Origin of the sequence: Halomonas jincaotanensis (genome assembly GCF_018448785.1) — a bacterium.
In the GTDB taxonomy this organism is placed as follows: domain Bacteria; phylum Pseudomonadota; class Gammaproteobacteria; order Pseudomonadales; family Halomonadaceae; genus Halomonas; species Halomonas jincaotanensis.
Window position 1 is genome coordinate 113,240 of sequence record NZ_JAHCLU010000003.1, and the last position, 115,343, is coordinate 228,582.

97 protein-coding genes and 3 pseudogenes are annotated in these 115,343 nt (G+C 63.6%); 71 read left to right on the top strand and 29 right to left on the bottom strand.

All coding sequences use genetic code 11. The features are described 5' to 3' along the window. The first annotated feature begins 310 nt into the window (after positions 1–310). Positions 311–4,435, top strand: coding sequence for a Pls/PosA family non-ribosomal peptide synthetase (locus tag KG088_RS03850; RefSeq protein ID WP_213824178.1), 4,125 nt, complete (start codon positions 311–313; stop codon positions 4,433–4,435). On the opposite strand, the gene KG088_RS03855 is transcribed toward KG088_RS03850, so the two are convergent. Continuing rightward, entirely contained in the window at positions 4,410–5,093 is a 684-nt protein-coding gene (locus tag KG088_RS03855; RefSeq protein WP_213824179.1) for a 4'-phosphopantetheinyl transferase family protein, read from the bottom strand. The two genes, KG088_RS03850 and KG088_RS03855, sit on opposite strands and share 26 nt — an antisense overlap. A 305-nt stretch (positions 5,094–5,398) precedes the next feature. Here KG088_RS03855 and KG088_RS03860 point away from each other — a divergent pair, with 305 nt between their 5' ends. The 15 genes and pseudogenes from KG088_RS03860 to KG088_RS03930 all read left to right on the top strand — a co-directional run bounded on the left by KG088_RS03860 (position 5,399) and on the right by KG088_RS03930 (position 19,940). Next, positions 5,399–6,694: an amino acid deaminase gene (locus KG088_RS03860; protein WP_213824180.1), complete on the top strand. Its 1,296-nt coding sequence runs from the start codon at positions 5,399–5,401 to the stop codon at positions 6,692–6,694. A gap of 39 nt (positions 6,695–6,733) precedes the next feature. Beyond that, the gene (modA, locus tag KG088_RS03865) at positions 6,734–7,549 is read left to right on the top strand and encodes a molybdate ABC transporter substrate-binding protein (protein ID WP_213824181.1); all 816 of its coding nucleotides are present in this window, start codon (positions 6,734–6,736) and stop codon (positions 7,547–7,549) included. Beyond that, a complete protein-coding gene (gene modB / locus KG088_RS03870; RefSeq protein WP_213824182.1) occupies positions 7,549–8,217 on the top strand; it encodes a molybdate ABC transporter permease subunit in 669 nt (222 codons plus the stop codon). Before modA ends, modB begins: the two co-directional genes overlap by 1 nt. After that, positions 8,210–9,370 carry an ABC transporter ATP-binding protein gene (locus KG088_RS03875; RefSeq protein WP_213824183.1) on the top strand — a complete coding sequence of 387 codons (1,161 nt, stop codon included), beginning with the start codon at positions 8,210–8,212 and terminating at the stop codon, positions 9,368–9,370. The genes modB and KG088_RS03875 overlap by 8 nt, the downstream gene beginning before the upstream one ends. 10 nt (positions 9,371–9,380) lie before the next feature. After that, positions 9,381–9,911 carry a DUF192 domain-containing protein gene (locus tag KG088_RS03880; protein ID WP_213824184.1) on the top strand — a complete coding sequence of 177 codons (531 nt, stop codon included), beginning with the start codon at positions 9,381–9,383 and terminating at the stop codon, positions 9,909–9,911. 331 nt (positions 9,912–10,242) lie between these two features. Further along, positions 10,243–11,241: a TRAP transporter substrate-binding protein gene (locus KG088_RS03885; protein WP_213824185.1), complete on the top strand. Its 999-nt coding sequence runs from the start codon at positions 10,243–10,245 to the stop codon at positions 11,239–11,241. A 62-nt stretch (positions 11,242–11,303) separates the two neighbouring features. Continuing rightward, complete coding sequence (locus KG088_RS03890; RefSeq protein ID WP_213824186.1) at positions 11,304–11,816, top strand: TRAP transporter small permease; 513 nt, start codon at positions 11,304–11,306, stop codon at positions 11,814–11,816. 2 nt (positions 11,817–11,818) lie between these two features. After that, positions 11,819–13,090 (top strand): TRAP transporter large permease, encoded by a 1,272-nt coding sequence (locus KG088_RS03895; protein ID WP_213824187.1) that lies wholly within the window; start codon positions 11,819–11,821, stop codon positions 13,088–13,090. Positions 13,091–13,112: 22 nt separating this feature from the next. After that, positions 13,113–13,886, top strand: coding sequence for an SDR family oxidoreductase (locus tag KG088_RS03900; protein ID WP_213824188.1), 774 nt, complete (start codon positions 13,113–13,115; stop codon positions 13,884–13,886). A gap of 23 nt (positions 13,887–13,909) precedes the next feature. Continuing rightward, the gene (locus tag KG088_RS03905; RefSeq protein WP_213824189.1) at positions 13,910–14,845 is read left to right on the top strand and encodes a 3-hydroxyacyl-CoA dehydrogenase; all 936 of its coding nucleotides are present in this window, start codon (positions 13,910–13,912) and stop codon (positions 14,843–14,845) included. Between the two features lie 52 nt (positions 14,846–14,897). Next, the gene (locus KG088_RS03910) at positions 14,898–15,830 is read left to right on the top strand and encodes a BKACE family enzyme (RefSeq protein ID WP_213824190.1); all 933 of its coding nucleotides are present in this window, start codon (positions 14,898–14,900) and stop codon (positions 15,828–15,830) included. A gap of 75 nt (positions 15,831–15,905) precedes the next feature. Beyond that, on the top strand, positions 15,906–16,916 hold the full coding sequence (locus KG088_RS03915; protein WP_213824191.1) for a LacI family DNA-binding transcriptional regulator: 1,011 nt from the start codon (positions 15,906–15,908) through the stop codon (positions 16,914–16,916). Between the two features lie 156 nt (positions 16,917–17,072). Continuing rightward, a pseudogene (locus tag KG088_RS03920) lies at positions 17,073–18,084 on the top strand (DctP family TRAP transporter solute-binding subunit). Positions 18,085–18,148: 64 nt separating this feature from the next. After that, entirely contained in the window at positions 18,149–18,628 is a 480-nt protein-coding gene (locus tag KG088_RS03925) for a TRAP transporter small permease (protein WP_213824411.1), read from the top strand. Continuing rightward, on the top strand, positions 18,618–19,940 hold the full coding sequence (locus KG088_RS03930) for a TRAP transporter large permease (protein ID WP_213824192.1): 1,323 nt from the start codon (positions 18,618–18,620) through the stop codon (positions 19,938–19,940). Before KG088_RS03925 ends, KG088_RS03930 begins: the two co-directional genes overlap by 11 nt. Positions 19,941–19,965: 25 nt before the next feature. On the opposite strand, the gene KG088_RS03935 is transcribed toward KG088_RS03930, so the two are convergent. Beyond that, on the bottom strand, positions 19,966–20,484 hold the full coding sequence (locus KG088_RS03935) for a macro domain-containing protein (protein WP_213824193.1): 519 nt from the start codon (positions 20,482–20,484) through the stop codon (positions 19,966–19,968). Between the two features lie 400 nt (positions 20,485–20,884). On the opposite strand from KG088_RS03935, the gene KG088_RS03940 reads away from it, so the two are divergent. The 7 genes from KG088_RS03940 (at position 20,885) to KG088_RS03970 (ending at position 29,361) form a co-directional block, all read left to right on the top strand. After that, a complete protein-coding gene (locus tag KG088_RS03940; RefSeq protein WP_213824194.1) occupies positions 20,885–21,865 on the top strand; it encodes a TAXI family TRAP transporter solute-binding subunit in 981 nt (326 codons plus the stop codon). Positions 21,866–22,000: 135 nt separating this feature from the next. Next, positions 22,001–24,595: a TRAP transporter permease gene (locus tag KG088_RS03945; protein WP_213824195.1), complete on the top strand. Its 2,595-nt coding sequence runs from the start codon at positions 22,001–22,003 to the stop codon at positions 24,593–24,595. An 11-nt stretch (positions 24,596–24,606) separates the two neighbouring features. Then, positions 24,607–25,035 carry a universal stress protein gene (locus KG088_RS03950; protein WP_213824196.1) on the top strand — a complete coding sequence of 143 codons (429 nt, stop codon included), beginning with the start codon at positions 24,607–24,609 and terminating at the stop codon, positions 25,033–25,035. Between the two features lie 177 nt (positions 25,036–25,212). Further along, positions 25,213–26,061, top strand: coding sequence for a DUF2189 domain-containing protein (locus tag KG088_RS03955; RefSeq protein WP_213824197.1), 849 nt, complete (start codon positions 25,213–25,215; stop codon positions 26,059–26,061). After that, the gene (locus KG088_RS03960) at positions 26,058–26,558 is read left to right on the top strand and encodes a lysozyme inhibitor LprI family protein (protein WP_213824198.1); all 501 of its coding nucleotides are present in this window, start codon (positions 26,058–26,060) and stop codon (positions 26,556–26,558) included. Before KG088_RS03955 ends, KG088_RS03960 begins: the two co-directional genes overlap by 4 nt. Before the next feature lie 88 nt (positions 26,559–26,646). Further along, positions 26,647–27,165, top strand: coding sequence for an oxidoreductase (locus KG088_RS03965; RefSeq protein ID WP_213824199.1), 519 nt, complete (start codon positions 26,647–26,649; stop codon positions 27,163–27,165). 30 nt (positions 27,166–27,195) lie between these two features. Then, positions 27,196–29,361 carry an ATP-binding protein gene (locus KG088_RS03970; RefSeq protein WP_213824200.1) on the top strand — a complete coding sequence of 722 codons (2,166 nt, stop codon included), beginning with the start codon at positions 27,196–27,198 and terminating at the stop codon, positions 29,359–29,361. Between the two features lie 34 nt (positions 29,362–29,395). On the opposite strand, the gene cra is transcribed toward KG088_RS03970, so the two are convergent. Beyond that, positions 29,396–30,403, bottom strand: coding sequence for a catabolite repressor/activator (cra, locus tag KG088_RS03975; RefSeq protein WP_213824201.1), 1,008 nt, complete (start codon positions 30,401–30,403; stop codon positions 29,396–29,398). Positions 30,404–30,673: 270 nt separating this feature from the next. Here cra and ptsP point away from each other — a divergent pair, with 270 nt between their 5' ends. From ptsP to KG088_RS04005, 6 genes are all read left to right on the top strand, one after another. After that, a complete protein-coding gene (gene ptsP, locus KG088_RS03980) occupies positions 30,674–33,574 on the top strand; it encodes a phosphoenolpyruvate--protein phosphotransferase (RefSeq protein ID WP_213824202.1) in 2,901 nt (966 codons plus the stop codon). Next, positions 33,574–34,548 (top strand): 1-phosphofructokinase, encoded by a 975-nt coding sequence (gene pfkB, locus KG088_RS03985; RefSeq protein ID WP_213824203.1) that lies wholly within the window; start codon positions 33,574–33,576, stop codon positions 34,546–34,548. The genes ptsP and pfkB overlap by 1 nt, the downstream gene beginning before the upstream one ends. Continuing rightward, entirely contained in the window at positions 34,545–36,305 is a 1,761-nt protein-coding gene (locus KG088_RS03990) for a PTS fructose-like transporter subunit IIB (protein WP_213824204.1), read from the top strand. Before pfkB ends, KG088_RS03990 begins: the two co-directional genes overlap by 4 nt. Positions 36,306–36,348: 43 nt before the next feature. After that, positions 36,349–38,004, top strand: coding sequence for a glucose-6-phosphate isomerase (gene pgi / locus KG088_RS03995; protein ID WP_250148053.1), 1,656 nt, complete (start codon positions 36,349–36,351; stop codon positions 38,002–38,004). A 4-nt stretch (positions 38,005–38,008) separates the two neighbouring features. Further along, entirely contained in the window at positions 38,009–39,043 is a 1,035-nt protein-coding gene (gene mgrA / locus KG088_RS04000) for an L-glyceraldehyde 3-phosphate reductase (RefSeq protein WP_213824205.1), read from the top strand. A 236-nt stretch (positions 39,044–39,279) separates the two neighbouring features. After that, on the top strand, positions 39,280–41,019 hold the full coding sequence (locus KG088_RS04005) for an isocitrate/isopropylmalate family dehydrogenase (RefSeq protein ID WP_213824206.1): 1,740 nt from the start codon (positions 39,280–39,282) through the stop codon (positions 41,017–41,019). 84 nt (positions 41,020–41,103) lie between these two features. Here KG088_RS04005 and KG088_RS04010 read toward each other — a convergent pair whose 3' ends face one another. Continuing rightward, entirely contained in the window at positions 41,104–41,613 is a 510-nt protein-coding gene (locus KG088_RS04010) for a hypothetical protein (protein WP_213824207.1), read from the bottom strand. 243 nt (positions 41,614–41,856) lie between these two features. Here KG088_RS04010 and nosP point away from each other — a divergent pair, with 243 nt between their 5' ends. The 3 genes from nosP to KG088_RS04025 all read left to right on the top strand — a co-directional run bounded on the left by nosP (position 41,857) and on the right by KG088_RS04025 (position 45,913). Further along, on the top strand, positions 41,857–43,044 hold the full coding sequence (gene nosP, locus KG088_RS04015) for a nitric oxide-sensing protein NosP (protein WP_213824208.1): 1,188 nt from the start codon (positions 41,857–41,859) through the stop codon (positions 43,042–43,044). 50 nt (positions 43,045–43,094) lie between these two features. After that, entirely contained in the window at positions 43,095–44,438 is a 1,344-nt protein-coding gene (locus tag KG088_RS04020) for a DUF3422 domain-containing protein (protein WP_319941378.1), read from the top strand. A gap of 68 nt (positions 44,439–44,506) precedes the next feature. Next, on the top strand, positions 44,507–45,913 hold the full coding sequence (locus tag KG088_RS04025) for an ATP-binding response regulator (RefSeq protein ID WP_213824209.1): 1,407 nt from the start codon (positions 44,507–44,509) through the stop codon (positions 45,911–45,913). A gap of 15 nt (positions 45,914–45,928) precedes the next feature. On the opposite strand, the gene KG088_RS04030 is transcribed toward KG088_RS04025, so the two are convergent. Beyond that, a complete protein-coding gene (locus KG088_RS04030; protein WP_213824210.1) occupies positions 45,929–46,609 on the bottom strand; it encodes a response regulator in 681 nt (226 codons plus the stop codon). A gap of 139 nt (positions 46,610–46,748) precedes the next feature. Here KG088_RS04030 and exaC point away from each other — a divergent pair, with 139 nt between their 5' ends. The 16 genes from exaC to KG088_RS04110 all read left to right on the top strand — a co-directional run bounded on the left by exaC (position 46,749) and on the right by KG088_RS04110 (position 72,950). Next, positions 46,749–48,269: an acetaldehyde dehydrogenase ExaC gene (gene exaC / locus KG088_RS04035; RefSeq protein WP_213824211.1), complete on the top strand. Its 1,521-nt coding sequence runs from the start codon at positions 46,749–46,751 to the stop codon at positions 48,267–48,269. Positions 48,270–49,007: 738 nt separating this feature from the next. Further along, positions 49,008–50,621, top strand: coding sequence for a glycogen synthase GlgA (gene glgA, locus KG088_RS04040; protein WP_213824212.1), 1,614 nt, complete (start codon positions 49,008–49,010; stop codon positions 50,619–50,621). Positions 50,622–50,711: 90 nt separating this feature from the next. Then, on the top strand, positions 50,712–52,157 hold the full coding sequence (locus KG088_RS04045; RefSeq protein ID WP_213824213.1) for an alpha amylase C-terminal domain-containing protein: 1,446 nt from the start codon (positions 50,712–50,714) through the stop codon (positions 52,155–52,157). Further along, a complete protein-coding gene (gene treZ / locus KG088_RS04050) occupies positions 52,154–53,980 on the top strand; it encodes a malto-oligosyltrehalose trehalohydrolase (RefSeq protein ID WP_213824214.1) in 1,827 nt (608 codons plus the stop codon). Before KG088_RS04045 ends, treZ begins: the two co-directional genes overlap by 4 nt. Further along, positions 53,977–56,154 carry a 4-alpha-glucanotransferase gene (gene malQ / locus KG088_RS04055; protein ID WP_250148055.1) on the top strand — a complete coding sequence of 726 codons (2,178 nt, stop codon included), beginning with the start codon at positions 53,977–53,979 and terminating at the stop codon, positions 56,152–56,154. Before treZ ends, malQ begins: the two co-directional genes overlap by 4 nt. Beyond that, a complete protein-coding gene (gene treY / locus KG088_RS04060) occupies positions 56,151–58,988 on the top strand; it encodes a malto-oligosyltrehalose synthase (RefSeq protein ID WP_213824215.1) in 2,838 nt (945 codons plus the stop codon). Before malQ ends, treY begins: the two co-directional genes overlap by 4 nt. Before the next feature lie 43 nt (positions 58,989–59,031). After that, the gene (locus tag KG088_RS04065; protein WP_213824216.1) at positions 59,032–59,670 is read left to right on the top strand and encodes a DUF2934 domain-containing protein; all 639 of its coding nucleotides are present in this window, start codon (positions 59,032–59,034) and stop codon (positions 59,668–59,670) included. An 88-nt stretch (positions 59,671–59,758) separates the two neighbouring features. Then, on the top strand, positions 59,759–61,966 hold the full coding sequence (glgX, locus tag KG088_RS04070) for a glycogen debranching protein GlgX (protein ID WP_213824217.1): 2,208 nt from the start codon (positions 59,759–59,761) through the stop codon (positions 61,964–61,966). 64 nt (positions 61,967–62,030) lie between these two features. Continuing rightward, positions 62,031–64,058, top strand: coding sequence for an alpha-1,4-glucan--maltose-1-phosphate maltosyltransferase (locus tag KG088_RS04075; RefSeq protein WP_213824218.1), 2,028 nt, complete (start codon positions 62,031–62,033; stop codon positions 64,056–64,058). Between the two features lie 24 nt (positions 64,059–64,082). Continuing rightward, positions 64,083–67,427, top strand: coding sequence for a maltose alpha-D-glucosyltransferase (gene treS / locus KG088_RS04080; protein ID WP_213824219.1), 3,345 nt, complete (start codon positions 64,083–64,085; stop codon positions 67,425–67,427). Beyond that, positions 67,420–69,633, top strand: a complete 2,214-nt coding sequence (glgB, locus tag KG088_RS04085; protein WP_213824220.1) for a 1,4-alpha-glucan branching protein GlgB — start codon at positions 67,420–67,422, stop codon at positions 69,631–69,633. Before treS ends, glgB begins: the two co-directional genes overlap by 8 nt. 161 nt (positions 69,634–69,794) lie before the next feature. Further along, positions 69,795–69,974, top strand: a complete 180-nt coding sequence (locus tag KG088_RS04090) for a hypothetical protein (RefSeq protein ID WP_213824221.1) — start codon at positions 69,795–69,797, stop codon at positions 69,972–69,974. A gap of 227 nt (positions 69,975–70,201) precedes the next feature. Beyond that, positions 70,202–70,822, top strand: a complete 621-nt coding sequence (locus KG088_RS04095; protein ID WP_213824222.1) for a LemA family protein — start codon at positions 70,202–70,204, stop codon at positions 70,820–70,822. Then, positions 70,819–71,565: a TPM domain-containing protein gene (locus KG088_RS04100; protein WP_213824223.1), complete on the top strand. Its 747-nt coding sequence runs from the start codon at positions 70,819–70,821 to the stop codon at positions 71,563–71,565. The genes KG088_RS04095 and KG088_RS04100 overlap by 4 nt, the downstream gene beginning before the upstream one ends. A 68-nt stretch (positions 71,566–71,633) precedes the next feature. After that, on the top strand, positions 71,634–72,257 hold the full coding sequence (locus KG088_RS04105; RefSeq protein WP_213824224.1) for a TPM domain-containing protein: 624 nt from the start codon (positions 71,634–71,636) through the stop codon (positions 72,255–72,257). Between the two features lie 60 nt (positions 72,258–72,317). Beyond that, positions 72,318–72,950 (top strand): methyltransferase domain-containing protein, encoded by a 633-nt coding sequence (locus tag KG088_RS04110; RefSeq protein WP_213824225.1) that lies wholly within the window; start codon positions 72,318–72,320, stop codon positions 72,948–72,950. Here KG088_RS04110 and KG088_RS04115 read toward each other — a convergent pair. From KG088_RS04115 to KG088_RS04125, 3 genes are read right to left on the bottom strand one after another with little or no spacing between them, the layout of a single operon-like run. After that, a complete protein-coding gene (locus KG088_RS04115; RefSeq protein WP_213824226.1) occupies positions 72,947–74,164 on the bottom strand; it encodes a MerC family mercury resistance protein in 1,218 nt (405 codons plus the stop codon). The genes KG088_RS04110 and KG088_RS04115 overlap by 4 nt on opposite strands. A gap of 19 nt (positions 74,165–74,183) precedes the next feature. Beyond that, the gene (locus KG088_RS04120) at positions 74,184–74,447 is read right to left on the bottom strand and encodes an anti-sigma factor family protein (protein WP_213824227.1); all 264 of its coding nucleotides are present in this window, start codon (positions 74,445–74,447) and stop codon (positions 74,184–74,186) included. Beyond that, positions 74,444–75,073, bottom strand: a complete 630-nt coding sequence (locus tag KG088_RS04125) for an RNA polymerase sigma factor (protein WP_213824228.1) — start codon at positions 75,071–75,073, stop codon at positions 74,444–74,446. Before KG088_RS04125 ends, KG088_RS04120 begins: the two co-directional genes overlap by 4 nt. A gap of 318 nt (positions 75,074–75,391) precedes the next feature. Here KG088_RS04125 and KG088_RS04130 point away from each other — a divergent pair, with 318 nt between their 5' ends. Continuing rightward, the gene (locus KG088_RS04130) at positions 75,392–75,871 is read left to right on the top strand and encodes a cupin domain-containing protein (protein WP_213824229.1); all 480 of its coding nucleotides are present in this window, start codon (positions 75,392–75,394) and stop codon (positions 75,869–75,871) included. A gap of 142 nt (positions 75,872–76,013) precedes the next feature. After that, positions 76,014–76,433, top strand: a complete 420-nt coding sequence (locus KG088_RS04135) for a secondary thiamine-phosphate synthase enzyme YjbQ (protein WP_213824230.1) — start codon at positions 76,014–76,016, stop codon at positions 76,431–76,433. 3 nt (positions 76,434–76,436) lie between these two features. On the opposite strand, the gene dauA is transcribed toward KG088_RS04135, so the two are convergent. From dauA to KG088_RS04165, 6 genes are all read right to left on the bottom strand, one after another. Continuing rightward, positions 76,437–78,185: a C4-dicarboxylic acid transporter DauA gene (gene dauA, locus KG088_RS04140; RefSeq protein WP_213824231.1), complete on the bottom strand. Its 1,749-nt coding sequence runs from the start codon at positions 78,183–78,185 to the stop codon at positions 76,437–76,439. 147 nt (positions 78,186–78,332) lie between these two features. Next, complete coding sequence (locus KG088_RS04145) at positions 78,333–79,043, bottom strand: hypothetical protein (protein WP_213824232.1); 711 nt, start codon at positions 79,041–79,043, stop codon at positions 78,333–78,335. Between the two features lie 165 nt (positions 79,044–79,208). Continuing rightward, positions 79,209–79,910 carry a response regulator gene (locus KG088_RS04150; RefSeq protein WP_213824233.1) on the bottom strand — a complete coding sequence of 234 codons (702 nt, stop codon included), beginning with the start codon at positions 79,908–79,910 and terminating at the stop codon, positions 79,209–79,211. Then, a complete protein-coding gene (locus tag KG088_RS04155) occupies positions 79,907–81,352 on the bottom strand; it encodes an ATP-binding protein (protein WP_213824234.1) in 1,446 nt (481 codons plus the stop codon). The genes KG088_RS04150 and KG088_RS04155 overlap by 4 nt, the downstream gene beginning before the upstream one ends. Before the next feature lie 162 nt (positions 81,353–81,514). Continuing rightward, positions 81,515–82,462 carry a lysine exporter LysO family protein gene (locus KG088_RS04160; RefSeq protein ID WP_213824235.1) on the bottom strand — a complete coding sequence of 316 codons (948 nt, stop codon included), beginning with the start codon at positions 82,460–82,462 and terminating at the stop codon, positions 81,515–81,517. A gap of 198 nt (positions 82,463–82,660) precedes the next feature. Then, a complete protein-coding gene (locus KG088_RS04165; RefSeq protein WP_213824236.1) occupies positions 82,661–83,329 on the bottom strand; it encodes a hypothetical protein in 669 nt (222 codons plus the stop codon). 183 nt (positions 83,330–83,512) lie between these two features. On the opposite strand from KG088_RS04165, the gene KG088_RS04170 reads away from it, so the two are divergent. The 3 genes from KG088_RS04170 to KG088_RS04180 all read left to right on the top strand — a co-directional run bounded on the left by KG088_RS04170 (position 83,513) and on the right by KG088_RS04180 (position 85,669). Further along, complete coding sequence (locus tag KG088_RS04170; protein WP_213824237.1) at positions 83,513–84,073, top strand: DJ-1/PfpI family protein; 561 nt, start codon at positions 83,513–83,515, stop codon at positions 84,071–84,073. A gap of 111 nt (positions 84,074–84,184) precedes the next feature. Next, complete coding sequence (locus tag KG088_RS04175; protein ID WP_213824238.1) at positions 84,185–84,787, top strand: TetR/AcrR family transcriptional regulator; 603 nt, start codon at positions 84,185–84,187, stop codon at positions 84,785–84,787. Between the two features lie 144 nt (positions 84,788–84,931). Continuing rightward, positions 84,932–85,669, top strand: coding sequence for an SDR family oxidoreductase (locus KG088_RS04180; protein ID WP_213824239.1), 738 nt, complete (start codon positions 84,932–84,934; stop codon positions 85,667–85,669). Positions 85,670–85,788: 119 nt separating this feature from the next. Here the strand turns inward: KG088_RS04180 and KG088_RS04185 are convergent, their stop codons facing one another. From KG088_RS04185 to KG088_RS04195, 3 genes are all read right to left on the bottom strand, one after another. Continuing rightward, positions 85,789–87,135 (bottom strand): nicotinate phosphoribosyltransferase, encoded by a 1,347-nt coding sequence (locus tag KG088_RS04185; RefSeq protein ID WP_213824240.1) that lies wholly within the window; start codon positions 87,133–87,135, stop codon positions 85,789–85,791. Next, positions 87,132–87,698 carry a nicotinamidase gene (locus KG088_RS04190; RefSeq protein ID WP_213824241.1) on the bottom strand — a complete coding sequence of 189 codons (567 nt, stop codon included), beginning with the start codon at positions 87,696–87,698 and terminating at the stop codon, positions 87,132–87,134. The genes KG088_RS04185 and KG088_RS04190 overlap by 4 nt, the downstream gene beginning before the upstream one ends. Before the next feature lie 120 nt (positions 87,699–87,818). After that, positions 87,819–88,754, bottom strand: coding sequence for a 2-hydroxyacid dehydrogenase (locus tag KG088_RS04195; protein ID WP_213824242.1), 936 nt, complete (start codon positions 88,752–88,754; stop codon positions 87,819–87,821). Positions 88,755–89,008: 254 nt separating this feature from the next. On the opposite strand from KG088_RS04195, the gene doeA reads away from it, so the two are divergent. From doeA to KG088_RS04260, 13 genes are all read left to right on the top strand, one after another. Then, positions 89,009–90,208 (top strand): ectoine hydrolase DoeA, encoded by a 1,200-nt coding sequence (gene doeA / locus KG088_RS04200; RefSeq protein ID WP_213824243.1) that lies wholly within the window; start codon positions 89,009–89,011, stop codon positions 90,206–90,208. 54 nt (positions 90,209–90,262) lie between these two features. Then, a complete protein-coding gene (gene doeB, locus KG088_RS04205; protein WP_213824244.1) occupies positions 90,263–91,291 on the top strand; it encodes a N(2)-acetyl-L-2,4-diaminobutanoate deacetylase DoeB in 1,029 nt (342 codons plus the stop codon). A 43-nt stretch (positions 91,292–91,334) separates the two neighbouring features. Then, positions 91,335–91,826, top strand: a complete 492-nt coding sequence (locus KG088_RS04210) for an Lrp/AsnC family transcriptional regulator (protein ID WP_213824245.1) — start codon at positions 91,335–91,337, stop codon at positions 91,824–91,826. Positions 91,827–91,997: 171 nt separating this feature from the next. Beyond that, positions 91,998–92,867: a carbon-nitrogen hydrolase family protein gene (locus KG088_RS04215; RefSeq protein WP_213824246.1), complete on the top strand. Its 870-nt coding sequence runs from the start codon at positions 91,998–92,000 to the stop codon at positions 92,865–92,867. Between the two features lie 60 nt (positions 92,868–92,927). Continuing rightward, positions 92,928–94,508: a biotin carboxylase gene (locus KG088_RS04220; RefSeq protein ID WP_213824247.1), complete on the top strand. Its 1,581-nt coding sequence runs from the start codon at positions 92,928–92,930 to the stop codon at positions 94,506–94,508. Positions 94,509–94,570: 62 nt separating this feature from the next. Further along, positions 94,571–95,569 carry a C45 family autoproteolytic acyltransferase/hydolase gene (locus KG088_RS04225; RefSeq protein ID WP_213824248.1) on the top strand — a complete coding sequence of 333 codons (999 nt, stop codon included), beginning with the start codon at positions 94,571–94,573 and terminating at the stop codon, positions 95,567–95,569. 54 nt (positions 95,570–95,623) lie between these two features. Continuing rightward, on the top strand, positions 95,624–98,407 hold the full coding sequence (locus KG088_RS04230) for an aminotransferase class I/II-fold pyridoxal phosphate-dependent enzyme (protein ID WP_213824249.1): 2,784 nt from the start codon (positions 95,624–95,626) through the stop codon (positions 98,405–98,407). A gap of 234 nt (positions 98,408–98,641) precedes the next feature. After that, the gene (locus KG088_RS04235; RefSeq protein ID WP_213824250.1) at positions 98,642–100,135 is read left to right on the top strand and encodes an NAD-dependent succinate-semialdehyde dehydrogenase; all 1,494 of its coding nucleotides are present in this window, start codon (positions 98,642–98,644) and stop codon (positions 100,133–100,135) included. Between the two features lie 68 nt (positions 100,136–100,203). Continuing rightward, positions 100,204–101,613, top strand: coding sequence for an aminotransferase (locus tag KG088_RS04240; RefSeq protein ID WP_213824251.1), 1,410 nt, complete (start codon positions 100,204–100,206; stop codon positions 101,611–101,613). A gap of 89 nt (positions 101,614–101,702) precedes the next feature. Then, positions 101,703–102,701: a hydroxyectoine utilization dehydratase EutB gene (gene eutB, locus KG088_RS04245; RefSeq protein ID WP_213824252.1), complete on the top strand. Its 999-nt coding sequence runs from the start codon at positions 101,703–101,705 to the stop codon at positions 102,699–102,701. A gap of 46 nt (positions 102,702–102,747) precedes the next feature. Next, complete coding sequence (locus KG088_RS04250; RefSeq protein WP_213824253.1) at positions 102,748–103,689, top strand: cyclodeaminase; 942 nt, start codon at positions 102,748–102,750, stop codon at positions 103,687–103,689. A gap of 45 nt (positions 103,690–103,734) precedes the next feature. Next, positions 103,735–104,295 carry a cupin gene (locus KG088_RS04255; protein WP_250148057.1) on the top strand — a complete coding sequence of 187 codons (561 nt, stop codon included), beginning with the start codon at positions 103,735–103,737 and terminating at the stop codon, positions 104,293–104,295. Positions 104,296–104,475: 180 nt separating this feature from the next. Next, positions 104,476–105,159 carry a haloacid dehalogenase type II gene (locus KG088_RS04260; RefSeq protein WP_213824254.1) on the top strand — a complete coding sequence of 228 codons (684 nt, stop codon included), beginning with the start codon at positions 104,476–104,478 and terminating at the stop codon, positions 105,157–105,159. A gap of 124 nt (positions 105,160–105,283) precedes the next feature. On the opposite strand, the gene KG088_RS04265 is transcribed toward KG088_RS04260, so the two are convergent. Both KG088_RS04265 and KG088_RS04270 read right to left on the bottom strand, forming a co-directional pair. After that, a complete protein-coding gene (locus KG088_RS04265; protein ID WP_213824255.1) occupies positions 105,284–105,853 on the bottom strand; it encodes a carboxymuconolactone decarboxylase family protein in 570 nt (189 codons plus the stop codon). A gap of 85 nt (positions 105,854–105,938) precedes the next feature. Further along, a complete protein-coding gene (locus tag KG088_RS04270) occupies positions 105,939–106,529 on the bottom strand; it encodes a TetR/AcrR family transcriptional regulator (RefSeq protein ID WP_213824256.1) in 591 nt (196 codons plus the stop codon). Between the two features lie 155 nt (positions 106,530–106,684). Between KG088_RS04270 and KG088_RS04275 the strand changes: the two genes are divergently transcribed. The 4 genes and pseudogenes from KG088_RS04275 to KG088_RS19490 all read left to right on the top strand — a co-directional run. Further along, complete coding sequence (locus tag KG088_RS04275; RefSeq protein WP_213824257.1) at positions 106,685–107,083, top strand: hypothetical protein; 399 nt, start codon at positions 106,685–106,687, stop codon at positions 107,081–107,083. After that, positions 107,084–109,093 (top strand): PqqD family peptide modification chaperone, encoded by a 2,010-nt coding sequence (locus KG088_RS04280; RefSeq protein WP_319941384.1) that lies wholly within the window; start codon positions 107,084–107,086, stop codon positions 109,091–109,093. Positions 109,094–109,227: 134 nt separating this feature from the next. After that, positions 109,228–109,542, top strand: a complete 315-nt coding sequence (locus KG088_RS04285) for a hypothetical protein (RefSeq protein ID WP_213824259.1) — start codon at positions 109,228–109,230, stop codon at positions 109,540–109,542. Between the two features lie 101 nt (positions 109,543–109,643). Then, a pseudogene (locus KG088_RS19490) lies at positions 109,644–110,117 on the top strand (DinB family protein); the annotation flags it as partial. Between the two features lie 152 nt (positions 110,118–110,269). Here the strand turns inward: KG088_RS19490 and KG088_RS04290 are convergent. From KG088_RS04290 to KG088_RS04320, 10 genes and pseudogenes are all read right to left on the bottom strand, one after another. After that, positions 110,270–110,968 carry a DUF3047 domain-containing protein gene (locus tag KG088_RS04290; protein WP_213824260.1) on the bottom strand — a complete coding sequence of 233 codons (699 nt, stop codon included), beginning with the start codon at positions 110,966–110,968 and terminating at the stop codon, positions 110,270–110,272. Positions 110,969–111,394: 426 nt separating this feature from the next. Continuing rightward, positions 111,395–111,733: a hypothetical protein gene (locus KG088_RS04295; protein WP_213824261.1), complete on the bottom strand. Its 339-nt coding sequence runs from the start codon at positions 111,731–111,733 to the stop codon at positions 111,395–111,397. A gap of 249 nt (positions 111,734–111,982) precedes the next feature. Then, on the bottom strand, positions 111,983–112,114 hold the full coding sequence (locus KG088_RS19830; RefSeq protein ID WP_264759030.1) for a hypothetical protein: 132 nt from the start codon (positions 112,112–112,114) through the stop codon (positions 111,983–111,985). Positions 112,115–112,199: 85 nt separating this feature from the next. Next, a pseudogene (locus KG088_RS19835) lies at positions 112,200–112,367 on the bottom strand (DUF3047 domain-containing protein); the annotation flags it as partial. A gap of 12 nt (positions 112,368–112,379) precedes the next feature. Continuing rightward, the gene (locus KG088_RS19500; RefSeq protein ID WP_250148058.1) at positions 112,380–112,625 is read right to left on the bottom strand and encodes a hypothetical protein; all 246 of its coding nucleotides are present in this window, start codon (positions 112,623–112,625) and stop codon (positions 112,380–112,382) included. Then, positions 112,622–112,828 (bottom strand): anti-sigma factor family protein, encoded by a 207-nt coding sequence (locus tag KG088_RS04305; RefSeq protein WP_213824262.1) that lies wholly within the window; start codon positions 112,826–112,828, stop codon positions 112,622–112,624. The genes KG088_RS19500 and KG088_RS04305 overlap by 4 nt, the downstream gene beginning before the upstream one ends. Further along, on the bottom strand, positions 112,825–113,010 hold the full coding sequence (locus tag KG088_RS19505) for a sigma factor-like helix-turn-helix DNA-binding protein (RefSeq protein ID WP_250148059.1): 186 nt from the start codon (positions 113,008–113,010) through the stop codon (positions 112,825–112,827). Before KG088_RS19505 ends, KG088_RS04305 begins: the two co-directional genes overlap by 4 nt. Then, positions 112,928–113,410 carry a sigma factor gene (locus KG088_RS19510; RefSeq protein WP_319941379.1) on the bottom strand — a complete coding sequence of 161 codons (483 nt, stop codon included), beginning with the start codon at positions 113,408–113,410 and terminating at the stop codon, positions 112,928–112,930. Before KG088_RS19510 ends, KG088_RS19505 begins: the two co-directional genes overlap by 83 nt. 23 nt (positions 113,411–113,433) lie before the next feature. Continuing rightward, positions 113,434–114,051, bottom strand: a complete 618-nt coding sequence (locus KG088_RS04315) for a TIGR04282 family arsenosugar biosynthesis glycosyltransferase (protein ID WP_213824263.1) — start codon at positions 114,049–114,051, stop codon at positions 113,434–113,436. After that, complete coding sequence (locus KG088_RS04320) at positions 114,041–114,730, bottom strand: TIGR04283 family arsenosugar biosynthesis glycosyltransferase (RefSeq protein WP_213824264.1); 690 nt, start codon at positions 114,728–114,730, stop codon at positions 114,041–114,043. The genes KG088_RS04315 and KG088_RS04320 overlap by 11 nt, the downstream gene beginning before the upstream one ends. A gap of 143 nt (positions 114,731–114,873) precedes the next feature. Between KG088_RS04320 and KG088_RS04325 the strand changes: the two genes are divergently transcribed. After that, positions 114,874–115,341 (top strand): DUF302 domain-containing protein, encoded by a 468-nt coding sequence (locus KG088_RS04325; RefSeq protein ID WP_213824265.1) that lies wholly within the window; start codon positions 114,874–114,876, stop codon positions 115,339–115,341. Positions 115,342–115,343: the final 2 nt, after the last annotated feature.

Consider the following 115,343-nt stretch of genomic DNA (forward strand, 5'->3'; position numbering starts at 1 on the left):
AAAATAAACTTTGATAACACAGGTTATGCGACCTATATGTTACTTGATGTTTCGGGATGTTGTTTAAACAAGTCGTAATGCAAGCTGGTTTTTTTAATCAGTGAAGAGTGGAGTAATACAAGTTATTTGAGTGGTTCTTATTATGAGATTATTTCTCATTTGGTTTTAATTAAAAGGCGATAGAAGTTCTCGTTTATGACGTGAATAAAGGTGCTGCCATGCGCGCAATCGGACTGCAGGTGTTTATGGATATGGGGTCGGAAATAGGACTCAGCCCGGCTGATAAAGGATTATTATCTGGAGGACAGTCATGAACGACTACGCGGCCAACTTGGCAGATGTTCTTGTTTCCGAGCCGTTGGTGAGGGAGAACGATCTCGAAGTTGCCTTGACGCGAGATGGTGACACTAGGCCCCGATGGCAGTCGGGCGAGCGACTTCACCACTTGTTCGAAGCGGTGGCGGAACAGTGGCCGGACGCGATCGCCGTCGAAACCCCGGAGGCGAGTCTGAGCTTTGCCGAGCTCGATACGGAGGCGAACCGGCTGGCGAGGCTATTGGAGAATCGCGGCATTGGGGCCAATGATGTCGTGGCGCTGCTCTTCGACAGGAACCTGGAATCCTATATCGCCCTGCTCGCGGTCCTCAAGCTGCATGCCGTCTATGTGCCGCTGGACCCGATGTTTCCGCCTGACAGGATCTATTACATCGCCGCCGATGCTGGCGCGTCGACGATCCTGACCATTGAAAGGCACAAGAGTCTTGCCGAGGCGGCAAACCTGCCGATCTTGAGCCTCGACTCGCTGGCCGCCGAGCGACGAGACTATTCTCCGGACAGCTTCCTGGCCCCTGAAGCAAGGGGCGAGCTGGCCTATATCATCTACACCTCGGGGTCGACCGGGAAACCGAAGGGCGTGCGAATCACGCATCACTCGATCGTCAATTTCGTGCGTGTGGCGGCCGAGACCTATGGTTACCGACCCGGGGACCGCGTCTACCAGGGCCTCACCCTGGCGTTCGATTTCTCGGTAGAAGAGATATGGGTGCCTCTGCTGGTAGGTGCCACGCTGGTGCCGAGCCAGGCAAAGGGCAGCCTGGTGGGTGAAGACCTGCACGCCTTTCTCACCGAGCATCGCATCACGGCTATTTGTTGTGTGCCGACCCTGCTTTCCACCATCGAGGAAGAGTCGACGGACTTGCCCGATCTTCGCTTGCTGATCGTCTCGGGTGAGGCCTGCCCGGTCGATATCGTGCGGCGTTGGCATCGCGATGACCGCATGATCCTGAACGCCTACGGACCGACCGAGGCGACGGTGACGGCGACCGTGGCGGAATTGCGCCCGAACCAGCCGATTACCATCGGCAGCCCACTGCCCAGCTACAGCGTCGTCATCCTCGACCCCGACGGCCCCGTGGCCTTGGAAAAGGGCGAGGTCGGCGAAATCGGCATCGCGGGCATCGGCCTTTCACCGGGTTATGTTGGCCGAGACGACCTGACCCAAAAAGTGTTCATCGAGGACTTCCTGGGGCTGCCCGACAATCCCTCTGGGCGGATCTATCGCACCGGCGATCTGGGACGTATCGACGGGGCGGGCCAAGTCGAATATCTCGGCAGGATCGATACCCAGGTCAAGATCCGGGGCTACCGGATCGAACTGACCGAGATCGAATCGGTGATCATGCAGCAGCCCGGTATCGTGCAGGCCGTCGTGGATACGTTCGAGCCGGAACCCGGCACGCGGGAACTGGTGGCGTACTACACCACCAGCACGGAGGTGGCGCCCGAACAGGTGGCCAACGCGCTCAGCGAACAGCTTCCCTCGTTCATGGTGCCCGCGTACTACGAGCCGCTCGAGGTCATCGCCATGTTGCCCTCCGACAAGGCGGATCGCCGGCTGTTGCCACCGCCGAGCGGCAAGCGTCTGGTCCGCGGGAGCGATGCGTTCGTGGCGCCGGACGGCGAGGTCGAGACGCGTCTTGCAGGGCTTCTGGCCGATCTGTTGACGCTCGAGCGGGTCTCGGTAACGCACGACTTCTTCGCCGACCTGGGGACCAACTCCCTTATCATGGCGCGCTTTTGTACCCGCGTGCGCCGTGAGATGGCGTGTACCGACATCTCGATGCGGGACATCTACCAGGCGCCGACGGTACGCGAGTTGGCGGCCCGTGTCGGCGCTCTGATGACGTCCGCTACCGTGGATGCTCCGCAAGCACCGCGCCAGCCGGCACCGCATGTGGCCAGCGATCTGGCCTACTGGGGCACCGGCTGCTACCAGCTGCTCATGGCGCTGCTGGTGGGCTGGGGCATGATGGAAATCGTCTTCGATAGCATCGCATGGATGCTTGAAACCCGAGGCGTGGAACTGTACCTCCGGGCCGCAGCCTTTTCCCTGATCATGCTGGTGATAATGATGGTACTGCCCATCGCCGCCAAGTGGTTGCTGATCGGCCGCTGGCAAGAGGTCGACTTCCCGATCTGGGGCGTGAACTATGCCCGCTTCTGGCTCGTGAAGTCACTGATCCAGGCCTCGCCCCTGGCCAGGGTGAAAGGGACCCCGTTGTACAACGCCTATCTGAAGTCGCTCGGTGTGCGTGTGGACTGGAGCGCCATGGTGATGTGTAACCCCCCGGTGTGTACGGACCTGGTCGAGATCGGTCCCCAGGCGGTGGTGGGGCGTGAGGTGATGCTCCAGGGCTACAAGGCGGTTGCGGGACGAATCGTTACCGGGCCGGTACACATCGGTGCTCGCGCCTATGTGGGGGACGGGGCGGTCCTGGATATCCATACCCGCCTGGAGGACGGGGCGGAGCTGGCCCATGCCTCGGCGCTGTATGAGGGGCAGGTCGGCCGGGCCGGTGTCAGCTATCATGGCACCCCGGCGGAGGCGACCACCACACGCTTCCGTGTGCTGCCTCCAGGGACGGCGTCGCTGGCCCGCCGCATTGGCTACACCCTGGCCCAGCTCGGGACCTGGGTGCTGGGGCTCGGGCCGGCCCTGTTCATCATGCTCACGTGGGTCATCCGACCTGTCGTGGAAGAGGGTCTCAGGGCGGTGCCGGTCGTCGGCCTGACCAGCCAGACCCTGGCTGTGCTGCCCAAGCTACTGGGCTATTCGGCGGCCTTCTTTGTCGGCTCGATGCTGCTGGGGCTGGTGGTGATCACGGTGGTGCCGAGGCTGGTCTGGCGGTTCCTGCAGGAAGATCGCGAGTATCCGCTGTATGGGGTGCGTTATTACCTGGTGCGGATGATCATCGGCGGATCGAACTCCAAGTTCTTCAATCTGCTCTTCGGCGACAGTTCCTATATCGTCTATTACCTGGGCGCGATCGGCTATCGGTTCAACGGGCTGAAGCAGTCCGGCTCGAATTTCGGGGTGCATCAACGCCACGATGTACCGTTTCTGTGTGAGTTCGGGTACAACACCATGGTCTCGGACAACCTGGTCATGGCGAATGCCACGTTCTCCGGTGCCGCCTTTCGTCTCGGACGGGTCAGGTTCGGCCGCGACAATTTCCTGGGTAACGATATCCACTATCCTGCGGGGGGACGGACCGGCGACAACGTCCTGTTCGGCACCAAGACGCTGGTACCCGTCGACGGTGAGCTGCGCGAGAATACCGGCCTGCTCGGCTCGCCGGCCTTCGAGATTCCCCGCTCGGTGATGCGCGACCGGCAGTTCGATCACTACAAGGCGCCCGAGGTCCTGGCCGCGCGTTTGCGGCTGAAAAACCGCCACAACCTCATGACGATGGCGCTGTTCCTGTTGGCACGCTACGTCCTCCTGGCGCTGATGCTGGTCGTCGGCCATGCGCTGGTCTTCGACATGGGCTTCAAGAGCCCCTTCGAGTTGACCGTCACGGGCATGTTCCTGACTTTCATGTCGTGCGTGTATGTTGTCCTCGTCGAGCGGGCCTCCTTTTGTTTCAGGGATCTTTCGCCTCAGTACTGCGCGATCCTGGATGACTATTTCTGGCGGCACGAACGGTTCTGGAAGATGAACGTCTTGACCCACCTGAACCTTTTCAATGGAACCCCCTTCAAGGGTCTGATGTGGCGAGGCCTCAACGTGCGTGTCGGGCGCAAGCTCTACGATGAGGGCTGCGGGATGCCCGAGAAGAGCCTGGTGACCATCGGCGATCATTGCACCCTGAATGCAGGCACCACAATCCAGGCCCACTCGCTCGAGGACGGCATCTTCAAGTCGGACCATGTCACGCTTGGAGAGGGGGCCACTCTCGGGGTCAAGTCGTTCGTCCACTATGGCACGGTCCTCGGCGAGGACTCGCGCCTGGAGGCGGACAGCTTCCTGATGAAGGGGGAGCGCATGGCCTGCGGCAGTCGCTGGCACGGCAATCCGGCGCGCCCCGTGTTAGGAGAAGAGCTGGCGGCGCTTTCGCAGATCGACACGCTCACCCCGATGGCGGTCCCAGCGTGAGCGCCAGGGCATAGTCGCTGTCGCCGAGACGAAAGCTGTCATGAAAGACCGCTCCGCCATCGGGGCGGTCTTTTAAGGTGCCTGATGGCGCCAAGGCGTATGACGCAGTTTCTATAGCGGTTGCATCCCCCATGAGGCCCTCGCCGATTTCCTTGGCGAGGGCTTCCTTCAATGTCCAGATCGTCACGAATATGCCCGGGGCGTAGCGTACAAGCCAGGTTTCGTGTTGTGAGAGTAGATACGTCGGCAGATCATCGTCGACGCAATAAGGAATCGCTTCCAGGTCGATTCCCACCGGTCGGTGTTGCGTGGCGGCGACGGCACAAATATCGCCAGCATAGGCAATCGAGACATGGAATCCCGGCTCGGGTCCCACGACTTCCGGCCGGCCCTGCGAGGAACGCGTCAGCACCCAGCGTTCCGGCGGTATCCGGCCCTGTACCTGTTGGCTAAGGAGTTCCCGAATCGCCCAGTGGGATGCCTTGAAGCCATAGGGTCCGACCGACTGCACGCAACGTTGCGGCGGGTGGTTGACCTGGCTGACCGGCGTGAATGCCGGCCAGGCCATCGAGACGATACCCATGTTGACCCCACGAAGGCTAAAGTCGCGGAGTGCGAAAGAGTAGGGCAGCGGTATCCATCTGGTGCGAGGTCTCATCCTTGAGTTCCCTTGCTTCCTTGGCCTGACCGTGGCTTGCCCGCCGGTCTCTTTCGATCAGGTGGCCTTGAGTATAGAAGCGATTCGTTTCACCCACAGCCGTAGCGATGGGTCGACAGGCGTAGCGGTGGAACGAAAGACGGGATGAGCACGTGCCTTGCCTTTCATCAACCGACCCTGGCCCAATGATGCGTATACTTCTTTCGAAGCGAGGATAAGCGGTTAATCACGGTATTGCCGGGCACTCACATCGAGAACGTCAGAGTGAGGTCAGTCGGGGAGAGGTCAATGGTGTCGAGGTGGCCATGAACACGCGAAGGGAACGGCTCAGCGATGGACTCAGCCATGGTCCCAGCCATGGTCCCAGCCATGATAAGGGCACGCTGGAGGCGGCACCGGATCTGCTGTCCGGCGTCAGCCTGCCGGCAGCGGTGGTCTTCGAGAGACCGCTCGCTCACAACCTTGCGTGGATGCAGCGTTTTGCCGACGCGCATGGCGCGCGCCTGGCGCCTCACGGCAAGACCACCATGGCGCCGTCGCTGTTCCATCGTCAGCTCGAGGCCGGCGCCTGGGGCGTTACCCTGGCAACGGCCCCGCAGTGTCGGGCGGCCTTAGCCCACGGCGTCACGCGATTGCTGATGGCCAATCAGCTGGTCGGCGAGGCCAACATGGCGATCATTGCCGATCTGATTGAGGCGGGGGCGGATGTCTACTGTGTGGTCGACGGCAGCGAGAACGTGAGTCAACTGGGGCGCTTCTTCACGGCGCGTGGGTTACGTCTCAAGGTACTGATCGAACTGGGCGTCATGGGTGGGCGCTGCGGCTGTCGTGACCAGGACGAGGTCATGGCGCTGGGCGAACAGATCCAGGAATCGCCGGCGCTGGTGCTGGCAGGCCTCGAGGGCTACGAAGGAGTCGTGGTCAGTGACGAGCCCCAGCAAGACGTTCTGGCTTACGCCTGGCACTTGGTCGAGGCCGCCCAGGCGCTGGATCATGACGGGCTCTTCGAGGCCCACCAGCCGATTCTCACCGCATCGGGGTCCGCCTGGTACGACCTGATTGCCGGCGTGTTTCATGAGGCACGGCTGGGTAAACACTTCGTTCCCGTGCTGCGCCCCGGCTGCTATGTGGTCCACGACCATGGCCTTTATCGTGAGGCACAGCACGGCGTGCTGAGACGCCGCCCCGAGCTCGAGAAAGGCCTGTTGCCGGCGCTGGAGGTGTTCGCCCAGGTGCAGTCGCTCCCCGAGCCGGGGCTTGCCATCGTCGCCATGGGCAAGCGCGATATCGGTGGCGACCGCTTGCCCTTGGCGCTGCGTCGCTACCGCGAGGGCGGTAGTGCTGGGCAGGACCTCGGCGTGGCGGGTTGGGAGGTCGTCAAGCTGATGGACCAGCATGCGTTCGTCCGCTTGCCCACCACTTCCGAGGAGGCTTTCGATGGCGACATGCGCGTAGGCGACGTGCGCGTAGGCGACGTGCGCGTAGGCGATATCGTGGCGTTCGGTACCTCCCATCCCTGTCTGACCTTCGACAAGTGGCGAACGATCCTGCTGGTCAACGAGCGGCTCGAGGTCACCGAGGTGATGGCGACCTGCTTCTAAGGTAACGTCTCGATAGATAGCGGATCAGCGGGGAAGCGAATGAGAACAGGATGGCGAATCGCGCTGCTCGGGCTGCTGTCGATGCTGATGCCGGCGGTGCACGCCGACGTGCCCACCGTGGCCGCGGCGTCGGACCTGCAGTTTGCTCTCACCGACGCGGCGCAACGCTTCCAGGACGAGACCGGCCGTGAGTTGCGGCTGAATTTTGGCTCCTCCGGCAATTTTCGCCGCCAGATCGGCCAGGGGGCGCCCTTCGAGCTGTACCTGTCGGCTGACGAGGCCTATGTGCATGCGTTACACGAGGAGGGTCTCACGGAAGATGCCGGGGTGGTGTATGCCATCGGCCGTCTGGTCTGGTTGCAGCGGGCCGGCCGAGACGACCTGCCGGAAGCGGGCGATCCACTGGCCGGCGTTCGTGAAGCCATTAAGACCCACCAACAAGGGCAGGACCGCCCACGCATCGCCCTGGCCAACCCCGAGCACGCCCCTTATGGGGTGGCGGCCAGGCAGGCCATGAGGCACGCCGGGCTCTGGGACGCCACTGCCGAGCTGCGAATCCTGGGCGAGAACGTGTCCCAGGCCGGCCAGTTCGCGCTTTCCGCCGATGCCCGCGGCGGGCTGGTCGCCTATTCGCTTGCCCGGGCGCTCGCGCTTGCCGAGCGCACGGATCACGTGTTGATCCCCGAGGCGTGGCACGAACCCCTGGTGCAGCGGATGGTGCTGATCGAGGGGGCCGGCGGAACGGCCCGCGCCTTCTATAACTGGCTGCAGCAGGACGAGGCACGGCAGATTTTGTCCCGCTACGGGTTCACGCTGCCGACAGATGCGTCGCTTGCCGAAGGACGCTCGCCCTGATGGATTGGACGGCGCTGTCGGTCTCGTTGAAGCTAGCCGTTGCGACCTGCCTGCTGCTGGTACCGTTCGGCCTCTGGCTGGGACGCTTGCTGGCGCGCGGAGGCTTTCGCGGCAAGCCGTTCTGCGAAGCGCTGGTGGCCCTGCCGCTGGTCATGCCGCCCACCGTGCTGGGGTTTTATCTGATGCTGTCGTTCGGTGCCGATGCCCCCGTGGGGGCGGTGTGGCAGCGGCTCACGGGAGGCGGGCTCACCTTTACCTTCAGCGGCATTCTGCTGGCGTCGCTGGTGGCCAATCTGCCGTTTGCGGTGCAGCCGATCCAGCGAGCCTTCGAGACGATACCCGCCAATCTGCGCGAGGCCGCCTGGTGCAGCGGCCTGTCGCCCTGGCAGACGTTCCGGCGAATCGAGCTGCCGCTGGTCTGGCCGGGGGTCGTTTCCGCCCTGGCGCTGACCTTCGCGCATACCCTCGGCGAGTTCGGCGTCATCCTGATGGTCGGTGGCGCCATCGATGGTGAAACCCGCACCCTGGCGATCGCCATCTACGACCGCGTGCAGGCCTTCGATGAGCAGGGCGCCGCCATCATGTCGGCCATGCTGCTGCTGGTGTCGTTCCTGACCATTGGGGTTGTTTACGGGCTGGCCGGGCACCGCCGGTGGCGACATGTCTGAGCTTCCCGAAGGTGCGACTCCCGCCTGTCTCGACGTGGGGCTTTATCAGCCCGGCCCGATACCGCTAGCCGCTAACTTTCACTGCGAGCCCGGCGAGTTGCTGGCCCTGGTGGGCCCCTCGGGCAGCGGCAAGACCACCTTGCTGCGGGCCATTGCTGGACTCTATCGGCCGGCCGGGGGCTGGGTGCGCTGTGCCGGCGAGAGCTGGTTTGACGCCGGCCAAGGCCTGTCGCTGGCGCCGCAGAGGCGGCGAGTGGGGCTGGTCTTTCAGGATTATGCACTGTTTCCCCACCTCAGCGCGCTGCGCAACATCATGGTGCCGCTGGATCACTTGCCGACGGCCAGGCGTCGCGAACAGGCGCTTGCCTGGCTGTCGCGGGTGCGCCTGGAGGGGCTGGCCGACCGCTACCCGGCCGAGCTCTCCGGTGGCCAGCGCCAGCGGGTTGCCCTGGCGCGAGCCCTGGCTCGTCAGCCGAGGGTGCTGCTGCTCGACGAGCCGTTCTCGGCGGTGGACCAGGTCACCCGGCGACGCCTGCAACGCGAGCTGGCGCTGCTACGCGAACAGATCTCCATTCCCATCGTGCTGGTCACCCATGACCTGGATGAGGCCTGCGCCCTGGCCGACAGGATTTGTGTGCTGCATGCCGGTTGCAGCCTGCAGCAATCTTCTCCCGATACGCTGTTTCGCCGGCCGGCGAGCCCGGAAGTGGCACGGCTGCTCGATCGCCATAATGTCTTCACCGGCGTGGTGGTGGAGCAGGGCGGTGAGCGATACCTTCAGTGGGGACGCTACCATCTCGAGGTCGAACAGGGCCTGGAATGCTTGCCGTTGGGGCAGCGGGTCGACTGGTACCTGCCGCACTCCGACGTGGTGCTGCACCGTCGCCACCGACCCTCCCAGGGCGAGCGGGAAAACCCCGTCACGGCCCGCGTCGTCGAGCTGGTCGTGCTGGGGGGGATTACCTCGGTATCGCTGGCCGTCGACCATAGCGATGCTATCCTGCGTTTCGAGATCGCCACCCACGCCGCGCGTCGCAATGGCCTGGCGCGCGGCGAAACCGTCCAGGTCTCGCTGTTGGCCTCGGGCATCCACCTGATGCCCGGTGCCGCCGCCCTGGATGCCCACACGACTCCCGAGCGAGAACCGACATGAGAGAGCCGCTATGAACCCGACGCGCCGTCAACTCCTGCAGGGCCTGGTCGTCCTGGTGCCAGCCGCGACACTGCTGCCGCGCTCCCTGCTGGCCGAGACTACCGAAGAAGCGCCGCGAACGGTGCCTGTCGTGGTGCACAGCGACCAAGGGCCCCACCGGTTGATGGTCGAGACGGCCCGTACCCAGGCCCAGCGCAGTAAGGGCCTGATGGACCGCGATGAACTCGATCCTGAGGCCGGGATGCTGTTTCTCTACCCTCGGACCCAATCGTCGCGCAATGGCTTCTGGATGTACCGCACGCGCATTCCGCTGGATATCGCCTTCATCGATGAGAATGGAGAGATCGTGACGATCGCGACGATGCAGCCGTGCGAATCATCGAGTCCTCGCGAGTGTCCGGTCACTCGGCCGGAGGCCGCCTACATGGCGGCACTGGAGGTCAATGCCGGGTATTTCGAGGAGCAGGGCATCAAGGTCGGCGATTGCGTGAGCTGGCCGGGCAGTTGTGAACTCTGCGCGGCCGACGCCCCTGCCAGCTGAACTACCTCCCGCTCCCGGCTTGCCGTCGGGGTCGAATTTACTGTAGCCGTATTGCTTGTGTGGTGATGGCCATCACGGCGATACATGTCGTCCATTATGAATACGTAGTCATTTTTTAGACTAAAGTATATTTGCATATAAATCAAATAGATAAAAAAGAAATGGGTAAATTTCTGGCAGCAGTGTTTGCATACGTAGTCATACTGATCTAGAACATACAATCGTGATTACAGCCAATGTGTCGGGCGGGTTTCGAGAGCCGCCGAATGATGACCAATAACCTGAACCGGTAGACGCCACTGTTCTTGCCGGCACAGACAAGGAGTACAAGATGCACAACGCCACTGTTTCCGTCTTCGCAAAGACCCTACTGACCACCGCTGTCATGGCCGCGTCCCTCTCGGCGGCCCATGCCGGGACCGAGCGGGTGATCAATGTCAGCCTGCCACTTGGGCCAGACTCCCAGCAGGGTATCGGGGTGCTGAAGTTCGGCGAGGAACTCGAAAGACTCTCCGAGGGCCGTTTTTCGATCGAGCCTCACTACGACAACGCGCTGGGTGCCGAGCGCGAAGTCGTCGAGGGCATGGGCTTCGGCATCATCGATGCCGGCATCTCTTCAACCGGCCCAATGGGGGGGTTCGTCGATGAGTTCATGCTCTTCGACCTGCCCTACGTCTTCGAAAACCACGAGCATGCCTATGCCTTCCTGGACAGCGAATATGGCGAGCAGCTCGCCCAGCTGGCCGAGGAAGGCATGAACGTGAAGTTCCTGGCGTGGATGGAGAACGGCTTTCGCCACAACACCAACTCGGTGCGTCCGATCGAGAAACCCAGCGACCTGGAAGGCATTAACCACCGCACCCAGGAAAGCCGCGTCCAGGTCGATACCTGGGAAGCACTGGGGGCCAACGCCACACCCATGGCATGGACCGAGGTCTACACCGCCCTCCAGCAGGGTGTGATGGACAGCCAGGAAAACCCCCTGGCCACCATCTATGACGTGAATTTCTACGAAGTTCAGGACTACCTGAACATGACCCAGCACGTCTATTCGCCAGCGCCATTGATGATGAGCCTGGACCTGTTCAATTCCTTCAGCGAAGAAGACCAGGCGATCATCCTGGAAGCGGCCCAAATTGCTCTGCCTGTACAGCGCGAGGCCAGCCAGGAGCTGGAGCAGCGTTACCTCGGGCAACTCGAGGAATTGGGCATGACTGTGACCCATCCCGACCTCGCCCCGTTCCGCGAAGCGGTCAAACCCGTCCTTGAGGAGTGGGCCCCCACCATCGGTGAGGACCTGGTCGACGCTGCCATCAATTTCGAATACTGAGCCCACGACGCCTGCAGGCGGCAATGCTTCCTGCGGGCGCCTTCCTGACGCATGAGGCAGCCATGAAGTCTTATCTATTGCTGGCCCATAGAGCCATTGATGAATTCAATCGTCTGATCGGTTGGATGCTGGCCGGGCTCTTGCTAGTGATGACGGTGCTCATCTTCTGGCAGGTATTCGCTCGTTTCGTAGTGGGCAGCCCACTGTTCTTTTCCGATGAGATCGCCCGCTTCGCGATGCTCTGGTTGACGTTTCTCGGAGTCGGGTATGCCTATCGCAAGGGTACCCTGATCTCCGTGGATATCTTGCTGGAACACGCCGGCAAAAAGCTGGCTCGCCTGCTACGGATTGCCGTCATCCTCTGTTCCACTCTCTTCGCCTTCATCATGATTAAGTACGGCTACGACCTGATGGATCGGGTCGCCAGCCAGACAGCACCCAGCACTCGCATATCCATGATGTGGCCTTATATGGCCATTCCTGCGGGAGGCGTGGTCATCATGATCAATAGCCTTGGGCTGTTGCTCGATGAGGCACTCAACATACCCAACCAGCCTAAGCAGGAGGTGAACTGACGATGGCACTGCTCTTGTTCCTGCTGCTGATTTCGCTGTTCATCATCGGCGTACCCATTGCCTTATCGCTCGGACTGGCCTCTGCCGTCACTATTTGGCATGGGGACCTGTCACCCATGCTGATTGTCCCCCAACAGCTCATCGCGTCGGTGAACTCCTTCCCGTTGATGGCGATTCCCTTCTTCATCCTCGCGGGTTCCCTGATGCAGAGCGGTGGAATATCCCAACGCCTGGTCGATTTCTCCAACACGCTGGTCGGTAGCATGACAGGCGGCCTGGCGATGGTGGCCATCGTCACCTCGCTGTTCTTCGCGGCCATCTCAGGATCGGGCGCGGCCACTACCGCGGCCATCGGTTCCATCCTGATCCCCGCCATGCTGGCCAAGGGCTATCCCGGAGGCTATACCGCCGCTAACCAGGCCGCCTCAGGCGCCCTCGGCGTCATCATCCCACCCAGCATCCCACTGATTCTCTACGCGATTGCCGCCAATGTATCCGTTGGGGACATGTTCATCGCGGGCATCCTGCCGGGTATTCTGGTCACGCTGAGCCTGCTGATCTTCGCCTACTTCTTCGCCAAGGCCAACGGCCTGGGGGGGAGTATCGAAAAGAGCTCCTGGGGGGACGTCCTGCGTGCCGGGCGCAAGGCGATTCTGGCAATCCTCATGCCGGTCATCATCCTGGGCGGCATTTACGGCGGCATCTTCACGCCGACCGAAGCCGCAGTCATTGCCGTCGCCTACTCCTTTATGATCGGCTTCGTCGTCTATCGAGAAATCGAGTTGAGCAGCCTGGTCGGCATCCTCAAGCACTCGGCTGTAACGACCGCCATCGTGCTGAGCATCATCGGTGCTGCAGGGCTGTATGGCCGTATCCTTCAGCGGTTGAGGGTGCCTGACATGGTGTCCCAATTCGCTATCTCGACCATTGAGAGTCCTTTCCTGTTCATCATCCTGGCCAACGTCCTGCTGTTGTTTGCAGGGATGTTCATTGAGGCGGCGGCTGCGATCCTGATCTTCGTGCCGATTCTTCTGCCCATTGCGATCAGCTTCGGTTTCGACCCGGTCCACTTCGGGATCATCATGGTGGTCAATCTGGCGATGGGCATGTTTACCCCACCGGTAGGGCTCAATCTCTTCGTGGCGTCCCAGATTGCCGATATTAGTATCGCTCGCCTCACCTGGTCCGTCATGCCCTTCGTCGGCATCGTACTCATCAACCTGCTGATCATCAGCATGCTTCCCTTCCTGTCCACTTGGCTGCCTTCTCTGTAAGACCATTCAAGGAGAGAACCCTATGACCGTTTTAGAAAGCCTAGCGCCGCGCCAAGGCCTCAGAGTACTGATCACCGCCGGGGCCAGCGGGATCGGCCGCGAAATCGCCATGGCCTTTCACGAGGCGGGAGCGCGTGTCCACGTCTGCGACATCGACGAAACCGGGCTCAAGGCGCTGCCGGAGAGCATCACCTCAAGCGTCGCGGATGTCAGCCAGGAAGATCAGGTCGAGCGTGTGTTTGGCGACGCGGCCGCCCTCGGTGGCCTGGATATCGTCGTCAACAATGCCGGTATTGCCGGCCCGACCGGCGGCATCGACGAGATCGCCTCCAGTGACTGGTTGAAGACCATCGACATCAACCTCAATGGCCAGTATTTCGTCGCCAGCCGTGCCGCGCCGCTGCTGCGCGCGAGCCAGGGACTGTTGATCAACCTGGCGTCCGTGGCCGGTCGCCTGGGCTTTGCCTACCGCACTCCCTACGCCGCGAGCAAGTGGGCGGTGGTCGGGCTTACCAAGAGCCTGGCCTGTGAGCTCGGCCCGGACGGCGTGCGTGTCAATGCCATCCTGCCGGGCATCGTCAGCGGACCGCGTATCGAGCAGGTGATCCGCGACCGCGCCGAGAAGCGCGGGATCAGCTACGCGGAGATGGAAAAGGAGAATCTCTCCAAGGTCTCGATGCGCAAGATGGTGAACGCCAGCGATATTGCCGCCATGGCGCTGTTCCTGGCCGCGCCAGGAGGCAGCAATATTTCCGGTCAGGCGCTCAGTGTCTGTGGCAATGTCGAAACCTTGTAATCCTTACCGCGGGGAGTATGAACATGAGCAAAAAGGTTGCCGTGATCGGGGCTGGGCTGATCGGCCGGGCCTGGGCGATCGTCTTTGCCAGGGCGGGTACGCCGGTGTGTCTGTACGACGTCAGTGAACCGGCCCTGGCCCAGGCCCGAGGGGCCATTCGCACCTCGCTCGAGGACCTGGTGAATTACGGCCTGGTCGATGACCCCGACGCGGTCATGGCCTGTATCAGCATCGAGCCGGACCTGGGCCGGGCGCTTGGCGACGTCGGCTACGTCCAGGAATGCGGCCCCGAGGACGTCGCGGCCAAGCGCGAGATCTATACCGCGATGGAGGCGGTGGTCTCTACCGATGCCATCCTGGCGAGTTCGACCTCGGGGATCGCCGCGTCGCGCTTCACCGATCACCTGCGCCATCCCGAGCGCTGCCTGGTGGCGCATCCGGTGAATCCGCCCTATCTGATTCCGCTGGTCGAGGTGGTGCCCACCCCGGCGACCCGCGCCGAGGCGGTCGAGCGCACGATGGCACTCATGACCGCGGTGCGACAGCAGCCGATCCTGGTCAAGCGGGAAGTGCAGGGATTCATTCTCAACCGCCTGCAGGGCGCGCTGCTCAACGAGGCATTGCGGCTGTTCCGCGATGGTTATGTGTCAGCAGAGGATCTCGACAAGACCGTCAAGCACGGCCTCGGCCTGCGCTGGTCGTTCATGGGCCCGCTCGAGACCATCGATCTGAATGCCCCGGCGGGGGTGGTCGATTACGCCCGACGCTACGGGCCGCTGTATCGCGATGTCGACGCCCAGCGCGATGGCAGTGACCCCTGGGCGGAGGAGACGCTGGCGGCGCTCGATGCCGAGCGGCGCACCTTGCTGCCCAGTGATGGCCTGGCCGAGCGTCAGGTCTGGCGGGATCGCCGGTTGATGGCGCTGATGGCCCATCAGCAGTCGGCCAACGATGCCTGATGCCACATCAACAAGCGTTATATAAACGAGCTACTTCAGCGAGGAGACGCCCATGGCGACCCAGCGAAAGGTCATTATCACCTGCGCCGTGACCGGTGCGATTCACACCCCTTCTATGTCACCGCATCTGCCTGTGACGCCCGAGGAGATCATCGAGTCGGCCGTTGCCGCGGCCGAGGCAGGCGCCTCAATCCTGCACCTGCATGCACGGGATCCCGAGACTGGCAAGCCCACCCAGGATCCCGCGGTGTTCGAGAAGTTCCTGCCGCAGATCAAGGAGGCCACCGGGGCGGTCATCAACCTCACCACCGGCGGTAGCCCGCACATGACGGTGGAAGAACGTATGCGCCCGGCCGTCGAATTCCAGCCGGAACTGGCGTCGTTGAACATGGGCTCGATCAACTTCGGGCTGTTTCCGATGTTGCAGCGCTTCAATACCTTCAAGCATGAGTGGGAGCGCGAGCACCTCGAGAAGAGCCACGACCTGGTCTTCAAGAATACCTTCGCGGATATCGAGAAGATCATGACGATGTGCTCGAAGAATGGCACGCGGTTCGAATGCGAATGCTACGACATCGGCCATCTCTACAGCCTGCGCAATATCATGGATCGCGGCATTATCGACGGCACGCTGTTCATCCAGAGCGTGTTCGGCATTCTCGGTGGCATCGGCCCGCATCCCGAGGACGTGCTGCACATGCGCCGCACCGCCGACCGATTGTTCGGCAGCGACTATCAATGGTCGGTGCTGGGCGCCGGCAGCAGCCAGATGCGCATCGCCTCCCAGGCGGCCGCCATGGGCGGTAACGTGCGGGTTGGCCTTGAGGATTCGCTGTGGCTGGGGCCGGGCAAGCTGGCGGAAAGCAATGCCAGCCAGGTGAACAAGGCTCGCGAGCTTCTCGAAGGATTGTCCCTGCCGGTGGCGACCCCCGACGAGGCGCGCAGCATGCTTGGCCTGAAGGGTGGCGACAAGGTAGGCTTTTGAGCTGAATGATCGAAACAATGCCTGCTTCGGCAGGCATTTTTGGTGCGGCCTTTTCCTCCGGCATGAGCTCCCTTGATGAAGACCAAGTCCGTGACATCCCGAGATGTTGCACAGCTGGCCGGTGTCTCGCAGTCGGCGGTTAGCCGCTCCTTTTCCTCCAATGCCAGCGTGTCGGCCAAGACCCGCAAGCGAGTGCTCGAGGCCGCGCGCCAGCTCGGCTATCGGCCGAACACCATCGCCCGCTCGTTGATCACGCGCTCGAGCAAGACCATCGCAGTGGTGATCTACAGCCTGGAAAACCCCTTCTATTCGAGCGTCCTGGAGCGGGCCTCCAAGTTCTTTCAGGCCCGCGGCTATCATCTGCAGTTGTTTGTGGCCCCGCTCGGCAAGGCCTTCGACGAGGTGATCGACGATATTCTCAGGAGCCAGGTCGAGGGCGTGCTGATGCTGGCGATCTCCATCACCCGCGCCCAGGCCGGCGAGATCGCGGCGGTCGGCGTGCCAGTGGTGATCATCAACCGTACCGTCGATTACGAGGGCATCAGCCAGGTCAGTTGCGACAACCATCAGGGTGGCTACTGGGCGGGCCAGTTGCTCGCCGCGTCCGGCCACCAGCGCATCGCCTTCCTCGGTGGGCTGATCGGGTCCTCCACCAATGAGCAGCGTCAGGCCGGTTTGCTGTCCGCCCTGGCCGAGCGCGGCATGACGTGTCATGGCGTGGATGTCGGCAATTATCGCTACGAGGATGCGCGATTTGCCACGCGGCGGATGTTCTCGACAAGGCGGGTGCCAGACGCGATCTTCGCGGCAAACGACCTGATGGCCATTGCGGCCATGGAAACCCTGCGCCACGAACTCGGGCTTAGGGTACCCCAGGATGTGTCCATCGTCGGCTTCGACGACATTCCCATGGCCGCCTGGCCGAGCCATTCGCTCACCACGCTTCAGCAGCCGATCGAGCTGATGATCGTCAAGGCCACCGAATTGCTGCTCAACCAGATCAACCAGACGGAATCGAGCCCCGACCATATCAAGCTGCCCGTCACGCCGATGCTGCGAAACAGCACCAGGTCCGCGTCGATCTAGTCATGGCAGGGGAGTGCTCGGCACGTCGCCGGTACCGATGGCGGCGAGCTGGCTTTCAACGCGCGACTTCGTAGAATGGAACGGCTGAGCGTTGCCATGCTCGCCATAACGAAAATGCCCGCGATCCACGCCGGGCCGCCGCTGCAAGGATACGCCATGACCACCACCCGCCATGTCACCCGGCTTGCCACTGCGCTGACCGGTGTCGCCGTCCTGTCTTTCTCGCTCTCCGCTCAGGCCCGCGAGCTGTCCGTTTCCACCGTGCTCCCCGATGCGTTTCCCTGGGGGCAGGCCGCCGAAAAGTGGGCGGATCTGGTGGAAGAGCGCACCGACGGCGAGCTCACCCTGCGCGTCTATCCCAATTCCCAACTAGTCTCCGGCGATCAGACCCGGGAATTCTCCGCCATGCGCTCGGGGCTGATCGACGCGGCCGTCGGTTCGACCATCAACTGGTCGCCGCAGGTGCCGGAGCTCAACCTCTTCTCGCTGCCGTTCTTTATGCCCGACGAGTCGGCGGTGGACGCCGTCACCGGCGGCAAGGCGGGGGAGGTGGTGTTCGAGGCCATCGAGTCGCGCGACGTGATTCCCCTGGCCTGGGGGGAGAACGGCTTTCGACAGCTCTCCAACTCCCAGGGCCCCATCGACGAGCCGGCCGACCTCGAAGGATTGAAGATCCGCGTGGTGGGCTCGCCGCTGTTCCAGGACACCTTCGATGCCCTGGGGGGCCGACCCTACCCAGATGAGCTGGGCCGACGCCAAGCCGGCGTTGACCAGCGGGGCGGTAGACGGTCAGGAGAACCCGTTGTCGGTGTTCGATGTGGCGCGTATCGACCAGGTGGGCCAGGAACACCTGACGCTCTGGAACTACATGAACGATCCGCTGATCTTCGCCGTCAATCGCCAGGTCTGGGAGTCGCTCGACGAGGCCCAGCAGGCGATTCTGCGCGAGACCGCCATCGAGGCCGGTGAATGGGAAATCGCCATGACGCGCGAGCAGGAGAGCGAGCGTCTAGCGGCGATCCAGGAGCGCGGCGTCGAGGTGACGGAGCTCTCCGATGACCAGCATCAGGCGTTCGTCGACGCGACCCGCAGTGTTCACGATGACTGGGTATCGCAGATCGGCGAGTCACTTGTCGAGGCGGCCCAAGCCGACATCGAGTCGCCCTGAACACAGCCTGCTAGTGAATCGGCCGGCACCTATAAGGTGCCGGCCGCTTGGCATTGAGGCCATGATGAAACGCTTACCCGATGCGCGCCTCGAGCGCGTGCTGGCATCGCTGGCGCTGGTGATCATCTCGTTGATCAGCCTGACCAATGTGGTGACGCGCTATGTCACCGGGGGATCGCTCGCGTTTACCGAGGAGTTCTCGGTGTTCCTGATGGTAGTGGTGACGTTTGCCGGCGCCTCGGTGGCCCTGCGGCGTAACGGCCATATTCGGATTGGTCTACTGGAGCGGGCGCTGCCCGGCGCGCCGCGCAAGGCGCTGATCGTCTTTCAATGGCTGTGTGGCACCCTGGTGCTGGGATTGATTACCTGGTTCGGCGGCAAGCTGGCCTGGCAGGAGTATCAGTGGGAGTCGCTGTCGCCGGGGCTCGGCCTGCCGCAGTGGTGGTATGTCGTCTGGCTGCCGGTCCTGTCGGCCGCCATGCTGGTGCGCCTGGCCCAGCAGACGCTGGATCGCCTGCGCGGGAGGCTCGAGGATGGGTCCTGATCTGTGGATGCTGTTCGCCTTCGCGGGTCTGCTGGTGGCCGGGGTGCCGGTGGCCTTCTCGCTGGGGCTTTCCGGTGCGGTAGGTATTGTCACCGGCCTGTCACCCGCCATGCTGGCGACGCTGGGCACCAACACCTACAACAGTATCGCCAAGTACCCGCTGATCGCGATTCCGTTGTTCATCCTGACCGGGCTGATCTTCGAACGCTCGGGGGTGGCGCTGCGCCTGGTGCGCTTCGCCCAGGCATTGATCGGGCCGCGTCACGGCGGGCTGGCGCTGGTGGCGGTGCTGGTGTGCATGATCATGGGCGGCATGAGCGGCTCCGGCCCGGCCGATGCCGCGGCGGTGGCCATGGTGATGCTGCCGAGCATGACCAAGGCCGGTTATCCCAAGCCATTCTCGGCCACCCTGATCGCGGCGTCGGCGTCCACGGCGATCCTGATTCCGCCCTCGGTGGCGTTGATCCTGTATTCCATCGTGGTGCCGGGGGTCGACCTGAGGGCGCTGTTTGCCGCCGGGCTATTTCCCGGCCTGCTGGCCGGATTGGCGCTGCTGGTGCCGGCGCTGCTGGTGTCGAGACACTATGGTTGGGAAGGGAGTGGTCGGGAAGGCGGTGACGCTTCAGTCGATAATGCCGATCGCCCCGAGCTGGGGGAGGCCTTCAAGCAGGCGCTGCCGGCACTCTTCGCTCCGGTGCTGATTCTAGGCGGGCTGCGCTCGGGGCTCTTCACGCCGACCGAGGCGGCGGTGGTAGCGGTCACCTACGGCGTGCTGGTGGGCCTGTTCGTGACGCGAGAGCTCACGCTTCGTGAGCTCTGGGCCTTGTTCGGCGAGGCGGCGGTAATCTCCGGCGTGGTGATGCTGATCATCGCGCTGGCCGGCATCTTTGCCTGGGCGGGAACCATGCTGGGCACCTTCCGCGAGCTCGCCGAGTGGATCATCGGCCTGTCCGATAACGGCACCTGGATGCTGGTGCTGATCATGCTCGCCGTCCTGGTGGCCGGCACCCTGCTCGATGCGATCTCGATCTATCTGATCATGATGCCGATCCTGATCCCGGTGATGCAGCATTTCGAGTGGAATCCGGTGTGGTTCGGCATCCTGATGGCGATGAATATCGCCATCGGTCAGTTCACGCCGCCGGTGGCGGTGAACCTGATGGTCACCACCCAGGTAGCGAAGATCCGCCTGGAGCAAACCATCGGCTGGGCGCTGATGTTCGTCGTCGCCATGGCCGGCGCCTTGGCGCTGGTTGCGGTGTTCCCGGAAATCTCCCTGTGGCTGCCGCGAGTGCTGGGCTACAACCTCTGATGTTGTAGCCTTGCTCGATGTAGCGTCAGTGAGGCGCCAGCGTGTCGAGTGTGCGCTGGTGTAGCTCGGTACTGGCGGTGTCGAACAACACGAAGCGAACCAGCTCCAGGCCGGGGAACTCGGGCAGGCTTTCCAGCACCGTGGAGAGGGCGATGCGCGCCGCCTCGGCGGCAGGATAGCCAAAGGCGCCGGCGGAAATCGCCGGAAAGGCGATCGAGGAAACGTCGTAACGGTGGGCCAGCTCGAGCGCTTGACGGTAGCAGCTGGCGAGCAGCACATCCGCTGGTTCGTCGATGCCATATACCGGCCCCAGGCAATGGATAACGTATCGATTAGGCAGATCGTGTGCACCGCTAATCACTGCCTGGCCTGGCCGGATCGGCGCAAGTGGCTGGCACTCCTCCGCGAGCCCCGGGCCAGCGGCGCGATGCAGCGCACCGGCCACGCCACCGCCGGTTTCCAGCCGGGCATTGGCAGCGTTGACCACGGCGTCTATATCGGGTTGGCTGGCGATATCGCCTTGGACGCATTCGATGGCTCCCATCCTCGCTTCCCTCCTGCTGGCTGATGGGATTCAGTCTGGCCGCCAGGGCGGCAGTTCATCAAGGTTATGGCAACGGCTAATGCCCGATTGCATGACGTCAGGAGGTCTATGCAGTTATACAAGTCCCGCGGTAGAGCGTTAGAAACTCGGGGGAGGCGCTGGTGGATCGACTCCGGCAAGGCGTGACTCGACGATGTCGGTGCAACGTGGAAGGAATGCTTAAAAAATTAACGTTCACTAAACGTAAGGCAAGGCTAGACTGGATGCTATGGAAAAAAGACCTCATCAAGCAGGCGTTTTTTTCGCTAAAGTAGCCAATGACGGTTTAACCGTCGGTAAGCCTGCCACTTGCAGGGTTTGCCACCATCATGTCGATCACAATGCCAATTGAGGTGTGTTCATGAAACGCCACGCTTTTTCTACTGCGGCTTTCTCCGGTGCCTTGCTGGGGGCGGCTATGTTTGCGTCACCGGCCATGGCCCAGGACGACGAGCAATTCATCACCATCGGCACCGGTGGCCAGACCGGTGTGTATTACGTAGTCGGTCAGTCGATCTGTCGTCTGGTCAACCGTCTGGAAGATTCCAGCATCAAGTGTAATGCGCCTTCCACCGGCGGCTCGGTTGCCAATATTAATGGCATCAAGTCCGGTGAACTGGACATGGGGGTCGCCCAGTCCGACGTCCAGTACCAGGCCTACAACGGTACCGGTAATTTCGAAGGCGAACCCTACGAGGAGTTACGTGCCGTGTTCCGCGTCCACGGTGAGCCGTTGACTCTGCTGGCGCGTGCCGACTCGGGGATCGAGACGCTTGATGACCTGGAAGGCAAGCGTGTCAATATTGGCAACCCAGGCTCCGGTCAGCGCAACACCATGGAAGTGGTGATGGAGGCCAAGGGCTGGACCGAGGACACCTTCTCTCTGGCATCACAGCTCGATGCCGCCGAGCAGGCCGCGGCTCTCGCCGACAACAATGTCGATGCCATGGTCTATGTCGTAGGTCACCCCAACGGCTCTATCCAGGAGGCAACCACGACCGTCGACTCTCGCCTGATCCCGTTGAATGACGAGGATATCGATGGCATCGTCGAGGAATATCCCTATTACACCAAGTCGGTGATACCGGGTGGCCTCTACAAGGGCAATGACGAAGATGTCGAGACCTTCGGCGTGGCAGCGACCTTCGTGACCACCGCCGAGGCCGATGAGGAAGTTATCTACCAGACCGTCAAGGCAGTATTCGACAACTTTGACCGTTTCAAGCGTCTGCATCCGGCCTTCGAGAACCTCGATCAGGAGGAGATGGTCAGCGAGGGGCTTTCCGCTCCGCTGCATGATGGGGCGGCGCGTTACTATCGTGAACAAGGTTGGATCGAGTAATCCTGTAACCCGAGGTGTTGCTACCTGGTAAGAAATGCGCGGTTACCCGAGGGTGCCGCGCATTCTGGTTCAGGATGTTGATAGGCATTTCGATAGGGCAATCATGCGTCAATCGACTCGGAGCAGGGCAGGCATATGACTGACGATAACAACAGGGCTTCGGGAAGCGGAGTAGACCTGGAGGATATGGTCGCCTCCAGCGACACGGGGGCCCGTAAACCAGCCGGCATGCCCGGGAAAATATTGGTGAGCATCGCGGCCGTCTGGTCGCTCTTCCAGTTGTGGATTGCCTCCCCACTTTCCTTCATGGTGGGTTTCGGTGTGTTCAACGCCACCGAATCGCGCTCTATTCACCTGGCCTTTGCGCTTTTTCTGGCTTATATGGCCTATCCGGCACTCAAGCGCTCACCCCGCGATCGCATTCCCATTCAGGATTGGGTGCTTGCCGCGGCCGCGGCCTTCTGCGGCGCTTATATGTTCATGTTCTACGAGCAGCTATCCCAGCGCCCGGGAGCGCCGATACTGCAGGATGTGATCGTCGGGGTGGCGGGAATCCTGCTGCTGCTCGAGGCGACCCGCCGAGCGCTGGGCCCGCCGCTGATGATCGTGGCGTCGGTATTTCTTGTTTATAGCCTGGCCGGTCCCTGGATGCCAGGTATCCTCTCGCACGGCGGGGTTAGCCTCTTTGGGTTGATTAACCACCAGTGGTTGACGACCCAGGGGGTCTTCGGCATCGCGCTGGGGGTCTCGACCAGTTTTGTCTTCCTGTTTGTGTTGTTTGGTGCCTTGCTCGACAAGGCCGGAGCCGGTAACTATTTCATCAAGGTGGCATTTTCGCTGCTCGGACACTATCGCGGTGGGCCGGCCAAGGCCGCCGTGGTGGCGTCTGCCATGACCGGGCTGATTTCCGGTTCGTCGATCGCCAACGTCGTGACCACCGGTACCTTTACCGTACCGATGATGAAGCGTGTCGGTTTCTCCGCCGAAAAGGCCGGGGCCGTCGAGGTGGCGTCCTCGGTCAATGGTCAGATCATGCCGCCGGTCATGGGCGCTGCCGCTTTCCTGATGGTCGAGTATGTGGGCATTTCCTACGTCGAGGTCATCAAGCATGCCTTTCTGCCGGCGCTGATCTCCTACATCGCGCTGGTCTATATCGTCCACCTGGAGGCCATGAAGGCCAACATGCAGGGTCTTCAAAGCAGCAACCCGCCCAAGCCACTGTTGAACAAGGTGATCGGCTTTCTCGGTGGCCTGCTGCTGATGATGGTGACCGCTCTGGCCGTCTATTACGGGCTCGGCTGGCTCAAGCCGGTACTGGGCGATGCGACGCCCTGGGTGGTCGCGGTGGGGCTGACAGTCATCTATATCGCGCTGCTCAAGCTGGCCGCCGGTTACCCCGAACTCGAGCTGGATGATCCCAATCAGCCGATCTATTCGTTGCCGCAGACCAAGCCCACGGTGCTGGTGGGACTGCAGTACATCCTGCCGGTCATCGTGCTGGTCTGGTGTCTGATGGTGGAACGCTTGTCACCGGGACTGTCGGCCTTCTGGGCGACGGTCTTCATGATCTTCATCATTCTCACTCAGCGTCCTATTACTTCGATCTTCCGCGGGCGTAGCGATATGCGCGCAGACCTGCGCGAAGGCGTGATGGATCTGTGGAACGGCCTGGTCACCGGTGCCCGCAACATGATCGGCATTGGCATCGCCACTGCCACTGCCGGCATCATCGTCGGGGCCGTGTCGCAGACCGGCGTGGGTCTGGTCCTGGCCGAGGTGGTGGAAACTCTCGCCATGGGCAATCTGATGCTGATCCTGCTGCTCACGGCGGTACTCAGCCTGATCCTCGGCATGGGGCTTCCCACGACAGCCAACTATATTGTGGTATCGGCACTGCTGGCGCCGGTTGTCGTGCAGCTGGGCGCGCAAAACGGCCTGCTGGTACCGCTGATTGCGGTCCACTTGTTTGTGTTTTATTTCGGGATCATGGCCGATGTCACGCCCCCGGTGGGGCTGGCGTCATTCGCGGCAGCAGCAGTGTCGGGTGGCGACCCGATCCGTACTGGCTTCCAGGCCTTCTACTACAGCCTGCGCACCGCAGCGCTGCCTTTCCTGTTCATTTTCAATACCGACCTGCTGCTGATCGATGTGACCTTTCTGCAAGGGATCCTGATCTTCGTGGTGTCGACGATCGCCATGCTGATCTTCGCCGCGGCGACTCAGGGCTTCATGATCACTCGCAATCGCTGGTATGAATCCATCGTGTTGCTGCTGATTGCGTTCACCCTGTTCCGGCCCGGGTTCTGGATGGACATGATCCATGATCCCTACGAATCCGTGCCGCCGGCGCAATTCGTCGAGGCTTTGGGCGATGTCGATGAAGACGCCACCTTGCGCTTGCAGATTGAAGGTGTCGATGCGTTTGGTGATCGCATGACCACCTATATGACCCTGCCAGTGCCGGAAGGCGAGACCGGGCAGGAGCGGCTTGAAAACCTGGGCATGGAACTGCTGATCGAGGACGACACGGCAACCGTTGACATGGTCGCCTACGGCAGTCAGGCGGCGGATCTCGGCTTCGACTTCGATCAGGAAATCATCGAGGTGCTGGCCCCTGTCGATCGCTGGACCAAGGAGCTGATGTGGATTCCGGCCTTCCTGGTCTTCGGGCTGATTGTAATGATGCAGCGCCGGCGTCGTGACAAGACGGGCGCCACCGCCACTGCGTGAAGGAGAGTGCCATGTACAGCAAGATCATGTTGCCGGTGGATCTGAACGAGGAGTCGTCGTGGTCGAAAGCGCTACCGACGGCTCTGGCGCTCTGTCGGAGTTTCGACGCCTCCTTGCATGTGGTCACGGTGCTGCCGGACTACCAAATGCCCATCGTCGGGTCCTATTTCCCCAAGGGCTTCGCCAAGAAGGCCCATGAGGCGATCACTCAGGCACAGCACGACTTCATCAAGGCGAACGTGCCCGAGGACATTCAGGTGCAGAGTGTCATCGTCGATGGCTCACCCTGGGAGGCGATCGTCAAGGCAGCGAAGAAACTCGAGGTGGACCTGATCGTCATGGCCTCCCACAACAAGCGCAAATTTGCCGATTATGTGCTGGGACCCAACGCCGAGCACGTGGTGCATCATGCCAAGATATCAGTGATGATCGTGCGCTAGAGGTGTCTTCAGACGGCCCCCGGTTGCGATGATCGGGGGCTAGCTTGTGAGTATTGACCTGGAGCAAGTCCCCCCATTCTGAGGTAATGTAAGATCATGGGTTAGGCGTGGATCCGATCCCACCTGACGAGGTCCGGTCAGTCCGGAAAGCGACAAGGCAGAAACAGGGGTGACGCAATGAGTGCGGCAAAGACAACAGGTGAACACAAGGCTGCAGCGCCCAGGGTCAAGATCACCATCAATCCAGTCGGCAGCGACAGGCCTCGAGCATGGCTGGCTGCTGGTTTCGAAGACTTTCGGCAGGCCACGGCAGTCAGCCTGTCCTACGGTATGTTCTGGGTGGGCCTGAGCATAGCGATCACCTTCACCGCCGTGACGCTGGGGCTTTGGCACTGGTTATTGCCCATGCTGGCCGGCTTCATGTTCATCGGCCCGTTGGTGGCCGTGGGCTCCTACGGCATCAGCCAGGCATTGGAGGCCAATCGTGCCCCTCACCTGGGGGATGCTTTCGGCGCCTGGAAGGGTCATACAGGCCAGCTGGCGATGATGGGCGTGATGATGATGATCTTCTTCCTCGCCTGGATTCGTCTGGCCACACTGCTGTTCGCGCTTTTCTTCGGTTTCGAAGTGCCCAGCCCCGCGACGCTCTATGCCTCCCTTCTTACCACGCCAGAAGGACTTGGCATGATCGCCGTGGGTTCCGTGGCGGGCGGCATACTGGCCTTTGGCGCCTTTACCATCAGTGTGGTGGCCATTCCGACCTTGATGGACCAGGACCTTACCTTCATGGAGGGGATCGAAGCCAGTGTTCGCTCCGTGGCGCGAAACTTCCGCCCGATGTTGCTTTGGGCAGCGATTCTCACTGGCTGCGTGCTGGTCGGCGTGATGACCTTCTACATCGGCCTGGCCTTGATCCTACCGGTACTCGGTCATGCCAGTTGGCATGCCTACGAGGATCTGGTAAGAATCACGCCGATGGATGACACGTCGGGCAGTGCACCTTCAGAGAGCGAGTTGAGCCGTTGACAGGCGTCCTCGCCAAGCGCTGGAAAGGGGCCGGTAGCGTCTTCCTGCTTGCCGTTACCTTGCCCGCACAGGCCTGGGGGCAGACTGTATCGAACAGTCATCCCATCGCCTTGCAGCTAGATAGCTGCATGGCGGAGAGCCCGTCGGGTTCCCGAGGCATGCTGGACTGTGCCAAGGAGGCCGAAGCCGCCTGGGAAGAGGAAGTAGAGCGTCTGACCGAGCGACTGTCGAGCGTGTTGGGTGAGGAGGCAAGGGAGGCACTTGAGTCTTCCGACCTCGCCTGGCGGGCCAGCCATGACGCCGACCTGACCTTCATCGATGCCTACCATGACCAACTCGAGGAAGCTGAACTCGGCGACCCTGAGCTGGTCATGCTGTCGCGTCAGATACACCGTAATGCCGGGCTCGAAATCCGTGTCTCACGACTCGAAAATTTCCTTGCCGGCCTCGAGGACATCCCCGACACGATACCCGAGGAACGCATTCCGCCGCCCTGATGTGCCATTAAGGCGCGAGGGGTAAGGTGCTGCCGGGTATTCACGTCGCTGCCACCACCACGATCTGATCTCTTGGGGGACGATGCCAATGCCCAGGCGCATCATGCCCGGCCTGTCGGTCGTCTTGCTCATCGGCTCGTTGCTATTTTCCATGCGACTCGTCGCCGAGCCGCTGCCGTCTCCCACGGGGGAGGTGATACTCACCATCAGCGGGAATATCGCGCATACCAATGCGGGTGCGCAGGCCCATCTCGACCGGGACATGCTGATGGCCCTGGAGTCGCGCGTCGTCGAGACCAACACGCCTTGGCATAGCGATTCGTCCCGCTATGAGGGGCCGTTGTTGCTTGCCGTTCTGCAGGTCGCAGGCGCTGAGGGCGAGCGCATCGTGGTGCGAGCCCTGAACGACTTCGAGGCCGAGATCCCGATCACGGACCTGCATGATTATAAGGTAATTCTGGCCCTGCATCGCGACGGCGAGCCCATGCCGATTCGCGAGTTCGGTCCGCTGTTCGTGCTCTATCCTTTCGACGAGCATCCCGAACTCAACAATGAGACGATCCGCTTTCGCTCGGTATGGCAGGTGGAGAAAATCCATGTGCCTTGATCACTCTTTCGACTGAACGCTGCCTCGCCCATGTTGCGCCTCCCGCTGCGCCTAAAATTCGGTGCTATCGCCGCCCTGGTGCTCTTCGCCGCCGCCGTGCTGGTGGTGGGGCTGGTCTCTTGGCGTCAGGACAGTCTGACCCAAAGCGTTGGCGGCGACACCGCCTGGCACGCTTATAAGATGGATCGTGACGTCGTACAGTTGCGCAATTATCTCGGCGATCCCGACCGTAGCCTGGCAGGGGCCAGGCTACGCTTCGAGCTGCTCTATAGTCGTCTGAACCTCTTGCGCGGTGGGGAGGTTTCCGAGCTGATCGCGTCCATCCCCGTGGCGGTATCGCTGCTCGACGGGATCGAGGCACGACTCGACGAGCTGGACGCGCACTTAGAGTCGATTGACGCCCTTGACGATGAGCGCCGCCTCGCGCTTGACCGGCACTTCGAAGCGCTGGGACGGCGCACCGAGCCGCTGATCATCGCCATCAACGGCCACCTGGCCGATAGCGCGACGCATGAACGCCAGCAATTGCAGACCCTCTACGCCTTGCTGATGGCGCTTATCCTGGCCATGAGCGTGGCAGCGATGCTGGTCGTGATGTTTTTCTTTCGCGAAGCCCGCGACAATGCCGCGGCCCGGCGTAAGCTGGAAACCCTGAGCCAAGAGCTTGAAGCCACCGCCCGGCGCGCCCAGACGGCAAGTGAGAGCAAGTCGCTCTTCCTGGCCACTGTCAGCCACGAGATACGCACACCGCTCAACGGCGTGATCGGCATGAGTGATCTGCTGCTCGACCAGCCGCTGGAGGGGCGTTCGCGCCACTATGCTCATACCATTCACAACAGCGCCGGCCTGCTGCTGGAGTTGATCAACGACCTACTGGACTTTTCCAAGATCGAGGCGGACCGGCTAGAGCTCGAGTCGCGCCCCATTCCCCTGAGCGAGTTGGTCGAGGGGGTCATGACACTGTTTGCCCATCGTGTCGAATCACAAGGCGTACGGCTTGCCAGCCATCTTGACCCACGGCTTCCGCGACGCGTGTTCAGTGATCCCGTGCGGCTGCGCCAGGTGCTGTTGAACCTGGTTTCAAACGCCATCAAGTTTACCGACCAGGGCGAGATCCTGCTGTCGGTGACGGGCCCCGAGCCGGAGTATCTGCGTTTCGACGTGATCGACACGGGGCGTGGCATCACGGCAGAACAGCTCCCGCGGCTTTTCGAGCCTTTCCAGCAGGGTGACGCCTCTACCGCCCGGCATTTCGGCGGTACCGGCCTGGGCCTGGCCATTTGTCGTCGCCTCGTGGAAGCCCTCGGGGGGCGCTTGGAGGTGCAAAGTGAACCCGGTGTGGGAAGCCGCTTCTGTTTCAACCTGCCGCTGGTGCCTGCGGACAACGCCCCGGTTGAGGCGACACGCAAGGCCTCTTGCCCTGTCCGGCTTGACGAGTCGCAATTGCTGGTGGTCGAGGATAATCCGGTCAATCGACAGGTGGCGGTGGCGATGCTGGAACGCTTCGGCTGTCGTGTCAGTGTCGCCGAGAGTGGTGCTGAGGGTCTGGAAAAAGCCATGCAGATGCGCTTCGATCTGATCTTCATGGACGTTCAGATGGCCGACATGGACGGCCTGGACGTTACGCGGCGACTGCGCGCGAGCGGCGGCTGGTCCGGCGAGGTGCCGATCATCGCCATGACCGCCGGCGGACCTGGGGGCGAGCAGGCACGTTGTCTCGCCGCCGGCATGAACGGCTATCTGACCAAGCCGTTGTTTCAGGAAGCGCTGGAAGCGATGTGGCGTCGTCATCTCCACAAGACCGGCGACGGCGCACAGATTTTCGCGTCGGCCCCCGAGCCGAGTGAAACCGACCAGCCGCTTGACCGGGCCACATTGGCTGCGCTGCGTGAGAGTCTCGGCAAACGCGGTCTCGCCTTGTTGATCGCGCTCTATCGCGAGCAGGTCGAGGCACGCCTTGCCGAGCTGGATCAGGCCCTCGGCGCAGCATCGTCGGAGCGCATCAACCAGCTGGCCCACCAACTCAAGGGTGAGTCGTCCAGCCTCGGTGCGGTGAAGATGGCCGGAATTGCCGCACTGCTGGAGCGCATGGGCAGGGAGGGGCAACTGGGCGAGGCCGGCGTGATTCTCGTGGACCTGAAGCGATGCCTTGCAGTCACGCTGCACAGGCTCGAGCCCTGGTCGGCGTTAGATTGAAGTGGATCCAGTGAGGCGATTCAGGTGAATCGGGTCAGGTGGTAAAGAGAGCTGTGCGTTCCGGCAGACGCCAATGATGCGTCCGCGGAATAACATGCTCACCGGGCTGATAGGCGCCCCGCGAAGCCGCCAAGGCGCAGGCCAGGGTTACCATGGCGATGCGGTCATGATCCTGAACCGCAGAGTTGACTGGCAATGGCAGGAAGTCGAGCAGGCGGTTGTCGCCAAAGGTGGCCAGGCGCAGCGATTGCGGCAGGCCCCCGTCCTCGAGCAATACGTCGAACACGCCATCGAGCAGCGTGTAAGAGGCCGTGATCAAGGCGTCCGGAAGGTCGTGACGGTCAAGGAGCTCGCGCATCAGTCGCGCGCCGTCGCTGCGATCATAGCGCTTGGCGCCACTGGCGATCACCTGCACGGAACTGCCGGCCAGCGCCTGCTGGAAGCCGGCCCGGCGCTCCCGGCTGATCGAGAGCGCTGGTACAGCATCCAGCCAGGCGATACGTTTGACTGAGTCATCGAGTACCGAGCGAGTCAGCCGCTCGGCGGCATCGCGATCGTTGCCTACCACGCTGGCGAAATACTGAGGGTCCAGGCCGCGGTCCATGGCAACGATCGGCAGTCCTTCGGCCATCATGTCGCGATAGAAATCATCTTCCATGGGTAGGCAACTGGCGGTGATGATGACCTCACAACGTTGTGCGCGCAGCGCCAGCGCCAGTTCGCGTTCGCTTTCCGGGTCGTCGTCGGAACCCACGATCAGCAGATGGTAGCCCTGTTCCCGTGCCCCGCGCTCCAGACGCTTGGCCAGGCGTGCATAACTGGCGTTTTCCAGGTCGGGAACGATCAGTCCAAGCAGGCGGCTTACGCCTCGTCGCAGGGCGGCGGCCTGCGCGTCGACTCGGAAGCTGTGCTTGTGCACCACGGCCATGACGCGATCGACGGTATGAGAGCTGATGCGTCGTTCGCGCGCCTTGCCATTGATGACGTAGCTTGCGGTGGTCCGTGAAACGCCGGCCAGGCGAGCAATTTCGGCGAGTGTCATGAGTTACCCCTGCGTATAACAAGGCAGTTTACCAGCCTGCCGGCCTCTCTACCCCCTGCCAAAGTTGTAGTCCCACGGCCTTGCCAACCACGAGCAATCCAGCCAGCATTGCAATCTAGCAGGTGACACGATTCAGCCGGCGCTTATGCGAGGTATTTCGGGCCCCCCAAGTTACGCAGGTCAAGAAGCGTTCCGAAGGCTGCCAGCAATACTCCTAAGGCTGAGAGTAGGCGACCACCGCCGCGTCACCCGAATGAACAGGAGACAACCATGTTGACGCTACGCCAGGATGATATTCAGCTGGGCTGTCGGGCCGATGACTGGCGAATGGCGCTGGACCAGGCCGCTGACGCTCTGCACGAGGCTGGGTTGGTCGATATCGCCTACCGTGATGGCTTGCTCGACCGCGAGGCCCAGTCTTCGACCTTTCTGGGTAACGCCATTGCCATCCCCCACGGGACTCCCGAGAGTCGCCAGCACGTCAAGCAAACCGGCATTCGGGTGCTGCAGTTTCCCGCTGGGGTGGAATGGCATGATGGCAACCGCGTACACGTGCTGGTGACTATTGCCGCGCAGAGCGACGAGCATCTGGACATCCTTCGCCAGCTGACGCATGTGCTGGACCGGGAAGGTGTCGCCGAGCGTCTGGCCGCCGCCGATTCACGCAGCGAGATTGCCGGCTTGCTGTCGAAAGCCGTCATTGAAGCGCGCCTGGATGCCGAAACCCTCTGCCTGGGCTTCCCCGCCCGTGACCGTCAGGAGTTGGCCCTGGCCGGCGCCGCACGACTGCGCCAGGTCGGCTGCGTCACCAACGAATTTGTGGCCGATGTAGCCGCGCGCCTGCCGCAGGACCTCGGTCAAGGGCTCTGGCTGGTGGCGAGCGACCGCGGCGTCGAGGTGCCGGCGCTGTCGCTGGTGACGCCCGATGGCGATGTGGACCGTGAGACGAGAGAGACAACCGACAGGACCCACGGCGTCTTGTGCCTCGCCGCCCAGGGCGACGCCCATCGCGGACTTCTCGAGCGTGTCGTCTCATTGCTGGAGAGCGACGCGGCCAGCGGGCTGCACGACGCCGATGCCGCGACGATCCTGGCGCGATTCGCCGGCGAGTCCTCCGCCGCCAGCACCCGCCAGGCCCGCGTGCTCAACGCCCACGGTCTGCACGCCCGCCCAGCCAAACAGCTGATCCAGGTGGCGCGTGCCCAGGACATGCCGATCCGCGTGCGCCTCGCCGAAGGTGGCGGTGAAGCGGTGTCGGCCAGCAGCCTGACCAAGGTGATCAACCTCGGCGCCCGGCGTGGCCAGCAGCTGACGTTTTCCGCCGAAGGGCAGGGCGCCGAGGCGGCGCTGATGGCCGTCTGCAACGCCGTGGCCGAGGGCCTGGGTGAGCAGGTGGCCCCCTTCGATGAGAGTCGCGAGCAGGCGGTGGCGGAGACGGCGCCGGACGCGCCGGCCCCCACACCATTACCCGACGATGAACCCCACCTGGCGGTTGCCGCCTCACCGGGACTGGCCATCGCGCCGGTGTTCGTCATGCGCACGCCGCGCTTCGACTATGCCGAGCGGGCGACCGACGCCACCGCCGAGTCACGGCGTCTCGATGCCGCAATCAGGGAGGGTGCCGAGCAGCTCGAGGCCCTGGTGCAGCGTGCCCGTGGCGGCGAAGTCGCCGAGATCCTCTCCATGCATGAGGAAATGCTCGACGATCCCGAGCTGCATCAGGCCGCCCGCGAGGGCATCGGTGAGGGGCTTTCCGCCGAGGCCGCCTGGTGGGGCGCCATCGAGACCGCCGCCCACGCCCAGGAAATGCTCGCCGACCGCCTGCTGGCCGAGCGCGCCGCCGACCTGCGCGACGTGGGCCGCCGGGTGCTGGGCATCCTCTGCCGAGTCGAGCTGCCCGAGCCGCCGGAGCAACCCTATATTCTGGTGATGGACGACGTCGGACCGTCCGACGTCGCACGCCTCGATACCACCCGGGTGCGTGGGCTGCTCACCGCGCGCGGCGGGGCGACCGCTCACAGCGCGATCCTGGCGCGTGCGCTGGGCATTCCCGCCGTGGTCGGCGCCGGGGCGCGCGTGCTCACGCTTGCCAACGGCACCGAACTGATTCTCGACGGCGAGCGTGGACGGGTGACGCCCGCGCCTTCGCCGGAACGTCTGCGCCGTGCCGAGCAGCGCCTGGCCGAGCGCGAGCGTCGCGAGGCCGCCGCCTGGGAGGCGCGTTTTGAAGTGGCTCAGACCCGCGACGGCCACCGTGTCGAGGTGGCCGCCAATCTGGGCAACACCGCCCACGCCGGTGATGCCGTTGAGCGCGGCGCCGAAGGTGTCGGCCTGCTGCGCACCGAATTTTTGTTCATGGCGCATGCCCAGGAGCCGGATCTCGACACCCAGATCGCCGAGTATCGCGAGGCGCTGGATGCCCTGGACGGCCGCCCGCTGGTGGCACGCACCCTAGATGTCGGTGGCGACAAGCCCTTGCCCTACTGGCCGGTGCCGAAGGAAGACAATCCCTTCCTCGGTCTGCGCGGGATTCGCCTGGCACTCACCAAGCCCGAAGTGCTCGAGACCCAGTTTCGCGCCATGCTGATGGCTGCGGCTGGGGGACCCGAAGGTCGGAGCCAGCCGCTGCGGATCATGCTGCCGATGGTCAAGGATATCGCCGAATTTCGCGCCGCCAAGCGGATATTCGATCACCTGCTCGAGACGATTCCCGAGGCCGAGCGCACCACCGACGTGCAGCTCGGGGTGATGATCGAGGTGCCATCCTGCGCCTTGCTGGCGCCGACCCTGGCCGCCGAAGTGGACTTCTTCTCGGTTGGTACCAATGACCTGACCCAGTACACACTGGCCATTGATCGCGGTCATCCGGAACTTTCCGCCCAGGCCGACGGCCTGCACCCGGCGGTGCTCAAGCTGATCGAGATGACCGTGAACGCCGCTCACGCCCACGGCAAGTGGGTGGGGGTCTGTGGCGAGCTTGCCAGTGACGCCGTGGCCGTGCCGGTGCTGGTCGGGCTGGGGGTCGACGAACTCTCGGTCAGCGCCCGCCAGATACCGCTGGTCAAGGCGCGGCTGCGTGAGTTTGATCTCGCGGAGGCCCGTGCCCAGGCACAGCTGGCGTTGACGCAAGCCACCAGTGAGGCCGCCCGCGACGCCCTGGAGGTGCACTGATGGCCAGAATCCTCACCCTGACGCTCAACCCCGCCCTGGATCTGTCGGTGGGTCTGGACCGGCTGGTGCTCGGCGAGGTCAACCGCACTCGTGAGACCCACCTGGCGGCGGCCGGCAAGGGCGTCAACGTGGCGCGGGTGCTGGTCGAGCTGGGGCACGACGTCAGCGTCTCGGGCTTTCTCGGCGCCGACAACGACGGCCCCTTCCTGCGCGCCTTCGACACCCTGGGCGTGGAGGATGCCTTCATCCGCGTGCCGGGCGAGACCCGCATCAACGCCAAGCTCGCCGAAGCCGACGGTCGGGTCACCGACATCAACGGCCCGGGGGCCGCCATCGACGCGGCGGCCTGGCAGAAACTGCTCGTCGGCCTGGACGCGCGAGTCAACGACCCGCTTCGCCGACCCGATGCGCTGGTGATCGCCGGAAGCCTGCCGCCAGGCCTTTCGGCGGATGATCTTGCCAACCTGATCACCCGGCTGCGCGCCACCCGGCTGCCGGTCTGGGTCGACACCAGCGGGGAGGCGCTCGCCGCCGCCATCGCGTCGCGGCCAACGGCCGTCAAGCCCAACGAGCATGAGTTGGCCGCCTGGGCCGGCACTGCCCTGGAGTCACCCGAGGCACGCCTCAAGGCGGCGCTCAAGCTTTACGGTGCCGGTGTCGAGGAGGCGCTGATTTCCGCCGGCTCCCAGGGCGTGCTCTGGGTCAGCCGCCGCGGTGCCTGGCAGGCGCTGCCACCGCGTCTCGACGTGGCGAGTACCGTGGGCGCCGGCGATACCCTGGTCGCCGCCATGCTGCACGGCGTGCTGTCGGGGCATCCCCCCGAGCAGGTGCTTCGACTGGCCACGGCACTTTCTGCCGAGTCCGTTCGTCACGTCGGGGTGGGTGATGCCCACGCCGCCGATTTTTCCACCCTCCAACAACAGACCCGCGTTCGCCGTCTCAACGACGTCGATGCAGGGGGAGCCATCGCATGAAAGCCATCATCATCACCGCCTGCCCCAGTGGCATGGCGACCACCTTTCTCGCCGCCCGCCGCCTCGAGCAGGCCGCCGGCCGCCTCGGCTGGCAGGTCGATGTCGAGATGCACGGCGAGCTTGAACCGCTCGCCCCGGTATCCGCCGAGGCCATCAACGCCGCCGACCTGGTCATCGTCGCCGCCGATCATGTGCCTGCCGCGCAGCGCTTTGCCGGCAAGCGGCTGTATCATGCGCCGATCGACCAGGCATTGCCGGACCCGGGTGCCTTCCTCGAGCGCGCCGAGCGCGAGGCCAGCATCTATACGCCGCCCACAGAAACATCGCCCACCGAGACGCTATCGACGGCGGCCGCCAGCAGCGGTGCCCGCAAGATCGTCGCGGTAACGGCCTGTCCGACCGGCGTGGCCCACACCTTCATGGCCGCCGAGGCGCTGAGTGAGGCGGGCAAGTCGATGGGCCATGCCATTCGGGTGGAGACCCAGGGGTCGGTGGGTGCCCAGGACCAGCTCACCGACGAGGAGATCGACGAGGCCGACCTGGTGATCCTCGCCTGTGATATCGACGTCGATCCGGCCCGGTTCGTCGGCAAGCGGATCTATCGAACCTCCACCGGCAATGCCCTGAAGAAACCGCAGCCCACCATCGAGGCGGCCCTGGAGCATGCCGAGGTGGAGAGCGCCGGTGGTAAGAGCCAATCGGGCGGCGAGGCGAGCAAGAGCGTCAAGGAGAAGGGCGTCTACAAGCACCTGCTCACCGGGGTTTCCTTCATGCTGCCGATGGTGGTGGCCGGTGGCCTGCTGATCGCCCTGTCGTTCGTGTTCGGTATCGAGGCCTTCCAGGAGGAGGGCACGCTGCCCGCGGCGCTGATGCAGATCGGTGGTGGCACGGCCTTTGCGCTGATGATTCCGGTGCTGGCGGGCTATATCGCCTATTCCATCGCCGACCGGCCGGGTATCGCTCCGGGCATGATCGGCGGCATGCTGGCCTCCGAGATCGGCGCCGGCTTCATCGGCGGCATTCTCGCCGGCTTTTTGGCGGGTTACGTCGCCAAGGCGGTGGCCCAGCACGTCAAGCTGCCGTCCAGCGTCGAATCGCTCAAGCCGATCCTGATCATCCCGCTGGTGGCGAGCCTGGTCACGGGGCTGGTGATGATCTATGTGGTCGGCGAGCCGGTGGCGGCCCTCCTCTCGGCCTTGACCACCTTCCTCGAGAACATGGGCTCGACCAATGCCGTGCTGTTGGGCATCCTGTTGGGAGCCATGATGTGTTTCGATCTCGGCGGGCCAGTCAACAAGGCCGCCTATACGTTCGGTGTGGGCCTGCTGGCTTCCGAGACCTACGGGCCGATGGCGGCGATCATGGCGGCCGGCATGGTGCCGGCGATCGGCATGGGCATCGCCAGCTTCGTCGCCAGGTCGAAGTTTTCGGAGCCGGAGCGTGAGGCGGGCAAGGCGTCCTTCGTGCTGGGCTTTTGCTTCATCACCGAGGGGGCCATTCCCTTCGCCGCCAAGGATCCGCTGCGGGTCATTCCGATCAGCATGGTCGGTGGGGCGATCACCGGCGCGCTCTCGATGCTGGTCGGCGCCAAGCTGATGGCACCGCATGGTGGTATCTTCGTGCTGCTGATTCCCAATGCCATCTCGCCGGTACTGCTTTACCTGGGCGCCATCGTCATCGGCTCGCTGGTCACCGGCCTGGGGTATGCGGCGATCAAGCGCGGCGGCCAGCCGGTGCCCGTGAGTGCCACCGCCTGAGCCGTCGGACGGGCAGGTTTTTCCGATAACAAGAGGCTAACCAATGTTCCAGCTCACCCGCAGCGTCACCTGGCAGGCCCTCAAGGGCCTGCAGGAAACCACGGCCAACGACCGTATCCGCGACTATTTCGCCGCCGACCCGAAGCGATTCGAGAAGATGAGCCTGCGCGTCGGGGGTCTGTTTCTCGATTATTCCAAGCATCATCTCTCCGACGAGGTGCTCGAGACCCTACTCGAACTGGCCGACCACTCGGCGCTGGTGCAGCGACGTGCGCAGATGTTCTCAGGCGACATCATCAATGTCACCGAGGACCGCCCGGTGCTGCATACGGCCCTGCGCAATCTTGGCGAGGGGCCGCTCAAGGTCGATGGCCAGGACGTGATGCCGGAGATCCAGCGCACCCGCGAGCAGATCAAGCAGTTCTCGGAAGCGGTACGCAATGGCGAGTGGAAGGGTTATAACGGCCAGCGCATCACCAGCGTGGTCAACATCGGCATCGGCGGCTCGGACCTCGGGCCCAACATGGCCTGCCGGGCGCTGCTCAAGCACCGCCATCCGGAGCTCAGTTTCCACTTCGTCTCCAATGTCGACGGCGCGCATATCCAGAAGGTGCTGAGCGGCCTCGACCCGGCCAAGACGCTGTTCATCGTCTCGACCAAGACCTTCTCCACCCAGGAGACCCTGCTCAACGCCCACACGGCGCGGCGCTGGTTCCTGGATAATGCCGGCGAGGATGCCGATGTCGGGGCGCACTTTATTGCCGCCTCGACCAACCGCCAGGCGGCCATGGAATTCGGCATCCGTGAGGAGAACGTCTTCGAGTTCTGGGCCTGGGTCGGCGGGCGCTATTCCATGTGGTCGTCGATCGGCCTGCCGATCGCGCTATCGATCGGCTTCGAGGGTTTCATGGAACTGCTCGAAGGGGCCTACGAGATGGACCAGCATTTTCTTTCGGCACCGTTCGCCGAGAATATGCCGGTACTGATGGCGCTGATCGGCATCTGGTACATCAACTTCCAGGGCGCCGAGACCCAGGCCATCGTGCCCTACGATCAGGCGCTGCATCAGTTGCCGGCCTTCCTGCAGCAGCTCGACATGGAGTCCAACGGCAAGTCGGTGGATATCTTCGGCCATCCGGTGAACTACAAGACCGGGCCGATCGTATGGGGGCAGACCGGCTCCAATGGCCAGCATGCCTTCTTCCAGCTTCTGCATCAGGGCACTCGATACGTCCCCATCGACTTTATCGCCTCGCTCAAGCCCGAGTTCGGCGTCGAGGATCACCACTTTGCGCTGCTGACCAACATGCTGGCCCAGGCCAACGCTTTCATGGAAGGCAGCCAGGAAGGCAGCCGGCTTGACCCCTACAGCTGCCCGGGCAATCGTCCCTCGAGCGTATTGCTGCTCGACGAACTGACGCCCAAGAACCTCGGGGCGCTGATCGCGCTTTACGAGCACAAGGTGTTTGTCCAGGGGGTGATCTGGAACATCAACTCCTTCGACCAGTGGGGCGTGCAGTTGGGCAAGCGCATCGCCGGCGAGATCAGCGAGCGTATCGACTCGCGCAGCCAGGACTTCGATGCGTCCACTCAGGGACTGCTGGCCTTGGTCCGGGGGCACTTTACGCCGCCCACTCCGCAAGACGACGGAGGTGGAACTGCCAAGTCCCGCCGCGCAAAGAAAACGCCGCAGGAGTAAAAGGATGCGCTACCAGGCCGCTGCCTCGCGTTACGAGACCATGCACTATCGCCGCTGCGGACGCAGCGGCTTGCAATTGCCCGCGCTCTCGCTGGGGCTATGGCACAACTTCGGTGATGTCGATACCCTCGATAATCAGCGGTGTCTGCTGCGCCGCGCCTTTGACTTGGGCATCATTCACTTCGATCTCGCTAACAACTACGGCCCGCCCCCGGGAAGTGCCGAACGCAACTTCGGTCGCTTGATGGCGGAGGATTTTCGTCCCTATCGCGACGAGTTGATCATCTCGACCAAGGCCGGTTATTACATGTGGCCCGGCCCCCACGGTCAGGGTGGCTCACGCAAATCATTGTTGGCCAGCCTGGATCAGAGCCTGTCGCGGATGGGACTCGACTATGTGGACATTTTCTACTCCCACTGTGTCGATACACAGACGCCACCGCAGGAGACTGCCGAGGCTCTGGCCAGCGCGGTGGAGCAGGGCAAGGCGCTGTATGTGGGGATCTCCTCCTATTCGGCGCCGCGTACCCGGGAGATCGTCGGTCTGCTGCGCGAACGCGGGGTTCCTTGCCTGATTCACCAGCCCTCCTATAACCTCTTTAATCGCTGGGTGGAGCAGGAACTGCTCGACACCCTCGAAGCCGAAGGTATGGGGTGCATCGCCTTCACGCCCCTGGCCCAGGGCCTGCTCACCGACAAGTATCTCAACGGGGTGCCCGACTCGGCGCGAATCAACCAGCCCGGCGGCGGTTCCATGCGGCCCGAGCACTTGAGTGAGGACAATCTGGCCCGGGCGAGGGCGCTTAATAGCATCGCTGAGCGTCGTGGTCAGAACCTGGCACAGATGGCGTTGGCCTGGTTGCTGCGCGATCCACGCGTCACCTCGGTACTGATAGGCGCCAGCCGCGTCGAGCAACTCGAGGACAACGTGGCGGCGCTCGACAACCTTGAGTTCTCCAACGAAGAACTCGTTGAGATCGACCATCACGCTGTTGTCGACGCTGGCGTCAATCTCTGGGCCAAGTCCTCCGAGGAGTAAGCCGCATCCCGCCCTGTTCGACGTCACGAGTAAAAGCCAGCCGTGCAGAAGCCGCAGTGCGGAGGGAGAAAGTGCCTCGATTTTTGTTAAATTACCCCTGTGCCTATCAACCTGCTTCTTACACTGTTCGTTACGGTACCGATAGCGCGAATTGCACCCCCGCGTAGGCGTCTTTCGGTCAGAAACGTTGCGTTGCCCGACACCCTGGGCCACCTCGCTACAAGGAAATGGAGTTTATGAACAGCAAGATTAAAGTGGAATCACCACTCGTTATCCTGCATGGCGACGAGATGGCTCAGGTGGCTTTCGAGAGAATCCTCGACACCTTCGTGACCTCTCGGCTGGACGTGGAGCTGGTGGAGATCGACCTGACCGCTGAGAACCGCCTGGTCACTAACGGCCAGGCGGTGATCGATGCCGTCGAGGCGCTCAAGCAGTATGGTGTGGGCGTAAAGAATGCCGGCATGACAGTCAATCGCGCCCAACTGAGCGAAATGCTGGCCGCCCATCCCGAACTCGACGGCACCAGGCTACATCCGCTGGCTACCAAGTCGCCCAACGGCGCCATACGCAAGGGAATCGGCGGCAACATCACCCGCGAGGACATCCAGTTTCGCAACCTGCAGTTCAACAAACCGGGGTGGATCGGCCGCGACATAGAGGTCGACACCATGGCGACCGGCGGCAGCAAGGACAGCTACAACGAGCTCTCCCGCGCCACCGGCATCGTCAAGCTGATGTTCGTCGGCGCCAGCGGTGACCCGGTGGAACTGCATCGCCGCGAGGTCAAGAAGGGCGACCCCTGGCTGCTGGCCACCAACGACATCGACGAGATCAAGGCCTGGGCGCACCGCTTCTTCCAGCGCGCCATCGACGAGAAGCGCGACATCTACCTGGGTCTCAAGGACACCGTGATCGCCGGCTACGATGGCGTGATGCGCGCCGCCATCGAGGGCATTTACGAGAGCGACTATCGCGCGCAGGTCGAGGCGCTGGGGCTCGCCTACCACTATGAGCTGATCGACGCCCAGGCCGCGCGCATCGTCGCCAATCCGCCGGAGCGGGCGCTGTGGGGCGTGCCTGACAACACTACTGGCCGCAAGCTCTACAAGCTAGTTGAGCAGCTCAAGGTGCACGGCATTCCCACTCGAAAGGCGCACGTCTCGCTGTCGCGGATGAGTGCCGGCGGCGGCGACCAGTACGGCAGCTACAACGCCCCCGCCGCAGAGGCCGGCATCCTCAAGGTGATCGTCGACGGCGACGAGATGCATGCGCGCCACGTCAAGCAAGGCGACCCCATTCTGCTGATGTCCAACGACCACGAGGCCATCAAGGATTGGGTCGGCCAGGTGTTTCGGGATGCCTCACGCAAGGAAAAGGAGGTCTACTTCGGTCTCAAGCGTGAGTACATGGACTACGATGAGGTGTTCAGCACCGTGATCACCGACGTGCGCCGCGAGCTGGCCCAGGCCGACACTCCGCCGCCGTCGTTCATGATCATGCGGCCCTCCAGCCAGCTCATCAAGATGATCACCGACCCACCGCGCAATGCCCTCTACCCGGCGCAAAACCTCGACGGTGACATCTTCTCGGACATCTCCGCCGCGCTCGGCGGTAGCCTTGCCACTGCCAGCTCGATCATCGAGAGCAAGAGTGGCACCATGCTCTTCGAGGCGCCCCACGGCACCGCCCACGACCTCTACCTGAAGTACCTGGAAAGCGACGGCAAGGAGTCGCACTTCAACTCTTCGGCGCTGATCTTCGCCGTAGCGAATGCCCTGGAAACACTCGGCGAGCGCGAGAACAATGCGCCCCTGGTCGATTACTCGCGGCGACTCAAGATGGCGCTGATCGACACTGTCGGCGACGGCGTCATCACCGGCGACCTCAAGGGCAAGACCACCGACCCAAGCGCCGAGACGGTGGTCGACATGCTGGGCTTTCTTAAGGCCGTGGAGACACGCCTCTCGACATGAAATGGAGGGTGGTAGTGTCCCTGGGATACCGGCCGTCACTGGCAAGGGGAAGTCGGTAGGCGGTTGCTTCTGGCGGACCATTTACTAGACCATGGTGTTGTATGCCTTGTCCTGAGCCTGTTCCAGCAAATCGCATTCGTTACGCTTCTGTTCGATGAAGTGGCCGACCAGTGTTTCGACTTCTGCCGTGCGGCTGGACTGAGCCACCAGTTCGCTTATTTGACGCGAGTGGTGGGCGGCGGCCAGGGCATAAGCCAGCGTGTGACAGGCCATGGCTTCATCGGTGATGAAACGGTACAGCGGCTGAGCCTGGGAAAGTCGAAACCGCAATTGCGGCCAAGTCGGGCGCCCTCCGGGCAGACAATCTCTCAGATGAAGGCGCTCGGCGAGTGTTTCCAGTGCGATGAGACGTTGCTCGCATTCAACGCCAAGTGCTGCCATCAGGCGACTGATAGATGGCCGAATGGGCAGGAAACTGAGTGCCAGGCCGCGATAGCGCTGCATCTCGTAGCGCTCGAGATCATGAGCGAATATCAGCTGTTCTTTCGCAGGATAATCTCTAGCAGCAGTGATGGTAGTTATCGGTAATGGCACGAGTGACTCTCCTTTGTTACACGGGCCGATTTGCTCTGCTCATACAAAATAGCCATACACTAGCCTTGTCGCGTTGATGCAGATTAATCTTTCGCCGTGGGCTGTTAATTGTATTCAAAAGTACTAGGTCATCTCATTTCTGACTGACGGGGCATCCCAGCATCCCAGCATCCCGTTTGCGACGTTGTGACTATGCTGGCAAGCGGTCTACACTCCTCGGGCTCTCATGACAGGTTGACCGCCATGCTCGATTCGCTTGCTGCCGTGAGGGGTTGTCCTTCGCGAGCCATTGAAGGAGCATCGCTGTGCACCGCGGTTAGTCGGCAGCGCGACCCCTGGGCGGCTGCCGATGAGCTCGCCGCAGCGCTGCATCACGAAACGCTCGGCTTCGTGCTGTTCTTCTGCAGCGCAGAATATCCATTACCGGCGCTGTCGGCGGCGCTCAATGCTGCGTTTCCTGAGGTGCCGGTGGCAGGCTGCACCACCGCCGGCGAGATCACCCCGCAAGGCTACGGGCGCGGTTGCATTGTTGCCATCGGCCTGGATCGTCGCGACTTCGCCGTGAGCTGTGCGTTGGTCGAGGATCTCGAAGGGTTCGACCTGCTCCGCGCTCAGCATCTGGTCGACGGCCTGCTCGCCGAATGCCGCGACAGGGCGGTGGCGCCACTGGCCGAGCACAGCTTCGCGCTGACCTTGCTCGATGGCCTGTCCAGTAGCGAAGAGCAGGTGCTCGCGACGCTCGACGCGGCCCTGGGACGCATTCCCAGCTTTGGCGGTTCCGCCGGGGATGACAATCGTCTGGCGCATACCCATGTGCATGCCGAGGGTCGCTTCCATGGCCAGGCAGCGGTGGTAGTGATGATCAACACACTGCTGCCCTTCGAAGTCTTCACCACCCACCACCTGCGTCCCCGCGCCGAGAAGCTGGTTGTGACGCGTGCCGACCGGGCGCGTCGTCGTGTGCTGGAGCTCAACGCGTTGCCCGCCGCCGAGGAGTATGCCCGGCTGGTGGGGGTGCCATTGGCGGCACTGGACGCAACGGCGTTCGCTCGCCACCCCTTGGCGGTACGCCTGGGCGAGGCGCACTACGTGCGCTCCATCCAGGGCGTCAATGACGACGGCAGCTTGAGTTTCTATTGCGCGGTGGAAAATGGCATCGTGCTGACGGCGATGCAGCCGGCACCGCTGCTCGAGGACCTCGAGGCAGTCTTCACCGGGCTCACCGAACGGCTCGGTGAGCCGACCCTGATCATCGGCTGCGACTGCTTTTTGCGTCGGCTGGAACTCGAAGTGCTGGGACAGGTGGATACGGCCTCCCGATTGCTGGCTCACTCACGGGTGATTGGCTTCAATACTTACGGGGAGCAGCATCATGGCATGCACATCAACCAGACCTTCACCGGGGTCGCCATTGGCTCTCGTCCGCGCTAGCTCAACATCACCTAGCGCATCCTCACGGTGGTCACCGCTGCAAGGACTTCGTGCACACTCCCGAGATCGCCAACCGCCAAAGCCGCACGTTGATGCGTCGCACTTGGCTTGGGCGCGGCCACCCTCTAGTCTCGGGGGATTCCCCCTTTTCTGGCCCCGACATGCACCCACAGCGCGCCCGACTGCACAATGAGCTTCACGCCCGGCCCTCGATCTACTTCGAGGAGCCGGCACACCTCCACCACTATGCCTTCCTCGACGGTGACGACATCGCCACGGACATCCTCGGCCGGATCGCCGAGGTGGCCGGCAGGAGCCTCGATACCGAGGCAGCTCAGGAGATCCTCGAGCTCGGCGACCAGACCCTGAAGTGGGAACGCCACACCGAGTTCTTCACCCTGACCCTGCTGGTGCCGAGGCCCGCCCAGGGCGAGCCCTGGCCCTCGCCCCCACCGCTGCTGGCGGAGATCGCCGCCGAACACGGCCGGGCGCTGATCAATGCCACCCTGATCCTGGTGGAGGCCGATGCTGCCTGGGGCGGCGATGCCGAGACCTACGGCTTTCGCGACCCGGCCGGGTCCAGCTTGGGCGATGGCGACGCCACCGTGTGGAGTGACTTCCGGCTCACGGCGGCAGGCGTCAACCGTCTGCTGCTGATCAATCGTGGCCTTAACGCCTTTCGCCTGGGACGCATGACCCGGCGGCTGCTGGAGATCGAGACCTACCGCATGATGGCCTCGCTGTCCCTGCCGGTGGCCAAGCAGATGAGCCTCGAATTGCGTGACTACGAGCTCGAGCTTGGCGAGCTCTCGGAACGCAATACCGAAGACGAGGAGGAAGGCTCTCGGCCGCTGCTGGCGGCCATCTCCGCGCTCTCGGCGCGGCTCGAACGCTCCGGAGCCCGCTCACGCCAGCGTTTCAGCGCCACCGAGGCCTATGCGCGGATCGTCTTCAACCGCATTGACGAGCTACGCGAGGAGCGCCTCGGGGATCGTCCGCGGTGGGGGACCTTCATCCTGCGCCGCTTCCGGCCGACGGTGCACTACTGCGCCGCGATCAACCAGCGCCAGGAGAGCCTGGCGGAGAGTGTGGCGCGGCTCAACGACCTGCTGCGGACCCGCGCCCAGGTGGAGATCGAGGCGCAGAATTCCGAGATCCTGCAGAGCCTCAACGAGCGCACCAGTAGCCAGCTGAAGATCCAGAAGGCCGTCGAGGGGCTGTCGATCATCGTCATCAGCTACTATCTCTTCAGCCTGTTCAAGCTGGGGCTGCAGAGCCTCGACGCCCTGGGCGTGACGATCGAGCCGGTCGTCGCCGCCACCGTGCTGGGGCCGCTGGGGCTGGGGATCATCGGACTGCTGGCCTGGCGGATTCAGCGCGTCAAGAATCACTGACGACAGGGCCTCCCGGCTGCTGGCCCGCTCGCGGGTGATCGGCTTCACTATCGATGGGGAGCAGCATCATGGCAGGCACGTCAACCAGACCCTCACTGGGGTCGCCAGTGGATCTCGCCCGTGCTGGCGAGCCGCCCACTGAGGCGTCGCCGGCCGAGCTGTTGGATGAGAATGCCAGGCTGCGGCGCATCTGCGCCGCGCTCATGGAACGTGTGGAATCGGCGGGCATGGCCGGCAGCGCCCCCTACAGTGCCTTCGAGCACACGGTGCTGCTCGCCGAGCAGGTCCGCGAGCGCACCGAGACCCTGCAACAGACCCTGGCCGAGCTGCATGCCGCCAAGGGTGAGGCCGAGGCGGCCAACGTCTCCAAGACCCGCTTTCTGGCCGCCGTCAGCCACGATCTGCTGCAACCGCTCAATGCGGCGCGACTGTTCACCAGCGCCCTGGAGGAACACGCGCTGCCCGAGCCCTCGCACCGCCTGGTGGGCCATATCGGCCGCTCGCTCAAGGACGTGGAGTCGCTACTTGGCACCCTGGTGGATATCTCGCGCCTGGATGCCGGGGTACTGGCGCCGGACGTGGCGCCCTTTCGCGCCGGGCAGATGCTTGATGTGCTGGCCGAGGAGTACCGCCAGATGGCCGCCGCCAAGGGGCTCACGCTGCATTACGTGCCGAGCGGCGCGGTGATCGAGTCGGACCTGGCGTTGCTGGCGAGGGTCATACGTAACTTTCTGACCAATGCCATCCGCTATACCGAGCGCGGTCGGATACTGCTGGGCTGTCGGCGGCGCCCCGAGGGGCTTGAGGTCGTAGTCGGCGATACCGGACCGGGCATACCCGAGGCCCAGCACGAGGCGATCTTTCAGGAATTCCAGCGCCTGGGCGGATCACGCGATGTCCAGGACCGTGGTCTGGGCCTGGGGCTTGCTATCGTCGATCGCATCGCTGGCATGCTCGGCCATCCGCTGCGGCTGGACTCGCGCCGCGGCCAAGGGGCCAGCTTCTCGGTGCTGGTGCCTTACGGCCAGCTGTCCTCGGCATCTGCGGGGTCGGCGCTGACAGCGGCGCCCTCCGGCAGTGGCGACCAGCTTGCGGGGACGCGGGTGTGGGTGATCGACAACGATGCGGGCATCTGCGAGGGCATGGCGGCGCTGCTCTCGAGCTGGGGGTGCCGAGTCAGGACGGCGACGTCCCTGGCACGCCTGGAGGCCTCGGCCGGGACGCAGGTCGCCGAGGTGCTGCTGGTCGACTATCACCTTGGCGAGGCCGATGGCGATGGCCTCGCGGTCGCTGCACGATTGCGCGAGCGTCATCCCGGACTTGCGGTGGTGGTGATTACCGCCAACCATGATGCGGCGATCAAGGCGCGCAGCCGTGCGCTGGGCTATGGCTGCCTGCTCAAACCCGTGAAACCACTGCGGCTGCGGATGCAGCTTCTGTCGCTGGTGACGACGCAGGGGCAAGGGCGAGGGTGAAAGTAAATGGAAGCGTCAGGCGTCCAGGCGGTCTTGGCGGTGTTGCGCCAGGCGAGTCGCCAGGTCGGCCTGGTCGGCGACGAGAATCGCCTGCACGCGGCTGGCTACGCCGAGCTTGCGCAGTATCGCCGAGACATGGGTCTTCACCGTGGTTTCGGCGATATCGAGCTCGCGGGCGATGAGCTTATTGGAGGCCCCGCGGCTCAGACGCGCCAGCACCTCCAGTTGCTTGGCGGTCAGGGTCGCCAGGTGCGGCGAGAGGTCGGCGGGCGGTGGGGTGGGGCGTGTGGCCGGCGGGCGTCGCATGATATCCGGCGGCAGGTAGATACGGCCTTCGAGAATGCCGGCAAGTGCCGCGAGCAGGGCCTCGCGCGGCGTCGATTTGGGGATGTAACCCACGGCACCCAGGTCGATGGCCTCGAGGATGGTATGGCGCTCCTGTTTCGCCGAAACGATGACCACCGGCAGCCAGGGTAGCGCTTCGCGCAGCGCCTGAAGCCCCGAAAGCCCTTCGGCGTCGGGCAGGCCCAGGTCCAGCAACAGCAGGTCGAGCGCCTCGAAGGCCTCAGCCTGGCGCAGCACCTCGGCCAGGCTGTCCGCCTGCAGCAATCGGCTGCCGGGCAGGCCGGCATCGATGACCGCGGCGATGGCGTCGCGGAACAGCGGATGATCATCGGCGATCATCAGAGTGTGCATGGGCAGTCCCTCATGGAATCTTCTTGAGCCTCCTACCGAAGGAGGAGGCCCTCTCCTGCCACAGGAGTATGTCGCAGAAGGCGCCGCTGACCAACACTGAGGGGGTATTGCGACAACCATAACACTCAGGAGTCACGCCATGATCTATGCCAACCCCGGTCAACCCGGTTCCGTCGTGTCCTATCAGAAGCGCTACGGCAACTATATCGGCGGCGAGTTCGTCGACCCGGTCAAGGGCCAGTATTTCGACAATATCAGCCCGGTTAACGGCGAGGTGTTCTGCGAGATTCCTCGCTCCACCTTCGAGGACATCGAGCTGGCACTGGATGCCGCCCACCAGGCCGCCCCGGCCTGGGGCCGGGCCTCGACCACCGAGCGCTCTAACATTCTTTTGAAGATCGCCGATCGCATCGAGCAGAACATCGAGATGCTTGCCGTGGCCGAGACCTGGGACAACGGCAAGGCCGTGCGCGAGACGATCAACGCCGACCTGCCACTGGCGGTGGATCATTTCCGCTATTTCGCCGGCTGTATCCGCGCCCAGGAGGACACCTCCGGCGCCATCGACAACAATACCGTGGCCTACCACTTTCATGAGCCGTTGGGGGTGGTCGGGCAGATCATTCCCTGGAACTTCCCGATACTGATGGCCGTCTGGAAGCTCGCCCCGGCGCTGGCAGCCGGCAACTGCGTGGTGCTCAAGCCCGCCGAGCAGACCCCGGCCTCGATCCTGGAACTCATGAAACTGGTCGGCGACCTGCTGCCGCCGGGCGTGGTCAATATCGTCAACGGCTATGGTGCCGAGGCCGGCCAGGCGCTGGCGACCAGCAAGCGCATCGCCAAGATCGCCTTCACCGGCTCGACTCCGGTGGGCGGGCATGTACTCAAGTGCGCGGCGGAGAACATCATCCCCTCCACCGTGGAGCTGGGCGGTAAGTCGCCGAACATCTATTTCGCCGACATCATGAACGCCGAGCCGGAGTTTATCGACAAGGCCGCGGAAGGGCTGGTGCTGGCGTTCTTCAACCAGGGCGAGGTCTGCACCTGCCCGTCGCGGGCGCTGATCCAGGAGAGCATGTACGAGGCGTTCATGGCCAAGGTCATGGAGCGCACCCTGTCGATCAAGCGTGGCAATCCATTGGATACCGACGTCCACGTCGGCGCTCAGGCCTCTCAGGAGCAGTTCGACAAGATTATGTCCTACATGGAGATTGCCCGAGAGGAGGGCGCCGAGTTCCTGACCGGTGGCAACAAGGAAACCATGGACGATTCACTCGACCGTGGCTTCTATATCCAGCCGACGCTGCTCAAGGGTCACAACAAGATGCGCGTCTTCCAGGAGGAGATCTTCGGCCCGGTGGTCGCGGTGACCACCTTCAAGGATCAGGAAGAGGCGCTGGCGATCGCCAACGATACCGAGTTCGGCCTCGGCGCCGGCCTGTGGACGCGCGACATGAACGTGGCCTTCCGCATGGGGCGTGGCATCCAGGCCGGGCGCGTCTGGACCAACTGCTATCATCAGTACCCCGCTCACGCCGCCTTCGGTGGCTACAAGAAATCCGGTATCGGCCGCGAGAACCACAAGATGGCCCTCGAGCATTACCAGCAGACCAAGAACCTGTTGGTCAGCTATGACATCAACCCGATGGGCTTCTTCTGATACCACGCATCACACCTTTCGAGTGATACCCCCTCCGAGGCGGCCGAAAGGCCGCCTATTTCGCGATCATCGTTGCTATCTTGCTATCTTGCTATCTTGCTATCGCTGGAGGTAATTGCGCTTGTTTTGATAAAAATAATTCTAATAAATAGTTTGTTGATCGAGTGAAGCGAAATAGCAAAATCCAGATAAGCTGCTACTCTTTGTAGGGAGGCGAGACAAACGGGTAAATAATTACTAGGCAAATGCTTGGCTGATAAGTGTTACATATTATTTATACAAGGTTTAAATTGATGAATAAAGTTCCTTGATAATTGCCAGTGCTTGACATCGGTTTAACTGAATAAAGCTATTGCTTTTGATTGATGTCAGTGTTCTTGATCAATTTTATTGCCGATGAATAGGAATCCTGAACGACTAATGGAGAAGGTCTCGAAGGATGAAGAATTAACATGAATGAATAGAAGAGCATGTTTAGGAACGACAGGTAGCTTTCAACACCCGCTGAATTTTCTTTACTCTTCATAATTAATAACTCCGACACACGCCAAAACTTCTATACCCAGTCGTAAATTGGGATGGGGGGGGTACAGGTGCCGGTGTCCATTTCTCGTATGGAAGAGCGCGAAAACGGGTCGCATACCCACTTGCTTAACAAAGGTTATTGAATACCGTTAGCTAAAGTCGCTAGATAGTCTCAACTCTGTCACACCAAGGAATGGAGCAACGAGCGAGAGAATGCATAAGAGCATTTACAGGGCCGGCAAAGGCGTGACTCGACCACGGAGTGAGCTCTTTGACCTGTTGCCCGAACAGGCGAGAGTCGTTCGACAGCACCTGCCAACGAAGGGCATCGGCAACGACAATGAATCATCCATGCGAATTCTCTTCGTGACCTCTGAGATCGCCGATTTCGTCAAGGTCGGGGGGCTTGGTGATGTGTCGTCCGCCTTGCCTCGTGCGCTTGCCGCGCACCACGATATCCGCGTGCTGGTGCCCGCTTATCGCGAGATGCTCGCCTCCGGCCACGAAATCAAGCTCGTTGGCACCCTGCCTGCCTTTGCCGGCCTGCCTGCCTGCGAGGTGGGCGAAATCACCTGTCACGATGGCCTTATCATCTACGTGCTCCTATGCCCCGAGTTGTACGAGCGCGAAGGCAACCCCTATTGCGACGAGATGGGCATCGGCTGGGATGACAACGATATCCGCTTCGGTCGGCTGGCCTTGGCTGCCGCCGAGATTGCTTCGGGCAATGCCGGGATCGGCTGGCGACCGCAGCTGCTGCATCTCAACGACTGGCCGACGGCGCTGGCGGCGGGCTACCTGCACTGGCGCGGTGAGCCGACGCCCAGCGTATTCACCATTCACAACCTGGCCTACCAGGGCGTCTACGACCCGTCGCGTCGCCAGGCATTGGGGATCCCCGATGACGCTTTCACCATCGAAGGCCTGGAGTTCTACGGCAATCTTTCTTTTCTGAAGGCCGGGATCGTCTATTCGTCACGCATCACGACCGTCAGCGCTACCTACGCGCGTGAAATCACCACCCCCGAGTTCGGCTGTGGTCTCGAGGGTCTGCTTGCCAGCAAGGCGGAACAGGGCCGTCTGCTGGGGATTCCCAACGGCATCGATGATTCCTGGGACCCGCGGACCGATACCCACCTGGCGCAGGCGTTCGCCATGAACGACTGGCGAGGCAAGCGTGCCAATGCCGACCATGTGCGCAAGATGTTTGGTCTGGCCGTCAACAACGGCCCCTTGTTTGCCGTGGTCTCACGCCTGGTGCATCAGAAGGGGCTGGACATGACCATCGGCGTGGCGGAATCGATTGTCCGCGCGGGTGGCCAGATCGTCTTCATCGGCCGTGGCGAGCTTCCCGTTGAGAACGCCCTGTGCAATCTGGCGGCGCGCTTCCCCGGTTCCATTGGTGTCAACATCGGTTTCGATGAAGGCGAGGCCCGTTGCATGTATGCCGGTAGCGACTTCCTGCTGATGCCCTCGCGCTTTGAACCCTGTGGCCTCAGCCAGATGTATGCCCAGCGTTTCGGCTCGCTGCCGATCGCCCATCGCACCGGGGGGCTTGCCGACACCATCGAGGATGGCGTAACGGGTTTTCTGTTCGACGAAATGAGTCTTTCCAGCTATATGCAGGCTATACAGCGAGCCTTCACCGTCTTCCAGGCGACGGATCTATTCTATGCCATGCGCCGGGCCGCCATGGCCGGCCGCTATCACTGGCGTCAGTCGATCGAGCCCTACACCCAGCTATACCGACGGGTACTGGATGAAGAGGCCCGTGGAGAAATCGGTAAGGAGATCAGCGAGAAGGCCGTCATGGCAACGTCAGGATGACGATGCGCTTGTTGGCAAAGAAAGGGAAGGCGTGCCGGTCGGCAGTGGGTCGGCGTATGAAGGAAGCAAGGACGAACAGGGACGGACGCGATGACCAGCCATTTTCCCTCAAGGCAGGCGCTCGGTGACACGTTATCGGTGAACCCTTCAGCGCCGAGGTTCGATGAGGTGGCGACAAGACAACCGGTGATGAGCGGGGCTGGCGATACCGACAACGTTCTGCCTGGCAGCCAACATCCGGAAGACGAGCTTGCACAACACCGCTGGCAGGATGCCACCTGGCTGCAGCAGCGCTTGCGCGACGACCTACGGACCTCGCCGCTTTCTATCTATCGGTTGCAGGCCCGGGCCTGGCGACGAAACGCCCAAGGCCTGCCCCTGACCTGGCCTGCCTTGGCAGCTTCGTTGGTGCCTTATGTGGCCGATCTGGGGTTTACCCATGTCGAGCTCAGGGGGCTGGAGGAAGCAGAGGCCAACATCGGCTTCGCGCGTTTCGTCGATGCCTGTCACGACGGTGGGATCGGGGTCATCGTGGAATGGCCATTGGCCGTTCCACTCGTGCCCATGGCGGAAGAGGAGGTTGTCGCTCAGGCGCTGGAGTGGCTGGAGCGCTTTCATCTCGACGGGCTGCGCCTGATGCCTCTCTCGCCCCGGGAAGATGCTGCCAGCATCGCGCTCCTCGGCAAGGTCATGGCCACGATTACCGCCCATGTCCCCGATGTAGTGCTGTTCTGCGAATACCGTTGGACGCCGCCGGACGTCGACCCTTCTGCCTCGCGTCTGCTGCTCTGGAACACTCATTGGTCACGGGCTCTCCTGGCTTACCTGAGCCATCCTCCGGAGGCACGCGGAGCCCATCACGATACCCTGACCGGCGTCATGGCCGCTGCGTTCGATTCACATTTCATCCTGCCGCTGGTCGACGAGGCATGGGCGGTCGAGACGACCTGGTTTGGCTGCATGCCGGGCACGACCGAACAGCGCCTGGCCTCGCTGCGTGCGTGTCTGGGCTTCATGTGGGCCCACCCCGGCAAGAAATTGCTCAGCATGGGAGCCGAGTTCGCCAATGATCGCGTATGGCAGCAAGGCGGCGAGCTCGACTGGACTTTGCTCGACCGGCCCGGCCATGCCGGTATTCTGCGCCTGGTCGCCGACCTCAACCGCGCTTATGGCAACGAGCCGTCGCTGCATTATCGTGACGGCGAGCCCGACAGCTTCGCCTGGGTGGTCGGCGATGACTCGACCAACAGCGTGGTTGTTTTCATGCGCTATGGCGCCGAGGGCACGGCACCGTTGCTGGTTGTGACCAATTTCGGCCCGTCGCAGCTGCATCATTATCGCCTGGGGGTGCCCGCCCTGGGGACATGGCGCGAGATTCTCAACACCGACAGCGTCTTCTACGCCGGGGAAAACGTCGGCAATGGCACCGGCGTCGGCGCCCAGCTCACGCCCAGTCACGGCTATCCCGCCTCGCTGGAGCTGACGCTGCCGGCCCTCACGACCCTGCTGTTGCGTCAGGGAGACTGGCCCACATGAACCCGCCAACCCAAGCGCCGCGCATGGCGGTGCCGACCTACGGGGCCCAGGTGATCGACGAGGCGACCACGCGCTTCGTCCTCTGGGCACCTACGGCAGCGGGCGTCGCTGTCGAGATCGAGGGCCAGCCGAGCATGACGATGCAGGCCGGCGATGACGGGCACTTCATGATCGAGGCGCCCGTCGGGCATGGCGCCCGCTATCGTTACCGCGTGTTCTTCGAAGGCGACGACAATGGCACGCTGGTCCCCGACCCGGCATCGCGCGCCCAGGCGGGGGACATCGACGCGCCGAGCCTGGTGATCGACCCGCAGCGCTATGCCTGGCGGCACAGCGACTGGCAGGGACGGCCGTGGCACGAAACCGTGCTCTACGAGCTGCATGTGGGGGCGCTGGGCGGCTTCGACGGGGTGCGACGCTACCTGCCCTACCTGGCGTCGCTGGGTATCACGGCAATCGAGCTGATGCCGGTCGCCGTGTTTCCCGGCGCGCGCAACTGGGGCTACGACGGCGTGCTGCCCTATGCGGTCGAGGCCTCCTATGGCAGCCCCGACGACATGAAGGCGTTGATCGATGAGGCGCACGGCCTGGGTCTGATGGTGTTCCTCGATGTGGTCTACAACCATTTCGGGCCGGACGGCAACTATCTCCCCCACTATGCCGGGTCCTTCTTCCGCGACGACCTGATCACGCCGTGGGGGCCTTCCATCGACTTTCGCGAAGCGGCGGTGCGCCGCTTCTTCATCGACAATGCGCGGATGTGGCTCGAGGAATACCGGCTCGATGGGCTGCGTTTCGATGCCGTCCACGCGATCAGCGAAAAGGACTTCCTGGTCGAGATGGCCCGCGAGATTCGCGACACGATCGACCCTACACGCCATGTGCATCTGGTGCTGGAAAACGAAGGCAACACCGCAAGCCTGCTCGGGCCGCGAGGCTTCAACGCCCAGTGGAACGACGACTGGCACAACGTCATGCACGTGCTGCTGACCGATGAGCGGGAAGGCTACTACCGCGATTTTGTCGATGACGCCACGCAGAAACTGGCGCGCTGCCTGGGAGAAGGGTTCATCTATCAGGGCCAGCGGTCACGCCACGGCCATACGCGCGGCGAGCCCAGCGCGCACCTGCCGCCCACCGCCTTCGTGGCGTTCCTGCAGAACCACGACCAGACCGGCAACCGCGCCTTCGGCGAGCGACTGACCAGCCTGGCCGATCACCAGGCGCTAAGCGCCGCGACGGTTCTGTTGCTGTTGTCGCCGATGGTGCCCTTGCTGTTCATGGGCGAAGAGTGGGGCTCGACGCGGCCCTTCCTGTTCTTCACCGACCATCGCGACGCGCTGGCCGAGGCGGTGCGCCAGGGCCGGCGTGCCGAATTCGCCGATTTCAGCGCCTTTCATGACGAAGCGGTGCGCGAGACGATTCCCGATCCCAACGCGCCGCAGACCTTCACGGACGCGATCCCCGACGTCGATGCCCGCGAGACACCGCCCCATGCGGCCTGGCTGGCGCACTATCGTGCGCTGCTGGCCTTGCGCCGTGATGAGATCGTGCCCCGCCTTGAAGGTGCCGTGGCGCTGGGTGCCGAGGTGCTTGGCGAGAAAGCGGTCGTGGCGCGCTGGCGTCTGAACGATGCCAGCCATCTGGTGATAGCGCTCAACCTGGGCGATACGCCGGTGGCGACATCGGGCTTCGGCGTCGGGCATTGTCTTTACGAGACTCGCCAGAACGCCGCGGTGGACGCCGAGAGCGGCTGGTTGCCCGCGCGCACCGCCGTGGCCTGGCATCGCAGCAACCCCGGCGATGAAGAGGTAAGCGTATGAAGGATATGAAGGATCTGTCCTTTCTCGCCGAAACCGTCGGCCTGATCCTGGAGTGGGAAAACAGCGACGGCGAGCCCTGCCGCCTGTCGACAGACATCCAACGCATGATGCTTGACCTGCTGGGCTTTCCCACCAACGACGAGCCGACGCTGCGCGCGAGCCTTGACCGGGCGCAACGCCTGCGCCAGCCCCAGGAGCCGGCGCAGTGGCCACCGTTAATTACCGCCGAGTGCGATGCCCTCGTGACGCTGCCGTCCTCGGTGGCACCTGGCACGCCGTACCGCTTGCAGCTGGAGCACGGCGGCGCGCGCGAGGGCGAAATCGATGCGCAAGGTTGCCTGCCCGCGGTCGCGCAGACGGGTTATCACCGGCTCGCCGTCTGTGGCGTCGAGCTGACGCTGGCCGTCGCGCCCCGGCAATGCTTCTCGGTCGCCGATGCCGCCGCGGACCCCGCGCCGCGCCCCTGGGGGCTGGCGACGCAGCTCTACGCCCTGCGCCGCGACGGCGATGGCGGTATCGGTGACCTGCAGGCCCTGCAGACCCTGGCGCGGCACGCGGCAAGACACGGCGCGCAGGCGCTCGCCATCAGCCCCACACATGCCATGTTCACTGCCTGGCCGGAGCGCTACAGCCCCTACGCTCCGTCCAGCCGGCTGGTACGCAATGCCCTGTATGCCGCGCCCGAGATGCTGTTCGGTGAGGCACCGGTCAAGCATGCGATCCGGCGCTGCGGCCTTGAGGTTGCGCTGCAGCGGCTGGAACCCGAGGATCTGATCGACTGGCCGACGGCCGGGCGGTACAAGCTGACCTGGCTGCGAGCGCTGTTCGATGACTTCATCACTCGCGACGACGACACCACCCAGGCCCTCAAGCAGCGCTGGGCGCAATTTCGGCAGCAGGGTGGCGAGCATCTCGAGGACCATTGCCGCTTCGAGGCGCTGCAGACGGTCCGTCCGCAGGTCAGCTGGCACGACTGGCCCGAGGCGCTGCGACGCCCCGACAGCCCCGAGGTGGCACGCTTCGCCGACGACAATGCCCGTGAGGTGGATTTTCACGCCTTTCTGCAATGGCTGGTGGCCGAGGGCCTGTCGGGGGCCCAATCGGCTGCCCGTGAGGCCGGCATGGCGATCGGCCTGATCGCCGACCTGGCGGTCGGCGCCGACGCTGCCGGCAGCCAGACGTGGAGCCGCCAGGAGGAAATGCTCCAGGGCGTCTCGATCGGGGCGCCACCCGACACCTTCAACGTGCATGGCCAGGACTGGGGGTTGGCGTCGTTCTCGCCCCATGGTCTTATCCACTCGGGCTTTCGCAGCTTCATCGACATGCTGCGTGTCGGGTTCTCTCACGCCGGCGGCCTGCGCATCGACCATGCACTGGGCCTGCTGCGCCTGTGGCTGGTACCCCAGGGCGCGCCGCCGACCCAGGGCGCCTACCTGCGCTTTCCGTTCAAGGACATGCTGCGGCTGATCGCGCTGGAGTCCTGGCGCCATCGCGGCATCGTCATCGGTGAGGACCTGGGTACGGTGGCCGCCGGGTTTCGCGAGGCGCTGGCCTCGCGGCACATTCTCGGCATGCAGGTGCTGTGGTTCGAACAGGACGAACAGGGCGGCTTTCTGGACGCTGCGGCGTGGACCGACGACGCCATAGCGACCTCCTCGACCCACGACCTGCCGACTATCGCCGGCTGGTGGGCGGGGCGGGACATCGAATGGCGCAGCCGGCTGGGGCTGCTCGCGGTCGATCAGAATGCCGAAAGCGAGTCTCAGGCTCGCCGCGAAGCCCGCGCCAACCTGTCGGCGGCAATCGGCCTGACGCATTCGCGGCGCGGCCCGTCCACGCTGGAGGCGGCGGACTTTCCCATCTCGCGGGTACTCGATGCCTGCGTGTGCCATCTGGGCCGAACCCCGGCACCGCTGCTGTTGCTGCCGGTCGAGGATGCGCTGGGTCTCGAGGAACAAGCCAACCTGCCGACCACCCTGGATGAGCACCCCAATTGGCGACGCCGGTGGACCGCCTCGACAGAGGCGCTGCTGGAGTCCCCCGAAGTGGCCGAGCGCCTCGCGGCGCTGGCCAAGGCCCGCGGTCTGGCTCGCCAGAGCGTTAACGAGAACGCTGACGAGAACTTCGACGAAAGTATCCACCAGAACCCCCGGAAGACAGGGGGCAGCTCATGAATCCCATTCGCGCCACCCTGCGTCTGCAGTTTCATCGTGGCTTCACCCTCGATGATGCCGCCGAATGGGTGGATGTCTACGCCGCCCTGGGCGTCAGCCATCTCTATGCCTCGCCGCTGCAGACCTCGCGGGCCGGCTCACCCCACGGCTACGACGGCATCGACCCGACCCGCCTCGACCCTGAACTGGGTGGCGAGCCCGCCCTCGAGCGGTTGGTCCAGCGCCTGCGCGCCAAGGGGATGGGGCTGATACTTGATATCGTTCCCAACCATGTCGCCGTCGGGGGCTCCGAGAATCGCTGGTGGCAGGACGTGATGGCCTGGGGACGGCAGAGCCCCTTTGCCGCCTTCTTCGATATCGACTGGGCATCGCCCGATCCGCTGCTGTACGGCAAGCTGCTCGTGCCCTTCCTGGGCGAGCCCTACGCCGATGCCCTGCAGTCGGGGCAGCTGGCGCTGCGTTATGCACCGTCGTCCGCCAGCTTCCATCTTGTTTATCACGAGCATCGCTTCCCGCTCGACCCTCGCCACTACGGCGAGCTGCTGCGCGATTCTGAAGACAACGCTGAACATGATGCCGAGCCTAATGCCGGAAAAGGCGCGCTGCGCGACCTGGCTCGGCGATTCGACGAGCTTGCCACGCGCGACGATGCCTATACCGCCGTCGAGCCGTTGCGCCAGACGCTGCGCGAGCGCCTAAAGGACCCGGCCGCGCGCGACTCGCTCGAGCATGCCATGCGTCGCTTCGATGGCCAGGACCCGGAGGGTGCGCAGCGGCTGCACGCCTTGCTGGAAAAGCAGTCCTACCGGCTGGCGTGGTGGCGCACGGGAAGCGACGAGATCAACTGGCGGCGGTTTTTCGACATCACCGAGCTCGGCGGTCTCAGGGTCGAGCTTCCCGAGGTCTTCGAGGCCACCCATGCCTTGGCCTTCAGACTGGTCGAGGCAGGCTGGGTCGATGGGCTTCGCGTCGATCATGTCGACGGGCTGGCCGACCCCGCCGGGTATTGCCGGCGTCTTCGAGCGCGCCTCGATGCCCTCGAGGCCAAGCGTCCAACCGAAGTACCGCGGCGTGTCGCGCTGTACGTGGAAAAGATCCTGGCCGCCGACGAAGCGTTGCATGACGACTGGGGCGTGGACGGCACTACCGGCTACGAGTTCATGAACCAGGTGTCGGGGCTGCAGCACGACCCCGCGGGCGCGGCACCGCTGCAAGCGTTGTGGCGCGAGGAGACCGGCCGAGACGACGATTTCCTGGTCGAGGTGCGTCTGGCCCGCGGCGAGATACTCGATACTGTCCTTGCCAGCGAGTTCGCGGCCTGCGCCCAGGCGCTACATGACGTGGCGCGCCATTCGCTGGCCAGCCGTGACATCACACTGGGCGCCATCCAGCGAACCTTGCGGGCGCTCATCGTGCATTTCCCGGTCTATCGAACCTATGCCGATGATGGTGGGCGCCCCGAGCAGGATGGCAAATTCTTCCAGCAGGCGCTCGACGGCGCGCGCGGCGAGGTACGGCCCCCCGAGGTCGCCGTACTCGAGCAACTGGAGCGCTGGCTGGGCGGCGAGGCACCGGATGACTGCGACGACGACCAGGCGCGCGAGCTGCGTCGTCGCGCCATCGTGCGTTTTCAGCAACTGACTTCCCCGGTGGCCGCCAAGGCGGTCGAGGACACCGCCGGCTACCGCAGTGCGGTACTGATCTCACGCAATGATGTTGGCTTTGACCCGGAGCATTTCAGCCATAGCCCCGCCGACTTCCATACGGCCTGTCGGCAGCGGCGCGAGCGCTTCCCCGCGTCGTTGCTGGCCACCGCGACGCATGACCACAAGCGCGGCGAAGACGTGCGGGCGAGGCTGGCGGTCATCAGCGAGCAGGCGAAGGACCTCACCGAGTGCATGCGGCGTTGGCGAATCGAGGGCGAGTCATGGCGCCAGACGCTGCCGTCGGGGCCGGCACCGTCACCGGCCGATGAGCTCATGCTTTACCAACTGCTGCTGGGCGCCTGGCCGCCCACGCTGTCCGCTGACGACGACGAGGGCATGGAGGTGTTCTCACAGCGGCTGAGCCAATGGCAGGTCAAGGCCCTGCGCGAGGCCAAGCTGCGCAGCCACTGGCTTTGGCCCGACGAGGCCTACGAATCGGCCTGTCAGGCGTATCTGCAAAGGCTGCTCCACGACCCGGCGTGGCGGGCCGAGTTTGCCGAGGCGGCAAGACGTCTCGATGTGCCCGGGGCGATCAACGGGTTGGTGCAGGTGGTGCTGCGCATGACGGTGCCGGGGGTGCCGGATCTCTACCAGGGCTGCGACTACTGGGACTACAGCCTGGTGGATCCCGACAACCGTCGGGAGGTCGATTACGCAGCGCGTAGCGCCTCTCTGCAGGCGGATGAGGGACCAGTCGATGCCCTGACACATTGGCAGGACGGCCAGGTAAAGCAGGCCGTGCTGGTACGCTTGATGGCGTTGCGGCAGGCGCAGCCGCGCCTCTTCGAGGCCGGCGACTACCAGTCGCTGGCCATTGATGGCGCCCGAGCCGCCCAGGTGGTGGCTTTCGTTCGTCATCATGCGGATCAGGCGGTGCTGGTCGTGGTGCCCCGCCTGGTCAGCCGATGGCTCGCGGATGCCCCGCATCCGGTGATTCCGCCGGCGTGCTGGGAAAATACGCGAATCCATCTGACGCCAAACCTGCAAGGTCAATGGCAGGAGGTGCTCACCCGCGCTTCGCTGTCGCTTGAGGAGGAGGCGCTGTCACCCGCTGAGCTACTGGCGGATTTCCCCGCCGGGGTTTGGGTGCGTAGCCAGGTGAATGGCCCGGAGCAACGGCCGGTATAGCGAGGCCGACAAGGAGTATCTGATCATCAAGGAGGGCATGAGGATGGCTGACGACGAACAGCGGGTACGCCAACTCGCGTATCGCATCTGGGAATCCGAGGGGCGCCCCGAGGGGCAGGCCCAGCGCCATTGGGACATGGCATGGAAGATCGTAGCCGCCGAGCGAGCTGCGCGGCATGAGGCCGAGCTTGATGCGCTGGATGCCCCCCACGACGAGGCGCCTATCCTCGAGGAGGATCTTCCCCTGGAAGAGGATGAGATCGGCATCCAGGAAAACCGCCTGCCCCTGGATGACCCCGAGGACGCCCCCGGTTTCGAGGAAAGCCCGTACCGCGACGATTTCGCCGCCGATGAGCCGGCCGAGGAAGTATCTGTCGATGACGTGCCGGTTCATGACCGCGCGACGGGTGCGCCTGCGCCAGCACCGGACACGCCTGCTACCCCCAAGACCGTTGACGTCAAGAAGACGCCCGCCAAGGCGGCATCGAAGGCAGCGGCCAAGACGGGGGAAAAGACAGGAACCAGCAAGGCAGGGACCTCGGCGCGCAAGAGCCCCGCCACGCAGAAAACCACGCAAAAAACCACGCAGAAGGCCCAGGCCGAGACGACTAAGCCCGAGCCAAGCAAGAAGCGCATGCGATCGTCGTTGCGTGACAAGACGCCCAAGCCTGGAGAGACGTGAGGCGGCGCCGGGACGGGCGAAAAGCCAGCAGGCTTCGTCAGGGCACGTGCGACAGGAGACAAATCAGGATCGATCAAGGACGAGATGAATGACCACACGGGATGCGTTAGGTGACAATGAGGCGAGCGTCGCGACGGAAGAAACACCGGGAGTGCTCAACCGTTCGCGGGTGCGTGAGGGCTGGCCGTTTCCATTGGGAGCCACCTGGGATGGGCTTGGCGTCAACTTTGCCCTGTTCTCGGCCCATGCGACCCGGGTCGAGCTGTGCCTGTTCGATGCCGACGGCCAGCAGGAACTGGAGCGCATCGAACTTCCTGAATACACCGACGAGGTATGGCACGGCTACCTGCCGGATGCGCGACCCGGCCAGCTCTATGGGTATCGGGTCTATGGCCCCTATGCTCCGACGGACGGCCACCGTTTCAATCCCAACAAGCTGCTGCTCGACCCTTATGCCAAGCAGATTGTCGGCGAATTGCAGTGGGACGAGGCGCTGTTCGGTTACACCATCGGCGACCCCGAGGGCGACCTGAGCTTCGACGAGCGCGACAGCGCCCCCTTCATGCCCCGCTGTCGGGTGGTCGATCCGGCCTTTACCTGGGGACGGTCGCGGGGCATCCAGCTGCCTTGGGATCACACCATCGTCTATGAGACCCATGTCCGGGGCTTCACCATGCGCCATCCCGCAGTGCCGGCGGCGCTACGGGGAACGTTTTCCGGCCTGATGGTCAACGAGGTGGTGGATTACATCCGCTCGCTCGGGGTGTCGTCGGTCGAACTGTTGCCGATTCACGCCTTCATCGACGATCAACACCTGCTTGAGCGGGGGCTGCGCAATTACTGGGGCTATAACACCCTGGGCTTCTTCGCGCCGCATTCGCGCTATCTCTCCGGCGAGAGTATCAACGAAGTCAAGCAGATGGTGGCGCGCTACCACGCGGCCAATCTCGAGGTCATCCTGGATGTGGTCTACAACCACACCGCGGAGGGCAATGAGCTGGGGCCCACCCTGTCGCTCAAGGGGATCGACAACGCTACCTATTACCGCTTGATGCCTGACGAAAGGCGCTACTACATCGACGATACCGGCACCGGGAATACGGTCAACCTGAGCCATTCACGGGTATTGCAGATGGTCACCGACTCGCTGCGTTACTGGGCTACCGAGATGCGCGTCGACGGCTTCCGTTTCGACCTGGCGACCATCCTGGGTCGCGAGCCGCACGGTTTCGACGAGGGCGGCGGCTTTCTCGATTCCTGCCGCCAGGACCCCATCCTGAGCCAGGTCAAGTTGATCGCCGAGCCTTGGGACTGCGGCCCCGGCGGCTATCAGGTCGGTGGTTTTCCGCCAGGCTGGGCGGAATGGAACGATCGTTACCGCGATAACGTGCGCGCCTTCTGGAAAGGCGATGAAGGGCAGCTGCCCGAGTTCGCCACGCGGCTGATGGCCTCGGCGGATTTCTTTGACCGCCGCGGGCGTCGGCCTTTCGCGTCGGTCAATTTCGTGACCGCCCATGACGGCTATACGCTGCATGACCTGGTGGTTTACGAGGAGAAACACAACGAGGCCAACGGGGAAGACAACAACGACGGTCATGACAACAACCTGTCGTGGAACCATGGCGTGGAAGGCCCCACCGACGACCCCGAGATCCAGGCGCTGCGCCTGCGTCAGATCCGCAACTTCTTCGCCACCCTGCTGTTCTCCCAGGGCACGCCGATGCTGCTCGCGGGCGATGAGCTGCTGCGCACGCAGCAGGGCAACAACAACGCCTATTGTCAGGACAACGAGATCAGTTGGGTCGACTGGAACCTGGGCGCCGATGCGCACGCGATGATCGATTATGTGCGCCAGGTGATCGCGCTGAGAATGAGCTACCCGATCCTGCGCCGCGGGCGTTTCCTGAGCGGGGAGTATAACGATCAGTTGGGCTTGCGGGAGGTGACCTGGCTGGCGGCGGATGGCGAGGAGATGCACGTCGAACGCTGGGAGGACCCCGAGGCGCGCACGCTCGGCCTGCTGCTCGATGGCCGGGCACAACCCTCCGGCATCCGCCGCGCCGGCGATGACGTCACGCTGTTGCTGTTGTTCAACGCCCACCACGAGCGCGTGACGTTTGCGCTGCCGGTTGTCGCCCGCGGCAGCCATTGGCTGTGCCGTCTCGACACCAGCCATGCTCAAGACGAGGCGCCGGTCTATCGCTCCTTCGGTGACGTGCACGACATGGAGGGGCGTTCACTCACTCTGCTGGAGCTGGTACAGGACGTGCCCGGGACCGTCACCCCGACGCGCTGACCCAGGCTGGTCGTTCAACTGCCCGCCTTTCAGGAGGAAACGCGGGAGCAAGAGGAGCATGCCGATGAGTTATCCGCTGCAGTTCGCGGCCGACAGTGTCGCGACGCAAGAGCATGACCCGGCCGATGTGCTGGCGGCCGTCAAGGCGCCGCGTATTGCCATCGAATCCGTGCAGCCGTCGCTCGATCACGGACGTTTCGCCACCAAGGCCATCGTCGACGAGCCGGTGATCGTCAGGGCGGTGATCTTTGCCGACGGACACGACGTGCTGGCCGCCGCCGTCTGCTGGTTCGACGATCAGGGCAATTCGCAGCGCGAGGCGATGCAGCTGGTTCGCCCGCTGGGCCTGGATATCTGGGAGGCGCGTTTCACCCCGCGCCGTGTCGGGCGTCATGCCTTCATCATCGAGGCGTGGTGGGATATCTACGCCACCTACCGCTACGAGCTGACCAAGAAGCATCAGGCCGGGGTGTCGGTCACGCTCGAGCTCGAGGAGGGCCGCCGGCTGGTGGAGCGGGCCGCCGAGGACAGCGACGGCGCGCTCGGCAAGGGGCTGGAGGCTATCCTTGCGCGACTCGGTCAGGCCGAGCAGGAAGTCGAGCGTGTCGCCGTGCTGCTGGAAAGCGAGACGGCGCAGCTGATGCACGAGGCGGACATGCGACCCCACCTGACCCGCAGCGATGCGCGCTATCCCGTGGAAGTGGAGCGGCTCGAGGCGCGGTTTGCCAGCTGGTACGAGCTATTTCCTCGCTCGGAAACCGACGATCCCAACCGGCACGGCACCTTCAACGACGTACACAAGCGGCTGCCGATGATCCGCGACATGGGCTTCGACGTACTCTACTTTCCCCCCATCCACCCGGTCGGCAAGACGCACCGCAAGGGACCCAACAACGCCCTCGTCGCCGGCCCGGATGATCCCGGCAGCCCCTATGCGATCGGCAGCGAGGAGGGCGGACATGAAGCGATTCATCCCCAACTGGGCACGCGAGAAGATTTTCGCCGTCTGGTGCGCGCTGCAGCCGACCACGGCCTGGAAATCGCCCTGGATTTCGCCATTCAGTGCTCACAGGACCACCCCTGGCTCAGGGAACACCCCGGCTGGTTCTCGTGGCGCCCCGACGGGTCTATCCGCTATGCGGAGAATCCGCCCAAGAAATATCAGGACATCGTCAACGTCGATTTCTATGCCGAGGACGCGATCCCTTCGCTGTGGATCGAGCTGCGCGACATAGTGCAGGGCTGGGTCGACGAGGGCGTCAAGACCTTTCGCGTCGATAATCCGCACACTAAACCGCTGCCATTCTGGGAGTGGCTGATCGCCGATATCCGCGGGCGTGACCCGTCGGTGCTGTTCCTCGCCGAGGCCTTCACCCGCCCGGCGATGATGTCGCGTCTGGGCAAGCTGGGCTTCAACCAGGGCTATACCTACTTCACCTGGCGCCACACCAAGCGCGAATTGACGACCTATTTCACCGAGCTGAATGCCGCGCCGCTACGCGAGGGCTTTCGCCCCAACTTCTTCGTCAATACGCCGGATATCAATCCCTACTTCCTGCAGTCGTCCGGCCGGCCGGGCTTTCTGCTGCGCGCGGCGCTGGCGACGATGGGCTCGGGGCTTTGGGGCATGTATTCCGGCTTCGAGCTCTGCGAGGGCGCGCCGGTGCCGGGCAAGGAAGAGTATCTCGATTCGGAGAAGTATGAGATCCGCCCACGGGACTACACCGCCCCCGGCAACATCTGCTACGAGATCGCCCAGCTCAACCGCATCCGACGCGAGAACCCAGCCCTGCAGACGCATCTGGGCATTGCCTTCTACCCCATTCATAACGAGCGGTTGCTGCTGTTCGGCAAGCGTACCGAGGCGCGCGACAACTTCGTTCTGGTGGTCGTGTGTCTCGACCCGTTCGAGGCGCAGGCGGGGGACTTCGAATTGCCGCTCTGGGAGCTTGAGCTGCCCGACGATGGCGCGCTGCACGTCGAGGACCTGATGGCCGGGCAGCGCTGGACATGGCAGGGCAAGTGGCAGTCGGTGCGGCTCGAGCCCTGGCATCTGCCGTTTGCCATCTGGCGTATCCATCCGGTGCGCTGAACACATTGCAGGGAGGGAAACCCAATGATGGAGGCCAGTAGCGAGACACAAGCCATCGAGAGCCAGGATTTCCTCGATGATCCGCTATGGTACAAGGACGCGGTGATCTATCAGGTGCACGTCAAATCGTTCTTCGACTCGAACGATGATGGCATCGGCGATTTCAACGGCCTGATCGAGAAGCTGGACTATATCGTCAGCCTTGGTGTCAACACGCTGTGGATACTGCCGTTCTATCCATCGCCACGCCGCGACGACGGCTACGACATCGGCGAATACTGCAATGTCAGCCCCGACTACGGCACGCTCGAGGATGCCCGGCGGTTCATCGCCGAGGCCCACCGTCGCGGCTTGCGCGTGATCACGGAACTGGTCATCAACCATACCTCCGATCAGCACGAATGGTTCCAGCGGGCGCGCCGCGCCCCGCCGGGCTCGGCCGAGCGCGACTTCTACGTGTGGTCGGACAGCAATCAGAAGTATCCGGAAACACGCATCATCTTCCTCGATACCGAAACGTCCAACTGGACCTGGGATCCGGTGGCGGGCGCGTTCTTCTGGCATCGCTTCTATTCCCACCAGCCGGATCTCAACTTCGACAATCCGCAGGTACTCAATGAGGTCATCCGGGTCATGGAGTACTGGCTGGACCTGGGGGTGGACGGCCTGCGCCTCGATGCGATCCCCTATCTGGTCGAGCGGGAGGGCACCAATAACGAGAACCTGCCCGAAACCCACGTGGTGCTCAAGAAGATCCGCTCGGTGATCGACGAGCGCTACCCCGACCGCATGTTGCTTGCCGAGGCCAACCAGTGGCCCGAGGATACCCGGCCCTACTTCGGGGATGGCGACGAGTGCCACATGGCGTTTCATTTCCCGCTGATGCCGCGCATGTACATGGCGCTGGCCCAGGAAGACCGCTTTCCGATCACCGATATTCTGCGCCAGACCCCGGAGATCCCGTCCGTCTGCCAGTGGGCGATCTTCCTGCGCAACCACGACGAACTCACGCTGGAAATGGTGACCGACAAGGAGCGTGACTACCTCTGGAACCACTACGCCGCCGATCGTCGCGCGCGTATCAATCTGGGTATCCGGCGTCGCCTGGCGCCGCTGCTGGAGCGCGACCGCCGGCGGGTCGAGCTGCTCAACAGCCTGTTGCTGTCGATGCCGGGCACGCCGGTGCTCTACTACGGCGACGAGATCGGCATGGGCGACAATATCTATCTCGGCGACCGCGACGGCGTGCGGACGCCGATGCAGTGGTCGGTGGATCGCAACGGCGGATTTTCGCGGGCCGATCCGGCGAGCCTGGTGTTGCCGCCGATCATGGACCCGCTCTACGGCTACCAGGCGATCAACGTCGAGTCGCAGGTACGCGACCCGCATTCGCTGCTCAACAGCATGCGCCGGCTGCTGGCGGTGCGCAGCCAGCACCGTGCCTTCAGCCGTGGCGCCATGCGTCTTCTCTATCCCGCCAATCGCCACATACTGGCCTACCTGCGGGAAATGACGCTCGACAACGACGAGACCGAGGTGCTGCTTTGCGTGGCCAATGTCGCCCGCACCGCTCAGGCGGTGGAACTCGAGCTGTCGGCGTTCGCGGGCAAGGTGCCGGTGGAGATGGTTGGTGGCAGTGCCTTCCCCCCCGTGGGACAACTGCCTTACCAGCTGACCCTGCCCCCCTACGGTTTCTACTGGTTCATGCTCGCACCGGCCACCGCGATGCCGGAATGGCACGTGCCGGTGCCCGAGCCGATGCCCGACTATGTCACCCTGATCATCAAGCGTCGCCTGGAAGAAATCGGCGAGGCGCGACCGCGGCAATTGCTGGAAAGCGAGACGCTGCCCAGCTATCTCCCCAAGCGGCGTTGGTTCGCGGCCAAGCAGGCGCAAATTGCCAATGTCAGCCTGCTGTATGTAACGCGTCTGGATGTCGCTAACCATGCGCTGCTGCTCAGCGAGCTGGAGGTGCAGCACACCCACGGGACCGAGCGTTACCAGCTACCGCTGGCCTTCCTGGGCGAGGACGAACCGACCCGTGCCTTGCCACTCCAGCTGGCGATGGCTCGCGTGCGTCGCGGTCGCGAGGTGGGGCTGCTCACCGACGCCTCGACCCTGGATGCCTTCGCCATCGCGGTGCTCAAGGCGCTGCGCGAAAAGGCCACGCTGCAGACGTCTTCCGGCGAGATACGCTTCGAGCCCACCGCCACCCTGGCCGAGATGGAACTGCCCGAACAGCCCGAGGTGGTGCAGCAGTCGGCCGAGCAGTCCAACAGCTCGATCATCATTCACCAGCAACTGGTGCTCAAGCTGTTCCGGCGGCTCGAGCCGGGCCTGCATCCCGAGGCCGAGATCGGCCGCTATCTCAGCGAGCGGGGCTTCGCCCATGTCGCGCCATTGCACGGCGAGGTGACGCGCTTTGATGAGCAGGGCATGCCGCAGACGCTGATGATCCTGCAGGGCTTCATCGACAACCAGGGGGATGCCTGGTCGTGGACGCGCAATACCCTGGAGCGGGCGATTCGCGAGGCAGTCAGTGACAGCGAGCGCGAACCTGGCCGCGAAGACGGCGGTTATGGCGCGCTGGATGAGCTGGTCGCCTTCGCCACCACCCTCGGACGCCGGGTGGGCGAGTTGCATGGCGTGCTGGCCTCGCCAAGCGAGGACCCGGCCTTCGCTCCGGGCATCGCAGGAAACCACCATGTGACGCTGTGGGCCCAGCGCGTACGCGAGCGCATCGAGGAGGCCCTGGTGCTGCTCGAACGCCACAAGAGCGTGGCCAGCGATGCCGAGCAGCAACTCGCCGAGAGCGTCCTCGCCGCACGCGATACCCTGTTGGAATCGGCTGGCTCCCTGGCGCAACTCGCCGAGGGCAGCCTCTTGACGCGCATTCATGGCGACCTGCATCTCGGTCAGGTGCTCGTCGCGCATGACGACGCCTACATCATCGACTTCGAGGGCGAACCGGCCCGGCCCCTCGAGGAGCGTCGCGCCAAGGACAGCCCGTTGCGCGATGTCGCCGGCATGCTGCGCTCCTTCGATTATGCCTGTGCCAAGGTCGAGGAGGCCCGCCCCGGCAAGGAGACCGACGAGGCCCATCTCGCAACCGGCCACGACGTCGCCGAGCACTTCCTGACCCGAGGACGCGAGGCCTTCCTCAACGCCTACTGGCTGGCCACCGTCGACATGGCGCATCAGTGGAAGGCGGTGAGTGGACCGGCCGCAGCGGTGGATCTTTTCGTGCTGGAGAAGACCGCCTATGAAATTGCCTACGAGGCCGCCAATCGACCTGCCTGGCTGGGGGTGCCGTTGCGTTACCTGGCGGCCATCGTCGACCAATTGAACGCGGGAGGAGCACATGACTGAACGGATCGCCAAACACATGGTTGACCGCGCCTTGTGGGTCTCTGCCGACGATGCCGAAGCACTGGCGACCGGGACGCACGCCGATCCCTTTGCGCTGCTCGGCATCCATGACCTCGAGGACGGCAGCCTGCTGCGCGTGTATCTGCCGGGCGCGCTGGGCGTCGACGTGGTGGAGCGCGGTAGCGGCGCACTGCGCTGCTCCTTGACGCCGATCCAGATCCCCGGTTTGTTTGTCGCATGGCTGCCGCATACCGCCCCTTATCGTCTGCATATCCGCTGGCCGAGTGGCGAGCAGGACACCGAGGATCCCTACAGCTTCGGGCTGCTGCTCGGGGAGATGGATCTCTACCTGATCGGGGAGGGCAACCACCGCCAGCTGGGGCACTGTCTGGGCGCACAGGCGATGGAGATCGATGGGATCAGCGGGGTGCGCTTCGCGGTGTGGGCCCCCAATGCCCGTCGCGTCTCGGTGGTGGGGCACTTCAACGGCTGGGATGGGCGACGCTATCCCATGCGCCTGCGCCATCCGGCCGGCGTATGGGAGCTGTTCGTGCCGCGACTCGGCCCCGGGGAGGCCTACCAGTACGAGATTCTCGATGCCCACGGGGCGCTGGCGCTCAAGGCCGACCCGGTCGCCCTGGCCACCCAGATGCCGCCGCATACCGCCTCGGTGGTGGCCGATCCCACGCCGTTCCGCTGGCATGACGACGACTGGCTCGCCCGGCGTGGCGAGTTGCACGAGCCGACCCGGCCGATGACGGTGTACGAAGTCCATGCCGCCTCGTGGCGCAAGCACGGCGGCGACAACGGCGAGCTCTATGATTGGCACGATCTGATCGAGTACCTGATTCCCTATGTTGTGGAGATGGGCTTCACGCATGTCGAACTGCTGCCGATCATGGAGCACCCCTTCGGCGGCTCCTGGGGGTACCAGCCACTGAGTCAGTTTGCGCCGAGCGGACGCTTCGGCAATCCCGAGGATTTCGCCGCCTTCGTCGATGCCTGCCACCTGGCGGGGCTCGGGGTGATTCTCGACTGGGTGCCGGCGCATTTTCCCACCGACGCGCATGGCCTGGCACGCTTCGACGGCACGGCGCTTTATGAATACGAGCACCCCTTCGAGGGCTTCCATCAGGACTGGGACACCTATATCTACAACCTGGGGCGCCGGGAGGTGCATGGTTTCATGCTGGCCTCCGCGCTGCACTGGTTGCGACATTTCCACGTCGATGCGTTGCGCGTGGATGCTGTGGCTTCGATGCTCTACCGCAACTACTCGCGCAAAGAAGGCGAATGGATTCCCAACCAGTACGGCGGCCAGGAGAACCTTGAGGCGATCGACTTCCTGCGCCACCTGAATGATGTGGTCGCCGAGGAGGTGCCCGGGGCGGTGGTGATCGCCGAGGAGTCCACCGCCTGGCCCGGCGTCACCCAGCCCACTGCGGAGGGCGGGCTGGGCTTTGCCTACAAGTGGAACATGGGCTGGATGCACGACACCCTGCAGTACATCGCCACGGACCCGCTTTACCGGTCCTACGATCATCACAACATGACCTTTCCGCTCGTCTACGCCTTTTCCGAGCGCTTCGTGCTGCCGATCTCGCATGACGAGGTCGTTCACGGCAAGGGTTCATTGATCAACAAGATGCCCGGCGACGAGTGGCAGCGTTTCGCCAACCTGCGGGCGTATCTCTCGGTCATGTGGGCCCAGCCCGGCAAGAAGTTGCTGTTCATGGGCTGCGAGTTCGGCCAGTGGCGCGAGTGGAGCCACGACCGCGAACTCGACTGGTCGCTGCTCGGTGAGCCTCGCCACGCCGGCCTTCACGACCTGGTGCGCGATCTCAACTGCCTGTATTGCGAGCTGCCGGCGCTGCACGAGCGCGACGCCGACAGCAGCGGCTTCACCTGGGTGATCGGCGACGACAAGGCCAACAGTGTCTTCGCCTGGCTGCGCTGGAGCGCCGAGGGCGCGCCCTTGCTGGTCATGGCCAACATGACGCCGATCACTCGTTACGACTATGGCGTTGGCGTCCCCTTGCCGGGTACCTGGCAGGAGGTCTTCAACAGCGACGCCGAGCGTTATGGCGGGGCCAACATCGGCAATCCGGGCGAGCTGACGACGCACGATACGCCGCTGCACGGCCAGTCCGCCAGCCTGTCGTTGACCTTGCCGGGGCTGGCAGCGGTCATACTGCAGCCGTGTTGAGCTCGCCCGACTGAGTCAGTGGCCTCGAGGCCTTTCCTAAACACCCAGGCCATTCCCGGCTTGCCAGATTCCCCCGGGCCTGCTTAATTTTAACGGGCAAGGATGACGCAACGGCCGCCTGACAATTCCAGGCGGGCCACCGATCCACATGGGAGGTGAACATGACCCCTGACAACGACGATACTCGGCCGGAACAGCCCGGAGACGATGCGCCACCCGGCACGCCGGGCACCGGTGAGGATATTTGCCGTAACTGCAAGGGAAGTGGTCGCGTGGAGGGCGAGGAATGCCCTGAGTGCGGCGGCACCGGTTACGTGATTGAAGGCATCGGGGGCGGCTGAGCGTCTACGCGTGATCGCCCCAGGCATGAGCGTCAGAGGTCCGGTCGTTGGTCGGGCCTCTGGCGCTCGTGTGACAAGCCACAACGACCTGCTGTCCCGCCGCTGACCCCCGGCATCGCTTCCCTTGGAAGAGCGGGGCCTGTACCTTGGTCAATCCTCGGGGTGGCGGGTCGATAGCGCCCCCGAGACCTTTCAACGAACGTGTAACGACAGGGATGAGTGCCCCCATGCTGACGAGACAGACCTTGTTTTCCGACCGTCACGTCTGGCGGTTGGCCTTTTTACTGTTCGTCGTCACGCTGTTGACCGGCTGTGGCGTCAATAACATTCCCACCTATGACGAGCAGGTGAAGGCCGCGTGGTCGCAGGTGGAAAACCAGTACCAGCGCCGCGCCGACCTGGTCCCCAACCTGGTGGAAACGGTCAAGGGCTTCGCCCGTCAGGAGCAGGAAACGCTGACCGAAGTCGTTGAGGCGCGCGCCAAGGCCACCTCCATCCAGATCGATGCCGATTCGCTGGACGACCCAGAGAAGATGCAGCAGTTCGAGCAGGCCCAGCAGCAGCTGACCGGGGCGCTGAGCCGCCTGATGGCGGTGTCCGAGCGCTATCCCGACCTCAAGTCGAACCAGAACTTCCTGACCCTGCAGTCGCAGCTGGAAGGCACCGAGAACCGGATTTCCGTGGCGCGTCGCGATTTCATCACCGCGGTCGAGCGTTACAACACCGAGATTCGCACCTTCCCCGGACGGTTGTGGCATAGCATTCTCTACAGTGACATGCCGCTGCGCGAAAACTTCGAGGCCACTACCGAGAACGCTGACCAGGCCCCGCAGGTGGAGTTCGAATGACCAAATGTTTACACCTTCCGCTGCTGGCGCTGCTGTTGTTGGCCGCGCTCAACGTTCAGGCCCAGACGCCCGAGTTTCCCGAACTGACGGGGCGTGTGGTGGATCAGGCCGAGCTGCTCGAGGCTTCCGTCGAATCGCGCCTGAGCGGGATGCTCGAGGCGCATGAAGACGCCACTACCGAGCAGGTCGTCGTGGTCACCGTGCCGGATCTACAGGGCAACGCCATCGAGGAGTACGGCTATCAGTTGGGGCGCCACTGGGGAATCGGTCAGGAAGACGAGGACAACGGCGCGTTGCTGATCGTCGCGCCGAACGAGCGTGAAGTGCGCATCGAGGTCGGCTACGGGCTCGAGGGTCGCCTGACCGATGCCCAGTCGTCGGCGATCATCAACCAGATCATCACGCCGGCCTTCCGCGAGGGCGACTATGCCCAGGGGATCACCCAAGGCGTCGAGGCGATGATCCAGGTGCTGGGCGGCGACCCGATGGCAGAGACGACACCAACCGCGACGGCCCAGCAGGACAAGCCGCAGGGGCCGGCGTCGATCATCTTCTTCGTGCTGTTCATCATCGTCATGACCCTGGTGCGCGGCGGCAGGGGCGGTCGCGGTGGCCTGCTGGCAGGTGCGCTGCTGGGTGCCGGCCTCGGCCGAGGCGGTTCGGGGGGCGGCTTCGGCGGCGGGGGTGGTTTCGGCGGTGGCGGCGGCGGCTTCGGTGGCGGCGGCGCGTCGGGCGGCTGGTAACGCATCGTCCTTCCCAGCGGTGAACGCGCCGCTGGTACGACAATCAGGATTCGGAGCACACGAACCTCATGGCATTATTGAGCGACAGCGAGCAACGGCAGGTATCGGAGGCGATCCATCGGGTCGAGCGTGAAACCGATGCCGAGCTGGTCACCGTGCTTGCCCCCCAGGCGGACAACTACGCCTATATTCCGCTGCTCTGGGCCGGCCTGCTGGCCCTGGTGGTGCCCGGTGCGGTGAATTATTTCCCCGGCTGGCTGAATGCCTACGAACTGACCCTGGCGCAGTGGGCCACCTTCATCGTGCTGGGGCTGGTGTTTCGCCTGCCGCGCATCACGACGCGCTTGATTCCTCGCTCGGTACGCCATTGGCGGGCCTCCAACCTCGCCCGGCGGCAGTTTCTGGCGCAGAACCTGCACCATACCGACGGCGGAACGGGGATGCTGATCTTCGTCTCGGAGGCCGAGCGCTACGTGGAGATTCTCGTTGACCGCGGCATTTCCAGCCGCCTGGCCGATGACACCTGGGAGTCGATCGTGGCGAACTTCACCCGAGAAGTGAAGGCGGGGGAGACGTTGCAGGGATTCTTGCACTGCATCGAGTCCTGCGGCGAGCACCTCAAGCAGCATGTGCCGGCGACGCACGAGCGCAATGAGCTGCCCAATCATCTTGTCGTGCTGGACCAACCCTGAGCCTTTGAGTTCGATACGCGGTTTCGACACGATTGCGACACTAGGTAGAGCACTGCCAGCATGCATCTAGAGGCTCCCGACCTTCACCAGCAGCGACTGCAGCGCGTGGTGCAGTTGATCAAGGCCGGCGGCGCCAGCCGCGTGCTCGACTTGGGCTGCGGCTCCGGCGGCCTGCTCCAGTACCTGCTGCGCGATCCCCACTTCGAGCGGGTGGTCGGGCTCGAACTCTCCGGGGAACTGCTGGCCCAGGCCAAGCTGCGCCTGGAGGACCTGCCCGCCGTGACGGCGGGGCGCCTGGAGTTGATCTGCGGCTCCTATGCCGACCCCCATCCCTCGCTGGTCGGTTTCGAGGCGGCCGCCATGGTCGAGACCATCGAGCATGTGCCGCCCGAGGGACTGTCGAAGGTCGAGCGCGCCATCTTCGCCGCTTTGCGTCCCGCGCTGCTGGTCATGACGACCCCCAATTGCGAGTACAACCCCCTCTATGACATGGGTCCCGGCGAGCTACGCGACCCCGACCACAAGTTCGAATGGGACCGTGCGCGCTTTCGCGACTGGGCCCAGGGCGTGGCCCGCCGCAACGGCTACCGGGTGCGCTTCTCGGGTGTCGGCGAGATGCACTCCCACCTCGGCCAGCCCACCCAGGTGGCGACGTTCGCGCTGGCGCAAGGGGTAAGTCCGCCAGACGCCTAATCCAGCCCGAGCAGGCCGGCTTCCCGGCGTCGCCGTCGTCGCAGATCCCAGAGCACGGCGGCGGTGAGCGCGATAAAACCGCTGAATTCCCACCAGAACCGGTAATCGACGAAAAGCGCATAGAGAATGACGGCGCTGCCCAGTGCGGCCAGCATGGTCGGGCCAACATGCCGGTGACGGCGCACGCCGACGGCCAGGGTGACGACGGTCATCAGCACGAAGGCGGCAATGGTCATGGCCCAGGCGCCTTCGTTCAGCGCAAGCCCCAGGCCCAGCAGCGGCAGCAGGCCGACCAGCGCCAGGGTGCCGTAACAGCTCAGCAATGCCAGGCCGAGCGCCACGAGACCCAGCAGGCCACGGCGTCGCCAGGTGAGCAGCCAGCGTCGCGGGTCGAGCCGGCGCAGCCACTGGCGTGCCATTGAGGGCGCCTTGTCGCCGCGCCGCATGGCGACCTCGATGGCGTAGGCGCCGAAGCTGGCGGCGACCTCGCGGGTCTGGGCGCTGGGGCTCATGGCGAAGTAATCGTGCTGACCTACCACTTCGATGTTGCGAAAACCTGCATCGGCGAACAGCGCCAGCAGGTTCTCCTTTATGGTGGCGCCCACCACACACTCGACCCAGAGGCGTGGATCCTCGTGGCAGTCCACCGAGACCGGCCGATGGATTACCACATCGGCGAGCTGCAGGCGGCCACCCGGTGTCAGGACGCGAAACATCTCGTTCACCGCGCGTCGCTTGTTCGGCACCAGGTTGAGGGCGCCATTGCTGGTGATGCTGTCGATGCTCGCATCGGGCAGGGGCAACTGCTCGGCCGACGCCTGAATGACCCGGAGGTTGTCGGCGCCGACCCGGCGGGCGTTGCGGTATAGCTTGCGCGTCATGGCATCGGTCAGGTCAAGCGCGATGACGCGTCCCTTCGCGCCGACGCGTTGGCCGGCGATCAGCGAGTCGACGCCCGCGCCGGCGCCGATATCGAGCACTCGGTCGCCAGAGTGAATGGCGTCGGCACGAAAGGGGTAGCCGACACCGGCGAAGGATTCCAGCAGCGCTGACGGCAGCCCGGCGAGGCGGTCGGGGGGATAGCCGAGGCGTCGACAGGCATCAACGCCGACTGGGAAGTGAAAGCCGGCGTCGGGCGAGTCCGCCACCGCGCGGTACATGCCCTGCACGGCCTGGGTGATCTGCTGGGGTGAGTAACCGAGTATGGCGACCATGCACATCGCCTCCTTTCGCTTAATGGTGGGTATTCGCCTCGCCGTCATTAAAGCGGTCGAGCAGTTGCCGGATTCGCTGGTGCAGACGGGGCGGGGCCGTCACCGTGCCTGCGGCCGAGACCCGGGCGCGTAGCCGCGTTTCGAACTGGGCGCGGGTAAAGCAGTCGCGACATCGGGCCAGGTGATGCTCGATGTCGGCGATCTGGCGTTCGTCGAGCTCGCGGTCGAGATACTCGAAGAGGCGTTCGATGACCTCTTCGCAGTCAAGCGGGCGTGCGCTCATGGCCGCTGCCTCCCGGTTCCGCCGTCATCGGGCCTGACGCCGGCGTCGCCGGCCTGCTCCCAGAGGGTCTTCTGCAACAGGGCGCGTGCCCGGCTCAGCCGCGAACGCACGGTGCCCAGCGGAATACCCAGCAGATGGGCGGCTTCGCTGTAGGAATAGCCCTGTACCTCCACCAGCACCATCGTGACCCGGAAGGGGTCGGGCAGGGCGTCGATCGCCTGTTGGATGTCCTCATGGAGCAGCGAGTTGAAGAATTGCTCCTCCAGACTGCCCCACCAGAGCAGGAAGGGCTGATGCAACTGCTGGAAGAGAGTGAAGGTGCTGGAGTCGAGCTCGTCCGGCGACGGGTCCTCGGCAGTCGCGGGACGCTGGGGGCGACATTGACGCCGCCGCCACTCGCTGATGAAGACGTTGTTGAGAATATGCAGGAGCCAGCCGTCGAAGCACTGCGGGTCGCGAAGCTCGCCGAGCCGTGACCAGGCCTTGCCTACCGCCTCGGCGACGATGTCCTCGGCGTCGTCGGGGTCGCGGGTCAGGCGCAGGGCGCAGCCGTAGAGCCGATCCAGCAACGGCGACAGACGCTGCTCGAACCAGTGTTGGCGATTGTCGATATCGCGATCTGACATGCCTATCCCCGAACCGCCCCGATATGTCGCCTGGGGTAGCGGCATCGGGGCCTGGGTGTCTGGGTGAGCGAGTGGCATGAGTCCCTCTTCAGCATGGGGCGGTGGCCGATGTCTAGCAAGTCGTGCCGGCAAGTCGCGTTGGCGAGTCGAGTGTTGTCCGCAAGGACGCACCAACCCCGATTCGGGTTCCCCTGGCTGGTGTCACGAATCCTTGTCGGGTGGCAAGAATGTCGGGAACAACATCGGCATGTGCCGCGTCCTTGAGAGCACGCGGCACCTCGGTGTCGTGATGAAACGACGACAGAGGAGACACTGCTCATGAACACCACGCTACGCTTTCTGACGTTTGCCACGCTGGCCGGGGCGTTGACTGCCGCCGCGGGCTTGCAGGCCGAGCCCTATCACGGCGAGGGCCATCTGCTCGGCTCCCCTGACGACCTGTCGTGGGGTCCGGTGGGCTCCATGGGGGAAGGAGCCGAAATGGCCATCATCGAGGGCGACCTGAGCAAAGAGGCGCCCTTCACGATGCGTCTCAGGCTCGAGGACGGCTACGAGATCAAGCCGCATATCCACCCCGCCTACGAGCGCGTCACGGTCCTTTCCGGCACCCTGCATTTCGCCCACGGCGAGGAGTACGATGAAGACGCCACCCAGGCGTTGTCGGAAGGGGGATATGCGATCATGGCCCCGGGCGAGCCGATGTTCGGCTATGCCGAGGGTGAGACCGTCTTCCAGTTGCATGGCGAGGGGCCCTGGGGCATCGAGTATCTCGATCCCGCCGATGACCCGCGCAACTGACCAGGACACCGTTAACGCCTTGCCTGCCGGGAGGCAGGCATGTGTCAGGAGGAGACGCCGAGCGATCCAGGTCGCTCGGCGTCTCCTCGTGGTCGGCTAACGGTGATATTCACGCAAATCCGGAAACCTGCAGGGGGACACCATGTGGCAACAGCAGGAACTGGCCCTTGCGCCACGCTCGCGCGGCTTTCATTTGATCACCAAGGAAGTAGTTGATGGCCTGCCCTGGCTGCGCGAGGTGACGAAGGGCCTGCTGCATCTGCAGCTTCTCCACACCTCGGCCTCGTTGACGCTCAACGAGAATACCGACCCGGATGTGCGCCATGACCTGGACGCTTTCCTGCGTGAGCGCATCCCCGGCGATTTACCCTATTTTCGCCATACGTTGGAAGGGCCCGACGACATGCCGGCGCACGTCTGTGCCAGCCTGCTCGGCACCCAGCTGTGCCTGGCGGTGCGCGACGGCCGGTTGGCGATGGGTACCTGGCAGGGGCTATGGCTCGGCGAGCATCGCGACCATGGCGGCACCCGCCGCATGATGGCCACACTGTATGGCGAATAGCTCCTAGTCGTCGCGTGCCGCCAACCATTGCGTGGCCAGGCGTGAGGCGTGATCGAGGTGGCGCACGACCGCGATCCTGCCGCTCTCGCGGTAGAGCCCGGCGCGGCGCAGTTTCATCACCATCCGCGCCGGCATGCCGATGAAGATCAACCCCACGTGCTGCGCGCGCAGCTCCTCGACCAACGTTTGCAGGGCGACAATGGCAGTGGCGTCGAGGCTTGGCACGTCATGCATGTCGAGCAGCACCACCTTGATGTCGGGGTCGATGACCCGCAACGACGCGATGGCCTTCTCGGCGGCGCCGAAGAACAGCGGGCCGTTGACGTCGTAGAGCGCGACTTCGCGCGGCAGCTGGTGGGCTAGATCGCCGTTGCGCGTGTCCAGCCGACGCGTATGGGTAAGCTCGGCCATGCGGCGGATGAACAGCGCCGCTGCCAGCCCGACCCCGACGGCGACCGCCAGCACCATGTCGAAGATCACCGTGAGCAGGAAGCAGATCACCAGAATCGCCACGTCACTGAGTGGTGCACTTTTCAGCGTATGAATGAAATGGCGAGCCTCGCTCATGTTCCAGGCGATGACGAACAGCAGGGCGGCAAGCGCCGCCATTGGCACCAGTCCCAGGATGCCGGCGAGTGCCACCACGGCAAGCAGCACCACTAACGCATGGACCACGGCGGCGATCGGCGTGGCGGCACCGCTGCGGATATTGGTGGCCGTACGTGCCAGGGCCGCTGTCGCGGTGATGCCGCCGAAGAAGGGCGCCACGATGTTGCCAAGCCCCTGGCCGAGCAGCTCGGCGTTGGGGTCGTGGCGGGTGCGCGTCAGGCCATCGGCGACCACCGCACAAAGCAGCGACTCGATGGCGGCCAACATGGCAATGGCGAGTGCCGGCCCCATCAACTCGCGGATCAGCGCGAAATTTACCGTGAGCGGGACACCATCGGGACCCGGCAGATGCCAAGGCATGACCAGACTCGGCGCAAAGGGCGGAATGCCGTCGCCGCTCCGACCTTGAAACTCCCAGTGAAAACGCGACGCGATGGTATCGACCTCGACGCCCAGCGGATGGATCGCGAGCGAGACCAGCGTGCCGACCACCAGCCCGGCCAGCGGTGCCGGCACGGGTAGCTTGATCCGCGGCCAGAGAATCAGGGCGGCCAGGGTCGCCAGCCCTACGCCCAGTTCGGCAGGGGCGAGTGTAGGCAAGGCAAGTGCGATAGTTGCCATGTTGTGCGGAGTGCTGTCATCCAGCTCAATTTCGGCCAGGCCCAGAAAATCGGGTAGCTGCAGCAGGGCGATCACCACGGCGATACCGGCGGTGAAGCCTAGCACCACCGGGTAGGGTACGAACTGGATCAGGCTGCCGAGTCGCGCCAGTCCCAGAGTCACCAGGATCAGCCCCGCCATGAGGGTGGCAAGCAGCAATCCACCGATGCCATGGCTGGCGACGATGGGAAAGAGGATTACCACGAAGGCAGCGGTGGGTCCGGAGACATTGAAGCGTGAGCCGCCGGTCAGGGCGATGATGGCACCGGCAACGATGGCGGTATACAGGCCATGTTGGGGTGGCACGCCGGTCGCGATGGCCAAGGCCATGGAAAGAGGCACCGCGACAATTCCGATGGTCAGCCCGGCCATCAGATCACGACGAAATTCGGCGAGGCCGTAGCCCTCTCGCCAGGCGGATATCAGAGCATGACCGGGCAGGGGGAAACGATAGGCTTGCCGCGGAGTGGATCGTCGGGACATGACGGATTCTCGATGGCGCGGGAGCGCATCACGTTACGCCGGCCCGTGGGTAGCCGGCAAGGTGGCTCACGGCGAAAGGCCCGGCACAAAGGTCCGGTCTTATGAAGCAGTGGCTAGCGGAGGATGCTATCGCGACTGGCAAGACGCCTATTCAGTGTCGCCACGAGCTTCGTTGCGGTCCTGGCCTTGACCGTGTTGCTTTCCATGCTTCTTTTTATCCCCACGATGGCCGTGCCAGTTGCCGCCGTCAGGGCGAGCGGCCTGTTTCAGCTCGGCGATCTGTTCGTCGTTAAGCAGTTCGGAAAGCGCTACATAGTGTGAGTTGCGCACAGTCTGCCAGGCCTCGCGACGCTCCTCCCGGGACTCGAAATCCTGCTTGCGCAGGGCCTGCATGTCGGCGTAGAGCGCTTCGCGTGTCTTGCGCAGGGCCTCACTATCTTCTTCGCTGAGGTCCCAGCCATCGACGACGGCCTCGAAACGCTCCTGCATGGCCGCATGGCGTTCTTCACGCCATTCGTCACGCATGTCGCGGCGTGCCGCTTCCAGCGCCGAGCGCTGTTCGTCGTCGAGTAGCTCGTCCATGCGCTCGCGATGCTCGCGGTGCAGCTCTTCGAGAGCCTCGTGATGTTCTTCGTGGGCCCGCTTGAGGGCTTCGCGGGTCTCTTCATCGATACCTGCACGTTCATAGAGTGCCTGGCGCATTTCCTGATGATGGGCATGGGGGTGGCCATGGTTTCCGTGGCCAGGGTTCCTGTGGCCTTCGCCGTGCTGACCGGCAAGGGCCGCCAGGGACACCGGGGCAATCGCGATAGCCAGCAGGGCGGGCATCAGCAGCTTACGAGAGAAAGGTATCGTCATGACGGCTTTCCTGTAGGTGGAGGGGATACAAGGTCTGATCTCGGGTCGGGAGCAGGCCTCGGGTGACATTGATAGTGTCGTTGACAGGCGTGCGCTCGTCATGCAGTAACGGTGTAAAGCCGATGCAGGTGCCTTTATTACGTCTCCGGCTGGATCGACGGGTCGTTATTCCTCGGGCTGGTACTTGTAGCCGACGCCGTAGACCGAGCGGATGATCTCGCGGTCGGGCCAGATATCGGCGACCTTGCGACGCAGCTTCTTGATATGGCTGTCCACCGTGCGTTCGGAGACGATGCGATGATCGCGGTACATGTGATCCATCAGTTGATCACGCGAAAATATCCTCCCCGGGGCATGCATCATCACGCGCAGCAGCTGGAATTCCACCGCGGTAAGCCCGAGGTCCTGGCCGTCGGCCAGCGCTCGCCAACCACCGTCGTCGAGCACCAGGTCGCTTTCGGCGGTGGTGGGTTCCTGGGCCGCACGGCTGCGCCGCAGCACCGCCTTGACGCGGGCGACGACTTCCCGCGGGCTGAAGGGCTTGCAGATGTAATCATCGGCCCCGAGCTCAAGGCCCAGCAGACGGTCCACTTCTTCCACGCGTGCGGTGAGCATGATGATGGGGATCCGCGGCCAGCGCTGACGGATTTCCCGGCACAGCGTCAGACCGTCGGTACCGGGCAGCATCAGGTCGAGGAGCACCAGGTCGGGCATAGTGCCTTCGTCGGCCTCGGCCAACCAAGGCAGCACCTCGTCACCATGAGCAAGGTGGTGGCTGGCGAAGCGGCTGCCTTCCAGGTAGTCGGCCACCAGGCGAGCGATCTTGGGCTCGTCCTCGACGATGAGAATACGGTCTTGGCGTGTCATGCAGGTGCCTCCAGGGTGCCGGTGGCCGTGAGAGTAGGAAAACTCAGTGTCCAGCATAACCCACCGATGGACGAAGCCGAGGCGGTCATCTGGCCGCCGTGTGCCTTGACCAGTGCCGTGGCGATCGACAATCCCAGGCCGCTGCCCCCGCTCGCCCGACTGCGCGAGCCTTCGACCCGGTAGAGCCGGTCGGTCAGCCGCGGCAGCTGATCGTCGGGGACGCCCGGTGCGCTGTCTTCCCAAATTACTTCGATATGATCGCTTCGGTGCGTCAAGCTTACGCGCAGGTGGCCCGGAGGCTGGGTATAGGCGCAGGTATTGTCGATCAAATTGCTCCAAAGCTGCCTTAGGCGCTGGAGGTCGCCGCGGATCCAGGCTTCGCCGGCGATTTCGGTCTCGAGAGTGATGCCGCTGTCGGCGAGCCAGCCGCTGGCTTCTTCCAGACGCGCGGTCAGGCTATCCGCTAGGTTCAACGGCGCGAGCTGGACATCGAGCGCTCCGGCATCGCTCTGGGAAAGCAGCCGTAGATCGGCGACCAGCCGTTCCAGCTGTCCGACTTCCTGGGCCAGTGAATGCAGGTTGTCCTGGTTGAGACTGCGAATACCATCCTGCATCGCCTCGATCTCGCCACGCAGCACGGCCAGCGGGGTGCGCAGCTCGTGGGCGATGTCGGACACCCAGCGTGAGCGGGCCGCGCGGCTGGCTTCCAGGGTCGCGGCCAGCACATTGAAATCCTCGGCGAGCCGCGACAGCTCGTCGCGGCCCTTTTCATGCAGGCGGATGCTGTAGTCGCCACCGGTGAGGCGGCGAGTGGCCAGCGCCATGCTGCGCGTGCGTCGGCCCAGCCACCAGGACAGGCCGCCGGCCAGTAGCAGCGAGGCAACCCCCAGGGAGCCGACGATAATCGTCAGGTTGCGTTGCTGGCGTGCCAGGAAGATGTGATCCATACGCGCCATTAGCTGCTCGGGCGGACGATAGCCCAGCGTGCCGACCGACTCGCCGGCATAGTCGATGGATAGCCAGCGCAGCTCGGGCGGGTCCTGCTCTTCGTCCGACGGGGCCGGTGGCAGCCCAATCACCGGCACGCCATTTTCGTCGTGCAGCACAAAGTCCTGGGCGCGGCCAAGCCGACGCTCGATGCCCTGGGGAGGCGCCGTATCGCCGGGCCAGAGCTGGCGGCGAACCACGCGCTCCCAGTCGTCCGGCGAGTCGCGCAGCCACTGCCAGTCGCCACGCTGCGCCCATTCTTCACCGAGCCCCTCCGCCAGGGTCTCGGCGCGTTGCGTCTGGGTAGTATCCAGATAGTCGACGAAGCCGCTGTCGAGGCTGCGCGACACGGCGAGAAACACCAGGCCCGAAATGGCCACATTCACTGCCAGGATGGTCACGAACAATTTGACGCCCAGACGAGACAGGGCGAGGCGGGGCAGGCTTGGGCGCATCAAGGGCTCCTGAGCGGGGTCAGGTCGGTCATCGGGTAAGCCGGGACCGGACTGGAACATCGAAGAGCATAGCGGGAGGCCATGCCATGATTGCGCATGAAGTATGCAAGCAATGTGCAAGCGCCGCTGGCTTCGCGAAACGTAAGACCGAAGGGGGCCCGGTTAGAGCGAAAGAAACAACAGGATCAACGGCGGCGACAGCAGCGAGAGGATGAAGCCACTGACCACCGCCACTGGCACGCAGGCCACGCCGCCATGCTGCTGGATGACCGGCAGGGTGAAATCCATCGATGTGGCGCCACCGTAGCCGATGGCCAGAGCCGCATGACGATGGATCACCAGCGGAATCAATACGAAGGCAATCAGTTCGCGTGCCAGGTCGTTGAAGAAGGCGATGCCGCCCAGCAGGGGGCCGAGCTGGTCGCCGATGAGGATGCCGGAAAGCGAGTACCAGCCGAAGCCGGCAGCCATGGCCAGGCCCTCGTTCCAGGCCAGCCCCAGCAAAGGCGCGGCAAGCAGGCCGCCGACGAGGGAGGTGGCGGCCAGCATCATGGCGATGGCAAGCCCGTGGCGGTTGAGCAGTATCTGCTTAAGTGGCATGCCGGAATTACGCAACTGGCAGCCGATTAGCGCCAGGAGGGCATAGAGAACCCATTCGGCCAGGCTATCGGCTTGCGTAAACACAGTGTCGGCACCCGCCGAAGGCTGGCCCTTCAGCAAGGCGTCGGCACCGAGACCGATCAGCACCCCAACCACCACGACGCCGACCAGCGATAACGACCCGGCCATGGCGGCAAGCTTGCTGGTGGGTGCACCCTCGACCACCCGCGAGATGCCGCCGCGCAGCGCAAGGCGCTGCGATAGCCACCAGAGGCCGGCGAGGTTGAGCGTCGAGATCACCGTGACGAGAATCAGCGCCTGGCCACCCATGCGCGTCAGTTCTTCGCTCAGGTTCTCTAGCCCGGCCAGGCTGACGCCCATCAGCAGCAGAATCAGATAGACCGACGCGTTCACCCCGCGATTGATCAGGGCCATCAGCTCGGGACTTGCCACCGGCACCAGATACCCCAGCACCAAGGGCAATAATACGATCAACAGACCCGACAGCATGCTCTTCCCTGATTATTCGTTGCTGGACGAACCACCACCCCGGGCGGACGAAGCGGCTCACTCTAGCCCACGCGTGGGCTAGACGAAATGGCGCTGTCGCTCGCGCCCGTCATACGCAGAGAAAGGCACAGGCGTTGGGTGCCGAGATCGAGACTGACTCACGGCTGTCCAGGCGAGCTCACGGCTGTCCAGGCAATCTCAAGGCTGGTCAGACTGGTTCAGCGAAGACAGCGATAACCGGCTGCGCCGCTCTCCGCCGCGATGATAGTCCATGGTCAGCAGCAGCCCGGGAAGGGTCGGATGGAAGCCGAAGACCAGGCGACGGTTGGGTTCATCGGGTTCGGTGACCTCCACAGCTACCGCCTCGAAGTCACCGGCAGGCAGTGACACTTGCCGTGGGCCGAGATGACGCACCAGCAGTGTTTCCGCTTCGCCTTTGTGGTCCTGATAGCGCAGTCGACAGCGTGGCTGGCAGTCGCCCCGGGCAGCTTGCCGCGAAAGCTCGAACAGCGCCGCTTGTCGATCCGGCAGCGCGGCCAGTTCACCGGCCCCGAGGCGATACGTCTTGCCGATGCCCAGCAGCGAATAGCCGCTGGCATAGACCACGGAGCGAATGCCGTCGGGCTCCACGACGAAGCGGCTGCGCTCGTTGCCCCTGGCCACGGCGATGCGGGCGCGCATCTGGCTTTGCCAGGTGTTGCCTTCGCGACTTAGTCGGTGCTCGATAGTGGCGTCGGGCCAGCCGCTGACGCTGAGCTGATAGTGGGCGGTGAATGGGCGAGTGACCGCGACATCGCCGGTCACGATGCCCGAGAAGAGTAGGGCCAGCGCAAGGGTGAGGAAGTGGCGCCAGGAAAGTCCGAGCATAGGGATCCGAGGGTTGTTGGAGTGACAGGGTTGTTGGAGTGACAGGGATGAGAACCCCCGGCCGCCATCAAGTTCCTGAGTGCACTGTGTTTGCGCTATCAGCGATCTTGGCTAGGCTTTTGAGTGCCTGTCGCGATGTGCACGACGTGACGGCTTCCCTGCCAGTCCTACCAGGAGATTCCCATGGCCAGATTGCTATTGATCGCGGGTGATTTTGTCGAGGATTACGAGATCATGGTGCCCTACCAGGCTCTGCAAGCCATGGGGCATGGCGTCGATGCGGTATGTCCCGAGAAGCGCGAGGGCGATAGCGTCAAGACGGCCATCCATGACTTCGAGGGCGACCAGACCTACACGGAAAAGCCCGGCCACCATTTCACCCTGAACGCGACTTTCGCTGAAATCGAACTCGCCGACTATGACGCCCTGGTGATTCCCGGCGGGCGAGCGCCCGAATATTTGCGCCTCGACGAGCGGGTGCTGGACATGGTGCGCCACTTCGTCGAGCACGATAAGCCGATCGCGGTCATCTGCCATGGCGCCCAGCTGCTGGCGGCGGCCGTGTCGCTGGAGGGGTGGCGAGTGTCGGCCTATCCCGCCTGCGCGCCGGACGTCCGGCTGGCCGGGGGCGACTTCGCGGAGATTGGCGTTGACCAAGCCATCACCTCCGGAAAGATGGTGTCCGCCCCGGCGTGGCCAGCCCATCCGGAGTGGCTCAAGCAGTTCAACGCGCTGCTCGATTGAGTACTCAGGGCCGCTTGGTCAGGAACCAAGCGGCCCTGCGCCCACGGGGTATCGCTCGATAGCTAAGCTTCGAACTTGACGAAACTAGACGACTGGTCTAATTTATCGGGTATGAAGACGCAAGCCACCCGAGACAAGCTGATCCGCGTCGGTGCCGAACTGATCGCCGAGCATGGCTTCAATGCCACCGGCATCAACTCGGTGCTGAAGCGCGCCGAAGTGCCCAAAGGGTCCTTCTATCATTATTTCTCCAGCAAGGAAGATTTCGGCCTGGCCGTGATTGATGCCTTCGCCGAGGAATATGATGCGAGGCTAGCCGCGATTTTCACCGATACCCGTGCCTCGCCATTGGCCAGGCTGCGTCACTACTTCGCAGTAGGCAAGCAGGACATGCTGTCTTGCGACCATGCGCGAGGTTGTCTGATAGGTAACCTCGGCCAGGAGCTTTCGGCACAGAGTGAGGTATTCCGTGCCCGTCTGGATCAGGTCTTCCGCGCATGGGAACGTCGCCTCGCGGACTGTCTCGATGAGGCGCGGGGCAAAGGTGAAATCGACGCCACTCTAGACGCATATGCCCAGGCAAGTTTCATCATGGCAGGGTGGGAAGGCGCCATCCTGCGCGCCAAGACTGTCAAGTCGCTCAAGCCCATGGAGTGCTTCGAGGAGGTCCTCTTCAACCGGGTGTTGTTGCCCCGGTCATCGCCAGCCCCCTGAGCTCGCAATTCGACTCCATGGGCCTGCATTTCCGCTGAAGCGATTGAGGAGGCGCGGAAGCGCACCACTGCCGGCAAGTCCGATCTAGTGACCTTTCACCCGATTCGCAGCACCACTCGATTCATGTCCACAGGAGAAGTATCCATGTCAGAGATCAATGGCAAGGTCGTCATCATTACCGGTGCCAGCAGCGGCCTCGGCGAAGCCACCGCCCACCGCCTGGCCAAGGGTGGCGCCAAGTTGGTGCTTGGCGCCCGTCGCGAGGATCGTCTCAAGTCGCTGCGTGATGCCATCGTCGAGCAGGGCGGTGAGGCTATCTACCGTGTGACCGACGTCACCGACCGGGGTCAGGTCGAGGCGCTGGCCCAGGCGGCCAAGGAGGCCTATGGCCGCATCGACGTGCTGGTCAACAACGCCGGCCTGATGCCGCTGTCGCCGCTGGATCAGCTCAAGGTCGACGAGTGGGAGCAGATGGTCGACGTCAACATCAAGGGCGTGCTCTACGGCATCGCCGCGGTGCTGCCGACCATGCGTGAGCAACACGCCGGCCACATCATCAACCTCTCGTCCGTCGCCGGACATGTGGTCTTTCCGTCCGCGGCCGTTTACTGCGCGACCAAGTATGCGGTCAAGGCGCTGTCCGAGGGCATCCGTCAGGAAGGCGGCGAGGAGATCCGTTCCACTAACATCTCGCCGGGCGCGGTCGCCACCGAGCTCACGTCCACTATCAGCGATCCCGAGACCGCCGAAGGTGTCAATGAGCTCTACGAGATGGCGATCGATGCCGATGCGATCGCCCGGGCGATCACCTACGCCATCGAGCAGCCGGCGGATGTCGATGTCAACGAGCTGATCATTCGTCCCACCAAGCAGCCGCTCTAATCGACGAGCCGGTGCTTTAATCAAGCAGGCGCTTTCATTCAACAGGCGAGAGCTCGCCCGCTCGATGACCCCGCCGCGACCGGTACCTCGGTCGCGGCGGGGTCGTGTCTGGGCGGGGGTTAGGTCTGCGACTGCAGACGCTTGAGCTCGGGGCTGAGATCGACTGGATAGTCGCTCTCGCCTTCCTCGAGACGCGTGAAATCTTCGGGGAAGCGGGCCAGGGCATCCGCGACCCGGTCTCGGGCGTTGTCGGCCCGGCTCATCTCGGTTTCGTTGAGACGACCTGCCTGAACCAGCGGGCGTAGCAGCGCTTCGCCGGTGTCGATCGTCTCGTCGCGCAGGGCGACGATATCCCCCAAATAGCGACCCTGGTCATCCTGACGGCGGTAGAGCTGCTTGCGGCAGGGCAAATTGATCTTGCCGGTGGAGTGCTTGACCCTTGGCGTGCCGGCGTACTCCACCAGCTTATAGGAGAGATCGATCACCGGTGCATCTGCCGAGACGCCCATCTCGGTCCCCACGCCGAAGGCATCGATGGGGGCGCCGTCCTCCAGTAGAACGGCGATCTTGTATTCATCCAGGCCACTGCTGGCGACGATCGAGATGTCAGGGTGTCCGGCCTCGTCGAGCAGGGTGCGTGCCTGCTTGGCCAGTTCACCCAGGTCGCCGGAGTCGAGCCGGATGGCCTTGACGCCGACCTCGGGCTCCTCGCGCATTAACTGGATCACCTTGCGTACCCCCTCCAGGGTGTCGTGGGTATCGACCAGCAGGGTGGTGCCGGGATAGTGGCGAGCGAAGGCACGAAAGGCCTCGGTCTCGTCGTCATGGGCCAGGATGTAGCTATGGGCCATGGTGCCATTGATTGCCAGGTCGTGGCGCAGTCCACCGAGCACGTTGCTGGTGCTGGCCAGCCCGGCGGTACGGTAGGCTCTCACCCCGCGCACGGCGGCGTCCACGCCATGCATGCGGCGCATGCCGAAGTCCACCACCGGCCGGCCTTGCGCCGCCATCACCAGGCGTACCGCCTTGGAGGCGAGCACCGTCTCCAGCTGCACCAGGTTCATCACCAGACTCTCCAGCAGCTGGGCCTCGGCGATGGGCGCGTCCACCTCCAGGAATGGCTCGTTGGCGAACACCGGCGTGCCTTCCGGCAGCGTCCAGATGTCACCGCTGAAGCGTAGTTTGCCGAGCCAGTCGAGGAAGCCCTGATCAAACTTCCCGGTGCCGTCGAGGCGCGAGAGGGCCTCGTCGCCGAAGCGCAACTGGCTGAGAAGCGCCGCCGCATGCTGCTGGCCACAGGCCAGCATGAAGCGCCGGGAAGGTGGCATCTTGCGGAAAAAGAGGCTGAATGTCGCGCGCTCGTGCATCGCCTCCTTCCAGTAGGCCTGTGTCATCGTCAACTGGTAAAGGTCGGTGAGCAGGGCCAGCTCATTCTCGCTGACCTGCAGTGGGGTCGACTCCCTCATGTACGCACCTCGACACCGGCATCCGTGAAGTCACGGTGGCATGCCTCGATCGCATCGGGATCCACCGCGGCAGAAAGGCCCTCCAGCAGCAGAGTGGTGAAGCCTTCACGACCGGCCGCCAATACCGTGGCATGGACACAGACATCCAGCGCCAGGCCGCAGACGATTACCCGTTCGATGCCCTTCTCGTGCAGATAGCCGCCAAGACCGGTGCCGTCGAAGGCCGAATAGGCGTCGGCATCGAAGGCGGTAGCCTTGCTGACGCGGATGGTGGCATCGTCCAGGGCCAGGTCGGGGTGATAGGCCGCCCCCCGGGTATCCTGCACGCAGTGCTCCGGCCAGGGGCCGCCACGATGAGTAAAGCTGGCATGATCGATGGGATGCCAGTCGCGGGAGGCGACCACCAGGGCGCCGGCCTTGCTGGCGGCCTCGATCTCGGCATTGATGCCCGGCACCAGAGCGTTGCCGCCAGGCACCGCCAGGGCGCCGCCTTCACAGAAGTCGTTCTGCATGTCCACGACCAGCAGGGCATCGCGGGGGCTGTAGTCCACATTCATCGCCATTGGTCCCTCCTTGGAGATCTTTCGATGTCATCTCATCAGTCGATGTCTTAAGCGTAAGACCTGGCCAGGCCAAATTGTAGGGGCGACAGATATTGTTGAACGCCAAGGTCGAACAGCAATTCAATAGCCGGCGTCGCGGTCGACGGTGTCAAGCGCTTCGCCCGCTTCGAAGGCACGCAGGGCGTCAGCCACCTGATCCAGCGCCGCCTTGAGAGGCGTAGGACCGGCCATGTGGGGGGTGACCCAGACCCGCGGGTGCGTCCACAACGGGCTGTCGGCGGGCAGCGGCTCGCGGGGAAAGGCGTCGAGGATGGCGCCACGCAGCCGGCCTTCCTCGTCGCCATGGCCGAGGGCCTCGAGCAGGGCGGCTTCGTCGATCAGCGTGCCGCGGCCCGGGTTGATCAGGCTGGCGCCCGGCGGCAGGGCCGCCAGCGTTTCGGTATTGATAACGTGACGTGTCGACGGGGTGTCGGGCAGCAGCAGCACCAGGGTCGATACCTGGCCCAGCAGCGCGGCAAGGCCCTCGTCGCCGTGGTGGCAGCTGATGCCCTCAAGCGCCTTGGGTGAGCGGCTCCAGCCATGCACGGCAAAGCCGTCGGCGGCGACCATTTGCGCCACCTTGGCGCCGATGGCGCCCAGGCCGAGTACCCCTACCGCCCAGTCGGCCTTGTCGATCACGGCGTGCTCGTGCCATTCGCGGCGAGCCTGCTGGCGAGCGTAGCGGTCGAAGTCGCGCTGGAAGTGCAGCACACCGTAGCGCACGTAATCAGCGATCAACTCGGCCATACCGGCGTCGCGTAACTTGACGATCGGCACGTCAGCGGGGAGTCCGGGGTTGCTCAGCAAGGCGTCGACCCCGGCGCCCAGGTTGACGATGCCCTTGAGCCGGGCCGGCTCGCGCAGGAGTGCTTCGGAGGGCTTCCACACGGCCAGGTAGTCGACGCCACGTCGTTCTGTGGCTGGCGCCTCGCTGGTGATGATCTCGGCCTCGGGCAGGCGCTCGGCCAGGGCGTGGCGCCACTGATCAGCGTCGTCGATATGCACCATAACCTTCATGGACTCTCTCCCTGGTAACTCTCTGTCATGATGGAAGCCGCGCGGCCAGGCTGCAAGACACGACGGCGGAAAGTAAATGCTTGACCGCCTACCGTACCTAGGGATTAACCTCCCCCTCGATGAGGGTGCTAATTGAGCGTCGCCGCCCGGCATCTCGCTACTGTTCGGGACCGAGAGACGCCATGACGCCCCGGTCCGGCCTTCTCACTATGGAGAAGGCCGGTTTTCTTGATGATGCGACGGTGAGTGGTCCCATGACTGAGGTTTCCCTGCCCTTCACGCGTGAGGAATATGCTGGCCGACTATGGAAGGTGCGTGCCGAGATGGCCAGTCGTGGCATCGATGTGCTGATCATCAGCGATCCCTCGAACATGGCGTGGCTGACCGGCTATGATGGCTGGTCGTTCTATGTGCACCAGTGCGTCCTGGTGGGGCTTGAGGGCGAGCCTGTCTGGTACGGTCGGCGCATGGACGCCAACGGGGCGCTGCGTACCTGCTGGATCCATCCCGACAACATCACCTATTACCCGGATTATTATGTGCAGAATCCGGACATGCACCCCATGGACTACCTGGCCCAGTCGATCATGCCCGACCGTGGCTGGCACCTGGGCGTGGTGGGCATGGAAATGGACAACTACTACTTTTCGGCCAAGGCCTACCTGAGCCTGCAGCGAGAACTGCCGCATGCGCGCTTCATGGATGCCAACGCGCTGGTCAACTGGTGTCGCGCCATCAAGTCGTCTCAGGAGGTCGCCTACATGCGGGTGGCGGCCAAGATCGTCGAGGGCATGCATACGCGTATCCTCGAGGTGATCGAGCCGGGTCTGCCCAAGAGCAAGCTGGTGTCCGAAATCTATCGGGTGGGGATCGAGGGCTGGGTCGACGACAACGGCAAGGTGCATGGCGGCGACTATCCGGCCATCGTACCGATGCTGCCTACCGGCAAGGATGCCGCCGCCCCCCATCTGACCTGGGACGACACGCCCTTTCGCAAGGGCGAGGGGACCTTCTTCGAGATCGCCGGGGTGTTCAAGCGCTACCACGCGCCAATGTCGCGCACCGTGTTCCTGGGCCGGCCGCCGGCCGAGTTTGTGCGAGCTGAATCGGCGCTGCTCGAGGGCATCGAGAACGGCCTGGCGGTGGCCAGGCCCGGTAATCGTACCGCCGATATCGCCATGGCGCTGGGGTCGGCGATGGACAAGTACGGCTTCGACCGGGGAGGTGCCCGTTGCGGCTATCCTATCGGTATCAGCTATCCTCCGGACTGGGGCGAGCGGACCATGAGTCTGCGCCCCTCCGACGAGACGATTTTGCAGCCAGGCATGACCTTTCATTTCATGCCCGGCCTGTGGGAGGACGAGTGGGGCCTGGAGATCACCGAGAGTATCCTGATCACCGAGACCGGTTGCGAGACGCTGGCCGACTTTCCTCGCCAGTTGTTCGTGAAATAACACTCACTTGCCCGTGACATTGCACTCAAGCGGTATGCCAAGAAGGAACCTGTCATGACCAACCGATCCGTCCCAATGCGGCCCAGCCCGATTTCCGCAACCGTGGATTTCGACGCGGATGGCGTCCAGCACGGCTTTCTCAAGCTGCCGATCTCCGTCGACGAGTCGGCCTGGGGAGCGGTGATGATCCCGGTTACCATGGTCAAGAATGGCCCCGGGCCTACGGCGCTGCTGACCGGCGGTAACCATGGCGATGAGTACGAGGGCATCACCGCGCTGATGAAACTCACGAGCGACCTCAAGCCCGAGGAGGTGACCGGTCGAGTGATCATCGTGCCGATGATGAATATCCCCGCGGCGATGGTCGGCAGGCGCACCTCGCCCATGGACGGCGGCAACCTCAATCGCAGCTTTCCCGGTGACCCCGATGGCACGGTGACCCAGAAGATCGCCGATTACTTCACTCGCGTGATGGTGCCGATGTGCGATGTCGTACTCGACCTCCATTCCGGCGGGCGCACCCTGGACATCATCCCCTTCGGCGCCTCCCACGTGCTGGACAACGCCGAGCAGCAGCGCCAGGCGCTGGAAGGTGCCAAGACCTTCGGCGCCCCCTATGCCATGATGATGTTCGAACTTGACGCCGCGGCACTCTTCGATACCGTCGTGGAGTCTCAAGGCAAGGTATTCGTCGCCACCGAACTTGGCGGCGGCGGCACCTCCACGCCGCAGAGCCTGGCGATCACCGAGCGCGGCATTCGCAATTTCCTGATTCAGTTCGGGCTCACCCGGGGTGAGGTGGTAATGCCCAACGAGCCGCAGGTCTACCTCGACATGCCCGACGCCAGTTGCTACGTGCAGAGCGAGCACACCGGCCTGCTGGAACTGACGCTGGCACTGGGCGAGCCTGTAAAGCAGGGTGAGGTGATCGCTCGGATCTACGATATGACCCGCAGCGGCACACCGCCGGTAGAGTATCGCGCGCAGCGCAGTGGCCTGCTCGCGGCACGCCGTTTCCCGGCGCAGGTCAATATGGGCGACACCATCGCTGTTATCGCCGAAGTCGTCGATTCATTGGGCTAATCTCTGCCCGAGAAACGCATGAAGCTTGCCACCAGAGACGCGCATGAAGCTTGATCGCTATGACCTGAAGATCCTCGAGATACTGTCCCGAGACGGGCGCATCACCAAGTCGAAGCTGGCCGAGGCGATCAACCTCTCGGTGAGCCCCTGCTGGGAGCGGGTCCGCCGGTTGGAGAAGGCCGGTATCATCGAAGGCTATGGTGCGCGCATCAACGCCGAGGCGGTGGCGCGGCGTACGCCGGTGTGGGTGCAGATCGAGCTCAAGGCCCACAACGCCGACAGTTTCGCGCGTTTCGAGGCGCTGGTTCACGCCACGCCCCAGGTCACCGAATGCGTGGCGGTCGGCGGTGGCGTCGACTATCTGATCAAGGTCGAGGCCGACTCCATCGATGCCTATCAACGCTTGATCGATGCCTGGCTGACGGGCGAAGCAGGCATCGAGCGTTACTTCACCTACATCGTCACCAAGACAGTCAAGCGACCCGCGCCGGGCGTCTCGTTAGACGATGTGGCGCAGGATTTCCAGCGCCGCTGATACGCAAGCGAAACTTCAGCGTTGATGTCATTGATGCAAGAACTGGCTTAAACTTGAACAATCTGGGTGAGTTTGGCTCACCCCCGCCGGGCGATCCCACCGGCATGGTGCCGGTCGGTGTCGACAGCGCCCTGTAAGAATTTGAAGATCGCCTGACGAAGAGAGATCAATATGTCCTATTTCACGATTGCCGGCGTGCAGATGCACGCCCTCCATCACGGTGATAATACCGATGCCATGCGCCATCGGGTCGACGTGCTGATGAGCCGCTTCCCGCAAGTTCAGATGGTGCTGTTCAGCGAGCTGATGCCGATGGGCGCCTCGCCGCTCCATGCCCAGCCGATGCCCAGCAATGCCGAAGCGATGTTCTGCCAACTCGCCGAGCAGCATCGCATCTGGTTGATTCCCGGTTCGATGTTCGAGAAGGTCGATGGGCAAATCTACAACACTCTTTCGGTGATCAACCCGCATGGCCAGGTCGTGGCCCGCTATCGCAAGATGTTCCCCTTCCTCCCCTATGAGGCGGGCGTGGAGAGCGGCAGCGAGTTCGTCACCTTCGACGTACCCAACGTGGCGCGCTTCGGGGTCTCGATCTGCTATGACATGTGGTTCCCCGAGACGACCCGCACCCTTGCCACCATGGGCGCCGAGGTGATCCTGCATCCCACCATGACCGATACCATCGATCGTGACATCGAGCTGGCCATCGCCCGCACCAATGCCGCGATCAACCAGTGCTACTTCTTCGACATCAACGGCGCCGGGGCTATCGGTAATGGCCGCTCCATCGTTGTCGGGCCTTCAGGAGACGTCATCCATCAGGCCGGCACGGGAGAGGAAGTCATGCCCATCGAGATCGACCTCAATCGGGTGCGGCGTGAGCGCGAGACCGGCCTGCGTGGCCTGGGGCAGCCCTTGAAGAGTTTCCGTGACCGTAATGTCGACTTCTCGCTGTACCAAGGCGAAGACCGTTCCACACCGTTCCTTGACACCCTGGGACCGCTGGCCAAGCCATTGCGTGCCAACATCGAGGACTATTGACTGACTCATGCCGCCGTGTGGCGGTGACGCGACCAGGAGAACGATATCCTCGATCGCCTGATGCTGGCCCTGCGGCGTCTGTTTGGCCAGCTATACACACAAGTGTTTGCCACTGCCGTGCCCGCTGGTGCCGGGCCGGTGCCTGCCAAGACCGATGGAGCGACCCCGATGAGCAAAATAAAAAACATTGCCGATGTCCGCCGACACTTCCTGAACAACAAGGAACCGATCTACTTCATTTCGGCGACCAATTTCAACCTGCTCGGCATTGGCGATTGGGTGGGCAACTTCCGCCACATCAATTACATCGATTGTTTCGAGGGCCAACAGCGCAACGTCTTCGTGCCCAAGGAGAAATTCCCGCGCGACTTCGAGAGCATTGAGGACATCAACAACTACCTGCTCGAGCACAAGGAGGTCATCGACTTCATTCAGTCACGCGCCGACGGCGACAAGGCCGGCGTGGCCGCGTTCCTGATGTTCGATGAGCACACCGAAGAGATCTGCAAGCAACTGGGGCTAAAGGTCGCCTTCCCCCCGGCAAAGCTGCGTCAGCGCATGGATAACAAGATCGAGACGGTACGCATCGGTAACAAGGTCGGCGTACCCAGCGTGCCCAACGTGCTGGCCAAGGTCGGCAGCTATCAGGAGTTGTGTGACGTCAGCCGCGATCTGGGCACCGACCTGGTCGTGCAGACCGCCTTCGGCGATTCCGGTCACACCACCTTCTTCATCTCCAGCGAAGACGATTACTACAAGCATGCCGAAGAGATCGAGGCCGAATCCGAGGTCAAGATCATGAAGCGCATCAATTGCCGCGGCTCGGCCATCGAGGCCTGCTCCACCCGCTGTGGCACGGTGGTGGGGCCGCTGATGACCGAGCTGGTGGGCTTCAAGACGCTGACCCCTTACAAGGGCGGTTGGTGCGGCAACGAGATGTTTGCCGGGGCCTTCAGTCAGGAAGTTCGTGACAAGGCGCGCGAATATACTTTTCTCTTTGGTGAGGCGCTGCGCGAGGAGGGTTATCATGGGTACTTCGAGCTCGACTTCCTGATCGATATGGATTCGATGGAAGTCTATCTCGGCGAGCTAAACCCTCGCGTTACCGGCGCCAGCTCGCTGACCAACGTCGCAGCTTTCGCCCACTCCGACATTCCGCTGTTTCTCTTCCATCTACTGGAGTTCTCTGGGCTCGACTTTGATCTTGACATCGACGAGATCAACGAGCGCTGGTCGCACCCGGACAGCGTTGATAGCTGGAGTCAGCTGGTGATCAAGCACACTGACGAGAGTGTCGATCTGCTCACCCAGGCCCCACGCACCGGCCTATGGCGCATGACCTCGGACGGCGTCATCGCCTACGATCATTACAGCTACCATCCCCACTCTGCCGAGAACGAGAACGAAGCCTTCTTCCTGCGCATAAGCGGAGCCGGCGACTTCCGTTACGAGGGGGCGGATCTGGGTATTCTGATAACCCGCGGCAGGCTGATGGACGACGACTTTCAGCTCAATGAGCGGGCCCATGCCTGGATTGCCGGCATTCGCGGCCAGTATGCCGGTCAGTCACTTCAGGATCCGGTTGTTGAGGAGGTTGCGGTTAGCCACGCCGTCGGCGGCGGCAACTTCAAGATTCTTTGAGGTGGCAAGGCTCTTTAAGACGGGAGATTGGCGCCACCCAGGGTGGCGCCTGACGGGCTGACATGGAAAAGACTCTGGTATTTCGCTCCGTGCGCGAGGGGCCTCCGGGCTCAAAGTGGCAGTCGCTATTCGACTATCATTGGCCGGCCTATGAAAAGTGGTATCTGGCCGAAGGTGAACGCGAGCGTCCGGGCTATCTAGCCTGCTACAACGCGATGAAAAAGCACATGCCGGAGCTTATGCCGACTTACCGGGCCTTGTGCGGGCTGGCCGGCGGAGGAGACCTGGCTTCGCGTTTTTTAAGTCTCTACCAGCCACCACCGTACATTACCGGCTGCTCCCAGGCCGTCCTGGCAAGCCCGTCCTCGACGGTGCTGGCGCGCAACTATGATTATCCGCCGGAGCTGTGTGAGGGCACGATTCTTTACACCAACTGGAACGGACGTCGGGTGATCGCCATGACCGACTGTCTTTGGGGCGTGCTCGACGGCATGAACGTTAAAGGCCTGGCAGTGTCTCTGGCCTTCGGTGGTCGCAAGGCGGTGGGTGATGGGTTTGGGGCGCCGATCATCCTGCGCTATATCCTCGAATTCTGCGACACGGTGCCCGAGGCGGCCGAAGTGCTGGCACGGGTGCCGACTCACATGGCCTACAACATCACCGTGGCCGATTCGGCTGGACGCTACATCACGGCGATGATCGCGCCGGACCGGCGAGCCAGCATCCGGCGTGTTGCTGTGGCCACCAACCATCAGAAAAAGATCGAGTGGTATGCCCACGCCCTGGCCTCTGAAACCCTGATTCGTGAGCGCCAGTTGTCGATTCTGGTGGATGATGAGGCCACGACAGAGGAGCGCCTGATCTCGGCCTTTTCTTCTCCGCCATTATTTCGCCACGACTATTCTCGTGGGCTCGGCACCATCTACACCGCTGTCTATCGTCCTCACGCGGGGCAGGCGCGGTATAAATGGCCGGGCAAATGGCTCAACTTCTCCTTCGATGATTTTTCCGAACAGCAACTGATAGTCCGTTACGGTGCGCGCAACCTGAACGTCGGGTGAAGCCCCGGGGTTGGCTAAGGCCTTCGATAATCTACATTACGCACGGGTGTCGTTATGCAAGAGACAAGTAATACCGAAACGCCTTATACCGCGCTGGGTTTTTACCACAAGATCTCGCAGTTGCGTGCCGATACCTGGAACGCACTCAAGCGCGATCTCGGCCTGTTGGTTCGCCGGGACGACGCAAGCCGCGCCAAGAACCTCATCAAGGCGATCGACGTCAAGATGACTCGGCTGGAGATCATCGAGGACTACCACGCCTTTCCCTCCAAGGAGGATTTTCGGCATCTTTGGTCGCTGTTCAACCGGGGTGAGTACGTGCTGCTGGAGAAAGTGGTCAAGCGCCTCGTGCGAGCGCTGATCAGCGAATCCTACCGCCGGCGGCACGTGGATCTCAGCGAAACCGACGCCGATGCCGAGGACCTCGAGACCCTTGACGCCTTGAACCAGCTGCGGCGGGGCCATCCGGCGTCGAACAGCTCGGCGCAGCCTTACTTTGAGCTGTTGATCGTCGACAACTTGTCTCCTCAGGAGGAAGAGGTCGTCCGCGAGGCCTTCCACAACATGCGCCGTCCCGAGGACCGCTTCGTCTACGACGTGGTCACGGTAAGAAGCTTCGAGGACGCCTTGATCGCGGTACTGGTCAACCCCAATATCCAGGCTTGCCTGATCCGCTACGAGTTTCCGTACAAGTCGAAGTACAACCTCAGTGCCCTGCGCAATTACCTCGAAGGTCTCTCGGAGAAGTCTCTGGAGAACCAGTCCGAAGCGGAGCGCAGCATCCTGCTGAGCTCGATGATCAACGAACTGCGTCCTGAGATCGACCAGTTCCTGGTCACCAGCGGCGATGTGGAGGCGACGGCGAGCCAGGACATCCGCTTCTTTAACCGCATCTTCTACCGTGAAACGGACTATATAGAGCAGCATCACACCATTCTGCGGGCCATCGATAACCGCTACCGCACGCCGTTCTTCGATGCCCTGCGCGAGTACAGCAAGAAGCCCACCGGGGTCTTTCATGCCATGCCCATCTCGCGGGGCAAGTCGATCACACGCTCCCACTGGGCCGGGCAGATGATTGATTTCTACGGCATCAACATCTTCCTCGCCGAGACGTCGGCGACCTCCGGCGGGCTCGATTCACTGCTGCAGCCCTATGGACCGATCAAGAAGGCCCAGGAGTATGCCGCCCGGGCCTTCGGCGCGCGCCAGAGCTTCTTCGTGACCAATGGCACTTCCACCGCCAACAAGATCGTGGTCCAGGCGCTGGTCAAGCCCTGCGATATCGTCTTGATCGACCGCGATTGTCACAAGTCCCACCACTACGGGATGGTGCTGTCGGGGGCCCATGTCAGTTACCTGGATTCCTATCCGCTCAACGATTACTCCATGTACGGCGCGGTGCCGCTGCATGAAATCAAGAAAACGCTGTTGAGCTACAAGCGTGCCGGCCAGCTTCACAAGGTCAAGATGTTGTTGCTGACTAACTGCACCTTCGACGGCGTGGTCTACAACGTGCGTCGGGTGATGGAGGAGTGTCTGGCGATCAAGCCCGACCTGGTCTTCCTCTGGGACGAGGCCTGGTTCGCCTTCGCGGGCTTCAACCCGACCTATCGGCCACGCACTGCGATGCATACCGCGCGTACCCTGTGCGATCGCTACCGCAGTGCCAGCTATCGCGATGAGTACGCCATCTGGAAGGCCGAGTTCGACCAGCTCGATCACGATGATGATGCCACCTGGCTCGACCGCCGCCTGATGCCGGACCCCGACGCCGTGCGCATCCGTGCCTACGCCACACACTCCACGCACAAGACCCTGACCTCGCTGCGCCAGGGCTCGATGATTCACGTCTGGGACCAGGACTATCGCCAGCGGGTAGAGGCGCCGTTCCATGAAGCCTACATGACCCATACCTCCACCTCGCCCAACTATCAGATCATCGCCTCGCTGGACGTCGGACGGATGCAGGCGGAGATGGAGGGCTTCGAACTGGTACATTCCCAAGTGGAGGCGGCGCTGACGCTACGCGAGCAGCTGTATACCCACCCGCTGCTGCAGAAGTACTTCCGGGTGCTCAAGAACAGCGACATGGTGCCCGAGGAATACCGCGAGTCTGGCGTCGAGTCCTACTACGACCCAGTGACCGGCTGGAACCAGATGGAGGAGGCCTGGGCGCGCGACCAGTTCGTGGTCGATCCTACCCGTGTGACCATCGCCATCGGCACGACGGGTGTCGACGGCGATGCCTTCAAGAACGAATACCTGATGAACAAGTACGGCATCCAGATCAACAAGACCTCGCGCAATACCGTGCTGTTCATGACCAACATCGGCACCACGCGCGGCTCCATCGCGTATCTGCTCGATGTGTTGATCAAGCTGGCCAAGGAGTTCGAATACCGCTGGGAGGAGAGCAGTCGCCCCGAGCGCAAGATCATCGAGAACCGGGTGCGTTCACTCACCCAGGAACTGCCGCCACTGCCTGACTTCAGTCGTTTCCATGATGCCTTCCGCCCCGACTCGGGCGGGAACACGCCGGAGGGGGATATCCGTCGTGCCTACTTCCTGAGCTACGACGAGGAAAACACCGAGTACTTGCGTTTCGACAACGGTGAGCTGCAGGCGCAGATGCGTGCCGGCCGCGATGCGGTGTCGGCAAGCTTCGTGATTCCCTATCCGCCAGGCTTTCCGGTGCTGGTGCCGGGTCAGGTGGTCAGCGAGGAAATTCTTTACTTCCTGCAGGCACTCGATGTGACCGAGATCCATGGCTATCGTCCAGAGCTCGGCCTGCTGGTCTTCACCGAGGAGGCGCTGATCGATCCCCCGGCCGGTTGAGCGTTCCGCCCCCACAGCCGGGGGCGAAACTTCCATGCGCAGAAAAAACCGCACGTTCCCCGCTCAGGACAAAAAATCTTCTGGTCAAGCGTGGCGTTAACAAAAAGTCCCATCCCGCCGAATCCCTTACCCTGTCTGCATCGAGTCGCCCTGGATCTATGACGAACAGGCGGCCCGGCCATTTATTGCCCTGGCAGGAAACCGTTCCCTGCCAGGGCATCAGGGGAGGTGCCCATGAAACTGTCCAAGACTTTGTTGAATGCTCTGGAAGATCCGCGTCTGTTTCGCCAGTACGCCTATGTCGACGGCAAGTGGACCCACGGCGACGGCGGCCGCGAAGAGACCGTGATCGATCCGGCCACCGGCGAAGCCCTGGGGCATATCCCCTGGCTTGAGGCCAATCAGATCCTCGCCGCGGTGGACGCGGCCGATATGGCCTTCGTGCAGTGGCGGGCGTTGCGTGCCGACGAGCGTTGCGAGCGCCTGCTGGCCTGGTATGACCTGATTCAGGCCAATCGCGAGGACCTGGCCACCATCATGACGCTCGAGCAGGGCAAGCCGTTGCCCGACTCGCGTGGCGAGGTGGAATATGGCGCCAGTTTCGTGCGCTGGTTTGCCGAGGAGGGCAAGCGCACCTTCGGCGAGACCATTCCAAGCCACATTCCCAATGCGGCACTGGGCACGATCAAGGAGCCGGTGGGTATCGCCGCGCTGATTACCCCGTGGAATTTCCCCTTGGCGATGATCACCCGCAAGGCGGCGGCCGCCATGGCCGCCGGCTGCACGGTGATCGTCAAGCCCGCCAACGAGACGCCATTCTCGGCACTGGCGCTGGCCGAGCTGGCCGAGCGTGCCGGCATCCCCGCCGGGGTTTTCAACGTGGTGCTGGGTGACCCGCCCGAAGTATCGAAGCTGCTGTGTGCCGAGGAGCGGGTCAAGGCGCTCTCCTTCACTGGTTCCACCCGCGTGGGACGGTTGCTGCTGGAGCAGAGCGCGAGCACCGTGAAACGCGTCTCGCTCGAACTGGGGGGCAACGCGCCCTTTATCGTCGGGCCGGACATGGATCCCAAGGAAGCGGCCTATGCGGCCGTCGCGGCCAAATTCCAGACCGCCGGTCAGGACTGCCTGGCGGCCAATCGCATCCTGGTCCACGAGTCGATCCACGATGCGTTCGTCGAGCAGTTCGCCGAGCGCATGTCCGCCTTGACCGTGGGCAACGGCCTGAAGAGCGAGATCGACCTGGGGCCGTTGATTCATCGCCAGGCGGTGGATAAAGCGGCCTCGATCGTCGACGATGCCATTTCCCAGGGCGCCACCCTGGTGGCCGGCGATCAGAGCGCCGCCCCCGGCCCCAATTTCTTCATGCCGGTGCTGTTGACCGGCGTGACGCCGAAGATGAAAGTCTGGCGCGAGGAGAATTTTGCCCCAGTGGCCGGCATCACCGCCTACGCCAATGACAATGAAGTGATCGAAATGGCCAACGATACCGAGTACGGCCTGGCAGCCTATGTCTACACCCATGACATTCGCCGCATCTGGAAATTGTTGCGCGCGCTTGAGTACGGCATGGTCAGCGTCAACTCGGTGAAGATGACCGGGCCCCCGGTGCCGTTCGGCGGCGTCAAGCAGTCGGGGCTGGGCCGCGAGGGCGGCATCACCGGGATCGATGAATACCTTTCAACCAAGTATTACTGCCTGGGTGGGCTGGGCTCCGTGTCGGGCAGTTGACAGCACAAGACTAACATCGTGATTTTCTCCCCGGTGCAGCCGGGGAGTTTACCTGAGAGAGAAGAGATATGAGCTTGCACCAGGACCTGATCGAGCGCGATCGCAAGGTGACCTTCCACGCCTCCACCCACCTGCGTAATTTCGCCCAGGGCGATCTCCCGGGTCGTGTGATCACCGGCGGCAAGGGCATCCATATCGTCGACAAGGATGGCCGCGAGTTCATCGACGGCTTTGCCGGGCTCTACTGCGTCAACATTGGCTATGGCCGTACCGAGGTCGCCGAGGCAATCTACCAGCAGGCGCTGGAGCTGTCCTACTACCACACCTATGTGGGGCATTCTAACGAGCCTCAGATCGCGCTCTCAGAGAAGATCCTCGAGCTCTATGGCCCGGGCATGTCCAAGGTCTACTACGGCATGTCCGGCAGTGATGCCAACGAGACCCAGCTCAAGATCGTGCGTTACTACAACAACGTGCTGGGTCGCCCCCAGAAGAAGAAGGTGATCTCGCGGATGCGTGGCTACCACGGCTCCGGTATCGCCTCAGGCTCCTTGACCGGCCTCAAGGCGTTCCATGACCACTTCGACCTGCCGATCGATACCATTCGCCACACCGAGGCGCCGTTCTATTACCATCGCGCCGCCGAGCTCGAGGGCACGACCGAGCGCGAGTTCTCGAAGCACTGCGCGGCGAAGCTCGAGGAGATGATCCAGACCGAAGGCCCGGACACCGTGGCTGCCTTCATCGGCGAGCCGGTGCTCGGTACCGGGGGCATCGTGCCGCCGCCGGAAGGCTACTGGGCGGAGATCCAGACCGTGCTCGCCAAATACGACATTCTGCTGATCGCCGACGAGGTCGTCTGTGGCTTCGGACGCATCGGTACCGGATTCGGCAGTCACTTCTACGGCATCAAGCCTGACCTGATCACCGTGGCCAAGGGCCTGACCAGTGCCTATCAGCCACTCTCGGGCGTGATTGTCGGCGACCGCGTCTGGCAGGTGCTCGAGCAGGGCACTGGCGAGTATGGCCCGATTGGTCACGGCTGGACCTACTCCGGCCATGCGCTGGGCTGTGCCGCGGGCCTGGCCAACCTGGCGATCATCGAGCGCGAAGGACTGACCCAGAATGCCGCCGAAACTGGCGCTTACTTGCAGCAGCAGCTTCAGGCGGCTTTCGGGGATCACCCCATCGTCGGTCAGGTACGCGGTGTAGGTATGCTGGCGGCAGTGGAGTTCTCCGCCGATCCGACCAATCGGGTACATTTCGATCCGGCGCTCAAGGTCGGCCCGCGCATTGCCGCGGCGGCGATGCAGGAGAACCTGATCGCCCGCGCCATGCCGCAGGGGGATATCCTGGGCTTTGCGCCACCGCTCATCACCAGCCGTGCCGAGGTCGACGAGATCGTCACCCGCGCCAGGCGTGCCGTGGACAGCGTGCTCGACGAGCTGGCCGTCAGTGGTGATGTCCAGGCTGCCTGAGCTTAGCAGGCCGCGAACGACCGGTAATTGACAGGATCGACGTGGGTAAGAATCCTGCGGCGATCCTTATCATGTCCGTGGAGATAGTGATGCCCATTCTTGGCCATGGTGTCAGCCTGGCGATGCTCTACCTGGCCCGCCAGCGGCTGCTGGGCCAGGTGGCCCGTACGCCGCTGATACGCTCGTCGGCGCTTAGTGCACGCTTCGATGCCGAGATCCTGCTCAAGCTCGAGACGCTCCAACCGACCGGTGCCTTCAAGCTGCGTGGCGCGACCAACATGATCGCCGCCCTGATCGAGCGCCACGGGCGTGATGCCCTGCAGACGGGGGTGACGACTGCTTCTACCGGCAATCACGGCCGGGCGGTGGCCCATGCGGCGGCGCGCCTGGGTGTGCCGGCAGTGATCTGCCTTTCAAGACTGGTTCCCGAGAACAAGGTGGCCGCCATCGAGGCGCTGGGCGCCGAGGTGCATCGTGTCGGCCGAAGCCAGGACGAGGCGTTCAAGGAGGTAGTGCGTCTGGTCGATGAGGAGGGCATGTCCCTGATACCGCCCTTCGACGACGTATTGATCGCCGCGGGACAGGGCACCATTGGCCTGGAGCTGATGGAGGACGCGCCCGATCTCGACCGGGTCGTCGTCGGGCTCTCCGGCGGAGGCCTGCTGGGGGGCATCGGGGCCGCCGTCAAGGCAATCCGCCCCGCGACGCGTATCACCGGGGTGAGCCTGTCTCGGGGGGCCGCCATGTGGGAAAGCCTGCAGGCCGGGAGGCCCGTCGAGGTCGAGGAGGTCGAAAGCCTGGCCGATTCGCTGGGCGGCGGCATCGGACTCGACAATCGCTGTACCCTGGCGCTGGTCCGAGAGGTGATGGACGACCATGTCCAGGTCTCGGAGGTTGCCATCGCCGGGGCCATGGTCGATATCTTCGCGGATGAAAAGCTGCTGGTGGAAGGCGCCGCGGCGGTGGGGCTTGCCGCCATCGCCGAGCACGAACTGGACGTGCGCGGCCAGACAGTGGCCCTGATCCTCTCCGGCAACGGCGTTTCGCTGGAGACATTCGACCATGCGCGCGCCCTGGCGGGGCGATAAGCTACCGGCTGTTCCTCCTTTTTCCTTTTTCCGTCTGGAGATCGTTATGCAACTCTATCATCGCGATGCCATCGAACGGGCCGTGACGATCGACCACGACGCCCTGGCCGCCATGGAGGCGGGCTTCGCGGCGCTGGGGCGTGGCGAGGTGGTCCAGCCGCCGATCCTCTCCATGGTCATCGAAGAGGCCAATGGTGAAGTCGACGTCAAGACAGCCCATATCCGTGGGGCGGCGCGCTTTGCCATCAAGGTCAGCCCCGGTTTCTTCGACAATCCCAAGCTCGGCCTGCCGAGCCTCAACGGGCTGATGATGGTCTTCTCGGCGCAGACCGGACTGGTGGACGCCGTGCTGTTCGACGAGGGCTACCTGACCCTGGTGCGCACCGCCTTGGCCGGCGCTATCGCGGCGAAGCACCTATCCCGCGAGAACAGCCGCCGCGTCGCTGTACTGGGCGCCGGTGAACAGGCCGAGCGTCAGATCGAGGCCCTGCGGCTGGTGCGCGACATCGACAGCATCGATGTCTGGTCGCGCCGCCGGCAAGGTGCCGAGGCCTACGCCGAGCGGATGCGTGGCCGGGGCCTGGCGGTGACGGTCCATGACAGCGTCCACGCCGCTTGTGCGATGGCCGACATCATCGTCACCACCACGCCGTCCCGGGAACCACTGCTGCATGCGCGCGACCTGCCCGAGGGCGTGCATGTTACCGCGATGGGCGCCGACAGCCCCGCGAAGTGCGAGCTCGATGCCTCGGTGATGACCCGCGCCGATGCCTTCGTCTGCGATACGCGTACCCAGAGCGAGGCCAATGGCGAGCTCAAGGCATTCGGCGGCAAGGAAGTGCCGTTCAAGGTCCACGAGCTGGGCCGCGTGATCGCCGAGCGCCAGCGCCTTCGGCTCACGGACGCGACTATTACGGTCTGTGATCTGACCGGCACCGGCGTGCAGGATACGGCCATTGCCGATTTCGCACTCGACCGACTGGCTTGAAGCCAGTTGACTTGTCATAACGCACGATGGATCAAGGAAGCCCCGATGCGACATAAGCCTACCCCACCCTTCACCGCGTCGCCGACCTTGCAGACTGGCGGCACCGAACAAGTTCCCGCGCCGCAGACGCTGCGCTTCGAAGCGCGCGGTGGTTTCCCCAACTCGCCGTTGCCGGTGCTGATCTACCGCCAGCTGTTCGGCGGTTCGGGCGATGAACTTGCAACGGCCTTCGAGACGCTGTTCGAGCGTCACCGCTGGCCGCCGCAGTGGCGCTATGGGCTCTTTGATTTCGATCATTTCCATTCCACCGCCCACGAGGCGCTGGGCGTATTCAGCGGCAAGGCGCACATTCGCCTGGGCGGGCCGCAGGGCGATGAACTCGATGTGGCCGCGGGTGACGTGCTTATCCTGCCGGCGGGCACCGGCCACGCCTGCCTGCAGGCTAGCGACGATTTCGCAATGGTCGGCGCCTATCCGCCGGGCCAGGTCTGGGAAGTGGAGCGGGGCGATCCCGCCGAATTGGCCGCTGCCCAGGCGCGAGTCGCTCGGGTGGAGCTTCCCGCCGACGACCCGGTGGGAGGCGAGCTGCTTACGCTGTGGCGCTGAACCGTATTGGTATCCCACTCGGCTGAGCCATCGCTTTGCTGAATGCCCGTCTACATGCCTACGGCTTTTCACGGTCCTGACCTGGCCATGCGCCGATATTAGCCGATCGTCTTGCCGAAGCCGGTTAAAGAAGCCAGTCTGGAAGGCGATCTAATGAGCTTGTCAATGAGGACGGATACCATGAAACGTGCACTAGCCTTTGATGTCTACGGCACCCTGATCGATACCCACGGCGTGGTCGCCGAGCTGGAAACGCGTCTGTCAGCAGGCGACAAGGCAGACATGGCGCCCGAGTTCTCGCGTCGCTGGCGCGACAAGCAACTGGAGTACAGCTTTCGGCGTGGTCTGATGGGGGCCTACGTGGACTTTTCGCAGTGCACGCGTGAAGCACTGGAGTTCGCCGATCGCGCCTTGCAGACGCGTTTCTCCGATGCCGACAAGGATCATCTGATGGCGACCTATGCCCGCTTGCCGGCCTTCCCGGACGCAGCGGCGGCACTTGAGCGCTTTCAGCAGGCCGGCGTGACCTGCGTGGCGTTTTCCAACGGCAGCCGGGACGCGGTCGAAGGGCTGCTGAGTCAAGCCGGTATCCGGGAGCGCTTCGACGACGTGATCAGCGTAGAAGAGGTCAAGCGCTTCAAGCCCGACCCGGCCGTCTATGCCCACTTGAGGAACCGCCTCGATGTCGCCCCCGATGATACCTGGCTGGTTTCCAGCAATCCCTTCGATGTGATCGGTGCCCGCCATGCCGGCCTGCATGCCGCCTGGGTCCGGCGAAGCCTGGATGCACCCTTCGACCCCTGGGGCATCGAGCCCGACATGACGGTGTCTGACCTCGATGGCCTGGCCGAACGGCTGTTGTGAGGCATTCTCAATCCTCACTTGGCAACGCTGTTATCTGAACGCCGATGACAGTAGACCTTGGCGCCACGATGGCCGGACAGGGCGTTTTTATACATAGCGTAAGGGGCATCGGTCGGGCTGACGTTTACCCTTTCCAGGCGTGCCCCGCGAAGGCCTCGTCGAGTTCGGGATGGTTGACGTGGTTGGAGTAGTTGGAGAGTGTCTTGACCGCCAGGGCCAGCACGATCTGCAGCACCTGCTGTTCCTCGAAACCGGCGTCGAGGAACGCCTTGACGTCACCTTGGTGGGGCATGCCCCGGCTCTCGAACATCACCTTGGTGAACTCGGCAAGGGCCGCGAGGCGCTCGTCCGGGATTGGCTTGTCGTTGCGAATCGCGTCGATGACCTCGGCGGGCACCTGAGACATCTTCTCGGCCAGCATGCTGTGGGCCGACATGCAGTAGCCGCAGCCATTGAGGCGGCTGACGGTCAGGAACACGACCTCCTGTTCGGGTGGCGCAAAGCCGGAGTCCTCGCGAAACAGCTCATAGCCGTGCAGGTAGGTGTCCAGCACACCCGGTGCCTTGGCCATGCCCTCGTACATGTTGGGCACGAAGCCCAGCTTGGCGTTGGCCTGCTCGAGCAGTGGCTTGGCCTTGGCGTCGGCATTGTCGAGGGTCTGGGGGGCCAGTTTCATCTGATAGTCGGCCGACATAATGCATCTCCTTCTTCGTATTGGGTCTTGCGTATTGCGCTATTTATGGAACGATTGGTCCATATTTGGCAAATATCAATCGACGCTAACGGCGTAAACCGGCGAGCAGCAGTTCCACCGCTTGGCGGGCCTGCTCGGCATCTGCGCCACTCTTCAGCAGGGTCCTGAGTCCTGCCATGCCCATCGTCAGATAACTGGCGAGCGCGCGAGTGTCCTGATCCGGGGCAATATCGCCGGCTGCCTGAGCCTGCTCCAGCGCCCGATGGAACAGCGCGGTGATGGCGGCAATGCTCTGGCGAGCGTGTTGGGCGGGCAGGTCGCCACGCTGGCCGAGTTCGCTCGTCGAATTGAAGATCAGGCAGCCCAGGGCGGCGCGCTCGCTGCCGGCTTCGCCGGCGGTTTCGCGAAAGAGGTCTTCCAGGAAGGCCATGGCCGAGGGCGCTGCCTCGAGACGACGCCCCAGTCGGCCGACCAGGGCCTCGCGATAGCGGCGCAGTGACTCAAGGAACAGCTGCTCCTTGTTACCGAACGCCTGGTAGAGGCTGCTGCGCGAGAGGCGCATGGCCTCGAGAAGGTCCCGGGTAGAAGCGTTGTCGTAGCCTCGGGCCCAGAAGACCTGCATGGCGGCGCTGGCAGCCTCGTCAGGGCTGAAGGCAATGGGGCGTCCTCGTGTCATGCCCTCAATTTAGTACCGGTCGTTCCATAAATCAAGTCCGCGACAAATCGCGTTCCGGTTGCTATCGCTGTAAGGAGCGTGTCAGCACGACGACACAGTGAGTACGCGACAACAACCCCACGCCAATCACGATGGCCGGAGAGGAGATGCCGAGCATGATGGAGCCGCATTCGCCGACAAGACGCTTCTGGCTGGGTGGCAAGCGAGCCGACGAGCAGGACCGCTTCTTCCGCGAGGCACTCGAGCCCCTGGGCTGGGAGGTCGGCGACGAGCATGACTGGGACGCCGGCTGGATCACCGGCATGCCGGATGCCGCGCAGTTCCGGCGCGTCTCGCCTAAGCGCAAGATGAATCACTTCCCGGGCAATGCGGCGCTGACCGTCAAGAGCCGCCTCCACGATAGTCTCGCCACGCTTCGCGAGCGCATCCACGAGCGCTATGGCGCCGACCATGAACTTGCCCGGCGCTTGGCGTTCTTTCCCCGTGCCTACGTGATGCCCGGCGACTACCACGCGCTGCAGGCCGCCGCCCTGGCCAACCCGGACCAGCGCTAGATCCTCAAGCCCACCAATGCCTCCAAGGGCAAGGGCGTGCGGGTGCTGAAGGACGTCGCCGAGGCGCCGCTCGCGCCGGACTGGCTGGTGCAGGAGTACATGGCCAATCCGCATACTATCCGCGGCCACAAGTATGTCCTGCGCCTCTACGTGCTGATCGCCGCGCTCGAGCCGCTGCGCGTCTATCGCTACCGCCAGGGCTTCGCCAAGCTGGCCTCGGAGCCCTGGGACCCCGAGGATGCCGACAATCCCTTCAGCCAGCTGACCAACCCGGACATCAACGCCCTCAACGTCGGCGCCGAGGTGCCGGTGGAGTTTATCGACCTCGACCGCTACCGCCAGTGGCTGCGCGACCAGGGGCACGACGATGAGGCGCTCTTCGCGCGGATCGAAGACCTGATCGCCCTGACCATGATCTCCGCCGTCGACGCCATGCGCCGCCGCACGGCACAGGCCGGCGCCGATCCGCACGGCTGCTACGAACTGCTGGGACTCGACTGCCTGGTGGACGACACCCTCACGCCCTGGCTACTCGAGTGCAATCTCAGCCCGTCGCTGGGCATCTGTGCCGCCCCGGAGACGGGCGGCCGCGTCGAGGAAGCCGTCAAGGGCGGGCTGGTGCATGACCTGGTCGCGCTGGTCGATATTCCCGGTCATGCCATGCCCCGGCCCGTCTCGAGCGGGCAGGACCCTGACGACAGCGCGTGGCTGGTCGCCGAGACCAGGGCCGAGCAGGCCCGCGCCGGTGGCTTCCTGCCCCTGCTGCCGGCCGCCGAGCCCGAGCGCTACCTGCCTTATTTCACCCTGCCCAGCCTGGCCGACCTGCAGCTGGCCGAGGGCCTGACGGGGCGCCCCCTGGCCCGTCCGCGGTTGCAGCGGCGCCACGTGGCAGAGGTAGTCGAGGAGGAGCGTCTTGCGCTCTACGCCACCCGCAGCGGTCGCTATTACCGGCCCAACGACACGGCGGCGCTGATCTGGCTGCTGGCCACCGACGGGCTGGCCCCCGATGCCATCGCCGATGAGCTGGTGCGTGCCACCGCCGAGACGGGCACGCCGCCGGACGCCGCGGCACTGCGTCGCGACGTCTGGACCACGCTTGGGGACTGGTGTCGTGAAGGCCTGCTCTGCCAGCAGGGCGACCCCTCGGCGGCGATCCCGACAGCGCCCGAGACCCATGTGGCATCAGCGAAGGCGTCCCCCGCGAGGCCTGCCATGCGACTGAGCCTCGCCGGCCGGGGTTGGGCGCTGGAGATCGCCAGCGGCCCCGCCGAGGCACGGCTGACGACCCTCATGGCGGGGCATCTTGCGCCGCTGGATGAGCGCGGTGAAGAGACGAGACGGCTGCCACGCCTGGCCGTGCTGCGCGAGACGTTGGGTTACGCCCTGGCCGCCGACGACCGACTCGTGGCATCGCGCCTGACGCTGGCGCAGCTGGGCCCCGTCCTGCTGGGGCATCTGATTCGCCAGGCCGCGATGCCGGGACGGCCGGTCATCGACGCCGGCCTGCTGATCACGCCAGGCGGTAGCGGAGTGCTCTGTCTGCTCCCCGAGGGCGAGGCGAGCCGCACCCTGCTGGCGCGACGGGTATCGGCATCGGGGGGAGCGCTGACCCGCGGCGTGCGCCTTGACCTGTCGGACCCGCAAATCGCCGAGCCGCTGGGGTTTCCCGTGCCGGGTGTCGGCTTCACTGCGCTGGAGGCATTGCCCTCGACCTTGAAAGTCCGAGGCGTGCTAATGCCCTACAGCGGGAGTGCCGATGCTGAGCTTACGGCCGCTACCACGCTGGAGGCCCTCGGGGCCCTGTTGCCACGTTGCCTCACCGCCGATGGCGAGGCGCTGGATGCCGAGGAGGTGTCGAGCCTGGGCGAGTGGCTTGCCGGGCTAGCGCATTGCGCCGTGGCGCTCGGTGAGGACACACCATCGTCCGCCTCGCTGGCCGAGTGGCTGAGCGCTTACATCGAACCCGCTACCCCGAGCACGGCATCCGCCCTGGCCATGGCCAAGGGATGACGGGGGGCACGAGCAGACGGCGGTGTCGCCCCGGGGGACAGCGCCGCTGACGAAGCCGGCGCCACGCAGGCCGACTTCACGGCACGACGACATGCGAGGCATGTCGCCCATTGTTTATCGAGGAGGTCATGATCATGACACTGCAAGACGAGAAGCGTCGTAGCCTGCTGGGTCGGCTCAGCCGCCAGCTGGGCTATACCGCACCCGCGCTGCTGTTGGCCGCAAGCGGGGCGGCCTTCCAGGCCGTGGCCAGTGACACGCCCGCCGAGTCAAGCTTTTCCAACAGCTACACCAACGGTCAGGAAGCTCCCCTGATGCTGGCCGAGGCCCATGAGGAGGAAGCGGAAGGCGAAGGCGAGGGTGAAGGTGAAGCGGAAGGTGAGGGCGAAGGCGAAGCGGAAGGTGAGGGCGAAGGCGAAGCGGAAGGCGAGGGCGAAGCCGAGGGTTGAGCCGAGCCCGTGAACGTCGCCAGGGCCGGGCCGGACGCCATGCGTGCCGGCCTGGTCTTCCCCAGACCGCCCCCATCACCGGACCCAACAGGACACCTGCCATGTCACGTCATCCCTCCAGGTCGACCCCTTGCCCCGAAGGGCTCATCGAGGAAAATCGTCTGGCGCTTGCCCAGCTGCGCGGCATGCTCGACCACCTTGCCCCCGACACCTATCGGCAAGCCTTCGGCGAGCATGGCCGTCACACGCTCGGCAAGCACGTCCGCCACATCATCGATCATTATGATGCCCTGCTCGACGGCCTCGAGAAAGACGAAGGGGGCATCGACTACGAGCGGCGCCGCCGCGACGAGGCCCTCGAGCAATGGCCGCAACAAGCAGCGGGTCATCTGGCCGGCAGCGAGGCATCGCTTGCATCATTGACCGCTCAACCATGGCCGGAACGGCTGACCCTGGGCTATCGCCTCGATGGGGATGTCCTCGGCGTGTCGTCCAGCCTGGCCCGCGAGCTGGCCTTCCTGACCAGCCACACCATCCATCATATGGCGATCATCGCGCTGCTGGCGCAGCAGGCCGGCATTCGCCTGCCCGAAGCGTTCGGCGTACATCCTTCCACGCTGCGCCATTGGCAGCGGGCGTCAGAGACGCAGGCGCTAATCTTTCCAGCTCGCTGCGGCTCTTGTCTGACATTATCGTCTTTGGTGGCGGTCACGAGGTCATCCGTCCATCACGGGCATTCGGGCGGCTCGGGGCTGGCGGAGAACGCCAGGTGCGTGAACCAGGCTGTCGCATCGACATCGGCGTTGTCGCCGTCGCTCATCAGGGCCAGGCCATCGATGCTGTCCGGGCTGCTGTCGAAGAAGCGTTGATAGTCCTCGCGAACGTCGCGGACTTCCGCCACCCACTCGCCCACCTTTGCTTCACCGCTCTGCAGTGCGAGCAGGTGGGCGCGTGAGGTGAAGGCGTTGGGCCAGTCCGCGCCTGTCGGCTGGCTCGAGGACCAGACATAGTTCACCGACTCGACCTGCCAGGGCAGCAGGCCCGTCTTGTGGGCCACATAGACCCTCGCCGGGTAATCGTCCCCGGACTTGCGCGTCTCGTCGAGCCCCTCATGGACCCCCGAGACCTGCCAGCACCATTTCAGATACGGGGTCTCGCGCAGGTCGATTTCGCGCTCCAGGTATTTCGCCGAGGCCTTGCCCTTCGATCGCGCCTCGAGAACGTCGCGGCCTTCGCGCTCGACGAGTCGATACTCGGTCTCGTCGGCGAAGGAGCGGGTGGGCCAGCCCTGCATCTCACGAGCCGAGAAGGTCGCTGCTTCAAGCGGAGTGGCAATGCCGGCCAAGGAGATGACGGGCAGCGCAAGGACAAGAAGGCGGAAGGCCGACAAGGGGCGGCGCTTTGCCAGGATGCATGTGAGCTTCATGGGTTGCTTTTCACCTCCTCCGTGTCATCGCTCGCGGGGGTCTTATGTTGGCCGGCCTTATGAAGCAGCGCAAACTGCCGCTCGATGGCCTCGTTGTCCCTCTCACCCTCGAGAGGCTGCCATTTGCCCTGGCGCTTCTGTGCTCGCATGGCATCGAGGATCCTGTACTTGAGGATGCCGAAGACCCAGGTCTCGTAGCCTGAGCATCCTGCTGATGGAAGGCCCCTCGAGAATTAGTACGGCGGTCAAGTACCTATTGAGTTCTACACGCTCAATCATCGCCCCGATGAATGAAGCGAGAATATGTGAGCTTACAGGAGCTTATGCTTGGCACATCACGTAATCGGGCCACCCGACCGGGTGGCCCGTGACCTCTGTGACGCGCTATCTGCTGTCCAGCCACAAGATGCGCCGTTTGCACTGAGTTCAACTTCTTGTACCTTGCCTTGGGCTGCCAACCCTGGTGTCGGTATATCCAGGCTTATTAACCTGCTGAGGCGCGGCCTGGTTACTCTCGACCTTAACATACTCACGATGGGTCCCCTCGCGATTGCCACGTAGTGCCGGGCTGTCGACCTCGAAGGCAGTGCGGTATCTGGCTTGGTCACCCTGCGGGTCTGCGCGTACGCTATATTGATGAGTATTTTCCCGGGTGCCGCCCTTGAGGCGAACCTGATCCGACTCTGCGGCGCTGGCCTGGGTAGCCACGCCAGCGAGCAGAAGAACGGAGACCAGCGCAGCGGGAAACAGCTTTATGGATTTCATGACACACCTCCCATTCGATTAAGATTTGAGTGCCACACGGCGTGCGCCCTCAGTCCTTAGTATAGTAAGGCGCGGCAATGAGCTTACGGCGGAGGTTGGCTGCTCACAGACCATGTTTCACTATATTTAGGTCTAATCAGTCCAAGTAGGGTTATAAGGCGATGAGTCAAAAAGTTACCGCTGAGTAGCAGGCCGACTGAGCCAGGGCCACCGAGCCGATAAGCCAAGGCGGCCCTAACCTACAGCCGATCAGGCCGTTTCCTGCCAGTGCAGCTCGTGAGGGTCGAAGCCGTCCAGAAGCCGGGGCTTGACGACATCGAACCAGGGAGACAGATCGAAATCCCGCGGGGTGAACAGGGTATGGTGGCGCCGCCGGAACATCGCCGTCTGGCCCTCGACGGAAATCGGCAGGATGGGATAGCGAATCGACTGGAAGGCCTCGGGCCACTATCGGCTGGCTCGAGGACCAGACACAATTCACCGACTCGACCTGCCAGGGCAGCAGGCCCGTCTTGCGGGCCACATAGACCCTCGCCGGGTAATCGTCCCCGGATTTGCGCGTCTCGTCGAGCCCCGCATGGATCCCCGAGACCTGCCAGCACCATTTCAGATAAGGGGTCTCGTGCAGGTCGATCTCGCGCTCCCGTTATTTCGCCGAGGCCTTGCCCTTCGATCGCGCCTCGAGAACGTCGCGGCCTTCGCGCTCGACGAGTCGATACTCGGTCTCGTCGGCGAAGGAGCGAGTGGGCCAGTCGTGCATCTCACGAGCCGAGAAGGTCGCTGCTTCAAGCGGAGTGGCAATGCCGGCCAAGGAGATGACGGGCAGCGCAAGGACAAGAAGGCGGAAGGCCGACAAGGGGCGGCGCTTTGCCAGGATGCATGTGAGCTTCATGGGTTGCTTTTCACCTCCTCCGTGTCATCGCTCGCGGGGGTCTTATGTTGGCCGGCCTTATGAAGCAGCGCAAACTGTCTGTCGCATTCCCGGCAGGCACCGCACAGCGAGAGGTGTAGCCGCAGCGACAGCCGTTCCTGGAACCTCAATGGGCGGTCCTGCCGCAACGACATCAGCCGGGTCGCCTCTTTGCACATCATCATGTCGCTGTCTCCTTTAGCCAGCCTTTCTCTATGCAGGCCCTGAGCCGAAGCCTTGCGCGATGCAGTATCACCCAGCAGTTGTTCTCCTTGATGCCGAGCTCACGGCAAATGTCCTCGGTGGAGAGTCCCATCAGCTCCCGCAGGGAAAATACCCTGGCGGCGCTGTCCGGCAGGGCGATCATGCAGGCATCGAAGACTTGCCAGAAGTGCTCGTTCTCGAAAGCCGCCTCGGGCTCTCCCCCAACTCGAAGGCCGGGCGTCTTTCTGCCACCGCCCGTTCTGTTGGAACTGACGTTCTATGGCCTCGTCATCCCCCTCATCATCGAGCGGCTGCCATATGCCCTGGCGTTTCTGGGCGCGCATGGCATCGAGGATCTTGTACTTGAGGATGCCGAAGACCCAGGTTTCGTAACCTGAGCGTCCGGCAAAGCTTCCATCCTTCTCGAGGGCCGCCGTCAGGGCTTCCTGAACGGCATCTTCGGCCCTTGAGAGGTCCCGTAAATGCATCAGGGCAAAGGAAACCAGTCGCGGGCGTACCTCTGTCAGGCGCCGATGACGCGCCTCGGATGTGTCTTGGGTCACGGGATGGCACCTCCGGTAATGGGTTATCGGTCGATGTCGGCGAGGCGCGAAAGGTCTTCCGGACGGTCGACGTCCCATACCACGGCCGGGCAGGCAAGCTGCCAGTCTAGCGCGGCGACGCGCCATCGGGTCTGTACCATCACCCGGTCCGTACCCCAGTCGATGCCCGCGAACAGCCGCGCCTCGGGGCGGTTCAGGCCGACCAGGGCAAACCCGCCATCCTCGGCCGGCAGAAAGACGGCATCCACCGACGCCAGCTCGGTCTGGCAGCGTCGTAGCAGGGCCGGGGTGAGTGCCGGGCAGTCGCTGCCGATCAACAGCCCCGGTTCGCCCATGGCCAGCAGGGCATGATGCATTCGTCCTCCCAGGTCGACCTCGGGTTGGGCGCGAAGGGTGATGCCGTGTCGGTCGGCGAGCGCCAGGAACAGCGGATGGACATGGTCCAGTGCCGTCCACAGGGTGATGCAGCGAGGCGATGTCGTCGCCAAGGCAACTTCCAGTGTCTGTCGCAGCAATCTTTCATGAAGCCGGCAGGCGCCCTCCGCCCCCAGGGTCGGTATCAATCGAGTCTTGACCATGCCCGGTATCGGCGCCTTGGCGAGTATCGCCAGTGGCAGGTCGTCGCGGGCGTCAGCGCACATGGCGATACTCCCTTGCCAAGATATCGGCACTGACCCCGCGCCAGTATCGATAACGAAGTCGCCACATGAGGCGGATCGTGCGCCAGACACCGTTGCGCTCCCAGCGTCGTCCCGAGCTCGTCACCTTCGCGCGCAGGCAGGCCGGCGGCGACAGTCGTTTGAGTCGGCGCGACATCTCGATGTCCTCCATCAAGGGCTGGGCGGGGAAGCCGCCCACGGCCTCGAAGGCCTCGCGGGTCATGAACATCGCCTGGTCGCCGGTGGCGATGCCGGTGAGCCGCGAGCGCAGGTTCATGGCGGGGGCGATCATCGACAACAGCGGATGGTGCCCGCTCAGTCGCACGTCGAAGCGTCCCCAGCAGCGCTCGCCAGCGAGGGCCTTGGCGACGAAATTCACGGCGTGTGCCGGCAGACGGGTATCGGCATGCAGAAACAGCAGGTGACCGCCGTCGCTAGCCTCCCCCCCGGCGTTCATCTGGCGCGCCCGGCCCCGCGGCGCCGAGAGGCACTGGCAGGCCTGCTCCCCGGCGATGGTCAGGGTGGCGTCGCGACTGCCGCCGTCGACAAGCACCACCTCGGCGCCGGCAACGCGCAAGGGGGCCAGGCTTGCCAGCAGCTCAGGGAGCTGGTCAGCCTCATCGAGTACCGGGATGATCACGTCGAGCCGCGGTGGTGACATGTCGATGTGGACCTTGGCTATGGGTCATCAGGTTTGAGTCGTCGTCCAGGAGCCCACCTTACAGGCGTTACTCAGGCGTTCCCCTTTGCGCGATCGGCTTCCATGCATGATGCTGATTAATACATACACAGGGAGATTTGATCATGCATACGTTCCGCCTTCTTCTGAGTGCCCTGGCGATAGGGACGCTGCTGGCCGTGCCTCAAGCGTTGCTTGCACAATCCTCGGGCATCGAGTCCCTTACCAGTCAGCATGACATCGATCAGGTCGACGAGCGGCTGCGAGCCGCACTGGACGATCGCGGCATGACCCTGGTCACGGTAATCGACCACGCGGCCAATGCCAGCAAGGTAGACCTGTCACTGCCACCCACACGGACTTTCGTGTTCGGCAATCCCGAGGTGGGCACCCCGATGATGCAGTGCCAGGGCAGCCTGGCCCTCGACCTGCCGCAGAAGATGGTCATCCGCGAGACGGACGAAGGCACCCGGCTGGAGTGGAACCATCCCGACTACCTCGCCGAGCGTCATGGGTTGGGCGACTGTGAGCTGCCGCTCGACAAGGTGGCCGGGGCACTCGAGAGCATCGCGACCGAGGCGGCCGACGACTGAGC

What these genes read in the sequence shown, in the direction of transcription:
- KG088_RS03850 (WP_213824178.1), top strand. Translation starts at nt 311, where the DNA reads ATGAACGACTACGCGGCCAACTTGGCAGATGTTCTTGTTTCCGAGCCG.
- KG088_RS03855 (WP_213824179.1), bottom strand. Translation starts at nt 5,093, where the DNA reads ATGAGACCTCGCACCAGATGGATACCGCTGCCCTACTCTTTCGCACTC.
- KG088_RS03860 (WP_213824180.1), top strand. Translation starts at nt 5,399, where the DNA reads ATGAACACGCGAAGGGAACGGCTCAGCGATGGACTCAGCCATGGTCCC.
- modA (WP_213824181.1), top strand. Translation starts at nt 6,734, where the DNA reads ATGAGAACAGGATGGCGAATCGCGCTGCTCGGGCTGCTGTCGATGCTG.
- modB (WP_213824182.1), top strand. Translation starts at nt 7,549, where the DNA reads ATGGATTGGACGGCGCTGTCGGTCTCGTTGAAGCTAGCCGTTGCGACC.
- KG088_RS03875 (WP_213824183.1), top strand. Translation starts at nt 8,210, where the DNA reads ATGTCTGAGCTTCCCGAAGGTGCGACTCCCGCCTGTCTCGACGTGGGG.
- KG088_RS03880 (WP_213824184.1), top strand. Translation starts at nt 9,381, where the DNA reads ATGAACCCGACGCGCCGTCAACTCCTGCAGGGCCTGGTCGTCCTGGTG.
- KG088_RS03885 (WP_213824185.1), top strand. Translation starts at nt 10,243, where the DNA reads ATGCACAACGCCACTGTTTCCGTCTTCGCAAAGACCCTACTGACCACC.
- KG088_RS03890 (WP_213824186.1), top strand. Translation starts at nt 11,304, where the DNA reads ATGAAGTCTTATCTATTGCTGGCCCATAGAGCCATTGATGAATTCAAT.
- KG088_RS03895 (WP_213824187.1), top strand. Translation starts at nt 11,819, where the DNA reads ATGGCACTGCTCTTGTTCCTGCTGCTGATTTCGCTGTTCATCATCGGC.
- KG088_RS03900 (WP_213824188.1), top strand. Translation starts at nt 13,113, where the DNA reads ATGACCGTTTTAGAAAGCCTAGCGCCGCGCCAAGGCCTCAGAGTACTG.
- KG088_RS03905 (WP_213824189.1), top strand. Translation starts at nt 13,910, where the DNA reads ATGAGCAAAAAGGTTGCCGTGATCGGGGCTGGGCTGATCGGCCGGGCC.
- KG088_RS03910 (WP_213824190.1), top strand. Translation starts at nt 14,898, where the DNA reads ATGGCGACCCAGCGAAAGGTCATTATCACCTGCGCCGTGACCGGTGCG.
- KG088_RS03915 (WP_213824191.1), top strand. Translation starts at nt 15,906, where the DNA reads ATGAAGACCAAGTCCGTGACATCCCGAGATGTTGCACAGCTGGCCGGT.
- KG088_RS03925 (WP_213824411.1), top strand. Translation starts at nt 18,149, where the DNA reads ATGAAACGCTTACCCGATGCGCGCCTCGAGCGCGTGCTGGCATCGCTG.
- KG088_RS03930 (WP_213824192.1), top strand. Translation starts at nt 18,618, where the DNA reads ATGGGTCCTGATCTGTGGATGCTGTTCGCCTTCGCGGGTCTGCTGGTG.
- KG088_RS03935 (WP_213824193.1), bottom strand. Translation starts at nt 20,484, where the DNA reads ATGGGAGCCATCGAATGCGTCCAAGGCGATATCGCCAGCCAACCCGAT.
- KG088_RS03940 (WP_213824194.1), top strand. Translation starts at nt 20,885, where the DNA reads ATGAAACGCCACGCTTTTTCTACTGCGGCTTTCTCCGGTGCCTTGCTG.
- KG088_RS03945 (WP_213824195.1), top strand. Translation starts at nt 22,001, where the DNA reads ATGACTGACGATAACAACAGGGCTTCGGGAAGCGGAGTAGACCTGGAG.
- KG088_RS03950 (WP_213824196.1), top strand. Translation starts at nt 24,607, where the DNA reads ATGTACAGCAAGATCATGTTGCCGGTGGATCTGAACGAGGAGTCGTCG.
- KG088_RS03955 (WP_213824197.1), top strand. Translation starts at nt 25,213, where the DNA reads ATGAGTGCGGCAAAGACAACAGGTGAACACAAGGCTGCAGCGCCCAGG.
- KG088_RS03965 (WP_213824199.1), top strand. Translation starts at nt 26,647, where the DNA reads ATGCCCAGGCGCATCATGCCCGGCCTGTCGGTCGTCTTGCTCATCGGC.
- KG088_RS03970 (WP_213824200.1), top strand. Translation starts at nt 27,196, where the DNA reads ATGTTGCGCCTCCCGCTGCGCCTAAAATTCGGTGCTATCGCCGCCCTG.
- cra (WP_213824201.1), bottom strand. Translation starts at nt 30,403, where the DNA reads ATGACACTCGCCGAAATTGCTCGCCTGGCCGGCGTTTCACGGACCACC.
- ptsP (WP_213824202.1), top strand. Translation starts at nt 30,674, where the DNA reads ATGTTGACGCTACGCCAGGATGATATTCAGCTGGGCTGTCGGGCCGAT.
- pfkB (WP_213824203.1), top strand. Translation starts at nt 33,574, where the DNA reads ATGGCCAGAATCCTCACCCTGACGCTCAACCCCGCCCTGGATCTGTCG.
- KG088_RS03990 (WP_213824204.1), top strand. Translation starts at nt 34,545, where the DNA reads ATGAAAGCCATCATCATCACCGCCTGCCCCAGTGGCATGGCGACCACC.
- pgi (WP_250148053.1), top strand. Translation starts at nt 36,349, where the DNA reads ATGTTCCAGCTCACCCGCAGCGTCACCTGGCAGGCCCTCAAGGGCCTG.
- mgrA (WP_213824205.1), top strand. Translation starts at nt 38,009, where the DNA reads ATGCGCTACCAGGCCGCTGCCTCGCGTTACGAGACCATGCACTATCGC.
- KG088_RS04005 (WP_213824206.1), top strand. Translation starts at nt 39,280, where the DNA reads ATGAACAGCAAGATTAAAGTGGAATCACCACTCGTTATCCTGCATGGC.
- nosP (WP_213824208.1), top strand. Translation starts at nt 41,857, where the DNA reads ATGCTCGATTCGCTTGCTGCCGTGAGGGGTTGTCCTTCGCGAGCCATT.
- KG088_RS04025 (WP_213824209.1), top strand. Translation starts at nt 44,507, where the DNA reads ATGGCAGGCACGTCAACCAGACCCTCACTGGGGTCGCCAGTGGATCTC.
- KG088_RS04030 (WP_213824210.1), bottom strand. Translation starts at nt 46,609, where the DNA reads ATGCACACTCTGATGATCGCCGATGATCATCCGCTGTTCCGCGACGCC.
- exaC (WP_213824211.1), top strand. Translation starts at nt 46,749, where the DNA reads ATGATCTATGCCAACCCCGGTCAACCCGGTTCCGTCGTGTCCTATCAG.
- glgA (WP_213824212.1), top strand. Translation starts at nt 49,008, where the DNA reads ATGCATAAGAGCATTTACAGGGCCGGCAAAGGCGTGACTCGACCACGG.
- KG088_RS04045 (WP_213824213.1), top strand. Translation starts at nt 50,712, where the DNA reads ATGACCAGCCATTTTCCCTCAAGGCAGGCGCTCGGTGACACGTTATCG.
- treZ (WP_213824214.1), top strand. Translation starts at nt 52,154, where the DNA reads ATGAACCCGCCAACCCAAGCGCCGCGCATGGCGGTGCCGACCTACGGG.
- malQ (WP_250148055.1), top strand. Translation starts at nt 53,977, where the DNA reads ATGAAGGATATGAAGGATCTGTCCTTTCTCGCCGAAACCGTCGGCCTG.
- treY (WP_213824215.1), top strand. Translation starts at nt 56,151, where the DNA reads ATGAATCCCATTCGCGCCACCCTGCGTCTGCAGTTTCATCGTGGCTTC.
- KG088_RS04065 (WP_213824216.1), top strand. Translation starts at nt 59,032, where the DNA reads ATGGCTGACGACGAACAGCGGGTACGCCAACTCGCGTATCGCATCTGG.
- glgX (WP_213824217.1), top strand. Translation starts at nt 59,759, where the DNA reads ATGACCACACGGGATGCGTTAGGTGACAATGAGGCGAGCGTCGCGACG.
- KG088_RS04075 (WP_213824218.1), top strand. Translation starts at nt 62,031, where the DNA reads ATGAGTTATCCGCTGCAGTTCGCGGCCGACAGTGTCGCGACGCAAGAG.
- treS (WP_213824219.1), top strand. Translation starts at nt 64,083, where the DNA reads ATGATGGAGGCCAGTAGCGAGACACAAGCCATCGAGAGCCAGGATTTC.
- glgB (WP_213824220.1), top strand. Translation starts at nt 67,420, where the DNA reads ATGACTGAACGGATCGCCAAACACATGGTTGACCGCGCCTTGTGGGTC.
- KG088_RS04090 (WP_213824221.1), top strand. Translation starts at nt 69,795, where the DNA reads ATGACCCCTGACAACGACGATACTCGGCCGGAACAGCCCGGAGACGAT.
- KG088_RS04095 (WP_213824222.1), top strand. Translation starts at nt 70,202, where the DNA reads ATGCTGACGAGACAGACCTTGTTTTCCGACCGTCACGTCTGGCGGTTG.
- KG088_RS04100 (WP_213824223.1), top strand. Translation starts at nt 70,819, where the DNA reads ATGACCAAATGTTTACACCTTCCGCTGCTGGCGCTGCTGTTGTTGGCC.
- KG088_RS04105 (WP_213824224.1), top strand. Translation starts at nt 71,634, where the DNA reads ATGGCATTATTGAGCGACAGCGAGCAACGGCAGGTATCGGAGGCGATC.
- KG088_RS04110 (WP_213824225.1), top strand. Translation starts at nt 72,318, where the DNA reads ATGCATCTAGAGGCTCCCGACCTTCACCAGCAGCGACTGCAGCGCGTG.
- KG088_RS04115 (WP_213824226.1), bottom strand. Translation starts at nt 74,164, where the DNA reads ATGGTCGCCATACTCGGTTACTCACCCCAGCAGATCACCCAGGCCGTG.
- KG088_RS04120 (WP_213824227.1), bottom strand. Translation starts at nt 74,447, where the DNA reads ATGAGCGCACGCCCGCTTGACTGCGAAGAGGTCATCGAACGCCTCTTC.
- KG088_RS04125 (WP_213824228.1), bottom strand. Translation starts at nt 75,073, where the DNA reads ATGTCAGATCGCGATATCGACAATCGCCAACACTGGTTCGAGCAGCGT.
- KG088_RS04130 (WP_213824229.1), top strand. Translation starts at nt 75,392, where the DNA reads ATGAACACCACGCTACGCTTTCTGACGTTTGCCACGCTGGCCGGGGCG.
- KG088_RS04135 (WP_213824230.1), top strand. Translation starts at nt 76,014, where the DNA reads ATGTGGCAACAGCAGGAACTGGCCCTTGCGCCACGCTCGCGCGGCTTT.
- dauA (WP_213824231.1), bottom strand. Translation starts at nt 78,185, where the DNA reads ATGTCCCGACGATCCACTCCGCGGCAAGCCTATCGTTTCCCCCTGCCC.
- KG088_RS04145 (WP_213824232.1), bottom strand. Translation starts at nt 79,043, where the DNA reads ATGACGATACCTTTCTCTCGTAAGCTGCTGATGCCCGCCCTGCTGGCT.
- KG088_RS04150 (WP_213824233.1), bottom strand. Translation starts at nt 79,910, where the DNA reads ATGACACGCCAAGACCGTATTCTCATCGTCGAGGACGAGCCCAAGATC.
- KG088_RS04155 (WP_213824234.1), bottom strand. Translation starts at nt 81,352, where the DNA reads ATGCGCCCAAGCCTGCCCCGCCTCGCCCTGTCTCGTCTGGGCGTCAAA.
- KG088_RS04160 (WP_213824235.1), bottom strand. Translation starts at nt 82,462, where the DNA reads ATGCTGTCGGGTCTGTTGATCGTATTATTGCCCTTGGTGCTGGGGTAT.
- KG088_RS04165 (WP_213824236.1), bottom strand. Translation starts at nt 83,329, where the DNA reads ATGCTCGGACTTTCCTGGCGCCACTTCCTCACCCTTGCGCTGGCCCTA.
- KG088_RS04170 (WP_213824237.1), top strand. Translation starts at nt 83,513, where the DNA reads ATGGCCAGATTGCTATTGATCGCGGGTGATTTTGTCGAGGATTACGAG.
- KG088_RS04175 (WP_213824238.1), top strand. Translation starts at nt 84,185, where the DNA reads ATGAAGACGCAAGCCACCCGAGACAAGCTGATCCGCGTCGGTGCCGAA.
- KG088_RS04180 (WP_213824239.1), top strand. Translation starts at nt 84,932, where the DNA reads ATGTCAGAGATCAATGGCAAGGTCGTCATCATTACCGGTGCCAGCAGC.
- KG088_RS04185 (WP_213824240.1), bottom strand. Translation starts at nt 87,135, where the DNA reads ATGAGGGAGTCGACCCCACTGCAGGTCAGCGAGAATGAGCTGGCCCTG.
- KG088_RS04190 (WP_213824241.1), bottom strand. Translation starts at nt 87,698, where the DNA reads ATGGCGATGAATGTGGACTACAGCCCCCGCGATGCCCTGCTGGTCGTG.
- KG088_RS04195 (WP_213824242.1), bottom strand. Translation starts at nt 88,754, where the DNA reads ATGAAGGTTATGGTGCATATCGACGACGCTGATCAGTGGCGCCACGCC.
- doeA (WP_213824243.1), top strand. Translation starts at nt 89,009, where the DNA reads ATGACTGAGGTTTCCCTGCCCTTCACGCGTGAGGAATATGCTGGCCGA.
- doeB (WP_213824244.1), top strand. Translation starts at nt 90,263, where the DNA reads ATGACCAACCGATCCGTCCCAATGCGGCCCAGCCCGATTTCCGCAACC.
- KG088_RS04210 (WP_213824245.1), top strand. Translation starts at nt 91,335, where the DNA reads ATGAAGCTTGATCGCTATGACCTGAAGATCCTCGAGATACTGTCCCGA.
- KG088_RS04215 (WP_213824246.1), top strand. Translation starts at nt 91,998, where the DNA reads ATGTCCTATTTCACGATTGCCGGCGTGCAGATGCACGCCCTCCATCAC.
- KG088_RS04220 (WP_213824247.1), top strand. Translation starts at nt 92,928, where the DNA reads ATGCTGGCCCTGCGGCGTCTGTTTGGCCAGCTATACACACAAGTGTTT.
- KG088_RS04225 (WP_213824248.1), top strand. Translation starts at nt 94,571, where the DNA reads ATGGAAAAGACTCTGGTATTTCGCTCCGTGCGCGAGGGGCCTCCGGGC.
- KG088_RS04230 (WP_213824249.1), top strand. Translation starts at nt 95,624, where the DNA reads ATGCAAGAGACAAGTAATACCGAAACGCCTTATACCGCGCTGGGTTTT.
- KG088_RS04235 (WP_213824250.1), top strand. Translation starts at nt 98,642, where the DNA reads ATGAAACTGTCCAAGACTTTGTTGAATGCTCTGGAAGATCCGCGTCTG.
- KG088_RS04240 (WP_213824251.1), top strand. Translation starts at nt 100,204, where the DNA reads ATGAGCTTGCACCAGGACCTGATCGAGCGCGATCGCAAGGTGACCTTC.
- eutB (WP_213824252.1), top strand. Translation starts at nt 101,703, where the DNA reads ATGCCCATTCTTGGCCATGGTGTCAGCCTGGCGATGCTCTACCTGGCC.
- KG088_RS04250 (WP_213824253.1), top strand. Translation starts at nt 102,748, where the DNA reads ATGCAACTCTATCATCGCGATGCCATCGAACGGGCCGTGACGATCGAC.
- KG088_RS04255 (WP_250148057.1), top strand. Translation starts at nt 103,735, where the DNA reads ATGCGACATAAGCCTACCCCACCCTTCACCGCGTCGCCGACCTTGCAG.
- KG088_RS04260 (WP_213824254.1), top strand. Translation starts at nt 104,476, where the DNA reads ATGAAACGTGCACTAGCCTTTGATGTCTACGGCACCCTGATCGATACC.
- KG088_RS04265 (WP_213824255.1), bottom strand. Translation starts at nt 105,853, where the DNA reads ATGTCGGCCGACTATCAGATGAAACTGGCCCCCCAGACCCTCGACAAT.
- KG088_RS04270 (WP_213824256.1), bottom strand. Translation starts at nt 106,529, where the DNA reads ATGACACGAGGACGCCCCATTGCCTTCAGCCCTGACGAGGCTGCCAGC.
- KG088_RS04275 (WP_213824257.1), top strand. Translation starts at nt 106,685, where the DNA reads ATGATGGAGCCGCATTCGCCGACAAGACGCTTCTGGCTGGGTGGCAAG.
- KG088_RS04285 (WP_213824259.1), top strand. Translation starts at nt 109,228, where the DNA reads ATGACACTGCAAGACGAGAAGCGTCGTAGCCTGCTGGGTCGGCTCAGC.
- KG088_RS04290 (WP_213824260.1), bottom strand. Translation starts at nt 110,968, where the DNA reads ATGAAGCTCACATGCATCCTGGCAAAGCGCCGCCCCTTGTCGGCCTTC.
- KG088_RS04295 (WP_213824261.1), bottom strand. Translation starts at nt 111,733, where the DNA reads ATGAAATCCATAAAGCTGTTTCCCGCTGCGCTGGTCTCCGTTCTTCTG.
- KG088_RS19830 (WP_264759030.1), bottom strand. Translation starts at nt 112,114, where the DNA reads ATGTTCCGGCGGCGCCACCATACCCTGTTCACCCCGCGGGATTTCGAT.
- KG088_RS19500 (WP_250148058.1), bottom strand. Translation starts at nt 112,625, where the DNA reads ATGAAGCTCACATGCATCCTGGCAAAGCGCCGCCCCTTGTCGGCCTTC.
- KG088_RS04305 (WP_213824262.1), bottom strand. Translation starts at nt 112,828, where the DNA reads ATGATGATGTGCAAAGAGGCGACCCGGCTGATGTCGTTGCGGCAGGAC.
- KG088_RS19505 (WP_250148059.1), bottom strand. Translation starts at nt 113,010, where the DNA reads ATGATCGCCCTGCCGGACAGCGCCGCCAGGGTATTTTCCCTGCGGGAG.
- KG088_RS04315 (WP_213824263.1), bottom strand. Translation starts at nt 114,051, where the DNA reads ATGTGCGCTGACGCCCGCGACGACCTGCCACTGGCGATACTCGCCAAG.
- KG088_RS04320 (WP_213824264.1), bottom strand. Translation starts at nt 114,730, where the DNA reads ATGTCACCACCGCGGCTCGACGTGATCATCCCGGTACTCGATGAGGCT.
- KG088_RS04325 (WP_213824265.1), top strand. Translation starts at nt 114,874, where the DNA reads ATGCATACGTTCCGCCTTCTTCTGAGTGCCCTGGCGATAGGGACGCTG.